This is a genomic window from Pseudomonas anatoliensis (assembly GCF_017976235.1).
In the GTDB taxonomy this organism is placed as follows: Bacteria; Pseudomonadota; Gammaproteobacteria; order Pseudomonadales; family Pseudomonadaceae; genus Aquipseudomonas; species Aquipseudomonas anatoliensis.
Map to the genome: position 1 here is coordinate 57,672 of NZ_JACVHC010000007.1, position 115,343 is coordinate 173,014.

At 60.2% G+C, this 115,343-nt stretch carries 76 protein-coding genes, 1 other RNA gene and 1 pseudogene (2 of these 78 cut by a window edge); 38 read left to right on the top strand and 40 right to left on the bottom strand.

Annotated features, from left to right (window positions below; all coding sequences use genetic code 11):
- Positions 1-134: the 5' end (the start) of a benzoate/H(+) symporter BenE family transporter gene (locus ICA16_RS21930; protein WP_210701554.1), read on the bottom strand. It extends 1,057 nt beyond the left edge of the window; 134 of the gene's 1,191 nt are visible here — the first part of the coding sequence; it begins with the start codon at positions 132-134; its stop codon lies off the left edge, out of view.
- 341 nt (positions 135-475) lie between these two features.
- On the opposite strand from ICA16_RS21930, the gene ICA16_RS21935 reads away from it, so the two are divergent.
- A complete protein-coding gene (locus ICA16_RS21935) occupies positions 476-1,240 on the top strand; it encodes a GntR family transcriptional regulator (protein WP_042558515.1) in 765 nt (254 codons plus the stop codon).
- A gap of 184 nt (positions 1,241-1,424) precedes the next feature.
- Here the strand turns inward: ICA16_RS21935 and guaD are convergent, their stop codons facing one another.
- The 4 genes from guaD to xdhA all read right to left on the bottom strand — a co-directional run bounded on the left by guaD (position 1,425) and on the right by xdhA (position 7,589).
- Positions 1,425-2,729, bottom strand: coding sequence for a guanine deaminase (gene guaD, locus ICA16_RS21940; RefSeq protein WP_150601354.1), 1,305 nt, complete (start codon positions 2,727-2,729; stop codon positions 1,425-1,427).
- A gap of 13 nt (positions 2,730-2,742) precedes the next feature.
- The gene (gene xdhC, locus ICA16_RS21945; protein WP_150601355.1) at positions 2,743-3,600 is read right to left on the bottom strand and encodes a xanthine dehydrogenase accessory protein XdhC; all 858 of its coding nucleotides are present in this window, start codon (positions 3,598-3,600) and stop codon (positions 2,743-2,745) included.
- Positions 3,601-3,742: 142 nt separating this feature from the next.
- On the bottom strand, positions 3,743-6,142 hold the full coding sequence (gene xdhB / locus ICA16_RS21950) for a xanthine dehydrogenase molybdopterin binding subunit (protein WP_150616732.1): 2,400 nt from the start codon (positions 6,140-6,142) through the stop codon (positions 3,743-3,745).
- A complete protein-coding gene (gene xdhA, locus ICA16_RS21955) occupies positions 6,135-7,589 on the bottom strand; it encodes a xanthine dehydrogenase small subunit (protein ID WP_210701555.1) in 1,455 nt (484 codons plus the stop codon). The genes xdhB and xdhA overlap by 8 nt, the downstream gene beginning before the upstream one ends.
- A gap of 267 nt (positions 7,590-7,856) precedes the next feature.
- Here xdhA and ICA16_RS21960 point away from each other — a divergent pair, with 267 nt between their 5' ends.
- The 6 genes from ICA16_RS21960 to ffs all read left to right on the top strand — a co-directional run bounded on the left by ICA16_RS21960 (position 7,857) and on the right by ffs (position 17,287).
- A complete protein-coding gene (locus ICA16_RS21960; protein ID WP_042558520.1) occupies positions 7,857-8,516 on the top strand; it encodes a GntR family transcriptional regulator in 660 nt (219 codons plus the stop codon).
- 2 nt (positions 8,517-8,518) lie between these two features.
- Complete coding sequence (smc, locus tag ICA16_RS21965; RefSeq protein ID WP_210701557.1) at positions 8,519-12,007, top strand: chromosome segregation protein SMC; 3,489 nt, start codon at positions 8,519-8,521, stop codon at positions 12,005-12,007.
- Positions 12,008-12,266: 259 nt separating this feature from the next.
- Positions 12,267-13,127, top strand: a complete 861-nt coding sequence (gene zipA, locus ICA16_RS21970; RefSeq protein WP_042558522.1) for a cell division protein ZipA — start codon at positions 12,267-12,269, stop codon at positions 13,125-13,127.
- Between the two features lie 163 nt (positions 13,128-13,290).
- Entirely contained in the window at positions 13,291-15,648 is a 2,358-nt protein-coding gene (ligA, locus tag ICA16_RS21975; protein WP_210701559.1) for an NAD-dependent DNA ligase LigA, read from the top strand.
- A 187-nt stretch (positions 15,649-15,835) separates the two neighbouring features.
- On the top strand, positions 15,836-17,002 hold the full coding sequence (locus ICA16_RS21980) for a zinc-binding metallopeptidase family protein (RefSeq protein WP_210701560.1): 1,167 nt from the start codon (positions 15,836-15,838) through the stop codon (positions 17,000-17,002).
- A 188-nt stretch (positions 17,003-17,190) separates the two neighbouring features.
- Positions 17,191-17,287: signal recognition particle sRNA small type (gene ffs / locus ICA16_RS21985), an RNA gene on the top strand.
- Positions 17,288-17,496: 209 nt separating this feature from the next.
- Here the strand turns inward: ffs and ICA16_RS21990 are convergent.
- Positions 17,497-18,246, bottom strand: coding sequence for a substrate-binding periplasmic protein (locus tag ICA16_RS21990; protein ID WP_150616726.1), 750 nt, complete (start codon positions 18,244-18,246; stop codon positions 17,497-17,499).
- Positions 18,247-18,391: 145 nt separating this feature from the next.
- On the opposite strand from ICA16_RS21990, the gene dnaX reads away from it, so the two are divergent.
- The 5 genes from dnaX (at position 18,392) to ICA16_RS22015 (ending at position 24,227) form a co-directional block, all read left to right on the top strand.
- Positions 18,392-20,521: a DNA polymerase III subunit gamma/tau gene (gene dnaX / locus ICA16_RS21995; protein ID WP_210701562.1), complete on the top strand. Its 2,130-nt coding sequence runs from the start codon at positions 18,392-18,394 to the stop codon at positions 20,519-20,521.
- A gap of 68 nt (positions 20,522-20,589) precedes the next feature.
- A complete protein-coding gene (locus ICA16_RS22000) occupies positions 20,590-20,928 on the top strand; it encodes a YbaB/EbfC family nucleoid-associated protein (RefSeq protein ID WP_042558527.1) in 339 nt (112 codons plus the stop codon).
- Positions 20,929-21,220: 292 nt separating this feature from the next.
- Positions 21,221-22,255, top strand: a complete 1,035-nt coding sequence (locus ICA16_RS22005) for an NADP-dependent oxidoreductase (RefSeq protein ID WP_150601365.1) — start codon at positions 21,221-21,223, stop codon at positions 22,253-22,255.
- Positions 22,256-22,321: 66 nt separating this feature from the next.
- Positions 22,322-22,924 carry a recombination mediator RecR gene (gene recR, locus ICA16_RS22010; protein ID WP_150601366.1) on the top strand — a complete coding sequence of 201 codons (603 nt, stop codon included), beginning with the start codon at positions 22,322-22,324 and terminating at the stop codon, positions 22,922-22,924.
- 154 nt (positions 22,925-23,078) lie between these two features.
- Positions 23,079-24,227, top strand: coding sequence for an acyl-CoA dehydrogenase family protein (locus tag ICA16_RS22015; protein WP_150616723.1), 1,149 nt, complete (start codon positions 23,079-23,081; stop codon positions 24,225-24,227).
- A gap of 90 nt (positions 24,228-24,317) precedes the next feature.
- Here the strand turns inward: ICA16_RS22015 and ICA16_RS22020 are convergent, their stop codons facing one another.
- On the bottom strand, positions 24,318-24,866 hold the full coding sequence (locus ICA16_RS22020; RefSeq protein WP_028621413.1) for an adenine phosphoribosyltransferase: 549 nt from the start codon (positions 24,864-24,866) through the stop codon (positions 24,318-24,320).
- 78 nt (positions 24,867-24,944) lie between these two features.
- Complete coding sequence (gene fnr, locus ICA16_RS22025; RefSeq protein ID WP_150601368.1) at positions 24,945-25,679, bottom strand: fumarate/nitrate reduction transcriptional regulator Fnr; 735 nt, start codon at positions 25,677-25,679, stop codon at positions 24,945-24,947.
- Between the two features lie 154 nt (positions 25,680-25,833).
- Here fnr and ICA16_RS22030 point away from each other — a divergent pair, with 154 nt between their 5' ends.
- Positions 25,834-26,316 carry a hypothetical protein gene (locus ICA16_RS22030; protein WP_150616722.1) on the top strand — a complete coding sequence of 161 codons (483 nt, stop codon included), beginning with the start codon at positions 25,834-25,836 and terminating at the stop codon, positions 26,314-26,316.
- On the opposite strand, the gene hemN is transcribed toward ICA16_RS22030, so the two are convergent.
- From hemN to ccoG, 6 genes are all read right to left on the bottom strand, one after another.
- The gene (hemN, locus tag ICA16_RS22035; RefSeq protein ID WP_210701563.1) at positions 26,313-27,695 is read right to left on the bottom strand and encodes an oxygen-independent coproporphyrinogen III oxidase; all 1,383 of its coding nucleotides are present in this window, start codon (positions 27,693-27,695) and stop codon (positions 26,313-26,315) included. The genes ICA16_RS22030 and hemN overlap by 4 nt on opposite strands.
- A 169-nt stretch (positions 27,696-27,864) precedes the next feature.
- On the bottom strand, positions 27,865-28,548 hold the full coding sequence (locus ICA16_RS22040; protein WP_039770036.1) for a sulfite exporter TauE/SafE family protein: 684 nt from the start codon (positions 28,546-28,548) through the stop codon (positions 27,865-27,867).
- Positions 28,541-28,753, bottom strand: coding sequence for a cbb3-type cytochrome oxidase assembly protein CcoS (gene ccoS, locus ICA16_RS22045; RefSeq protein ID WP_042558535.1), 213 nt, complete (start codon positions 28,751-28,753; stop codon positions 28,541-28,543). The genes ICA16_RS22040 and ccoS overlap by 8 nt, the downstream gene beginning before the upstream one ends.
- Before the next feature lie 22 nt (positions 28,754-28,775).
- The gene (locus ICA16_RS22050; RefSeq protein ID WP_210701564.1) at positions 28,776-31,226 is read right to left on the bottom strand and encodes a heavy metal translocating P-type ATPase; all 2,451 of its coding nucleotides are present in this window, start codon (positions 31,224-31,226) and stop codon (positions 28,776-28,778) included.
- Between the two features lie 129 nt (positions 31,227-31,355).
- Entirely contained in the window at positions 31,356-31,895 is a 540-nt protein-coding gene (locus ICA16_RS22055; RefSeq protein ID WP_210701565.1) for a FixH family protein, read from the bottom strand.
- An 11-nt stretch (positions 31,896-31,906) separates the two neighbouring features.
- Positions 31,907-33,322: a cytochrome c oxidase accessory protein CcoG gene (gene ccoG, locus ICA16_RS22060; protein WP_150616717.1), complete on the bottom strand. Its 1,416-nt coding sequence runs from the start codon at positions 33,320-33,322 to the stop codon at positions 31,907-31,909.
- Positions 33,323-33,965: 643 nt separating this feature from the next.
- Between ccoG and ICA16_RS22065 the strand changes: the two genes are divergently transcribed.
- Positions 33,966-34,982 (top strand): metallophosphoesterase family protein, encoded by a 1,017-nt coding sequence (locus ICA16_RS22065; protein WP_210701566.1) that lies wholly within the window; start codon positions 33,966-33,968, stop codon positions 34,980-34,982.
- Between the two features lie 74 nt (positions 34,983-35,056).
- Here the strand turns inward: ICA16_RS22065 and ccoP (ICA16_RS22070) are convergent, their stop codons facing one another.
- From ccoP (ICA16_RS22070) to ccoN (ICA16_RS22105), 8 genes are all read right to left on the bottom strand, one after another.
- Positions 35,057-36,040, bottom strand: coding sequence for a cytochrome-c oxidase, cbb3-type subunit III (ccoP, locus tag ICA16_RS22070; RefSeq protein WP_210701567.1), 984 nt, complete (start codon positions 36,038-36,040; stop codon positions 35,057-35,059).
- Positions 36,037-36,222 carry a CcoQ/FixQ family Cbb3-type cytochrome c oxidase assembly chaperone gene (locus ICA16_RS22075; protein ID WP_003175465.1) on the bottom strand — a complete coding sequence of 62 codons (186 nt, stop codon included), beginning with the start codon at positions 36,220-36,222 and terminating at the stop codon, positions 36,037-36,039. Before ICA16_RS22075 ends, ccoP (ICA16_RS22070) begins: the two co-directional genes overlap by 4 nt.
- A gap of 5 nt (positions 36,223-36,227) precedes the next feature.
- Positions 36,228-36,836: a cytochrome-c oxidase, cbb3-type subunit II gene (gene ccoO / locus ICA16_RS22080; RefSeq protein ID WP_150601379.1), complete on the bottom strand. Its 609-nt coding sequence runs from the start codon at positions 36,834-36,836 to the stop codon at positions 36,228-36,230.
- On the bottom strand, positions 36,836-38,278 hold the full coding sequence (ccoN, locus tag ICA16_RS22085) for a cytochrome-c oxidase, cbb3-type subunit I (RefSeq protein WP_042558542.1): 1,443 nt from the start codon (positions 38,276-38,278) through the stop codon (positions 36,836-36,838). The genes ccoO (ICA16_RS22080) and ccoN (ICA16_RS22085) overlap by 1 nt, the downstream gene beginning before the upstream one ends.
- A gap of 484 nt (positions 38,279-38,762) precedes the next feature.
- Positions 38,763-39,713 carry a cytochrome-c oxidase, cbb3-type subunit III gene (gene ccoP, locus ICA16_RS22090; protein WP_210701568.1) on the bottom strand — a complete coding sequence of 317 codons (951 nt, stop codon included), beginning with the start codon at positions 39,711-39,713 and terminating at the stop codon, positions 38,763-38,765.
- Complete coding sequence (locus ICA16_RS22095) at positions 39,710-39,925, bottom strand: cbb3-type cytochrome oxidase subunit 3 (protein ID WP_150616713.1); 216 nt, start codon at positions 39,923-39,925, stop codon at positions 39,710-39,712. The genes ccoP (ICA16_RS22090) and ICA16_RS22095 overlap by 4 nt, the downstream gene beginning before the upstream one ends.
- Before the next feature lie 3 nt (positions 39,926-39,928).
- Positions 39,929-40,537: a cytochrome-c oxidase, cbb3-type subunit II gene (ccoO, locus tag ICA16_RS22100; protein ID WP_042558545.1), complete on the bottom strand. Its 609-nt coding sequence runs from the start codon at positions 40,535-40,537 to the stop codon at positions 39,929-39,931.
- 10 nt (positions 40,538-40,547) lie between these two features.
- Complete coding sequence (gene ccoN, locus ICA16_RS22105; RefSeq protein ID WP_150601382.1) at positions 40,548-41,972, bottom strand: cytochrome-c oxidase, cbb3-type subunit I; 1,425 nt, start codon at positions 41,970-41,972, stop codon at positions 40,548-40,550.
- A 94-nt stretch (positions 41,973-42,066) separates the two neighbouring features.
- Here ccoN (ICA16_RS22105) and ICA16_RS22110 point away from each other — a divergent pair, with 94 nt between their 5' ends.
- The gene (locus tag ICA16_RS22110) at positions 42,067-42,747 is read left to right on the top strand and encodes an alpha/beta family hydrolase (RefSeq protein ID WP_210701569.1); all 681 of its coding nucleotides are present in this window, start codon (positions 42,067-42,069) and stop codon (positions 42,745-42,747) included.
- Between the two features lie 960 nt (positions 42,748-43,707).
- Complete coding sequence (locus tag ICA16_RS22115; RefSeq protein ID WP_210701570.1) at positions 43,708-44,073, top strand: DUF6124 family protein; 366 nt, start codon at positions 43,708-43,710, stop codon at positions 44,071-44,073.
- A 273-nt stretch (positions 44,074-44,346) separates the two neighbouring features.
- Here the strand turns inward: ICA16_RS22115 and ICA16_RS22120 are convergent, their stop codons facing one another.
- From ICA16_RS22120 to inhA, 3 genes are all read right to left on the bottom strand, one after another.
- Positions 44,347-45,912 carry a methyl-accepting chemotaxis protein gene (locus ICA16_RS22120; RefSeq protein WP_210701572.1) on the bottom strand — a complete coding sequence of 522 codons (1,566 nt, stop codon included), beginning with the start codon at positions 45,910-45,912 and terminating at the stop codon, positions 44,347-44,349.
- A 101-nt stretch (positions 45,913-46,013) separates the two neighbouring features.
- Complete coding sequence (locus ICA16_RS22125; protein WP_210701573.1) at positions 46,014-46,805, bottom strand: CPBP family intramembrane glutamic endopeptidase; 792 nt, start codon at positions 46,803-46,805, stop codon at positions 46,014-46,016.
- A 177-nt stretch (positions 46,806-46,982) separates the two neighbouring features.
- Entirely contained in the window at positions 46,983-47,669 is a 687-nt protein-coding gene (gene inhA, locus ICA16_RS22130) for an isonitrile hydratase (protein ID WP_210701575.1), read from the bottom strand.
- Between the two features lie 89 nt (positions 47,670-47,758).
- Between inhA and ICA16_RS22135 the strand changes: the two genes are divergently transcribed.
- Positions 47,759-48,754, top strand: coding sequence for a GlxA family transcriptional regulator (locus tag ICA16_RS22135; RefSeq protein WP_210553580.1), 996 nt, complete (start codon positions 47,759-47,761; stop codon positions 48,752-48,754).
- 39 nt (positions 48,755-48,793) lie between these two features.
- On the opposite strand, the gene ICA16_RS22140 is transcribed toward ICA16_RS22135, so the two are convergent.
- The 3 genes from ICA16_RS22140 to ICA16_RS22150 form a co-directional block, all read right to left on the bottom strand.
- On the bottom strand, positions 48,794-49,183 hold the full coding sequence (locus ICA16_RS22140; protein ID WP_150616702.1) for a hypothetical protein: 390 nt from the start codon (positions 49,181-49,183) through the stop codon (positions 48,794-48,796).
- Positions 49,184-49,562: 379 nt separating this feature from the next.
- A complete protein-coding gene (locus tag ICA16_RS22145; protein WP_210701577.1) occupies positions 49,563-51,389 on the bottom strand; it encodes a glycoside hydrolase family 15 protein in 1,827 nt (608 codons plus the stop codon).
- Positions 51,382-52,182 carry a glucose 1-dehydrogenase gene (locus tag ICA16_RS22150; RefSeq protein ID WP_210701578.1) on the bottom strand — a complete coding sequence of 267 codons (801 nt, stop codon included), beginning with the start codon at positions 52,180-52,182 and terminating at the stop codon, positions 51,382-51,384. Before ICA16_RS22150 ends, ICA16_RS22145 begins: the two co-directional genes overlap by 8 nt.
- 242 nt (positions 52,183-52,424) lie before the next feature.
- Here ICA16_RS22150 and ICA16_RS22155 point away from each other — a divergent pair, with 242 nt between their 5' ends.
- The 7 genes from ICA16_RS22155 (at position 52,425) to ICA16_RS22185 (ending at position 80,217) form a co-directional block, all read left to right on the top strand.
- Positions 52,425-53,597 carry an MFS transporter gene (locus tag ICA16_RS22155; protein WP_210701579.1) on the top strand — a complete coding sequence of 391 codons (1,173 nt, stop codon included), beginning with the start codon at positions 52,425-52,427 and terminating at the stop codon, positions 53,595-53,597.
- A 71-nt stretch (positions 53,598-53,668) separates the two neighbouring features.
- A complete protein-coding gene (locus ICA16_RS22160; protein WP_042558558.1) occupies positions 53,669-54,409 on the top strand; it encodes a thioesterase II family protein in 741 nt (246 codons plus the stop codon).
- Between the two features lie 39 nt (positions 54,410-54,448).
- Complete coding sequence (locus ICA16_RS22165; RefSeq protein WP_210701580.1) at positions 54,449-55,432, top strand: TauD/TfdA family dioxygenase; 984 nt, start codon at positions 54,449-54,451, stop codon at positions 55,430-55,432.
- Positions 55,433-55,620: 188 nt separating this feature from the next.
- The gene (locus tag ICA16_RS22170; protein ID WP_210701581.1) at positions 55,621-59,022 is read left to right on the top strand and encodes a non-ribosomal peptide synthetase; all 3,402 of its coding nucleotides are present in this window, start codon (positions 55,621-55,623) and stop codon (positions 59,020-59,022) included.
- Positions 59,019-66,845 (top strand): non-ribosomal peptide synthetase, encoded by a 7,827-nt coding sequence (locus tag ICA16_RS22175; protein WP_210701582.1) that lies wholly within the window; start codon positions 59,019-59,021, stop codon positions 66,843-66,845. Before ICA16_RS22170 ends, ICA16_RS22175 begins: the two co-directional genes overlap by 4 nt.
- A 13-nt stretch (positions 66,846-66,858) precedes the next feature.
- Entirely contained in the window at positions 66,859-79,185 is a 12,327-nt protein-coding gene (locus ICA16_RS22180; protein ID WP_210701583.1) for a non-ribosomal peptide synthase/polyketide synthase, read from the top strand.
- A gap of 75 nt (positions 79,186-79,260) precedes the next feature.
- Complete coding sequence (locus ICA16_RS22185) at positions 79,261-80,217, top strand: alpha/beta hydrolase (protein WP_210701584.1); 957 nt, start codon at positions 79,261-79,263, stop codon at positions 80,215-80,217.
- Positions 80,218-81,134: 917 nt separating this feature from the next.
- On the opposite strand, the gene ICA16_RS22190 is transcribed toward ICA16_RS22185, so the two are convergent.
- From ICA16_RS22190 to pvdM, 5 genes are all read right to left on the bottom strand, one after another.
- Positions 81,135-83,615, bottom strand: a complete 2,481-nt coding sequence (locus ICA16_RS22190; RefSeq protein WP_210701586.1) for a TonB-dependent siderophore receptor — start codon at positions 83,613-83,615, stop codon at positions 81,135-81,137.
- 115 nt (positions 83,616-83,730) lie between these two features.
- Positions 83,731-85,380: a cyclic peptide export ABC transporter gene (locus tag ICA16_RS22195; RefSeq protein ID WP_150601401.1), complete on the bottom strand. Its 1,650-nt coding sequence runs from the start codon at positions 85,378-85,380 to the stop codon at positions 83,731-83,733.
- Positions 85,381-85,488: 108 nt separating this feature from the next.
- The gene (pvdO, locus tag ICA16_RS22200) at positions 85,489-86,376 is read right to left on the bottom strand and encodes a dihydropyoverdine dehydrogenase (RefSeq protein ID WP_150601402.1); all 888 of its coding nucleotides are present in this window, start codon (positions 86,374-86,376) and stop codon (positions 85,489-85,491) included.
- A gap of 37 nt (positions 86,377-86,413) precedes the next feature.
- The gene (gene pvdN / locus ICA16_RS22205) at positions 86,414-87,700 is read right to left on the bottom strand and encodes a pyoverdine-tailoring periplasmic protein PvdN (protein WP_210701587.1); all 1,287 of its coding nucleotides are present in this window, start codon (positions 87,698-87,700) and stop codon (positions 86,414-86,416) included.
- Positions 87,697-89,067 (bottom strand): dipeptidase, encoded by a 1,371-nt coding sequence (gene pvdM / locus ICA16_RS22210; RefSeq protein ID WP_210701588.1) that lies wholly within the window; start codon positions 89,065-89,067, stop codon positions 87,697-87,699. Before pvdM ends, pvdN begins: the two co-directional genes overlap by 4 nt.
- Positions 89,068-89,275: 208 nt before the next feature.
- On the opposite strand from pvdM, the gene pvdP reads away from it, so the two are divergent.
- Positions 89,276-90,901 (top strand): pyoverdine maturation tyrosinase PvdP, encoded by a 1,626-nt coding sequence (gene pvdP / locus ICA16_RS22215; protein ID WP_210555575.1) that lies wholly within the window; start codon positions 89,276-89,278, stop codon positions 90,899-90,901.
- A 150-nt stretch (positions 90,902-91,051) separates the two neighbouring features.
- Here the strand turns inward: pvdP and ICA16_RS22220 are convergent, their stop codons facing one another.
- The 3 genes from ICA16_RS22220 to ICA16_RS22230 are packed head-to-tail and all read right to left on the bottom strand — an operon-like array spanning position 91,052 to position 95,591.
- Positions 91,052-92,446 (bottom strand): efflux transporter outer membrane subunit, encoded by a 1,395-nt coding sequence (locus tag ICA16_RS22220; RefSeq protein ID WP_210701589.1) that lies wholly within the window; start codon positions 92,444-92,446, stop codon positions 91,052-91,054.
- A gap of 7 nt (positions 92,447-92,453) precedes the next feature.
- Complete coding sequence (locus tag ICA16_RS22225) at positions 92,454-94,427, bottom strand: MacB family efflux pump subunit (protein ID WP_150601406.1); 1,974 nt, start codon at positions 94,425-94,427, stop codon at positions 92,454-92,456.
- Positions 94,428-95,591, bottom strand: a complete 1,164-nt coding sequence (locus tag ICA16_RS22230; RefSeq protein WP_210555578.1) for an efflux RND transporter periplasmic adaptor subunit — start codon at positions 95,589-95,591, stop codon at positions 94,428-94,430.
- Positions 95,592-95,913: 322 nt separating this feature from the next.
- On the opposite strand from ICA16_RS22230, the gene ICA16_RS22235 reads away from it, so the two are divergent.
- The 9 genes and pseudogenes from ICA16_RS22235 to ICA16_RS22275 all read left to right on the top strand — a co-directional run bounded on the left by ICA16_RS22235 (position 95,914) and on the right by ICA16_RS22275 (position 108,578).
- Entirely contained in the window at positions 95,914-96,396 is a 483-nt protein-coding gene (locus tag ICA16_RS22235) for a sigma-70 family RNA polymerase sigma factor (protein ID WP_150601408.1), read from the top strand.
- Between the two features lie 132 nt (positions 96,397-96,528).
- Positions 96,529-97,863 carry a lysine N(6)-hydroxylase/L-ornithine N(5)-oxygenase family protein gene (locus ICA16_RS22240; protein WP_210701590.1) on the top strand — a complete coding sequence of 445 codons (1,335 nt, stop codon included), beginning with the start codon at positions 96,529-96,531 and terminating at the stop codon, positions 97,861-97,863.
- A gap of 725 nt (positions 97,864-98,588) precedes the next feature.
- The gene (mgtA, locus tag ICA16_RS22245; RefSeq protein WP_210701591.1) at positions 98,589-101,288 is read left to right on the top strand and encodes a magnesium-translocating P-type ATPase; all 2,700 of its coding nucleotides are present in this window, start codon (positions 98,589-98,591) and stop codon (positions 101,286-101,288) included.
- Positions 101,289-101,479: 191 nt separating this feature from the next.
- Entirely contained in the window at positions 101,480-102,196 is a 717-nt protein-coding gene (locus tag ICA16_RS22250; protein WP_150616682.1) for an MgtC/SapB family protein, read from the top strand.
- A 188-nt stretch (positions 102,197-102,384) separates the two neighbouring features.
- The gene (locus ICA16_RS22255; RefSeq protein WP_150616681.1) at positions 102,385-102,774 is read left to right on the top strand and encodes a hypothetical protein; all 390 of its coding nucleotides are present in this window, start codon (positions 102,385-102,387) and stop codon (positions 102,772-102,774) included.
- Positions 102,775-102,838: 64 nt separating this feature from the next.
- Positions 102,839-104,077 carry an EAL domain-containing response regulator gene (locus tag ICA16_RS22260; RefSeq protein ID WP_318010467.1) on the top strand — a complete coding sequence of 413 codons (1,239 nt, stop codon included), beginning with the start codon at positions 102,839-102,841 and terminating at the stop codon, positions 104,075-104,077.
- Between the two features lie 87 nt (positions 104,078-104,164).
- Positions 104,165-104,587: an ANTAR domain-containing protein gene (locus ICA16_RS22265; protein ID WP_150616680.1), complete on the top strand. Its 423-nt coding sequence runs from the start codon at positions 104,165-104,167 to the stop codon at positions 104,585-104,587.
- A gap of 135 nt (positions 104,588-104,722) precedes the next feature.
- Positions 104,723-105,349 (top strand): annotated as a pseudogene (locus ICA16_RS22270) (response regulator).
- A gap of 10 nt (positions 105,350-105,359) precedes the next feature.
- Positions 105,360-108,578 carry a transporter substrate-binding domain-containing protein gene (locus tag ICA16_RS22275; RefSeq protein ID WP_210701592.1) on the top strand — a complete coding sequence of 1,073 codons (3,219 nt, stop codon included), beginning with the start codon at positions 105,360-105,362 and terminating at the stop codon, positions 108,576-108,578.
- Positions 108,579-108,595: 17 nt separating this feature from the next.
- Here the strand turns inward: ICA16_RS22275 and dkgB are convergent, their stop codons facing one another.
- Positions 108,596-109,399 carry a 2,5-didehydrogluconate reductase DkgB gene (gene dkgB, locus ICA16_RS22280; RefSeq protein WP_210701593.1) on the bottom strand — a complete coding sequence of 268 codons (804 nt, stop codon included), beginning with the start codon at positions 109,397-109,399 and terminating at the stop codon, positions 108,596-108,598.
- A 367-nt stretch (positions 109,400-109,766) separates the two neighbouring features.
- Between dkgB and ICA16_RS22285 the strand changes: the two genes are divergently transcribed.
- From ICA16_RS22285 to ICA16_RS22300, 4 genes are all read left to right on the top strand, one after another.
- The gene (locus ICA16_RS22285) at positions 109,767-110,633 is read left to right on the top strand and encodes a pirin family protein (protein ID WP_210701594.1); all 867 of its coding nucleotides are present in this window, start codon (positions 109,767-109,769) and stop codon (positions 110,631-110,633) included.
- Positions 110,634-110,829: 196 nt separating this feature from the next.
- On the top strand, positions 110,830-112,272 hold the full coding sequence (locus ICA16_RS22290) for a mechanosensitive ion channel family protein (RefSeq protein ID WP_150601419.1): 1,443 nt from the start codon (positions 110,830-110,832) through the stop codon (positions 112,270-112,272).
- 105 nt (positions 112,273-112,377) lie between these two features.
- Entirely contained in the window at positions 112,378-113,172 is a 795-nt protein-coding gene (gene xth, locus ICA16_RS22295; RefSeq protein ID WP_150601420.1) for an exodeoxyribonuclease III, read from the top strand.
- Between the two features lie 100 nt (positions 113,173-113,272).
- Positions 113,273-114,115: an arylamine N-acetyltransferase family protein gene (locus tag ICA16_RS22300; protein ID WP_210701595.1), complete on the top strand. Its 843-nt coding sequence runs from the start codon at positions 113,273-113,275 to the stop codon at positions 114,113-114,115.
- Here ICA16_RS22300 and ICA16_RS22305 read toward each other — a convergent pair.
- The 3 genes in view from ICA16_RS22305 to ICA16_RS22315 are tightly spaced (at most 49 nt apart) and all read right to left on the bottom strand, a layout consistent with a single transcriptional unit that may run on beyond the window.
- Positions 114,097-114,522 carry a DUF4952 domain-containing protein gene (locus ICA16_RS22305; protein WP_210701597.1) on the bottom strand — a complete coding sequence of 142 codons (426 nt, stop codon included), beginning with the start codon at positions 114,520-114,522 and terminating at the stop codon, positions 114,097-114,099. The genes ICA16_RS22300 and ICA16_RS22305 overlap by 19 nt on opposite strands.
- A complete protein-coding gene (locus ICA16_RS22310) occupies positions 114,523-115,272 on the bottom strand; it encodes a hypothetical protein (RefSeq protein WP_210701599.1) in 750 nt (249 codons plus the stop codon).
- Positions 115,273-115,321: 49 nt separating this feature from the next.
- Positions 115,322-115,343 carry the 3' portion of a PAAR domain-containing protein gene (locus ICA16_RS22315; protein WP_150594673.1) on the bottom strand. 473 nt of this gene lie beyond the right edge of the window, so 22 of the gene's 495 nt are visible here — the last part of the coding sequence; its start codon lies beyond the right edge, outside the window — the gene reads right to left on this strand; it ends in the stop codon at positions 115,322-115,324.

Here is a 115,343-nt window from a genome sequence, read left to right on the forward strand (position 1 = left end):
GCCGCTTGCCCGGCCTGGAACATCAGCACCAGGGAGCTGGTGTAACCGGTCATCATCGCAATGAAACCGGCGACGATGGCGGAAGGCGATGTGTCCGCGAAGGGGCGTAGTTGCGTGTGCGTGGCGTCGTTCATGACGGCGGTGTTCCTTATATCAATGACATTATTTCCCTGTAGGAGCTGCCGAAGGCTGCGATCTTTTGATCTCGCTTCTAAAAAACAACATCAAAAGATCGCAGCCTTCGGCAGCTCCTACATGAGCAGATCGCGTTTGGGCGGCGGATTCTGTGATGAAGCCTAAACTTAAAAGTAACGGATCGTTGCAATACAGCGGTGGTCACAAACAGCCGTACAGTCGTGTTGCCACCATTCATTGTGTACAATCGCGCTGTTTTTTACGCGATACTTGCCAGCGACCTACTGTGCCGTATTACAGTCACGGTCTATTCGCCGCAGTTCTCCCGACTCGAGTGCCCATGAACGAACAGTTGCAACCCCTCAAGAAACAACCGCGAGCAGGCAAAGCCGGCCGCAGCGGGACCCAGGACGATATTGTCTACGCGCACATCTTCGAGGCCATCCTCGAACAGCGTCTGGCGCCCGGCACCAAGTTGAGCGAAGAAGCGCTGGGGGAAATCTTTGGGGTCAGTCGCACCATCATTCGCCGCGCGCTGTCGCGTCTGGCCCATGAAGGTGTGGTGCTGTTGCGGCCGAACCGTGGCGCCGTCGTTGCCAGCCCGAGCGTGGAAGAAGCGCGTCAGGTGTTCATGGCCCGCCGCTTGGTCGAGCGCGCGATCACTGAACTGGCCGTGCTGCACGCCACCGCCGAACAGATCGCCGAATTGCGCCAAATGGTCAACGACGAGCGCGACAGCTTCTCGCGCGGTGATCGCGGCGCCGGTATTCGTCTGTCGGGTGAGTTCCACCTGAAACTGGCGGAAGCGGCGAAGAACGCGCCGCTGGTCAGCTTCCAGCGCAGCCTGGTCTCGCAGACCTCGCTGATCATCGCTCAGTATGAAAGCGGTAACCGCTCGCACTGCTCCTACGACGAACACACCCAGTTGATCGACGCCATTGAAGCGCGCAACGGTGAGTTGGCGGTGGATCTGATGATGCATCACATGGATCACATCGACAGCAAACTCAATCTCGATGAGGAAGGCGCGTCGGATGATCTGCATGCGGTGTTCTCGCATTTGTTGCAGACCAAAAAGCCGGGACGTCCAGCGGCCAAGCTTTGAGCTGATACCGAGTCGCTTCCATCGCGAGCAGGCTCACTCCTACATTGGATCTGCGGTGCACACAAAATATGTGAACAACAAAGATCAACTGTAGGAGTGAGCCTGCTCGCGATAGCGCTCTGACAGGCAAAAAAAATCCCCCGGGGCTCAACACCACCGGGGGATTTTTTGTGCCTGTGAAAACTTAGCGCTGATGCACCAGCGCACCCGCCGCATAAGTCTGCGCCACCGTCCGGTCATCGCCCAGCGTCATCAACACAAACAACGTCTCGGCAATGTTATTCGCCTGTTTCAAGCGATAGCTCAGCAACGGCGTGGCGTTGTAATCCAGCACCAGGAAGTCAGCGTCGCTGCCCGGTTGCAGGTTGCCGATCTTGTCTTCCAGACGCAGCGCCCGCGCGCCCCCCAACGTCGCCAGATACAACGACTTGAACGGACTCAGACGCGCGCCCTGCAACTGCATCACTTTGTAGGCTTCGTTCAGTGTTTGCAGCAAAGAGAAACTGGTGCCGCCGCCAACGTCAGTGCCCAGACCCACGTTCAACTTGTGCTTTTCGGCCATCGGCAGATTGAACAAGCCGCTGCCCAGGAAGAGGTTCGACGTCGGGCAGAACGAAACGGCCGAGCCGGTTTGCGCCAGCCGCGCACATTCGTCGTCGCACAGGTGCACGCCGTGGGCGAATACCGAGCGCTCGCCGAGCAGCTTGTAGTGATCGTAAACGTCCAGGTAGCCCTTGCGCTCCGGGAACAGTTCCTTGACCCACTCGATTTCCTTGAGGTTCTCGCTGATGTGGGTCTGCATGTACAGATCCGGATATTCAGTCAGCAATTGCCCGGCGAGGGTCAGTTGCTCCGGGGTGCTGGTCGGCGCGAAACGCGGGGTGACCGCATAGTGCAGGCGGCCCTTGCCGTGCCAGCGCTCGATCAGCGCCTTGCTCTCGACGTAGCTGGATTCGGCGGTGTCGGTGAGGTAGTCCGGCGCGTTGCGGTCCATCATCACTTTGCCGGCGATCATCCGCAGATCGAGTTTCTCGGCCGCTTCAAAGAATGAGTTCACCGACTGCGGATGAACGCTGCCGAACACCAGCGCCGTGGTGGTGCCGTTGCGCAGCAGTTCCTTGACGAAAATGTCAGCGACTTCATCGGCGTGCGCCTTGTCGCCGAACTGGCTTTCGCACGGGAAGGTGTAAGTGTTGAGCCAGTCGAGCAGTTGCTCGCCGTAGGCGCCGACCATGCCGGTTTGTGGCAGGTGGATGTGGGTGTCGATAAAGCCCGGAGTGATCAGGGCATCTTGATAATGGTTGATTTCGATATCTGCCGGCAGCGTCGGCAGCAATTCGCTGGCGTGGCCGATGGCGCTGATCTTGCCGCCATCGACCACCAGCAGGCCGTCCTCGAAATATTCATAGGAGGCTTCGATACCGACTTCGGCGGGATCGGCAATGCTGTGCAGGATGGCGGCGCGGTAGGCTTTGCGAGTCAGAGGCATGAGGGTTCTCTAATCAGTTTGAGGCTTTGAGTTTGGTGGCCGGACTGCGGCGCGAAAGGGGCAGCAGTTTGGCAATCGGTTCGGCGCTGGCTGTGTGCTGGCCGAAATTGGCGTTATAGGTGGCGATGATTTCGCCGGCGATGGAGATGGCGATTTCCACAGGCAACTTGCCTTTGACTTCGCCGATACCCATCGGGCAGCGCATGCGTTGCACGACGCTGGCGTCGAAGCCGCGGTCACGCAGACGGTGTTCGAACTTGGCGCGTTTGGTCTTCGAGCCGATCAGGCCGAACCAGGTGAAATCGTTGCGCTTGAGGATGGCGGCGGTGAGTTCCAGATCCAATTGATGATTGTGGGTCATGACGATGCAATAACTGCCGGCGGGCAGGTCATCGATTTCATCCACAGGCTCTTCGGCGACGATTTTACGGACGCCGTGGGGAATCTGCGCGGGGAATTCTTCTTCCCGGGAATCGATCCAGCGCACCCGGCAGGGCAGGCTGGCGAGCAGCGGCACCAAGGCGCGACCGACATGGCCGGCGCCAAACACGGCGATCTGCGCCTGCACCTGACCCATCGGTTCGAACAGCAACACCGTGGCGCCACCGCAGCACTGACCCAGACTGGCACCGAGGCTGAAGCGCTCCAGATGAGTATCCTGCTTGCCGCTGGCGAGCATCTCACGGGCGATCTGCATGGCTTTGTATTCCAGGTGCCCGCCACCGATGGTGTCGAAGATCTGGCGGGCGCTGACGACCATTTTCGAGCCGGCATTGCGTGGCGTCGAGCCGAGCTCTTCGATGATCGTCACCAGCACACAGGGCTCGCCCTGGTTCTGCAGGTCGGCGAGGGCGTCGATCCAGTTGTACATATCCACCTCGACATCGTTGTTGTCTGTTCGGGCCTCATCGCTGGCAAGCCAGCTCCCACAGGATTTGCGGTGTAACGCCTATCGGTTAAACACCACAAAACCCTGTGGGAGCTGGCTTGCCAGCGATGGCCGCGCCTCGGTCTTAAAGCGAAGCCAACTCGGTTTCAGCTTCGACGGCTTTCACAGCCTTAAGCTGCCGCATCTGCTCACAGCCCCACAACACCCGCTCCGGGGTCGCCGGGGCATCGATCTTCGGCTGATGCTTGTAGTCGCCGAGACTCGCCACCGCATCCTTGATCGCACACCACGCGGCAATGCCGAGCATGAACGGCGGCTCACCAACGGCCTTGGAGTGGAACACGGTGTCTTCCGGGTTCTTGCGGTTTTCTACCAGTTTCACTCGCAGATCCAGCGGCATGTCCGCCACGGCCGGGATCTTGTAACTGGCCGGGCCGTTGGTCATCAGCTTGCCCTTGTTGTTCCAGACCAGCTCTTCCATGGTCAGCCAGCCCATGCCCTGAACGAAGCCGCCTTCAACCTGACCGATGTCGATGGACGGGTTCAGCGAGGCGCCGACGTCGTGGAGAATGTCGGTACGCAGCATCTTGTATTCGCCGGTCAGGGTGTCGACGATCACTTCGCAGCACGCCGCGCCGAAGGCGAAGTAGTAGAACGGACGGCCACGCGCCTGGCTGCGGTCGTAGTAGATTTTCGGGGTCTTGTAGAACCCGGTGCTCGACAGCGACACCTGATTGAAATACGCCTGCTGGATCAGCGCTTCAAAGGTCAGGATGTGGTCGCGAACACGTACGTGGCCGTTATGGAATTCGACGTCTTCCTCGCTGACTTTGAAGTGCCGTGCGGCGAACTCAACCAAGCGTTGCTTGATGATCTCGGCGGCATTCTGGGCGGCTTTACCATTGAGGTCAGCGCCGCTGGAAGCAGCGGTTGGCGAGGTGTTTGGCACCTTGTCGGTATTGGTCGCGGTGATCTGTACGCGATCGATTTCGACCTGGAACACTTCGGCCACGACCTGCGCGACTTTGGTGTTCAGGCCCTGGCCCATTTCTGTGCCGCCATGGTTCAGGTGGATGCTGCCGTCGGTGTAGATGTGGATCAAGGCACCTGCCTGGTTCAAGAAACTCGCGGTGAAGGAAATACCGAATTTCACCGGGGTCAGCGCCAAGCCTTTTTTCAGAATCGGGCTGTTGGCGTTGTAGCGACGGATCGCTTCGCGGCGCTCGTAATATTGGCTGCTTTCTTCCAGCTCCGCGGTCATTTCTTCGAGCATGTTGTGCTCGACGGTCTGGTAGTAATGGGTGACGTTGCGCTCGGTCTTGCCGTAGTAGTTGGCCTTGCGCACCGCGAGTGGGTCGAGGTTCAGGTGACGGGCAATCGCGTCCATCACTTCTTCGATCGCGACCATCCCTTGCGGCCCGCCGAAACCACGGTAGGCGGTGTTCGAGGCGGTGTTGGTCTTGCAGCGGTGACCGTTGATGGTCGCATCGCCCAGGTAATACGAGTTGTCCGAATGGAACATCGCGCGGTCGACAATCGACGCCGACAAATCCGGCGAGTAGCCGCAGTTGCCGGCCAGTTCCATGTTGATCCCGTGCAGGCGCCCGGTGCTGTCGAAGCCTACGTCGTATTCGACATAGAACGGGTGACGCTTGCCGGTCATCAGCATGTCTTCGACGCGCGGCAGGCGCATTTTGGTCGGCTGGCCGGTGAGATGCGCAACCACTGCGCACAGGCACGCGGGGCTTGCCGCCTGAGTTTCCTTGCCACCGAAACCACCGCCCATGCGGCGCATGTCGACGACGATTTTGTTCATGGAGACGTCGAGCACTTCAGCGACCAGTTTCTGCACTTCGGTCGGGTTCTGCGTCGAGCAGTAAACGATCATGCCGCCGTCTTCGGTAGGCATCACCGAGGAGATTTGCGTCTCCAGGTAGAAGTGTTCCTGACCGCCGATGTGCAGCGTGCCTTGAATGCGATGATCGGCCGTCGCCAGTGCGGAGACCGAATCGCCGCGCTGGTGGGTGTGGCTGTCGAGGACGAAGTGACGCTTGCGCAGCGCTTCGACCACATCCAGCACCGGCTCGAGGTCTTCGTATTCGATGATCGCAGCCATTGCTGCCTTGCGTGCGGTTTCCAGATCTTTCGCCGCCACGGCGAGCACCGGTTGCCCGACAAACTGCACATCATCGATGGCCAGCAACGGGTCGCCCGGCATCAGCGGGCCGATGTCTTTCAGGCCCGGGACGTCTTCGTGGGTGATGGCGATGCGTACGCCTTCGAAGGCATAACAAGGCTTGGTATCGATGCTGATGATCTTCGCGTGAGCGCGGTCCGACAGGCGTGCGTACAGGTGCAGCTGATTGGGAAATTCCAGGCGATCATCGATGTACTGCGCTTCACCGGACACATGTTTGGCGGCGCTGTCGTGCTTGACGCTGCGGCCGACACCGGTGGTCAGGTCCTGGGCGAACAATTCGGCCAGCTCAGCCTGGGTCTTCTCTACGGCGTGATGGTTAGACATAAGCGGTCACCCGAGTCTCGATGTGCGGTGTTTGCAGTTCGATGAAGTATTTGCGCAGCAGGTTCTGCGCGCTGAGCAGGCGATATTCCTTGCTGGCGCGGAAGTCCGAGAGCGGCGTGAAGTCTTCGGCCAAGGCAGCGCAGGCGCGTTCGATCACGGCATTGTTGAACGGTTGGCCGATCAGCGCGGCTTCGCAAGCGGCGGCGCGCTTGGGGATCGCGGCCATGCCGCCGAAGGCGACGCGGGCATCGTTGATCACACCGTTTTCGATGCGCAAATTGAATGCGGCGCAGACGGCGGAGATGTCGTCGTCCAGACGCTTCGAGACTTTATAGGCGCGGAACAACTGCTCGGCGCTGGCACGCGGGACGATGATCTTCTCGATGAATTCGCTTTCCTGACGCGCAGTGACGCGGTAATCGATGAAGTAGTCTTCCAGGTTCAGGGTGCGCCGGGTTTCGCCTTTGCACAGCACGATCTGCGCGCCGAGGGCGATCAGCAGGGGCGGCGAGTCACCGATCGGCGAGGCGTTGCCGATGTTGCCGCCGAGGGTGCCCTGGTTGCGGATTTGCAGGGAAGCGAAGCGATGCAGCAGTTCGCCGAAGTCCGGATACTCTGCGTTCAACGCTTCGTAGCAGTCGGAGAGGCTGGTGGCGGCGCCGATTTCGATGCGGTCATCGAAACTGTCGATGCGCTTCATTTCGGCGACGTTGCCGACGTAGATCATCACCGGCAGCGTGCGGTGGAACTGGGTGACTTCCAGCGCCAGGTCGGTGCCGCCCGCCAGCAGGCGTGCTTGTGGGTAAGCATCGTAGAGATCGGCCAGATCGGCGACGGTCAGGGGCACCAGGCAGCGCTTGTCGCCGCTGTTGAGTTCGCCGATATCGGTGGGGGCAATGGCTTTGAGGCGGGCGATGGTGTCCGCTTCGCGGGCGTCGAACTGATCCGGTTGCTTGGCGCAGCACGACTGCTCGGCAGCGGCCAGAATCGGCCGGTAGCCGGTGCAACGGCAAAGGTTGCCGGCCAGCGCTTCGTGGGCCTTGGCGCTGTCCGGCCCATCGCTGTTCTTTTGCAGCGCGAACAGCGACATGACGAAACCGGGGGTGCAGAAACCGCACTGCGAACCGTGGCACTCGACCATGGCTTTCTGCACGCTGTGCAGTTCGCCTTTGTGCTTGAGGTCTTCAACGCTGATCAATTGCTTGCCGTGCAAGGACGAAACGAACGTCAGGCACGAGTTGAGGCTGCGATAGCGAATATGTTCGCGGCCAGCGTCATCCGTCTGCAACTCGCCGACCACGACGGTGCAGGCGCCGCAGTCACCGCTGGCGCAACCTTCTTTGGTGCCGGATTTGCCGACGTGTTCACGCAGATAATTGAGCACAGTCAGATTCGGGTCCAGGGCGTGCTCGCTACGGAGTTCCTGGTTAAGTAAAAACTGGATCACGGAAGGCCTCGCAGACTCATTATTGTTGTTAAGCGACTTGAGCCGAATTTAGCAGCTCTGACTTTTCGGTCAATGGTTTTCTGACTTAAAGGTCAAGAAAATCCATTTCGTCGATCAACAACCTGTCTATTCAGTATTGACCCTCATCGAGTCCCCTGCCTTTTTGCGGGAATCGTGCCAAAAACCGCTGAGTGGGCACTCCGCCATGACCTTGCATTTGCGCTACACTGCGCCGCTTGTGCAGATCGATAGAATTTGAAGGACACCATGACGTTCAAGGCCCCGGACAGCCTCGCCGAGCAAATCGCTCACCACCTCGCCGAACGCATCATTCGTGGCGAAATGAAGCCGGGAGAGCGCATCCAGGAACAAAAGGTCACGCTGGCGCTCAACGTCAGCCGCGGTTCGGTCCGCGAAGCCTTGCTGATCCTCGAGCGCCGCCACCTGATCGCGATCCTGCCGCGCCGTGGCGCGCATGTCACCGAGCTGACGGCGCACAAGGTGCAGAGCCTGTGCACGCTGATGAGCGAGTTGTACATCCTGCTCGGCAACTCGGTGGCCAATGGCTGGCAGGTCCAGTCGGACATGGCGCCGTTCGTGCAGATCCAGCAGCGCCTGACCGCCAGCTACGAGCGTCAGGACATCCGCACGTTCGTCGATGACAGTTTCAACGTCATGCGCGCCGCCTATCCGTTCGCCAACAACCCGTACCTGCAAGAAACTGTCGAGAACCTGCAACCGGCCATGAGCCGTGCGTACTTCCTCGCCCTCGAACAGCGCAAGGCCGAAATGAGTGAGTTCCTCGAACTGTTCGAGCGCTTGCTGGCTGCCGTGCTCGCCCGCGATTTGCCGCAGATCCGCATCGTGCTGACGGCTTACGCCCAGCGCAGCTGCGATCTGGTGGTGTCTGCCCTGACGGTCGCCTAAGCGTGCGGCTCAAGTGCATCAAACTGGCGGGATTCAAATCCTTCGTTGACCCGACCACGGTGAACTTCCCCAGTAACATGGCGGCGGTCGTCGGGCCGAACGGTTGCGGCAAGTCGAACATCATCGACGCCGTACGCTGGGTGATGGGCGAAAGTTCGGCGAAAAACCTGCGTGGCGAGTCGATGACCGACGTCATCTTCAACGGTTCGACCAGCCGCAAGCCGGTGAGTCAGGCGAGTATCGAACTGGTGTTCGACAACTCTGACGGCACGCTGCTGGGCGAATACGCGGCTTACGCGGAGATTTCGATTCGCCGCAAAGTGACCCGCGACAGCCAGACCACTTATTACCTCAACGGCACCAAATGCCGTCGTCGTGACATCACCGATATTTTCCTCGGCACCGGTCTGGGCCCGCGCAGCTACTCGATTATCGAGCAGGGGATGATCTCCAAGCTGATCGAGTCCAAGCCTGAAGACCTGCGTAACTTCATCGAAGAAGCGGCGGGGATCTCCAAGTACAAGGAGCGCCGGCGCGAGACCGAAAACCGCATCCGCCGCACCCACGAAAACCTCGCCCGTCTGACCGACCTGCGCGATGAGCTCGAACGTCAGCTCGAACGCTTGCACCGTCAGGCCGAGTCCGCCAAGAAGTATCAGGAATTCAAAGCCGAGGAGCGTCAGCTCAAGGCGCAACTGTCGGCCCTGCGCTGGCAGGATCTGAACGAACAGGTTGGCCAGCGCGAGTCGATCATCGGTACCCAGGAAATCAGTTTCGAAGCGCTGGTCGCCGAGCAACGTAACGCCGATGCGGCGATTGAACGCTTGCGCGACGGGCATCACGACCTTTCCGAGCGCTTCAATCTGGTGCAGGGCCGCTTCTATTCGGTCGGTGGCGACATCGCCCGGGTCGAGCAGAGCATTCAGCACGGCCAGCAACGTTTGCGTCAGTTGCAGGACGACTTGAAAGAAGCCGAGCGCGCACGACTGGAAACCGAGTCGCATCTTGGCCACGACCGCACGTTGCTGCTGACCCTCGGCGAAGAGCTGGACATGCTCACCCCCGAGCAGGAAATCACCAGCGCTGCCGCCGAAGAAGCCGCCGCTGCACTCGAAGACTCGGAAAGCGTCATGCACGGCTGGCAGGAGCAGTGGGACACCTTCAACCTCACTGCTGCCGAACCGCGGCGTCAGGCCGAAGTGCAGCAGTCGCGCATTCAGCAGCTCGAAACCAGCATGGAGCGCCTGGCCGATCGCCAAAAGCGCCTCGGCGAAGAGCGCGCGTTGCTCTCGGCGGACCCCGAAGACGCGGCGATCATGGAACTCAACGAGCAACTCGCCGAGTCCGAAGCGACCCTTGAAGATTTACAGACCAGCGAAGAAGCCCAGGTCGAAAAGCTTGAGCAACTGCGTCAGGAATTGCAGCAAGCACTGACCGCGCAGCAACAGGCGCAGGGCGATTTGCAGCGTCTCAATGGTCGCCTTGCCTCCCTTGAAGCCTTGCAGCAAGCCGCGCTCGATCCGGGTACCGGCACCGCCGAATGGCTGAAGGAACACAACCTCGCCGAGCGCCCGCGTCTGGCCGAAGGCCTGAAGGTCGAGGCCGGTTGGGAGCTGGCGGTAGAAACCGTGCTCGGCGCCGATCTGCAAGCGGTGCTGGTCGATGATTTCAGCGGTTTCGATCTGTCCGGTTTTACTCAGGGCGATTTGCGCCTGCTCAGCCCTGGCACCGACGGTGTTCGTGTGGCGGGCAGTCTGCTGGACAAAGTCGAGGCGCAGATCGATCTGTCGCCGTGGCTCGGTCAGGTCAAACCGGTCGACAGTCTGGAGCAGGCATTGGCCCTGCGCGGCCAGTTGAGCGCCGGGCAAAGTCTGATCAGCCGCGACGGCTATTGGGTCGGCCGGCACTTTCTGCGCGTGCGACGGGCCAGCGAAGCCGAAAGCGGCATGCTCGCCCGTGGCCAGGAAATCGAAGCGCTGCACCTTGAGCGCGAAGAGCGCGAAGCCACGGTCGAAGCCATGGAGAACCGTTTGCAAACCCTGCGCGCGCAGCAGCGTCAGCAGGAAAACGGTCGTGAACATCTGCGGCGTTTGCTGCAAGACGAAGCGCGCCAGCAGGGTGAACTGAAAGCGCAATTGTCCGCCGGTAAAGCCAAGGCCGAGCAGCTGACATTGCGTCGTACTCGTCTGGATGAAGAACTGGTCGAACTCGGCGAACAACGTGCGCTGGAGCATGAACACATCGGCGAAGCGCGTATGCACTTGCAGGAAGCCCTCGATGCGATGGCGCTGGACACCGAGCAGCGCGAGTTGCTGCTGGCCCAGCGCGACAGCCTGCGCGAACGCCTCGATCGCGTGCGTCAGGAAGCGCGGCAGCACAAGGATCACGCGCACCAATTGGCCGTGCGCCTGGGCTCGCTGCGCGCGCAGCACGACTCCACGCGCCAGGCGTTGGAACGTCTGGAAATGCAGTCCGAGCGTCTGACCGAAAAGCGTGAACAGCTGAGTCTGAATCTGGAGGAGGGTGAAGCACCGCTGGAAGAGCTGCGCCTGAAACTCGAAGAGTTGCTCGACAAGCGCATGACCGTCGATGAAGAACTCAAGACTGCGCAGATCGCGCTCGAAGATGCCGACCGCGAACTGCGCGACGCAGAAAAGCGCCGCACGCAAGCCGAGCAGCAATCGCAACTGATCCGTGGCCAGCTCGAACAGCAACGCATGGAGTGGCAGGCCCTGACCGTGCGCCGCAAGGCCCTGCAGGATCAACTGCTCGAAGACGGCTACGATCTCAACGGCGTGCTCGCCACATTGACGGCGCAAGCCAGTGAACGCGAAGCCGAAGAAGAACTCGAACGGATCAACGCGCGGATTCAGCGTCTGGGCGCGATCAACCTCGCGGCCATCGACGAATACACGCAACAATCCGAGCGTAAACGTTATCTGGATGCGCAGGACGCCGATCTGGTCGAAGCGCTGGAAACCCTGGAAAACGTTATCCGCAAGATCGACAAGGAAACCCGTAACCGTTTCAAGGATACCTTTGATCAGATCAATGGCGGATTACAGGCGCTTTTCCCAAAAGTTTTCGGTGGTGGACGCGCGTATTTGGAACTGACGGGCGAAGATCTACTCGATACAGGGGTGACGATCATGGCGCAGCCGCCAGGGAAGAAGAACAGCACCATCCATTTGCTCTCCGGCGGGGAAAAAGCCCTGACCGCGCTGGCACTGGTTTTTGCGATCTTCAAGTTGAACCCGGCGCCGTTCTGCATGCTCGATGAGGTTGACGCGCCGCTGGATGACGCTAACGTTGGACGCTACGCGCGCTTGGTCAAAGAGATGTCGCAGACCGTGCAGTTCATCTATATCACTCACAACAAGATCGCCATGGAAATGGCCGAACAGTTGATGGGCGTAACGATGCATGAACCGGGTTGTTCGCGACTGGTCGCGGTGGATGTCGAGGAGGCAATGGCGATGGTGGATGCCTGATTCGGCATCTTGTGGGAAAGGTATTAGGGGGTTGTAGGACTTTTTTACCGGGCTCGACTTGCTGGCCAATCGACATATTCGCGCAAGCCGATGAGACAGACGGTGTAAAGTTGTCTATGGTCGTGCTAGTTTAATGTCAATTTTTCGTATACGTGGGCAAAACGCCTGTCAGAACATAGAGTTGGCGCCACGTTTTAAAGCGGTTTGCACAGTGTAAACCCCTTATTTTTCAGCATTTTTTATAGAGGCACGGGATTACATGGAAATCGGTCTGCGCGAGTGGCTGATCGTCATCGGCATCATTGTGATAGCCGGTATTCTTTTCGATGGCTGGCGCCGGATGCGCGGCGGCAAGGGAAAACTGAAATTCCGTCTTGATCGAAGTTTGTCCAACCTGCCGGACGAGGACACCAGCCCTGAGCTGTTGGGCCCGGCCCGCGTACTGGACACACACAAGGAACCGCAACTGGACGAGCACGATCTGCCGTCGGTGAGCATGCCGGCCCGCGAAGCACGCGAGCCTCGCGAATCCGGCGCCAAACGTGGCAAGCGCGGCAGCAACGGTCCGGCCCAGGGCGACCTGAACCTCGATCTGGATCTGGACGGCGGCCCGAGCTTCAGCAGCCGTGACGACTTCGTAGAAGACGCCAAGCCAGCGCCTGCTGCGGTCGAAAAGGATCAACCGCAAGCCGAAGAAGTTCTGGTGATCAGCGTGATCTGCCGTGACGCCGCCGGCTTCAAAGGCCCCGCGTTGTTGCAGAACATTCTGGAAAGCGGTCTGCGTTTTGGCGAGATGGATATTTTCCACCGTCACGAAAGCATGGCCGGCAACGGTGAAGTGCTGTTCTCCATGGCCAACGCGGTCAAGCCGGGCATCTTTGATCTGGACGATATCGACCATTTCAGCACCCCGGCGGTGAGCTTCTTCCTCGGCCTGCCAGGCCCGCGTCATCCGAAGCAAGCCTTCGACGTGATGGTGGCCGCAGCCCGCAAGCTGTCGCAGGAATTGAACGGCGAGTTGAAAGATGACCAGCGCAGCGTTCTGACTGCGCAGACTATCGAGCACTACCGTCAGCGCATCGTCGAATTCGAGCGCCGCGCCCTGACCCACAAGCGTTAAGGCTGAAGATCAAAAGATCGCAGCCTCGTTTCACTCGACAGCTCCTACAGGGTTTGTGTTTTCTGTAGGAGCTGCCGAAGGCTGCGATCTTTTGAATCCGCTGCCAATGATGTATTGAAATGGAGCAGCCTCGGCTGCTCTTTTGCTTTATGAGAGAACACCCATGACCGCCGCCAAAAACCGCATTCTAGAGCTGCGCGCTGAACTCGATCAGCACAACTACCGTTATCACGTCCTCGATGAGCCGAGCATTCCGGACGCCGAGTACGACCGGTTGTTTCATGAGCTCAAGGCGCTGGAAGCGGCCAACCCCGACCTGATCACCAGCGATTCGCCGACCCAGCGCGTCGGCAGCGTGGCGCTCACCGCGTTCACGCAGGTGCGTCACGAAGTGCCGATGCTCAGCCTCGGCAACGCGTTTGAAGAAACCGATATGCGCGAGTTCGACCGTCGGGTGACCGAAGGTCTGGATCTGCCGGCCGGCGATCTGTTCGGTGGCAGTTCGGTGGTGGAATACAGCTGCGAGCCCAAGCTCGATGGCCTCGCGGTCAGCCTGCTGTATCAGGATGGCGTACTGGTGCGCGGCGCCACGCGCGGTGACGGCACCACTGGCGAAGACATCAGCGTCAACGTGCGCACGGTGCGCAACATTCCATTGAAACTGCACGGCGAAGGCTGGCCGGCGACCCTGGAAGTGCGTGGTGAAGTGTTCATGTCCAAGGCCGGTTTCGAGCGCCTCAACGCCTCGCAACTGGAAGTCGGCGGCAAGACCTTCGCCAACCCGCGTAACGCGGCGGCCGGCAGTCTGCGTCAGCTCGACTCAAAGATCACCGCCAACCGTCCGCTGGAATTCTGCTGCTACGGTATCGGTCAGGTCTCTCACGATATTTCCGATACGCACATCGGCAACCTCAAACAGTTGCAGAAGTGGGGCATGCCGATCAGTCATGAACTGAAACTGGCCAAAGGCATTGGCGAATGCCTGGATTACTACCGCGACATCGGCGCACGACGCAACTCGCTGACCTACGAAATCGACGGCGTGGTGTTCAAGGTCAACAGCATTGCCGATCAGCGTGAGCTGGGCTTCCGCGCTCGCGAACCACGTTGGGCGATCGCGCATAAATTCCCGGCAATGGAAGAACTCACAGAGTTGCTCGACGTGGAATTCCAGGTTGGCCGCACCGGCGCTGTCACCCCGGTGGCGCGTCTGAAACCGGTCAAGGTTGCGGGCGTTACCGTGGCCAATGCCACGCTGCACAACATGGATGAAGTCGCACGACTGGGCCTGATGATCGGCGACACCGTGATCATCCGCCGCGCCGGTGATGTGATTCCGCAAGTGGTACAAGTGGTCACCGAACGCCGTCCGGAAAATGCGCGGCCGGTGGCGATCCCGGAAAACTGCCCGGTCTGTGGTTCACACGTCGAGCGCACGCAACTGATCAAGCGCAGCAAGGGCAAGGAAACCGTCAGTGAGGGCGCAGTGTATCGCTGCGTCGGGCGGCTGGCCTGTGGCGCACAACTGAAACAGGCGATCATTCACTTCGTCTCACGTCGTGCGATGGACATCGAAGGCCTGGGCGACAAGAGCGTCGAGCAATTGGTCGACGAAGGTCTGGTCAGCTCACCGGCGGATCTTTACGCATTGAAGTTCGATGACATCGTCGATCTGGAAGGCTTCGCCGAAGTCTCCAGCAACAAACTGCTGGCAGCCATCGCCGACAGCAAGACGCCGGGGCTGGCGCGCTTCATCTACGCGCTGGGCATTCCCGATGTCGGCGAAGAGACCGCCAAGGTGCTCGCACGCTCGCTCGGTTCGCTTGAATCTATTCGCAAAGCTGTGCCGTTGGTTCTTACGTACTTACCTGATATTGGTCTTGAGGTGGCACACGAAATTCATAGTTTTTTCTTGGATGTGCACAACAATGAGGTAATCGAATCACTGTTGGAGCGAGGGATAAGAATCCAAGATGAGGGTGAGTTGGCTGCTGATCTTGCTGCCAGTACAACTTTTGATGACCTGTTGAATAAGTTACACATTCCTTTCGTGGGGCCAGGAGGTGCTAAGAAGCTTGCTGTGAAATTTGGCAGCTTGGAGGAGCTTTTCAAAGCAACGTCTTTTGATTTAAGAGCGGCCTTGCCCGAGAAGCAGGCGACGTCTGTGCTCGATTTTTTTTCTGATGAAAAAAATAAATCGAAATCGATTTCTGCAGCAACTCAGTTATCCGAACTAGGTATGCATTGGGATAGCGAGAAAAAAGTCGTCGAAGGCTTGCCGCTGTCCGGCGAGACCTGGGTGCTGACCGGCAAGGTCGAGTTGATGAGCCGCGATGTCGCTAAAGATCACCTCGAAAGCCTGGGCGCGAAAGTCGCTGGTTCGGTCTCGGCGAAAACTCATTGCGTGGTTGCAGGCCCCGGCGCCGGTTCCAAGCTGACCAAGGCCAATGAGCTGGGCGTGAAAGTGATGGACGAAGAAACCTTTATCGCCTTCCTCAAAACCCACGGCGTCGCCGTTTAAGATCAAAAGATCGCAGCCTGCGGCAGCTCCTACAGTATGAGTGTTGCGCCACGCTGATGTGGATGCGCATTGATCCTCTGTAGGAGCTGCCGCAGGCTGCGATCTTTTGATTTATCCCCAGCAAAGCGCGGGAACGATGTTGTCATGGCAATGATCTAGTCTTGGCAAGCCCCAGGGAGAGATCGCCATGTACCGCTTTTTCGAGCAGCTCAGTTCTCGCATCGTCGCGCCGTTCATGGCCGAGTCCTCACGCAATAGCAAAGTCTGGCCGTGCCGTTGCGGTCAGTCGCTGTTCTTTCGCAACAGCCAATGTCTGGCCTGCAACGCCTTGCTCGGTTATCAACCCGAAGCGAGTCGCCTGACCTCACTGCAACCTGGATCGCAGGAGGGCATCTGGACACTCGACGCCGACCCTGATGCCGGCTTGTTTCGCCGCTGCGCCAACCTCGACACCGCCGCTGCGTGCAACTGGCTGCTGCCGTTCAACGGTCACGACGAACTGTGTATCGCCTGCAACCTCAATCGCACCATCCCCGACCTGTCCGTCCCGGAAAACCCCGAGCGCTGGCGCAAAGTCGAAATCGCCAAGCGTCGTCTGGTCGCGCAACTGATCACCCTCGGCTTGCGGGTCCTCCCGAAAACCGTGGATGAGGACACCGGGCTGGCCTTTGACTTCATCGGCGTCGACCTCGAAGGCAATGCGCCCATGACCGGCCACGCCAACGGCCTGATCACCCTCGACATCAAAGAAGCCGACGACGCCCACCGCGAGCAGGTGAGGGCGCAGATGCACGAGCCGTATCGCACGCTGCTCGGGCATTTTCGTCATGAGGTCGGGCATTACTACTGGGATCGACTGATCGCCAACGGCCCGTGGCTCGACTCTTTTCGCAACCTGTTCGGCGACGAGCGCGCCAGCTACGCCGAGGCGCTCGACCGCCACTATCAGCAGGGCGCGCCGCTGGACTGGCCGCAGCACTACGTCAGCGCCTACGCGACCATGCATCCATGGGAGGACTGGGCGGAAACCTGGGCGCATTACCTGCACATGATGGACGCCGTCGACACCGCGCTGGGTTTCGGCATGAGCGCGCGCGAGATGGACTTCGACTATCAGCCTTTTCCGACTAGTACGTTGTACGACCCGGAACACCCCGGTGGGGAGGCGTTCCTGTCATTCGTCAACGCGTGGATCGAACTGGCAGGCATGCTCAATGAACTGTCACGCAGCATGGGGCAGCCGGATTTCTATCCGTTCGTGTTGCCGGCGCCGGCGATTGCCAAGCTGCATTTCATTCATCTGGTCATTCAGCAGGCGGGCGGCAGGGCGGATGAAGTATTAGCCGCGCAATAAGATCAAAAGATCGCAGCCTTCGGCAGCTCCTACAGGGGTATGCGCCTCATGTGGGAACTGCCGGAGGCTGCGATCTTTATGTCCTTGAACAGACTCATGTTTTTTTATCCGCCCGAACGGTTGTAACTTCGTCTCAGATAGGTACAATGGCGCGGCTCGCCGACAGGCAAGCGTCGTTATGGTGACCCCATCGGTCCCCCCGCAACGATTACCCGTGAACCTGGTCAGATCCGGAAGGAAGCAGCCACAACGGGAACATTGTGTGCCGGGGTGTGGCTGGTGGGGTTACCACCTTAACGAACAATCGAACGCTTCAACCGAACTGCATGGGTTTCGCCCACTGCGGTTTTTTTGTGCCTGGGATTTATCAAATCAGCACGAATTTCCATGTTGACGATGACCCTGTGGGAGCTGGCTTGCCAGCGATAGCGGTGGTCCAGATTCATTTATTTGACTGATATTCCGCCATCGCTGGCAAGCCAGCTCCCACAGGGTTATGGGGTGTTTTCGGGTTTGCCGGTGTACAGCCGGATAATCTCATCAATCTCCCCCGACATTTTCATCCGCAGCAACGTGCGCAATATCCTCTGCACTGGCACCTTCGGATCATTCCTCACATAACACCCCACATGCTGCTCCTGCAGCACCGCCACACCTTGCAGTTGCTGCTCCGGCGTCAGGCGTTGGTTGAACCAGTCCAGCGTCCACTGGTTGCTCACGGCGTAGCGATAACGCCCGGCCAACAGTTTTTCCAGCACCTGTTCCTGATTGCGCGCGTCTTCGCGTTGCAGTTGATCGGCATCGAACAGCGGTTGCAGGGTAGGGTAGGTGTAACCGAGTACGGTGCCGATCGACTGGCGGGGCAGGTCAGCCGGATCGAGTGTGTTCGGCAAACCCTGGCGACTGATCAGCAAATCACGTTGAAACAACAGCGGCAGGCTCCAGATGTAATCGCCGGACTGATTCGGCAGCCACGACTGAGCGGCATAGCAACGCACATCAATCTCGCCGTGCTCCATGGCGCTTTGTACTCGGGCGCGGGGCAGGACGCTGAACTGCGCTGGCACGCCGACCTGAGTGGCCAGGCTGAGCATGATGTCGTAGAGGATGCCTTGTGTCGGTCGGCCGCGTTCGTATTGCACCATCGGCATCGCCCAGCTGTCGGGCATGGCGAAGCGCAACGGGGTTTGCGCTGCCGTCACATTCAGGCTGATCCCCAGCAGTGCCCCCACGGCCCAACGCATAAACGCTCCGGTAATTCCCGATCCCGAGCCGATAAAAGCCTCTGCTGATGCAGCTTAGCCATATTAGAGAAGGACACCGGATGCAATTTTGCCCTTGCTCCGCTAGCATTAGCCGCTTCAGCTTCCTTCGTTGCGACGGTTTTCGATGAGTTATCAGGTTCTTGCACGTAAATGGCGTCCGCGCTCGTTCCGCGAAATGGTCGGCCAGACCCATGTGCTCAAGGCTCTGATCAATGCCTTGGACAGCCAGCGGCTGCACCACGCGTACCTGTTCACCGGTACGCGGGGGGTGGGTAAAACCACTATTGCGCGGATCATTGCCAAATGCCTGAACTGTGAGACAGGTATCACTTCCAGCCCGTGTGGCGAATGTTCGGTGTGCCGCGAAATCGATGAAGGCCGTTTTGTCGACCTGATCGAGATCGACGCCGCCAGCCGCACCAAGGTCGAAGACACCCGCGAGCTGCTCGATAACGTGCAGTACGCGCCGAGCCGTGGGCGCTTCAAGGTCTACCTGATCGACGAAGTGCACATGCTCTCCAGCCATTCCTTCAATGCGCTGCTCAAAACCCTCGAAGAACCGCCGCCGTACGTCAAGTTCATCCTGGCGACCACTGACCCGCAGAAACTTCCGGCAACGATTCTTTCGCGCTGCCTGCAGTTCTCGCTGAAGAACATGACGCCTGAGCGCGTGGTCGAGCATTTGACCCACGTCCTCAGTGCCGAAAACGTGCCGTTCGAAGACGACGCGCTGTGGCTGCTGGGTCGTGCCGCTGACGGCTCGATGCGTGATGCCATGAGCCTGACCGACCAGGCCATCGCGTTTGGCGAAGGCAAGGTTATGGCCACCGACGTGCGGGCGATGCTCGGCACGCTGGATCACGGCCAGGTCTACGACGTGCTGCACTCGTTGATCGAGGGCGATGCCAAGGCGTTGCTCGAAGGCGTGCGTCACCTGGCAGAGCAGGGTCCGGACTGGAACGGCGTGCTTTCGGAAATTCTCAATGTGTTGCACCGCGTGGCCATCGCTCAGGCGTTGCCGGATGGTGTCGATAACGGCCATGGCGACCGTGATCGGGTGTTGGCATTGGCGCAGGCCTTGCCGGCCGAAGACGTGCAGTTCTATTACCAGATGGGCCTGATCGGGCGCCGCGATTTGCCGCTGGCACCCGACCCGCGTGGCGGTTTCGAGATGGTTCTGTTGCGAATGCTGGCCTTCAGGCCCGCAGACACCGCGGACGCCCCGAGGCAACCGCTAAAGCCAGTGGGGATCAGCCAGGCCACAGTTGATTCCGCAAACTCCGTGGCTGCCGCGCCTAAACCTGCGCCGGTGGTCGCTGCGGCTGTTGCGCCAACGCCAACGCCAGTGGCTGCACCTGCACCTGCACCTGCGCCAGTGCCAGTGCCGGCTCCAGCGCCAGTCGCCGCACCGGCTCCCGAGCCTGTGGTTGCAGCTGAGCCCGAGCCTGCGCCGGAACCTGAACCCGAGCCAGTCGCTGTCGAAGCTGTCATCGATCTGCCCTGGAACGATCCGGTAGAACCTGAGCCCGAGCCGGTGCAGCAACCTGCCGTCGAGCCCATGCTGGAAACCGCCGCTGAGCAGCCTGATCTGCCGCCGATGCCGCTGCCGACCCCCGACAGCGTCGTCCCTGACGCGCCAGAGTGGGCCGCCGCGCCGATCCCTGAGCCGAGCGTTGCCGAAGTCGATGCCGCCACACCGGGCATGGACGCGGACGATGAGCCGCCGCTGGATGAGGATTACATCGAGCCGGACATCGATTCGGCCTACAGTTACCTCGACGAACTGGCCAGCGAACACGCCGCAGAGCCGGCTCCGGAACCCGAGCCAGAGCCCGCCGCGATGCCGGCCACAGGTCTGGCGTTGCAGTGGCTGGAGTTGTTCCCTAAATTGCCGATCTCCGGCATGACTGGCAGCATCGCCGCCAACTGCACATTGATCGCGGTCGATGGCGACCATTGGTTGCTGCACCTGGACCCGGCGCACAGTGCTCTGTTCAACGCCACTCAACAGCGTCGTCTCAACGATGCGTTGAACCAGTACCATGGCCGCACGCTGGGCCTGACCATCGAACTGATCAAGCCTGAGCAGGAAACCCCGGCACAGGCTGCCTCGCGTCGGCGCGTCAACCGTCAGCGCGAAGCTGAAGAATCGATCCACGGTGATCCGTTCATCCAGCAGATGGTTCAGCAGTTCGGCGCGGTCGTGCGAAGCGATACTATTGAACCTGTCGACGCTCTGGTCGCTCAGGGCTAATAACTGAAGGCGTTCGGTGTTAATCGCCGGGCGCTGTTTTTGATCCAAGTACTTTTGAGGTGATTCCCATGATGAAAGGTGGCATGGCCGGCCTGATGAAGCAGGCGCAGCAGATGCAGGAAAAAATGGCCAAGATGCAGGAAGAACTGGCCAACGCCGAAGTCACCGGTAAAGCCGGTGGCGATATGGTCACCGTGGTGATGACCGGTCGTCACGACGTGAAAAGCGTGAGCATCGACCCAAGTCTGGTTGAAGGCCTGAGCGAAGACGACAAGGAAATGCTCGAGGCCGTTGTTGCCGCCGCCGTCAACGACGCCGTGCGCAAGATCGAAGCCAACAGCCAGGAAAAAATGGGCGGCATGACTGCCGGCATGAACCTGCCAGCGGGTATGAAACTGCCATTCTGATTCGCCATCCGGCGGCAGATGAGCTACACAAAATGCCAGGCATTGCGCCTGGCATTTTTGTTTCTGGCAGATTTCAACGTGTGTAACAAAATCTTTGCCAGGCCAGGCTCCTGTAGGAGCTGTCGAGTGAAACGAGGCTGCGATCTTTTGATTCGGGCTTTTAAAATCAAAAGATCGCAGCGTGCCGCAACTCCTACATGGATAGTGTGCAGCGACGAAACATCGAACCCGCCACGGCCACAAAGGTCTGCTCCCTATACCCCGGAATTCATCATTCAAAGGAGACGCTGACATGTCCGACCCTCTGACCCTCAACCAGCGCTTTGTGCTGGCCTCGCGCCCGGTTGGCGCGCCGACCCCCGAGAACTTTCGCCTGGAGCGCGAAGCCCTGCCGGATCTTGAAGATGGCCAGGTGTTGCTGAAAACCCTGTACCTGTCGCTCGATCCCTACATGCGCGGGCGCATGAGTGACGCTCCGTCCTACGCCGCCCCGGTACAAATCGGTGAAGTGATGACCGGTGGCGCTGTCAGCCGAATCGAGCGTTCGCGTCATCCGAAATTCCATGAAGGTGATCTGGTCGTCGGTGCCACCGGTTGGCAAAGCCACAGCATCAGCGACGGGCGCGACATCATGCCGATCCCGTCCGGGCTGCCGAGCCCGTCGATGGCCCTTGGGGTGCTGGGCATGCCCGGCATGACCGCGTACATGGGCCTGATGGACATCGGGCAGCCGAAAGAAGGCGAAACTCTGGTGGTGGCTGCCGCTTCCGGCGCTGTAGGCTCGGTTGTCGGCCAGGTGGCGAAGATCAAAGGTCTGCGCACGGTCGGCGTGGCGGGTGGCGCCGAGAAGTGCAGATACGTGGTCGAGGAATTGGGCTTCGACGCTTGCATCGATCACAAGGCTGCGGATTTCGCCGAGCAACTGGCCAAGGCCTGTCCCGATGGCATCGACATCTATTACGAAAACGTCGGTGGTCATGTTTTCGATGCCGTGGTGCCGCTGCTCAATCCCAAGGCGCGTATTCCGCTGTGCGGCCTGATTGCCGGTTACAACGCCCACGAAGCACCGCAAGGCCCGGATCGTTTGCCGATGCTGCAACGCACGTTGCTGACCAAGCGTGTGCGGATTCAAGGTTTCATCGTGTTCGATGACTACGGCGATCGTCAGCCGGAGTTCATCAGCCACATGGTGCCGTGGGTGCGCGACGGCAAGGTCAAATTCCGTGAAGACGTGGTGGAAGGCCTGGAGCAGGCGCCCGAGGCGTTTATCGGTCTGCTGGAAGGACGCAACTTCGGCAAACTGGTCGTGCGGGTTGCCCAGGACTGAGTATTTGACGCTGGCCAGAGGCGCGGGTATAAACCGCGTCTCGTTGTTTTGTCGGACTTTTTACCCATGAGCTTCAGCCCTTTGATTCGCCAACTGATCGACTCCCTGCGAATTCTGCCGGGTGTGGGTCAGAAAACTGCCCAGCGCATGGCGCTGCAGTTGCTCGAACGTGACCGCAGCGGCGGTACGCGCCTGGCCCAGGCGCTGAGCCAGGCCATGGAAGGGGTGGGGCATTGCCGCCAGTGCCGTACGCTGACCGAAGACGATCTGTGCCCGCAGTGCGCCGATACCCGCCGCGACGACACGTTGTTGTGCGTGGTTGAGGGACCGATGGATGTTTACGCGGTCGAGCAAACCGGATTCCGTGGGCGTTACTTCGTGCTCAAGGGGCATCTGTCGCCGCTGGACGGCCTCGGGCCTGAGGCCATCGGCATTCCGCAATTGATCACGCGGATTGAAGAGGCGGGTACGTTTACCGAAGTCATCCTGGCCACCAACCCGACGGTGGAAGGTGAAGCGACGGCGCATTACATCGCTCAGTTGCTCAACAACAAAGGTCTGATCGCTTCGCGAATTGCCCACGGTGTACCGCTGGGTGGCGAGCTGGAGCTGGTGGATGGTGGCACGCTGGCGCATTCGTTTGCCGGGCGTAAACCGATCGCTCTCTGAAAAAAGCAAAAGATCGCAGCCTTCGGCAGCTCCTACAGGGGAATGCATTTCAACTGTAGGAGCTGCCGAAGGCTGCGATCTTTTGATCTTCTGCATCTTGAAAACCAAGCAAGCGCTCGGTTAACGTCGGCGAACTCTTCGATGGAGTTCGCCCATGCCTGCCTTTCAGGAATACTTCGACCCCAGCCACCAAATGGTCCGCGACAGCGTCAGACGTTTCGTCGAGCGCGAAGTCCTGCCGGATATTGATGCGTGGGAAGAAGCCGAAAGCTTTCCCCGTGAGCTGTACCTGAAAGCCGGTGCCGCCGGCATCCTTGGCATTGGCTACCCCGAAGCACTGGGCGGCAGCCACGAAGGCGATCTGTTCGCCAAGGTTGCCGCCAGTGAAGAGCTGATGCGCTGCGGCTCTGGCGGCTTGGTGGCCGGGCTGGGTTCGCTGGATATCGGCCTGCCACCCATCGTCAAATGGGCGCGACCTGAAGTGCGCGATCGCGTTGTGCCGCAAGTGCTCAGCGGCCACAAGATCAGCGCGCTGGCCGTCACCGAGCCCGGGGGCGGCTCCGATGTCGCCAACCTGCAAACCCGCGCCGTGCGCGACGGCGACTTCTACCGCGTCAGCGGTAGCAAGACCTTTATCACCAGCGGCGTTCGCGCCGACTTCTACACTGTCGCCGTGCGTACTGGCGCGCCGGGTTTTGGCGGCATCAGCCTGCTGCTGATCGAGAAGGGCACCCCGGGGTTCACCGTTGGCCGGCAGTTGAAGAAAATGGGCTGGTGGGCGTCGGACACGGCTGAATTGTTCTTCGACGATTGCCGGGTGCCTGTAGGAAACCTGATCGGCGCTGAGAACATGGGCTTCGCCTGCATCATGGGCAACTTCCAGAGCGAACGGCTGGCGTTGGCACTGATGGCCAACATGACCGCGCAGCTTGCGCTTGAGCAGAGCCTGAAGTGGGCACGCGAGCGTGAAGCGTTTGGTAAGCCGATCGGCAAGTTTCAAGTGATCAAGCATCGCCTCGCCGAAATGGCCACGGCGCTGGAAGTGTCGCGCGAGTTCACCTACCGGCAAGCGGCGAAAATGGCGGCGGGACAGAGTGTGATCAAAGAGATTTCCATGGCCAAGAATTTTGCCACGGACACCTCGGACCGGATCACCACCGAGGCCGTGCAGATACTCGGCGGGTTGGGTTACATGCGTGAAAGTCTGGTGGAGCGGCTGTACCGGGATAACCGCCTCTTGTCGATCGGCGGCGGGACGCGGGAGGTGATGAACGAGATCATCAGTAAGCAGATGGGGCTTTAGAAGCAAAAGATCGCAGCCTTCGGCAGCTCCTACAGGGAAATGCACATTTCAATGTAGGAGCTGCCGAAGGCTGCGATCTTTTGATCTTTATTACTTATCAGTCAAGGCAAACTGCGTCAGGCAGAACGTCGGAATTCCCATATCCTGCAGACGCTGCGAGCCGTTCAGCTCTGGCAGATCAATAATCGCTGCCGCCTCGTGTACTCGTGCGCCCATGCGGCGAATCAGGTTGGCCGCCGCAATCAGCGTGCCGCCAGTCGCGATCAAATCATCAAACATCACCACCGAGTCGCCTTCACACAGGCTGTCGGCGTGCACTTCCAGGAAAGCTTCGCCGTACTCGGTCGCGTAACCTTCAGCCAGTACGTCGGCCGGCAGTTTGCCCTGCTTGCGGAACAGCACCAGCGGCTTGTTCAACTGATAGGCCAATACCGAACCGATCAGAAAGCCGCGAGCATCCATCGCGCCGATATGCGTGAAGTCGGCTTCGACGTAGCGGTGAGCGAAGCTGTCCATCACCAGGCGCAGGGCCGTTGGCGACTGGAACAGCGGGGTGATGTCGCGAAAGATCACGCCCGGTTTCGGGAAGTCGATCACGGGGCGGATCAAGGATTTGATGTCGAAGGAGTCGAAGACCATCGTCGAGGTGTCCTGGCAGGGCTGCAAACGGCGCAGTATACCCGCGGCTGAATCGATTCGCTCGGCCGCGGGTCGAGATCAGCCTTCCAGCGAACCGCCAGCCAAGGCGCAGAGCTGGATCGGATCGAGAATGTGGATCTCTTTGCCTTCGGCTGCGATCAGTTGGTTTTGCTGGAAGCGGGTGAATACGCGGGACACGGTTTCCACCGCCAGGCCCAGGTAGTTGCCGATTTCATTGCGCGACATGCTCAGGCGGAACTGATTGGCCGAGAACCCGCGAGCGCGGAAGCGTGCCGACAGGTTGACCAGGAAAGTCGCGATGCGCTCGTCGGCGGTTTTCTTCGACAGCAGCAGCATCATTTGCTGGTCGTCGCGGATCTCGCGGCTCATCACGCGCATCAACTGGCGGCGCAGCTGCGGCAGTTGCAGGGCCAGTTCGTCGAGGCGCTCGAAAGGGATTTCGCAAACCGAAGTGGTTTCCAGTGCCTGAGCCGAGACCGGGTGTTTCTCGGTGTCCATGCCGGACAGGCCGACCAGTTCGCTCGGCAGGTGGAAACCGGTGAGTTGTTCTTCACCGGCATCGCTCAGGCTGAAGGTTTTCAGGGCGCCGGAGCGTACTGCATAAACGGAATCAAACGTGTCGCCCTGGCGGAACAGGAACTCACCCTTTTTCAACGGGCGGCCGCGTTTCACGATTTCGTCCAGCGCTTCCATGTCTTCCAGATTCAGAGAAAGTGGCAGGCAGAGGGGGGCCAGGCTGCAATCCTTGCAATGGGCCTGGGTGTGAGCGCGCAGTTTGACTGGCTCGGACATTTCTTCAATCCTTGTGGGAAAACACACATAAGCCGTAAGGGTAACTCACGGGAGGACGTTCAGGCCAGTTTATGGCGAGTTTGTCCCACGGGCGTAAAGCCGCAGGGCAATTGGCCGATAAACTGTTATCAGAGCTTTGGAAGGAACCGGTTCAATGGCTGCCATTGGTACGCTGGGCCCCGCTAGCAGCGGTGTTGAGGCATTGTCGGAAACGTTTAAAAACGCCGACGGCAAAGACCGCGACGCCGACTCGACTACACAGGCAACCCCGACCTTGGTCGAAGGCGTCAAAGTGTCGCTGTCCGGTGCTTCAATCGAGCGATCGGCCGGTTCCGGTGGCGATAATCGCGACATTGAAGAGAGCGGCTTGCCCGAGAACATTCAGCAACTGCTGAAGATGATTCGTAAATTGCAAAAACAGATCGCCGAGAAAAAGGCGCTCATCGAAAAGATCATGGCCGACAAGCGTCTTTCCAACGAAGAAAAGATCATCAAGGTTGGCGCGCTGCGCGGCGCCATTGCCGCGTTGAACACCGGTCTCATCACCGCCAATCTGGCTTTGTCCAAAGTGGTGGGGCAGTCGGGTCTGACGTCTGATCAGAACCTGAAAGTGGGTTCGCTGTTGATGAAAAACTAGATTACCCGCGAAAAGCGCTGGCGATTCTGCTGTTCAAGGTAGGCGTCGAACACCATGCACACCGAGCGCACCAGCAGTCGTCCGGCTGGCAATACTTTGATTTGCTCGCGATCAAGGGTGATCAAGCCATCCTTGGCCATCTCTTGCAGTTGAGGCCACAGAGCGCCGAAGTAACCCTGAAAATCGATGTTGAACTGTTGCTCGATCTCGGCGAAGTCCAGGCTGAAATTGCAGATCAGTTGCTGAATCACCGCCCGTCGCAACCGATCATCGGCATTGCACACCAGGCCCCGACTGGTCGCCAGTTGCGCTGAGGCGAGGGTGTTCTGGTATGCGTTGAGGTCGCTGCTGTTCTGGCAGTACAGGTCGCCAATCTGGCTGATCGCCGACACGCCCAATCCCACCAGATCGCAATGACCATGGGTGGTGTAGCCCTGGAAGTTGCGCTGCAAGGTGTGTTCTTCCTGAGCGATCGCCAGTTCGTCGTCGGGCAGGGCGAAGTGGTCCATGCCGATATAGCGATAACCGGCGGCGGTCAGTTGTTCGATGGTGCGCTGGAGCATTTCCAGTTTTTGCGCGGGGCTCGGCAGGTCATGGCCGTTGATCCGCCGCTGCGGCATGAAGCGTTCCGGCAAGTGCGCGTAGTTGAACACCGAGAGCCGATCCGGTTGCAGGCTGATGACTTCTTCCACTGTGCGGGCGAAGTTCTCCGGGGTTTGTTTGGGCAAGCCGTAAATCAGATCGATGTTGATCGAGCGAAATTGCAGCGTGCGCGCGGCGTCGATCACCGCGCGGGTTTCTTCCAGACTTTGTAGGCGATTGACCGCTCGCTGCACCACCGGGTCGAGGTCTTGCAGGCCGATGCTGACCCGGTTGAAGCCCAGTTCGCGGAGCAGGCCCATGGTCGACCAGTCGGCTTCACGCGGGTCGATTTCGATGCCGTAATCGCCGGAGTCATCGTCCAGAAGATTGAAGTGCTTGCGCAGATGCGCCATCAGTTGGCGCAGTTCGTCGTGGCTGAGAAAGGTCGGCGTACCGCCGCCAAAGTGCAGTTGCTCGACCTTCTGCGCCGGGTCGAGGTGGCAGCCGATCAGCTGGATTTCCTGTTCGAGCCGTTGCAGATACGGCAGGGCGCGGCCGCGATCCTTGGTGATGACCTTGTTGCAGGCGCAGTAATAGCAAATGTTCGCGCAGAACGGCACATGCACGTACAACGAGAGCGGGCGCTGGGCTTTACGGCTGTCGCGCAGGGCATGGAACAGGTCGAACGTGCCGACCTGACTGTTGAATTGCACGGCCGTCGGATACGAGGTGTAACGCGGCCCCGCCAGATCGTAGCGGCGGATCAAATCGGTGTCCCAACGAATGGCGTCGAGCATGCGGGCATTCCCCCGGATAGGCTGGCAGTGTGGCGAGTCTATCGGGGTGCAGCGATGGGGCTGTTGATTTGCATCAACAGCATAAGATCAAAAGATCGCAGCCTGCGGCAGCTCCTACAGGGGGACACATTCCAATGTAGGAGCTGCCGAAGGCTGCGATCTTTTGATTTTAATGCCCCATCAACCAATGCTGATGCGGACCGGGCAATGTCCAGATCCCGAACAGAATCACCAGCAAGCCGCCGGCCATCCGCACGCTGCGCTTGCGCAACAGCGCCGTCACCCGTTCGGCGGCGAGGCCGGTGGCCAGCAACACCGGCCACGTACCGAGCCCGAAGGCGAGCATCAGCAACGCACTGTCCAGCGCATTGCCCTGGCTCGCTGACCACAGCAGCGTGCTGTAAACCAGTCCGCACGGCAGCCAGCCCCACAGTGCGCCAAGCAGCAAGGCGCGGGGCAAGCTCGACACCGGCAGCAAACGGTTGGCCACTGGCTGAATGTAGCGCCACAAACCGCGACCCAGGCTTTCGATGCGAGTCAGACCACTCCACCAACCGGCCAGGTACAAGCCCATGGCAATTAGCAGCAACCCGGCCAGTACACGCATGAATAACGCGGCCGGGCTGTTGGCCACCGCCCACCCGGCGAGGCCGATCAGCAATCCGGCCGTGGCATAGCTCAGAATGCGCCCAAGGTTATACGCCAGCAGCAAGCGAAAGCGACGACTGCGTTGTTCCTTGGGGATCGCCAGGGTCAGTGCGCCCATCAAGCCGCCGCACATCCCCAGGCAATGGCCGCCGCCGAGCAACCCGAGGATCAGCGCCGACACCAGCAGTGGCGCCAGCTCAAGCATGAGGAGGGGCCTTGTCGTCCGGTTTCTGCGCGCGGGCTTCGTCCACCGCTGCGGTGTGGTTCGGGTCCTGATCATCGAACAGGATGCTGTGGGCCGGACCGTCGAGGTCGTCGTACTGGCCGCTGTCCACCGCCCAGAAGAAGATGTACACGGCGATGGCCACGATCAGCAGGGCGGCCGGGATCATCACGTAGAGAGCTGGCATCTGTACTCCATGCCCGCGCGGCTCAGGCCGGCAGCGGACGGGTTTCTGATCGGGCGCAGGCTTGCGGCGAACTCGGCAGGCGAGTCAGGCGCAGGGCGTTGAGCACCACGGTCAACGAACTGATCGACATGCCGACCGCGGCCCACACCGGGGTGATCCAGCCGAGGGCGGCGAACGGCAGCATGAGGCCATTGTACAGCGTGGCCCACAGCAGGTTCTCGATGATTACCCGACGGGTGCGCCGCGCCAGCGTGAAGGCTTGCACCAACGCATCGAGGCGATTGGACAGCAGCACTGCATCCGCGCTGGTCTTGGCCAGATCGGTGGCCGAGCCCATGGCCACGCTGATGTCGGCGGCGGCCAGCACCGGCACATCGTTGACGCCGTCGCCGAGCATCAGCACTTTGCGACCTTCCTTGTGCAACTGTTGCAACACTTGCAGCTTGTCATCCGGGCGTAAACCGCCGCGGGCCTCATCAATGCCCAATTCGGCGGCGACGCTGGCGACCATCGGCGAACTGTCGCCGGACAGCAACAACGTGCGCCAGCCACGCGCCTTGCACGCGGCGAGCAGGGCGGGCGCATCGTCGCGCAGACGATCGTCGAGCACGAACCACGCCAGTGGCCCGGAACCATCACCGAGCAGCAGCCATTGGCCTGGCTCATCCGGCATCGCCGGGGTAGCCGCGGCACTGAGGGCGCAGACAAATTCAGCCTGGCCGATACGCAAACGTTGCTCGCCGACAACGCCTTCGAGGCCAAGCCCCGGCGTGCTATGGACGTCTTCAGCGGCCAACGGTGCACGGCCGAACGCACGGGCAATCGGGTGTTCCGAACGGTTTTCCAGCGCGGCGGCGAGGCTCAGGCATTGGTCGCTGTCCATTGCGCCTAGAGGACGGATCGAGCGCAGCACCAGGCGACCTTCGGTGAGCGTGCCAGTCTTGTCGAAAATCACCGTGTCGATCTGATTCAAACCCTCCAGCACATGGCCGCGCGTCAGCAGCAGGCCGAGTTTGTGCAGGGTGCCGGTGGCAGCGGTGAGCGCCGTGGGTGTCGCCAATGACAGCGCGCAGGGGCAGGTTGCGACCAGCATGGCGAGGACGATCCAGAACGCCCGCGACGAATCCAGCTCCCACCACAACAGGCCGATGGCGGCCGCAGCGATCAGTGACAACAGTAAAAACCATTGCGCGGCGCGATCGGCGATTTCCGCCAGTCGCGGCTTTTCGGCCTGAGCGCGATCCAGCAGACGAACGATGGCTGACAGCCGGGTGTCTTGCCCCAAGGCCAGCACTTGCACGGTCAGCGCGCCTTCGACGTTCAGTGTGCCGGCAGTGACCGCATCGCCCGGTGCACGCGGTTGCGGCAGGTATTCACCCGTCAGCAGTGATTCGTCGATGCTCGACTGGCCGTCGAGAATCTTGCCGTCCGCCGGCAGGATCGACCCGGGTTGCACCAGAATTCGCTCGCCCACCCGCAACTCGCTGAGGAGGATGCGCTCGCTCTGGCCGGTCTCATCAAGACGCAGGCACGAGGCAGGCAACAGATTGACGAGCTGTGCGGTGGCGGCCGCAGTGCGTTCCCGGGCGCGGCGTTCCAGATAGCGTCCGGCGAGCAGGAACAGCGCAAACATGCCGACCGCATCGAAATACAACTCGCCGACGCCGGTGATCGACGTCCAGATTCCGGCGATGTAAGCGCTGCCGATCGCCAGCGACACCGAGACATCCATGGTCAGATGCCGCGTACGCAAATCACGCATGGCGCCCTTGAAAAACGGCGCGCAACTGTAGAACACGATCGGCGTGGTCAGGAACAACGCGACCCAGCGCAGGATGGTGTGCAGCTCCGGGCTGAGGTCGATGTTGAATTCCGGCCAGGTGGCCATGGTCGCCATCATCGCCTGAAACCACAGCAGCCCGGCCACGCCGAGTTGACGCAGGGCCAGACGGTTTTCGCTGGCCAGTTGCTCGCTGGCGCGGTCAGCCTGATACGGATGCGCGGCGTAACCGATGTGGCGCAGTTCAGCGAGGATCTGGCTGAGCGGCAATTGCCCATCGGCCCAGCTCACGTGCAGGCGATGGTTGGACAGGTTCAATCGCGCCTCGGCCACGGCGGGCAGCGTGCGCAGGTGTTTCTCGATCAGCCAGCCACAGGCGGCGCAACTGATGCCTTCCATCAACAGGGTGGTTTCGGCCAGGTCGCCTTCGTGGCGGACGAAAGGTTTTTGCACGTCGGCACGGTCATACAGTGCCAGTTCATCGACCAGTTGCACCGGCAGCGCTTCGGGGTTGGCCGAGGCTTCGCTGCGATGCTGATAGTAGCTTTCGAGCCCGCCGGCAACGATGGCTTCAGCCACGGCCTGACAGCCAGGGCAGCAGAATTCGCGGGGCTCCCCGAGTACGACGGCGGTAAAGCGGCTGCCGGACGGAACGGGCAGGGCGCAGTGGTAGCAGGGGAGTGGGGTGGTCATCGGATATTCACTAATACTGCTGAATCAATACCGCCTCTGTAGGAGCTGCCGCAGGCTGCGATCTTTTGACCTTGCTTTAAAAACAAAATCAAAAGATCGCAGCCTGCGGCAGCTCCTACAGGGAGCGGTTTACTTTTTCAGGTCTTCCGCGCCTTGCAGCGGTTCATCACCCAGCAGCAGGTCCTTGTCGTGGCTGACCAGTTCTTCCTCGAACATCCGCCAGATGTGCTCATCCTGCGTGCCCAGCAGTTCCACAAAGCGGCGACCTTCGACTTTATCGTTCAACTGGCCGATGTAGCGCCCCGATTCAGTTTCGCTGCGGGTCAGGACAATCTTGCGATCCTTCTCCGGCTGAGTCGGCGAGATCAGATTCAGCTCGAGGGTTTTCGGTTGGCTGTCGCCGCTCAAACGCAGATTGACTTCGCCGGTCACGTCATCCAGCTGCACCGTCGCTCGCATGTTCAGGGTCTGGGCCAGCAACTCGCGGTCCAGCGAACGGTTGATGCCTTTGCCGGCCTCGTAGTAGTTGTCGTTGACCAGGTTGTCCGGGTTGTTCACCGCGATGGTCACCATGGACAGGGTCAGCGTCACCGAACAGGCCAGAATCGCGATGATGATCCATGGCCAGAGGTGCTTGTACCAAGGGCTTGCGGCGTTTGCTGCGGGCATGTTCAGTTCTCTCAACGAATTTGTGGGCCGATGAATCGGCTCTTGGCTTCAACGTGGACGCTGTCGTCATCGGCATCCTTGAGGATGAATTTCACCTCGTTGGTGCTCGACGGCAATTGTTCCGGCGCGCTCGACAGTTCGACCGGCATGGTAAAGATATCCCCGGCGGCGACCTTGATCTCGCGTTTGCCTTGCAGGCGCAGATCCGGCAGACCACTGGCTTGCAGCAGATAGGTGTGGTCGCGCTGATCCTTGTTCATGATCTTCAGGCTGTAGACGTTTTCGATCCGGCCTTCGGCATTCTCGCGGTACAGCACGCGGTCCTTGCTGACGTCGAAACCGACCAGCGAGCGCATGAAAAACGCAGCCGCCAACAGGCTGATCATCGCCAGCAACACCACGGCATAGCCAATCAGGCGTGGCCGCAGTTTATGGGTTTTCTGGCCGGACAGGTTGTGTTCGGTTGTATAGCTGATCAGGCCGCGCGGGTAATCCATCTTGTCCATGATGCTGTCGCAGGCGTCGATGCACGCGGCGCAGCCGATGCACTCGATCTGCAGGCCGTCGCGGATGTCGATGCCGGTCGGGCAGACCTGGACGCACATGGTGCAATCGATGCAGTCGCCCAGGCCCATGGCCTTGTAATCGACGCCTTTCTTGCGCGGGCCACGGCTTTCACCACGGCGCGGGTCGTAGGAAACGATCAGCGTGTCTTTGTCGAACATCACGCTCTGGAAGCGTGCGTACGGGCACATGTAGATACACACCTGCTCGCGCAGCCAACCGGCGTTGCCATAGGTGGCGAGGGTGAAGAAACCGACCCAGAAATACGACCAGCCATCGGCTTGCCCTGTGAAGAACTCGAACACCAGTTCGCGGATCGGCGAGAAGTAGCCGACAAAGGTCATGCCGGTGACGAAACCGATCAGCAGCCACAGCGAGTGTTTGGCGAGTTTGCGCAGAAACTTGTTGCCGCTCATCGGCGCCTTGTCGAGCTTTATGCGTTGGTTGCGGTCGCCTTCGGTGACTTTCTCGCACCACATGAAAATCCACGTCCAGACACTTTGCGGACAGGTGTAGCCACACCAGACGCGCCCGGCATAAACGGTGATGAAAAACAGCCCGAACGCGGCGACGATCAAAATTCCCGACAGCAGGATGAAATCCTGCGGCCAGAAGGTTGCGCCGAAAATGAAGAACTTGCGTTCCGGCAGGTTCCACCACACGGCCTGATGGCCGCCCCAGTTCAGCCACACCGTACCGAAATACAGCAGGAACAGACCGGCGCCGCCCATCATCCGCAGATTGCGGAACAGACCGGTGAAAGCACGGGTGTAGATTTTTTCTCGAGAGGCGTAAAGATCGACGCTGTTGTTCGCGTTTTTACTCGGTGGCGTGACGTCGTGTACCGGAATCTGGTTACTCATCATTGCATCCCACGGCAGTGGAAAAATGCCTCGGTCGATACGTGCCAACCGGGGTCAGAAAGGGCGTTGCAGTGGCGCAATGATACGCCTGTCACGCCGATGAACGGGTGCGACCTTTGGTCGCGTTGGGGAAAAAATCTGGATGGTGTAGCGAATGCGAAAAAGCCTGATGCAGGTCAATTGACTATAGACGAATCCTTTGGACCGCCGTCCGCTCTTTCAACCGAAGCGCAGCGAAAGATGCTGCCGACGCGGGGCAGGGTTGTGTGCCTCTTCACCCTCCATTTGGACGGCTTCGTTATCGGCGGGAGGGGTTGGGTCCAATACATTGTTTTGCTCGTTCAAGTTGAACATTTTTGTTTTATAAAACTGATAGTAGATTGAGTGTTGCTGTTGTCGCTGTTGAAAATTATCGGCTAACGCAGTACTGGCGTAATGTAATGGTGTTGCCGTGTGTGACTCGGGTTTTTTAAAGTTATTTATTATCAGTCAGTGCAATGGCTTTGGTCGAAAAAACAGTTGGGAAATATCATCTTTTAATTGTCCTGCTTGTGGGGGTTGATTTGGTTTCTATCTGGAATAAATTGCACTGGCAGCACTGCGGTGCTGAATAACTTAACTTTAAAGATTTTAAGAGTGCTCTATGTCCTTTATAAAAAACATCAGGCTGCTTTGTGGCCTGCTTTTGAGTGTTGCCGCATTAACGGTCAATGCCTCAGCAATTACGCTGCCTGATCACATTGTATTTACGTCGGATCCACAGTTTCCCTGGACCGAAAATTCGGATGCCGGCGTCGATGAGTCCGCTTCCGAGCGTGACAAGCGCTCGCGCTGGCTGATCGAAACTCAATACTCGGACGTTGCCAGTTTCAGAAAATACTTCAGTGTTGATCCGAACCATATTCCGGTCATGATCAATGGTGACATGACCGCTTTCGGTCATGGCGGTGAGCGTCGCACTACCCGGTCGATTCTGGATAACAAGTTGAGCGGCATTTACGATTATGGTTTGGGTAATCATGATTATGAAAACAACATCAATGATTGCAGTTTTCCAGAGAATAACTGTGCGGCAGGCAGTGTCAATGATCTGAAGGAACGCTATTGGGGGAAAGTGAGTATGGACCTGGCGGCGCGCAGTGAGAGTGGCGCCAAAGTGTTGTATGGAAGTCTTGCTTATTCGAAAACATTTGGCGATGTCCATCTGGTTCAGTTGAATAATGAGCCCACGTACTCGGTAAAGTTTGTCTCGGGGTTTCCTCTGTTTCGCGTTAATTTCGAAATTACTGATGCCCTGGACTGGCTGGAGCGAGACCTGCAAAAGGCCCAGAGTCAGGGCAAGATCATTTTGCTTAATATGCACAAACCGGATCGCTGGCAGGGCGACGATCAAAAAATTGCCCGATTCAGGGCAATGGTCGAACGCTATCAGGTGACTGCCGTATTTGCCGGTCACTACCATAACGATCCGGGGGGTTATACGAGTTGGAGAACCCGCGAATATTTTGGCGATGTGCCCGTTTTCCTGAGCGGTGGGGCGTCAAATCAGACTTACTTGATCGCGAGCTTCGCCACGGATCGAAAGTCGATCAACGTGCATCAGGTATCCGGCAACAGCTGGCCATCACGCAAGGTCATCGCCACTGTTCCGGTTCGCTGAATGTATTCATGGACTGAAACCAAAACGGCCCCGTCAAATGACGGGGCCGTTTTTTATTGCTTCAGGCGTTGGCCTTACTCGGCCTTCGCTTCCGCTGCTTTCTCACCGTGCGACAGGCTATAAACATAAGCCGCCAGCAGGTGAACCTTGTCGTTGCCTTGCAGCTGTTCTTGCGCAGGCATCTGGCCCTGGCGGCCGTAACGGATGGTCTGCTGCAACTGCGCGAAGCTCGAACCGTAGATGAACGCGCCCGGGTGGGTCAGGTCAGGTGCGCCCATTGTTGGCGTACCTTTACCGGCCGGACCGTGGCAAGCCACGCAGTTGGCGGCGAACAGCTTCTGGCCATTGGCGACGTCTGCCTTGGCGCCTTCCGGCAGCTTGCGACCATCGAGGTTGGTGACCACGAACGCGGCCACGTCAGCCACGCCTTGCTCGCCAATCACTTCAGCCCACGCCGGCATGACCGCGTGACGGCCGCCCATGATGGTGGTCTTGATGGTTTCCGCTTCGCCGCCCCAGCGCCAGTCGGCGTCGGTCAGGTTAGGAAAACCGTAGGCGCCCTTGGCGTCGGAACCGTGGCAAACCGAGCAGTTGGAGGCGAACAGGCGGCCCCCCATCTTCAACGCTTGCGGATCCTTGGCCACTTCTTCGATTGGCATGGCTGCGAACTTGGCGAAGATCGGACCGAATCTGGCGTCCGAACGGGCCATTTCCTTTTCCCACTCGTGCACGCCAGTCCAGCCGGTCTGGCCGTTGGCGAATGCAGTCTGTTTTTCGGTATCGAGGTAGTTGTAGCCCGGCAGCAGGCCTTTCCAGTTACCCAGGCCCGGGTACAGCACCAGATAACCCAGCGCAAAGATGATGGTGCCCACGAACAGCATGAACCACCATTTCGGCAGCGGGTTGTCGTATTCCTCGATCCCGTCGAACGAGTGGCCGACCGTCTCGTCCGTCTGCTCGCTGCGTTGGCCCTTGCGGGTCGACAGCAACAGCCAGGTCAGGGCGAAGATGGTGCCAAGACTGAGGACTGTGACGTACAGACTCCAGAATGTAGTCATTCTTTGTTACTCCTAGAAGCTTGCTCGACGTGCTTGATGGCTTCGGGATCATCCGCAAAAGGCAGCAAGGTCGCGTCTTCAAACTCCGACTTGCGCTTGGGGCTGAACACCCACAACGCCAGACCGATAAAGGCCACCATCACAACAACGGTGCCCAGGCCACGAATCATCCCGATATCCATCTAATTCACCGTTTGCTTTTGATGATGGTGCCCAGGCCTTGCAGATAGGCCACCAGCGCGTCCATTTCGGTCTTGCCCTTCACGGCATCCTGAGCACCGGCGATGTCTTCATCGGTGTAAGGAACGCCGAGCGTACGCAGGACCTCCATTTTCTTGGCAGTTTCCTTGCCGTCGAGCTTGTTTTCCACGAGGAACGGGTAAGCCGGCATTTTCGACTCAGGCACCACGTTGCGCGGGTTGTACAAGTGCGCACGTTGCCAGTCATCGGAGTAGCGACCGCCGACACGGGCCAGGTCCGGGCCGGTGCGCTTGGAGCCCCACAGGAACGGGTGGTCCCAGACACTTTCACCGGCAACCGAGTAGTGACCGTAGCGTTCGGTTTCGGCGCGGAACGGACGGATCATCTGCGAGTGGCAGCCGACACAGCCGTTAGCGATGTAGACGTCGCGGCCTTCCAGTTCCAGGGCCGGACGCGGCTTCATGCCCTCGACCGGCTTGTTGGTAACGTCCTGGAAAAACAGCGGAACGATCTGGGTCAGGCCACCGATGCTGACGGCGATGACCATGAAGAAAGCCAGCAGGCCAATATTCTTCTCGACAGCTTCATGCTTCATCAGTGAGCTCCAACGACAGCGATCTGGGCAGCGGCTTCGGCTTCAGCCGGGTTCGAGGCGCGCACGGTGCGCCAGACGTTGTAAGCCATCAGCAGCATGCCGCTGGCGAAGAACGCACCGCCAAGAGCGCGGACGATAAAGCCCGGGTGGCTGGCTTGCAGCGCTTCGACGAACGAGTAGGTGAGGGTGCCGTCATCGTTGATTGCACGCCACATCAGACCCTGGGTGATGCCGTTGACCCACATCGAAGCGATGTAGAGCACGGTACCGATGGTCGCGAGCCAGAAGTGCGCGTTGATCAGGCCGACACTGTGCATCTGCGCACGACCGAACAGTTTCGGAATCATGTGGTAGATCGCGCCGATCGAGATCATTGCCACCCAGCCCAGAGCGCCGGCGTGTACGTGGCCGATGGTCCAGTCGGTGTAGTGCGACAGCGAGTTGACGGTCTTGATCGCCATCATCGGCCCTTCGAAGGTCGACATGCCGTAGAACGCCAGCGAGACCACGAGGAAGCGCAGGATCGGGTCGGTGCGCAGCTTATGCCAGGCGCCCGAGAGGGTCATCATGCCGTTGATCATGCCGCCCCAGCTTGGCGCCAGCAGGATGATCGACATCGCCATGCCCAGCGATTGTGCCCAATCCGGCAGCGCGGTGTAGTGCAAGTGGTGCGGGCCGGCCCAGATGTACAGGGTGATCAGTGCCCAGAAGTGCACGATCGACAGGCGATAGGAGTAAATCGGACGTTCGGCCTGTTTCGGCACGAAGTAATACATCATCCCCAGGAAGCCGGTGGTCAGGAAGAAACCCACGGCGTTGTGGCCGTACCACCACTGGATCATCGCGTCGGTCGCGCCCGAGTAGGCGGAGTAGGACTTGAACAGATTCACCGGCAGGGAAGCGTGGTTGACGATGTGCAGCATTGCGGTCACGACGATGAAAGCACCGTAGAACCAGTTACCGACATAGATGTGTTTAGTTTTGCGCTTGGTGATGGTGCCGAAGAACACCAGACCGTAGGTGACCCAGACAATGGCCAGCAAAATGGCGATCGGCCATTCCAGTTCCGCGTATTCCTTGGTGGTGGTGTAACCCAGCGGCAAGGTAATGATCGCGCCGACGATCACCGCTTGCCATCCCCAGAAGGTGAAGGCGGCGAGGCTGTCGGAAATCAGTCGCGTCTGGCAGGTTCGCTGCACGACATAGTAGGAAGTGGCGAAGAGTGCACAACCACCGAAGGCAAAAATCACCAGGTTTGTGTGCAACGGGCGCAGGCGTCCAAAGCTCGTCCACGGCAGACCGAAGTTCAATTCCGGCCAGACCAGTTGCGAGGCGATGAAAACACCGAGCCCCATGCCAAGGATCCCCCAGACCACCGTCATGATGGCGAACTGGCGGACTACCTTATAGTTATAAGCAGTCGGACTGATTGCTGTGCTCATTCTAAGGTTCCACGGTTTGGGTATTTTATTAGGATGTAATTCGGCCGCAAGTATGGGCAAAGCAGGGGGTCATTGCAACGCGCCATGACCTGGGTCAATGCTTTCCAACGCTGATTCTGCGGCCTTTCCATGCGCCGCGTAAGGACAAAATCAGCCTCGGACAAAATGTCGCAGCGGATGAAAAAAGCGAGGGGTTCAGGTCGCTTGTAACGAGGTGTGTTCAAACGCTCCGTTCGGCTGACGGAAGGCAATCGGCTCGACAGCCGGTATCTACCGGCGTTTGCGGCGACATCAGTCAGCCATTTCGCAGAACACAGCGGTTAGGGTCGACCTGGAACCGGCGCGAACCAGTCCTCACCGAGCAAGCGTAGACCCGAATCGGGGGAACCGAAAGGCGAGGGTGTGAAGGGTGCGACAATGCGTCGCAAAGGGGCAGGAAACTGCCGCACCGTAATCGGTGCGGCAAAGGTGTACGCAATGCTGTTTATTTATTGTCTTCAGTAATAAGTTTTTCTGTGCTCAATCCATGGCTCAAGCTGTACACATAAGCTGCGAGCAATTGCACCTTGTCATTACCCAGTAGCTCCGTTTGCGCTGGCATATGGCCCTGACGACCGTGGCGAATGGTCTGTTCAAGCTGAGTGAGGCTGGTGCCATAGATAAACCCGGCCGGGTGCGTCAGATTCGGCGCGCCCATGGCTTCGGTGCCTTTACCGGTTGCACCGTGACACGCCACGCAAGTGGTGCTGAAGGCTTGCTGTCCGGCTTGCAGATCAACCTTGCTGTCGGCAGGCAATGGCAAGCCGGCCAGTTCGTGACGAACATACGCCGCAACGTTCTTCACGCCCGCTTCGCCCAACACCTCGCCCCAGGCCGGCATTGCTGCCACCCGGCCACCCATGATGGTGGTTTTGATCGTGTCGGCATCGCCGCCCCAGCGCCAATCGCTGTCGGCGAGGTTTGGGAAGCCGAACGCGCCCTTGGCGTCGGAGCCGTGGCACACCGAGCAGTTGGAAGCGAACAGACGGCCGCCCATTTTCAGCGCTTGCGGATCCTTCGCCACTTCTTCCACTGGCATGGCGGCGAACTTGGCGAAGATCGGGCCGAATTTGGCGTCAGCCTTGTTCATCTCCTTTTCCCACTCGTGCACGCCGGTCCAGCCATCCTCGTAACCCGGCAGGATGCCTTTCCAGTTACCCAGACCCGGATAAAGGATCAGGTAGCCCACGGAAAATACCAAGGTGCCGGCGAACAGCATGAACCACCATTGCGGCAGCGGGTTGTCGTACTCCTCGATGCCGTCAAAGCTGTGGCCCATGGTCTGGTCGACGCTGCCCTTGGTCTCGCCCCGGCGGGTGCCGATCAGCAGCCACGTCAGGCCGATCAGGCTGCCGATGGTCAGTACGCAGATCCACGTACTCCAGAAGGTGGTCATGGCCGGGTACTCCTTGGTTCAGGTGCTTGGGTTGTTTCAGATGCTGGGGTAGTGTCGGGTTGCAGTTCGTCGGCGAACGGCAGCAGGCGCGCTTCAGCGAACTCCGGATTGCGCTTGCGGTTGAACACCCACAGGGTCAAACCAACGAAGGCGACGAACACCACAACGGTGCCTAAGCCACGAATCAGTCCTGCACTCATTTCAACGACCATGGCTCACCTCTTGCTCTTGATTGCAGTGCCGAGCACTTGCAGGTAGGAGATGAGCGCGTCCATTTCGGTCTTGTCCTTGAGGCTGGCCACCGCGCCGCTGATGTCGTCGTCGGTGTACGGCACGCCGAGGGTGCGCATGGTCTTGAGCTTGGTTTCGGTGTGGCTGCTGTCGACCGCTTGCGTGACCAGCCACGGGTAGGCCGGCATTTTCGATTCCGGGACAACGTTGCGCGGGTTGTACAAATGCGCGCGGTGCCAGTCATCCGAGTAACGCGCGCCGACCCGTGCCAGATCCGGCCCGGTGCGTTTCGAGCCCCACAGGAACGGGTGATCCCAAACGCTTTCCCCGGCCACCGAGTAGTGCCCGTAACGCTCGGTTTCAGCGCGGAACGGCCGGATCATCTGTGAGTGACACTGGACGCAGCCTTCGCGGATATAGATGTCGCGACCTTCCAGTTGCAGCGCGGTGTAGGGCTTCATGCCCTCCACCGGTTTGTTGGTGACGTCCTGGAAGAACAGCGGGACGATCTGGGTCAGACCGCCGATGCTCACGGCGAACACCATCAACAGCATCAGCAGGCCGACGTTCTTTTCAATCGTTTCGTGTTTCATGGCGGACTCCTCAGGCCATCTGCGCGGCGGCAACGACGTCAGCAGGCTGCGAGGCCCGCACTGTGCGCCAGGTGTTGTAAGCCATCAGGAACATGCCGCTGAGGAAGATCGCCCCGCCAACCAGCCGCACGACGAAGCCTGGATGGCTGGCCACCAGGGTTTCGACGAAGGAGTAGGTCAGCGTGCCGTCCTCGTTGACCGCGCGCCACATCAGGCCCTGAGCGATGCCGTTGACCCACATCGAAGCGATGTAGAGCACGGTGCCGATGGTGGCGAGCCAGAAGTGCGCGTTGATCAGCCCAACGCTGTGCATCTGCGCCTTGCCGAAGATTTTCGGGATCATGTGGTACAGCGCGCCAATGGAAATCATCGCTACCCAACCGAGAGCGCCGGCGTGTACGTGGCCGATGGTCCAGTCGGTGTAGTGGGAGAGGGCGTTGACGGTCTTGATCGCCATCATCGGACCTTCAAAGGTCGACATGCCGTAGAACGCCAGCGACACCACGAGGAAGCGCAGGATCGGGTCGCTGCGCAACTTATGCCAGGCGCCCGAGAGGGTCATCATGCCGTTGATCATGCCGCCCCAGCTCGGTGCCAGCAGAATCAGTGACATCACCATGCCCAGCGACTGCGCCCAGTCCGGCAGCGCGGTGTAGTGCAAGTGGTGTGGGCCGGCCCAGATGTACAGGGTGATCAGTGCCCAGAAGTGCACGATCGACAGGCGATACGAATACACCGGACGCTCGGCCTGTTTCGGCACGAAGTAATACATCATCCCGAGGAAACCGGCGGTGAGGAAAAAGCCTACGGCGTTGTGGCCGTACCACCATTGCACCATCGCGTCGGTGGCGCCGGAGTACAGCGAGTAGGACTTGGTAAAACTGACCGGAATTTCCAGGTTGTTGACGATGTGCAAAATCGCCACGGTGATGATGAACGCGCCGAAGAACCAGTTGCCCACATAAATGTGTTTGGTCTTGCGCTGCATGATCGTGCCGAAGAACACGACCGCGTAGGCGACCCAGACAATGGTGATCAGGATGTCGATCGGCCATTCGAGTTCGGCGTACTCCTTGGAGCTGGTGTAACCCAATGGCAGGCTGATCGCCGCCAACAGGATCACCAGTTGCCAGCCCCAGAAGCAGAATGCGGCAATCTTTGGCGCAAACAGTTGGGTCTGGCAGGTGCGTTGTACCGAGTAGAACGAACTGGCGAACAGCGCGCAGCCGCCGAACGCGAAGATCACCGCGTTGGTGTGCAGTGGGCGCAGACGGCCGAAACTGGTCCAGGGTAAATCGAAGTTGAGCTCGGGCCAGACCAATTGGGCCGCGAGAAAAACCCCGAGCCCCATGCCGACGATGCCCCACACCACCGTCATAATGGCGAATTGGCGGACCACCTTGTAGTTGTAGGCGGTACTGATAGAAGTGTTCATGGTTCCCCATCCACGGTTCAGCCGAAGTGACCGCGCGCAAAAGAGCCGCAAATCCTTCGCCTGGAGTTATAGGCAGACTAAAAGCGAGGCAAGCATGAACAAACAGCACAAGGCCAGTATTGACGGGGATCAATGGGCGCAGTGCGTACGTGATCATGGGTGGCTTTGGAACGCCGCCAGTGGCGAGGCTTCGGCGACGTTGATCCTTGCGCATGGGGCGGGGGCGCCGATGGACAGTGAGTGGATGAACGACATGGCTGGGCGCCTTGCTGCACTTGGGGTGAACGTGTTGCGGTTTGAGTTTCCTTATATGGCGCAGCGGCGCGTTGATGGGGTGAAGCGGCCGCCGAATCCTGCTGCCAAATTGCAGGAAGTTTGGCGTGAGGTGTTTGCTGAAGTGCGACGTCATGTCACTGGGGTTTTGGCCATTGGCGGGAAGTCGATGGGCGGGCGGATGGCGAGTCTGGTGGCGGATGAGTTGGGGGCTGATGCGCTGGTGTGTTTGGGGTATCCGTTTTATGCGGTGGGGAAGCCGGAGAAGCCTCGGGTTGAGCATTTGGCTGGGTTGCAGACGCGGACGTTGATTGTTCAGGGGGAGCGGGATGCGCTTGGCAATCTTGCGGCGGTTGAGGGGTATTCGTTAGCGTCGGGGATTGAGGTGTTTTGGTTGGGGGCGGGGGATCATGATTTGAAGCCGTTGAAGGTTTCGGGATTTACCCATGAGCAGCATTTGGCCAGTGCCGCGCAGAAAGTATCCGAATTTCTCAAGGGGTGACCGGGATTCTGAACTTCATGGAGATCGGCTCCCTTCCCCCTCGCCCCTTGGAGGAGAGGGCTGGGGTGAGGGAGATGGATATTAGCTGCGACACAGTTTTCGTTTTGGGTACATATCCATTGCTGCGGTAACGGCCGCTTAGGGTTCCGCCCTTACGGCGGGTCACTTTTTACAAACGCCTAAAAAGTAACCAAAAACGCTTGCTCCTACGTGCGGCCCGCTCGCTGAGGCTCGGGGTCCCTTCGCTCCGGAATTGATCCGGGCGCAGCGTCTCCGGTTTGCTGCGCTGCACCTCCTCTCGCTGTGTTTGGCTTCGCCAAACGGTCGCTGCGCTCCCACCCCCGGATCAATCCCTCCACTCAGCCTTCCGACGTCGCCCGTGGATCAAGATCAAGAGCGGCAGCCGAGCTAACGCTCATCCTTTGAGTGGGGCGGCATGCGCCGCGTGCGGGTAGTACATATCATTCCTGTAGGAGCTGCCGAAGGCTGCGATCTTTTGATCTTGCTGTTGCTTTTTGTGGGAGCGAGCCTGCTCGCGAAAGCGGCCTCAAAAACAACATCAATACAACAGGGGAATTTCCAGTTTTCTCTATCAGTAAACGCAATCCTGCAAGCACGTTTAAATCACACAACCCGTTACGCCATCGGGCCTACAACTCCTTGCGCCGTTACCTACGCGTACGCCAGAATCCGCCGGCTTACACGGATACGTGCCGGGCTATATCGTTCACCTGTCACTGCAAAACAGTGACCGGGTTTGGTAGCCCGTCTGTAATAGCTGTGTGGCAGCACCTTACAGAGTCTCTTTCTTGGGGCTTGGCTTTATGGTGGTCATGCGTGGGGCTCACTCGTGAGCGCCGGGTTCCTATTGCAGCCGGTCTACCAACCCGCGTATGGCCACCACCCACTCGTTTGGTAGCGAGAGTGATGGCTCCTTAAACTGCGATAGGAGTTTCATCCATGTTCAAAATCACACCAAACCCACCACCCACAGATCCAATCCCCCACGACCCAGCGCTCAGCCCACAAAAGATCAAAGAAGCAACCGATCGCGCCCTCGATTACTACCTCAAGCCCGACGACCTGGCGGCTCCGCCAACCTCGCCCAAGTTTCGCCCCGTCTTTCTCGTCGACCCCACCCTGGATGACGAAACCCTGCTCGTCGAAGCCTGCGAGTCGCTGTCTTACGCCCATGCCATGGCCGGTAACATCGCCCACTCAATCGGCGGCCCGGAGCGCAAACCGCTGCTGGCGCTGCAACAGGTGATCATGCTCAACGAACTGTTGGTCAATCGGCTATTAGAGAAGCTGAAGTTGCCTCAGTAATTTCGCTGGCTGTTATGGCCTCATCGCGAGCAGGCTCACTCCTACAAGGGATTGTGGTCGGGCACAAAAGCTGTGGTCACCGCAGATCCCCTGTAGGAGTGAGCCTGCTCGCGATGGCGGTCTTCCAGATGCCATTGATTTCACATAGGCAACAAAAAACCCGGAAGCTTTCGCCGTCCGGGCTTTGAAGATCAAAAGATCGCAGCCTTCGGCAGCTCCTACAGGAACATGCATTCCAATGTAGGAGCTGCCGAAGGCTGCGATCTTTTGCTTTTAGCGGTTAAACCGCTCCACCAACGAGTACTGCGTATTCGCCGTCTTGGTCAGCTCTTCACTCAGCAACGCCGAGTTATGCGCCTGTTCCGACGTCTGATCCGCCAACTCCGAAATATTGCTGATGTTGCGGCTGATCTCTTCAGCCACCGCACTTTGCTCTTCCGTCGCCGCAGCGATCTGCGTGGTCATGTCGGTGATATTAGCCACCGCTTCGCTGATCCCGACCAGTGCCTGATCCGCTTCCAGCACCCGCGCCACACCTTCTTCGGCCTGGCGATGCCCGGCTTCCATGGTTTGCACAGCGCTCGAAGCAGTCTGCTGCAGCTTGGCGATCAGGGCGTGAATCTGCCCGGTCGATTCGCTGGTGCGTTGCGCCAGTTGACGAACTTCGTCCGCCACGACGGCAAAGCCACGGCCCATCTCGCCGGCACGAGCCGCCTCGATGGCGGCGTTGAGCGCGAGCAGGTTGGTCTGGTCGGCGATGCCTTTGATCACATCGACCACGCCGCCGATTTCGTCGCTGTCTTTCGCCAGTTGGGTGACGGTCAGGCCGGTTTCACCCACAACAACCGACAAACGCTGAATGGCTTCGCGGGTTTCGCCGGCGATGTCGCGTCCGCGACCGGTCAGGCGATTGGCTTCCTGAGTGGCGTCGGCGGTGCGTTGTACGTGGCTGGCCACTTCCTGCGTGGTCGCGGCCATCTGGTTGACGGCGGTGGCGACTTGTTCGGTTTCCACGCGCTGGCGTTCCAGGCCGGTCGAGCTGCTGTGTGCCAGAGCGTCGGACTGCTTGGCCTGATCGGTCAGGTGCTCGGCAGTGTCCTGCAGTCGGGTCAGGCAGGTTTTCAGACGGGCTTCCTGACTGAGGATCGCCATTTCCAGACGCGCCTGAGAGCCACGGCTGTCGGTGTACATCTGCGCGATCAGCGGGTCGGACGTGGTCTGTTCGGCCAGACGCAGCAAGCGCTTGAGGCCTCTCTGCTGCCATTGCAGACCTAATAGGCCGAGTGGCACCGACAGACCAGCGGCGAGGGCAAAGCCCCACTGCGAGTTCAGGGTTGCGCCGATGACGAAGCTAAGCTGGCTGACCAGAATGAACGGCAGCCAGTCTTGCAACACCGGCAGCCATTTATCGCTGGAAGGAATCGCCGACTTGCCCTGGTTGATGCGTTGGTAAAGCGCTTCGGCACGGCGGATCTGTTCGGCGGTGGGTTTGATCCGCACCGACTCGTAACCGATCACCTGATTGCCGTCGAACACCGGTGTTACATAGGCGTTAACCCAGTAATGGTCACCGGTCTTGCAGCGATTCTTGACGATGCCCATCCATGGCAAGCCTTGTTTCAGTGTGCCCCACATGTGCGAAAACACCGCAGCCGGGACGTCGGGGTGACGAACCAGGTTGTGCGGCGCACGGATCAGTTCCTCACGCGAAAACCCGCTGATCTCGACGAAAGCGTCGTTGCAGTAGGTGATCATGCCCTTGGCGTCGGTTGTGGAAATCAACCGTTGCTGAGCCGGGAAGGTCCGTTCGCGTTGTGTAATGGGCTGGTTGTTACGCATGTTTTTCAATCCGCAAGGCTTTGAAAGGTTGTCGGCGCTGGCAGGAAATTATTGAATTTTTCTTTCAGTAATCAGCACGGCGTCGCAAAACGCGGCTTGCCTCAACCGGCCAGCATCGGATAGGTGAACAAGCCAAAATGCAGCACATTCAGCCCGAAGTGTGTGGCGATCGCCGCCCCGAGTCCGCCGAAACGGTAGGCCAGACCATAGCCGACACCCGCCAGTCCCGCCAGTAACACCCAAGTCCAGCCCGCACCGACATGCGCCAGCGCGAACAGTGACGAGGCGAGCAGCAGCGCGAGGTTTTCGCCATACGGCAGGTGTTTGAAGCGTCGGCTGAAACCGCCTTGTATATAGCCGCGAAACAGCGCTTCCTCGACCAGCGTCACCAGCAGCAGATTGTTCAGCACCCACAGCCACGCCTGATCCGGCCATTTCGGCGCCCAGGCGATAACGCCAAGCAACACCGCACCACCGAGTGCGAGGGCCGCGCTTAACGTCAGGCCGAGGGCGGTGGCGTACACGGTCAGGCGCAAGGAGCGTCGCGCGACAATCCACGGGCAGACCAGCAATAGCCAGAAGCCAACCAGTGGTTTGTCCTGATTCAGGTACATCGAAAAGCGCACAGCGTTATCAGTGAAACGCTGCGGATCAATAGCGCGGCCGTTGTAAAAACCCGGCAACCAATGCATCGCCAACGCCAAGGTCATCACGATGAACAGGCCGTGGCCGAGGTAGCGTGCGAACGGCACTTGTTGCTGGCGTACCGCGTACCCGGCGAACAGCAGCAGGCCGACGGAAATCAGTGCCAGCCAGCCGAGTTGGCCGTAGCTGAGCGCCAATCCGTAGCCGAGGCTGAGCAGCGCCAGATAAAGCCAAGGCAAAGCCTTCATCGAAACTCCCTGTGAAAATGGGTGGAAGGGCTTTCTACACGGCTGGGCGGCGGAAAGCAAAAGTCAAAAGATCGCAGCCTGCGGCAGCTCCTACAAGGATCGCATTCGCCGCCAATTGCGCGGATAAACGCCGGATCTGTAGGAGCTGCCGCAGGCTGCGATCTTTTGATCTTGCCTTTAAAGCAGGTTGAGTTTCGCCGCAGCACGCTCAGTAATTTCCGTGCGCAGTTTCAACGATGGCGCCGCTCGCAACCGGGCCTCATCGACGATTGCATTCGGCGCTGAATCCGGCGAGCCCGAGTTAAATGGCGGCGCCGGAGCGTACTCAAGCTGCAGCTGCACCAACTGCGCCGTGTCGGCATCAACCAGCTCAGCCGCCAGCACCAAGGCAAAATCGATCCCTGCGGTAATTCCGCCGCCAGTAAACAGATTGCCGTCACGCACCACCCGATCCTTCACGGCAATCGCCCCCAGCGTCGGTAGCAGGTCGTGATAAGCCCAATGTGTCGTCGCGCGTTTGCCGTGCAGCAGACCCGCCGCGCCGAGCACCAGCGAGCCGGTGCACACCGAAGTCACGTAACGCGCCTGCGCGGCCTGGCGTTTAATGAAGGCCAGCGTCTGCTCATCCTCCATCAACGGCCCGACGCCACCGCCACCGGGCACACAGATCACATCCAGATCAGGACAGTCCTCGAAGGTCGTGGTCGGTTTCAGCACCAGACCGGTGCTGGCCGTGACCGGCATCAGATCCTTCCAGATCAGATGCACCTGCACACCCGGCAACGACGCGAGCACGTCATAAGGACCGGTCAGGTCGAGTTGTTGAACCTGCGGAAACAACAGAAAACCGATCTGCAACGTCATGGGGTTTTTCTCCATTGAGGGGGTGGACGGCTTCACTGTAGGCGCGTAGGTTCTGGCGCATACGCCAATCACCCCACGAATTACGCCAAATGCCCAAAGCCATTCACGTACTCGCGTTTGCCAACATGCAGATCCTCGACGTCACCGGCCCGTTGCAAGTGTTTGCTTCGGCCAATGACCTCTGTCGTCAACGCGGCCTGCCGACGCCTTATGCGCCAAGTGTGATCGCCAGCGAAGGCGGAGCGGTGATGTCGTCCGCGGGGCTGGCGGTGCTTGCCGAACCGCTACCTCAAGAGGCCAGCGATACGCTGATCATCGCCGGCGGCTGGGGCATTTATCCGGCCGCGGAGGATCTGCCGTTGGTGGATTGGGTACGCCAACATGCAGCGAAATGCCGGCGCGTGGCTTCGGTGTGTACCGGCGCATTTCTGTTGGCGGCCAGCGGCTGGCTCGACGGTCGACGCGTCGTCACTCACTGGACGCGTTGCGAGCAACTGGCGCAGCAGCATCCGAAGTTGCAGGTCGAGGCCAATCCGATCTTCATCAACGACGGCCCGGTCTGGACTTCGGCGGGGGTTACCGCAGGCATCGATCTGGCACTGGCGATGGTCGAGCAAGACCTCGGCAGCGACATCGCCCTGGACGTCGCCCGCCATCTGGTGGTGTTCCTCAAACGCCCGGGCGGGCAGTCACAGTTCAGCGTGACGTTATCACTGCAGAACCAAGGCAACCGTTTCGATGAGCTGCATGCATGGATCGCCGAAAACCTGACCTGTGACCTCGGCGTACCGACTCTGGCCGAACAGGCCGGGATGAGCGAACGCAGCTTCGTCCGCCATTACCGCGCCGACACCGGCCAGACTCCGGCGCGTGCGATCGAACTGATCCGCGTCGAAACGGCCCGGCGCTTGCTCAGTGATACGGGATTGCCGGTGAAGCGCATCGCTGCCAATTGCGGGTTTGGTAGTGAGGAAACATTGCGCCGGAGTTTTCTGCGGGCGATTGGGGTGACGCCGCAGGCGTATCGGGAGCGGTTTTCGGTCAGCGCTGCAACAATCAACACTGAAGTCATCGCGCGATGCTGAACCTGTGGCGAGGGAGCGAGCTCCTTTGCCACAGATGATTCAGGCCTCAACTTCCGCCACCTGATTAAAATACTTCGTCCGATCCGGCGTAAACGTCACCACCATCTTCGTACGCGAACACGTCAACGAGCGCTCCTCAGCCAAATCGATATCCAGATCTTCCCCACGCAAACCTTGCCACTGCGCGAGGTATTTCAGTGAGCCGTATTTTTCGTTTTTCTTCAGGCTGCGGCTAACGCCACCTTTCCAGCCGAGGACGGGCAGTTCGTTGGCGAGGCAGCGTTGGGCGAGGTCGGGGAAACGGGCGGCGCGCTGGCGGCCGATTTCCCAGCATTTGATCAGGCCTTTATCGGCGGCTTCCCAGAGCTGGGTGCGGGTCAGGCCGGTGCGTAGGGCGCTGTCGATGTTGCGCTGGACGTGCTGGGACATTCTGTTTCCTTGAATTCGGGTTTTGTTGGACAGCTCCGCTGTGCCCGTTGCGGTGGATGGTAGGGGCGGATGTAACAGCTGGCAACAAGGTATTTCGGGGTGTAAGTGCAAGTTGCGGGGGAGGGAGGGAACAGGGGGTGTTTAATGTTTGTAGGCACGAAGTTGCATTCTTTGTGGCGAGGGGATTTATCCCCGTTCGGCTGCGCAGCAGTCGCAAAGCCAGTGAATGCGGTATTTCTTGAGTATTGAGTTTGCAGGTTTAGGGGCCGCTTCGCAGCCCAGCGGGGATAAATCCCCTCACCACAGGGGATTGCCGCGTGTAGGACCTGCTTTGATTGGAGCAGGCGTGCGGGATATTTCCGACGAACTCCGGCGACTTTTACGGCTGCCACTCACTCTTTTCCCCACTCAACCGCCGATCGAGAAAACTTGCCGCACTGATCAGCGCCAGATGCGTCAGTGCCTGCGGTGTATTGCCCAGATGCCGGCCATGGCTGTCGAATTCCTCGGCGTACAGCCCCAGCGGATTGGCGTAACGCAGCAGCTGTTCGAACTCCAGATGGGCCTTTTCCACCTGGCCGGCGCGGGCCAGGCATTCGACGTACCAGAATGAACATGCGGCGAATGCGCCTTCGGTCCCGGCCAGACCATCAATGCCTGCCTCTTCGTTGCGATAGCGATAAACCATGCCGTCGCGCACCAAACTCTTTTCGATGGCCTCAAGGGTCGATAGCCAGCGTGGATCCTTGGCGCTGACAAAACGCACCAGCGGCATCAACAGCATCGAGCCGTCGAGTGCGGTGCCGCCCTTGTACTGGACGAAATGCCCGCGCTCTTCATCCCAGAAGTTGTCCCAGATGTCGGCGTAGATCGCCTGGCGGGTCTGGTCCCATTGGGCGAACGGTGCCGGCAACGAGCGCTTCGAGGCGAGGCGAATCGCTCGGTCCAGCGCCACCCAGCACATCAGCCGTGAGTGCAAAAAGTGATGCTGCTCACCGCGCATTTCCCAAATGCCTACATCCTTGGTCTGCCATGTCTCACACACCTGGTCGACAACTTCGCGCACATGTTTCCAGCCTTCGTGGGAAATGGCGTCGCCGTACTTGTTGACCAGATACACCGCGTCCATCAGTTCGCCGAAGATATCCAGCTGAATCTGGTCATACGCGCCGTTGCCGATGCGCACCGGTTTCGCGCCGCCATGCCCCGACAGATGCGCAAGTTCGGTTTCCGGCAGTTCCTGTTGACCGTCGATGCCATACAGAATGTTCAGTTTCATCGGCTGGCCGCAGCAATCACTGACCCGTCCGCGCAGCCAGCCCATGTAGGCGTTGGCTTCGCTGACAAACCCCAGGCGCATGAACGCGTAAACGGTAAACGAGGCATCGCGGATCCAGGTGTAGCGGTAATCCCAGTTACGCTCGCCGCCCGGGGTCTCCGGCAGGCCGAAAGTGGCGGCGGCGAGGATCGCGCCGTGTTTGCGTGAGGTCAGCAGCTTGAGCGCGAGCGCCGAGCGGTTGACCATTTCGCGCCAGCGTCCGCGGTAGATCGACTGGCCGATCCATTCGCGCCAGAACTTCAGCGTGCGTTCCATACAGAAATCGCCGGCGCCCTCGACGAAACGCGGGTCGTCGGTCGCGCCGAGCATGAACCCGGCCGTCTGATCCTGTTTCAGCGTGAAGCGTGCGACAGCTGCGTCGGCGTCAATCTGCATCGGCTGATTCGACGCCAGACGCAGCGTCGGTTGTCCGGTTGCGCTGAACAGGACATCTTTCTGATCCGCCTGCGCGCGCGTGTTTGCGCGGGCGTAGTCGTGGCGCACGGCGCAGCGCATATGGAACGTTGCCTCGCCACTGACCACGCGCACGCGGCGCATCAGCAGCGGCAGGTCATCTTCGCTGTCGCCCACTGGCAGCATGTCGGTGATTTCCACCACTGCAAATTCGCTGAGCCAGCGGGTTTGCAGGACATTGGTGTCGGGCAGGTAAATCTGCTCACGTCGCGCATCGGGCAAGTCCGGTGCGAGTTGGAAAATCCCCGCGTCTGGCGAGTCCAGCAACGAGCAAAAGATCGACGGACTGTCGAACTCCGGCCAGCAGAAAAAATCCACGCTGCCCTTGTCGTTGACCAGCGCCGCGCTGCGCATATCGCCGATGATGCCGTGGGCGTCGATCGGGCTTTGTCGTTCTTGATGATGCTCAGCCATTGCCGCGAAACTCCGGATAGAGACTCATGCCGCCGTCGATGAACAGGGTGGTGCCGACGATGTAATCGGCGGCGTCGGAGGCGAGGAAAACCACGGCGTTGGCGACGTCATCTACGTCGCCGATACGCCCATAGGGAATCAGCTCAAGCAGCTTTTCAGCCGCTGCACCTTCCGTGGCTTTTTCATTAATGGCCGTACGAATCGCCCCCGGCGCAATGCCGTTGATGCGGATGCGCTGATGGCTGACTTCCTGCGCGAGGGTCTGCATCAACTGATCGACGCCACCCTTGGACGCGGCGTAATTGACGTGCCCGGCCCACGGAATGCGCTGGTGCACCGAACTCATGTGAATAATCTTGCCGGCGGCGCGGGACACACCCTCGCGAACGCCCTGACGATTGAAAATCCGCAATGCAGCGCGGGCGCAGAGGAACTGGCCGGTGAGGTTGACGCCGATCACCGCGTTCCAGTCATCCAGGGTCATGTCCACCGCTGCGGCGTCTTTTTGCAGTCCGGAATTGGCCACCAGAATGTCCAGTGAGCCGAAGGCGTCGAGGGTCTGGGCGAACAGCCGTTCGACCTCGTCTTCCTTCGATACATCGGCGCCGATGGCCAGCGCCTGACCGCCGTCAGCGATGATTTGTCGGGCGAGAGCTTCGGCGGGTTCGGCCTGGCGGTTGTAGTTGATGACCACTGCAGCGCCAGCGGCGGCCAGTGCTTTGGCGGCCGCGTGGCCGATGCCGGAGCTGGCGCCGGTGATGAGTGCAACTTGTCTGGCTAGGGAGATCTGCATGCAAAGGCGCGCCTTGTGTGAGGGCCTATTCAGCTGACCGACGGCCAGCCTTGAGAGTTCAGCCAGAAGATCAAAAGATCGCAGCGTGCCGCAGCTCCTACAGATGATCACATTCACCTGTAGGAGCTGCGGCACGCTGCGATCTTTTGATCTTTAGGCCCTTCACATTCCACCAACAATTCCCCGCTTCCACGCCCCTCATCCATATGGCAACTTGGCCGCCCCTGATGAGGCTGTGACCGATGGCAAACCCCTACCGCGAATTATTCAATGCCCCCGGCGCCCGCAATTTTGTGCTGGCCGGGATGATTGCGCGCATGCCGATTTCCATGACCGGCATCGGCGTGATCACCATGCTTTCGCAGCTGTACGGCGGGTACGCGTTGGCCGGTGCGGTGGCGGCGACGTTTGCCTTGGCCACGGCGTTTTGCGCGCCGCAGGTGTCACGGCTGGTCGACCGGTTTGGCCAGGGACGGATTCTGCCGCTGTCGGCGTTGATCGGCGGCGGGGCGCTGTTGATGTTGCTGCTGTGCACGCGTCTGCAGGCGCCGACCTGGACGCTGTTCATCTTCGCCGCGCTGGCCGGTTGCATGCCGAGCATGTCGGCGATGGTGCGGGCGCGCTGGACTGAAATCTATCGTGGCCAGCCACAATTGCAGACGGCGTATGCGCTGGAGTCGGTGCTTGACGAGGTCTGTTTTATCGTCGGCCCGCCGCTGTCGGTGGGGTTGTGCGTTGCAGTGTTTCCCGAGGCCGGACCGTTGGCGGCACTGTTGGCGCTGACGATTGGCGTGACTGCATTTGTAGCGCAGCGCAGCACCGAACCACCCGTGCATCCGCATGCGTCCGGGCATCATGCTTCGATCATTCGCTCGACCGACATTCAATGGCTGCTGGCATTGATGATCGCCATGGGCATCATCGTCGGTGTGATCGATGTGGTCAGCGTCGCGTTCGCTCAGCAACAAGGGCAACCGGCGGCGGCGAGTATTGTGCTGTCGGTGTATGCGATCGGCTCCTGTCTGGCGGGGATTGCGTTCGGCGCGATGCGTTCGAAACTGCCGTTGCCGCGACTGTTTCTGTACGGCGGAGTGGCGACAGCAGTGACCACGTTGCCGCTGTTGCTGGCGAGCAACATTTTTGGCTTGTCGGTAGCGGTTTTCATTGCCGGGCTGTTCTTCTCGCCGACGCTGATTGTGGCGATGGCGTTGATCGAGCGCATCGTGCCACCGGCCAAACTCACCGAAGGGCTGACCTGGCTGGTGACCGGTTTGAGTATTGGCGTGGCGGTAGGCGCCGCCGGGTCGGGTTGGCTGGTGGATGCGTTTGGCGCCCGCAGCGGATTCTGGCTGGCGATTGCGGCGGGGGCGGTGGTGCTGGGCTCTGCGGTGCAGAGCTTCCGGCATTTGAAGTGATCGATCCGCGGACTAATTCCGGTCAGGCCTCATACGTTCTCTTTTACAGATAACCCATTGAGGTAAACGCGGTGACAAAGCTGACACTGCTGTGCCTGCCCTATTCGGGCGCCAGCGCCATGGTTTACAGCCGCTGGCGGCGCCAATTGCCGTCGTGGATGCAACTGCAGCCGGTGGAATTGCCCGGGCGCGGCGCCCGTTACGACGAACCCCTGCAAATCGATATGCGTGAGCTTGCCCGGCAACTGGCCCGTGAGCACAAACCCGGTTTGCAGGCCCCCTATGCGCTGTTCGGGCATAGCCTCGGCGCACTGCTGGCTTGTGAAATGGCTCACGCCTTTCGCGAACTTGGCGTTGCTGAGCCGGTGGCGCTGTTTGCTTCCGGAACCGCGGCGCCAAGCATGCGCAGCGATTACGACCGAGGTTTCGCCGAGCCGCGCAGTGACGAAGAACTGATCGAGCAGTTGCGCGCCTTTCAAGGCACCAGCGAAGAAGTGCTCGCCAATCAGGAACTCATGAGCCTGACGCTGCCGGTGCTGCGTGCCGACTTCATGATGTGCGGGCGTTTCACTCCGATCGACCGACCGCTGCTCAATTGCCCCGTGCACGTATTGGGTGGCAAGGAAGATCGGGCGACCACCGAACAATTGATCGGCTGGAGCAAAGAGACCCAGGGCAGTTTCTCGGTGGACATGATGACCGGAGGACACTTCTTCATTCATGAACACGAGGCCCGGGTCATCCGCACGATCAAGACCCATCTGGAAGTCCATCACCGGCGCCATGCGCAATCGGTGGCGCCCGCGTATTAACGCGCGGCTCTCCTATCAAATGATTACTGGAGGCCAGTCATGGCTGTTGCTGTGGGATTTTCCGTTCGGCCGCTGTTGCCGCATCGGGGGCGCTTGCCGCTATTGGTGGAAGCGACCGATCCGGACACCGACCTGTTGGCGGTGTTCGACGAATTGAAAGTGTTGGTCGACGAACATTTGTTGCGCGACGGTGGGTTGCTGTTCCGCGGATTTCGCCTGGACGGGGCCGAGCCGTTTCGTCAGTTCGCGGCCAGCTTCGGTCATCCGCTGTTGAATTACGAGTTCGGTTCCACGCCGCGCACCAACGTGACGCAAGGGGTTTACACCTCCACCGAATACCCGGCGCACCAGAGTATTCCGCTGCACAACGAGCAGGCCTACTCCCGCGACTGGCCGATGAAGATCTGGTTCTACAGCATGATCGCGGCGAAGTCCGGTGGCGAAACACCGATTGCCGACAGTCGCGAAGTCTATCAGCGTATTCCGCTGGCGATCCGTGAGCGCTTCGTCAGCAAAGGCCTGATGTATGTGCGCAACTTCGGCAACGGGCTGGATGTGGCCTGGGAAGATGTGTTCAACACCGACGACCGCGATGTCGTCGAAGCTTACTGCAAAGCCCACGGCATCCTCTGCGAGTGGAAGGATGACGGTGAGTTGCGCACCCGCCAGACCTGTCAGGCGGTGGCGGTGCATCCGGTGACCGGCGACCACGTCTGGTTCAATCAGGCGCATCTGTTCCACATTTCCAACCTGCAAGCGGAAGTGCGTGAAAGCCTGTTGGACATCGTCGACGAAGAAGACTTGCCGCGTAACGTTTATTACGGCGATGGCTCTCCTATCGAAGATGAAGTCCTGGCTCAGATTCGCGCGGTACTCGACGAGTGCGCGATCAGCTTCCCTTGGCAGGAGGGTGATGTGCTGATGCTCGACAACATGCTGTCGGCTCACGCCCGTTCCCCGTTCGAAGGCCCGCGCAAAGTTATTGTCGCCATGGCCGAGGGGCATGCGATGGACGTGCGCTGAACGATCCGGTGGTTTGCTTGAATAAATGCCGAAGCCGTTCCTGTAGCGGCTTTGGCATTTGTGCGTCTGGCGCAGGCTGCCGCTGGGCCGGTATTGCGCCGGGTTGCTAAATCATTGCGTTTGTCATTCGTTCTTGTTGATACGACCGGGCCTCCTGGTCACGCCGCCGATCAGCAAGGACCCCATGCATGAATGCCGCAGACGCACAGAAACTAGCCCGCCGTTTTATCGAATTGCCGCAGGACAAACGACGTTTGTTTCTCGCCGGCATGGCTCGCGAAGGCATTGATTTTGCGCAGCTGCCCATGACGGCCTGTGAGGGAATCGCCGAGCGCGAAGGGCTGTCTTACGCGCAGCAGCGGATGTGGTTTCTCTGGCAGCTGGACCCGCAAAGTGCCGCCTATAACCTGCCGATGGCGGTACGCCTGAACGGCGCGTTGCAGGTGCAGGCCCTGGAGCAGGCGTTCAGCCTGCTGGTGGCGCGGCACGAATGCCTGCGCACCACCTTCGGCCAGGCCGGCGAACGTGCCTTCCAGCGTGTGGCCGAGCCGCAGGCATTGCAACTACCGCTCACCGATTTGAGCCGCGTGCCCGAGGCGCAGCGCTGGCCGCTGGTGCAACAGCACATGATGGCCGAGGCCACGCAAGCGTTCGACCTGGAACACGGCCCGCTGTTGAGCCTGCGGCTGTTGCGTCTGGCCGAGCAGGAACACGTGCTGCTGCTGACCTTGCACCACATCATTGCCGACGGCTGGTCGATGAACATTCTCATCGATGAGTTCATGCGCACCTACGACGCCCACGTTGCGGGGCGCGAGCCGTCGTTGCCGGCGCTGATTGTGCATTACCGCGATTACGCGCTGTGGCAGCGCAGCTGGCTGGAGGCGGGTGAGCGCGAGCGGCAACTGGATTACTGGCGCACACAGCTGGGCGACGAGCATCCCGTATTGGAATTGCCGACCGACCGTGCTTATCCGGCACAATCGAGTCATCAGGGCGCGCGTCTGGAAACGGTGATTGATGCCGCGCTGCGCCAAGAACTGAAAAGCCTTGCCCAGCGTCAAGGCGTGACCCTGTTCGTGGTACTGCTGGCCGCGTTCAAGACCTTGCTGCATCGCTACAGTGGCCAGACCGACATTCGCGTCGGCGGTCTGATTGCCAACCGCACCCGCAGCGAGACCGAAGGCCTGATCGGCTTCTTCGTCAACACGCAGATTCTGCGCAGCGAAGTCACCGCGCAAACCCGCTTCGCCGAGCTGTTGCAGCGCCTGCGCGAGGCTGCGCTCGGCGCCCAGGTCCATCAGGAGCTACCGTTCGACGCCCTGATCGAAGCCCTGCAACCGGCGCGCAGTCAGAGCCATAATCCGCTGTTCCAGGTGATGTTCAACCACCAGCCGCTGGTGACTGACTTGCAGCACGTGCAGCTTGAGTCCGGTTTGCAGGTGGACTATCTGAGCGAAGCGCAATTGGCCGGCAGCGGTCGGCAACACGCGGCCACCAGCGACCTGATGCTCGACACCCGCGAGGAGGGCGAGCAACTGTTCGCCGCCTTCACCTACGCCACCGATATCTTCGATGCCGCGACCATCGCCGCAATGGCCGGGCATTGGCGCAACATTCTTGTGTCCGTCTGCCGCGACCCGCAGCAATTCGTCGGCGACGTCGCGCTGCTGGCAGATACCGAGCGTAAACAGCTGATTCAGGCCACTGCGTCGGAACCTGATTTCGCCAGCGTGCAAACCCTGTTTGAAGCGCAAGTGGTGCGCACGCCGCAGGCAGCGGCGGTGATTCTGGCGAGCGAACCGTCGCCGTCACTCACCTATGCCGAGTTGAACACCCGCAGCAACCGTCTGGCGCATCAGTTGCGTGCGCGGGGTGTCGGCCCTGACGTGCTGGTCGGCGTCGCGTTAGGGCGCTCGCTGGAACTGGCGGTGGCTTTGCTGGCGGTACTCAAGTCCGGCGGCGCCTATGTGCCGCTGGATCCGCAAACCCCGGCCGAACGCCTGCGCCATGTGCTGGATGACAGCGGCCTGAAACTGCTGCTGACCGACAGCGTCAGCCTCGCCAGCCTGCCGCCCCTCGACGGTGTCGATTGCCTGTGCCTGGAGCAACTGGCCGACAGTGACCACGTCGACAATCTGTCGGTGACGGTCGCAGCGCAAAACCTCGCCTACGTGATCTACACCTCCGGTTCCACCGGGCGGCCGAAAGGTGTCGCGGTCAGCCACGGTGCGCTGAGTGAGTTCATCGCCCGCGCCATCAGTTACAGCGACCTGCGCGAAGGTGACCGCGTCCTGCAGTTCGCCACCAGCAGTTTCGATGGCTTCGTCGAGCAGTTTTTTCCACCACTGTGCCATGGCGCTGGCGTGGTGCTACGCGATGCACAGCTGTGGGACAGCGCGACGTTGCATCGAGTGATAGTCGACCACGGCATCACCTTGGCCGATTTGCCGGCCGCTTACTGGTATTGGCTGGTGCAGGAATACGCCGCTAATCCACCGGCCGATTTCGGTGCGTTGCGCCAGATTCACGTTGGTGGCGAGGCCATGGCGGTGGACGGTTTGCGTCTTTGGCAACAGGCCGGTTTGGGCCATGTGCGTTTGCTCAATACCTACGGCCCGACCGAAGCCACGGTGGTTTCGACGATTCATGACTGCACGGCACTGACGGCGGACGCTGTGTCGTGGCGCGGCATTCCCATCGGCCAAGGTCTGGATGACCGTCGCCTGTATGTGCTCGATGATCATTTGAACCTGCTGCCGCAAGGCGCGGTGGGCGAGTTGTACATCGGCGGCCCGGGCCTCGCCCGTGGTTATCACCGTCAGCCGATGCTCAGTGCCGAGCGCTTTATCGCCGACCCGTTCGCCGCTGGCCAACGCCTGTACCGCACCGGTGACCGTGCGCGACTGCGTGCCGATGGTGCGCTGGAGTACGTCGGCCGGGTCGATCATCAAGTGAAGATTCGCGGTTTCCGCATCGAACTGGGCGAAATCGAATCGCGCCTGCAGCAGTGCTCAGGGGTTCGCGAAGCGGTGGTGCTGGCCGTGCCGCTCAGCGGTGGCCAGCAACTGGTGGCGTACGTGGTCTGCGATCAGGCCGTGTTGGAAAGCACCGCCACTCAGTCGGCGTTCCGCCAGCAAATACGCGCCGCGCTGCAAGCCCATCTGCCGGACTACATGGTGCCGGGGCACTTGCTGTTGTTGCCGAATCTGCCGCTGACGCCAAGCGGCAAGCTCGACCGCAAGGCGTTGCCGGCACCGGATCCGAGCCAACTGCAAGGCGACTATCGCGCACCGCAAACGGACACCGAACAGCAACTGGCGCAGATCTGGGTGGAGGTCCTGCAAGTGTCGCGGGTCGGTCTGGATGATCACTTCTTTGAGCTGGGCGGCCACTCGCTGCTGGCCGCACAAGTGATTGCGCGTATCAAAAGTCAATCGGGCGTGGTGTTGCCGCTACGCAGCCTGTTCGAAAAACCGCTGCTGGCTGATCTGGCGGCGGTGCTGGCGCAACTGGCTGACAGTGCAACGGACGACGAGTGGTCCGACATGGATCAGTTCATGAATGCTTTGGAAGGAGAAGAAGTATGAGCGGCACTATGGCGGAGCGCATCGCGAAAAGGTTCGTCGGCTTGCCGCTGGAGCAGCGTCGGCTGTTTCTGGCCAAACTGCGCGAGGACGGCAAGGATTTCAGCCTGTTGCCACTGCCAGTCAGCCGTCACGAAGTCACGCCGATTCCGTTGTCGTTCGCGCAGCAGCGCTTGTTGTTTCTCTGGCAGCTGGAACCACAAAGCGCCGCGTACAACATGGCCGCCGGCCTGCGTCTGAACGGGCGTCTGGACGAAGCGGCGCTGCAACGCTCCTTCGATTTTCTGGTGGCGCGCCATGAAGTGCTGCGCACGGTGTTCCAGACCGACGGCGATCAACCGCATCAGGTAATTCTCGATCAACAACCGATTGCGCTGGAACGCATCGACCTCACGACGCTGCCTGCTTCTGAGCGCGAGCCGGCCTTGGCGCAACAGGTGCAAACCGTCACGGCGCGGCCGTTCGATTTGCGCCACGGGCCGTTGCTTCGAGCCAGTCTGTTTGCCTTGGCTGACGAAGAGTTCGTGCTTGTGGTGAGCATGCACCACATCGTCTCCGACGGTTGGTCGATGGACGTGATGGTCAAGGAATTCGTCCAGTGCTATCAGGCGTTCAGCCTGGAGCGCGAGCCGCAATTGCCGGCACTGGCGTTGCAATACGCCGACTATGCGATCTGGCAGCGGCGCTGGCTGGAAGCCGGCGAGGGCGAGCGTCAGCTCGATTACTGGCGCCAGCAGCTGGGCGAGGAACATCCGCTACTGGAAGTGGCGCCGGACTTTGCCCGGCCACTGACCCAGAGCTTCGAAGGCCAGACCCTGAGCTTTGACTTTGGTGCGGACCTGTCGCGGCAACTCAACGCGTTTGCCCGCAGTCAGGGCATCAGTCTGTTCATGCTGGTGCTGGCGGGTTTTTCGCTGTTTGTGTCGCGACACGCCGGGCAGCGCGACATTCGTGTCGGTGTGCCGAATGCCAACCGTGGACGTGCCGAAGTCGAAGGGCTGATCGGCTTCTTCGTCAACACTCAGGTGCTGCGTTGTGAGGTGGATGAGCGCGGCAGTTTCACGGATCTACTGGCGCGGGTGCGTGAAGCATCGTTCGGCGCCCAGGCGCATCAGGAGCTGCCGTTCGAGCAACTGGTGGACGAGTTTGTCGCAGAGCGAACCCTGGGCCATAACCCGCTGTTTCAGGTCAAGTTCAACCAGAACGTCGGCATGCAGAAGCAGCGTGCGATGGCCCTGCCCGGATTGAGCGTGGCGGAATATCCGCTGGACAAGGATGGCACCCACTTCGATCTGGCGCTGGACATCACCGACGACGGCACGCTGATTCACGGTCAGATGACTTATGCCAGCGACCTCTATCGCGCGCAGACTGTCGCCGGTTTCGTGCCGGCCTTGCTCGGTCTGTTCAGTGAATTGCTGAAAGCGCCGCAAGCGCCGCTGCACAGCGTCGCGCTGATCTCACCTGCGGCACTGCCAGCAGTTGCCGAGCCGGCACTGTCGGTGTTGCAGCACTGGGATCGTGAAGTCGCCCGCCAGCCTGAAGGGGCGGCTGCCCGCGATTTGAATCAAGTCTTGAGTTATCGGACGCTGGATCAGGCGGCCAATCGCCTGGCCCATCATTTACGCGCCCAAGGCGTGCGCGACGGCCAACCGGTGGCAGTGCTGATGGAGCGTTCGCTGGATTGGCTGACCTGTGTGCTGGCGATCTTCAAGGCTGGCGCGGTGTACATGCCGCTGGACGTCAAGGCGCCGGACGCACGCTTGCAGCAGATGCTCGGCGCTGCCAACGCGCGGGTACTGTTATGCGCCGAAGGCGATGCACGTGTTTGCGGGCTGGCGGTTGACGGCTGTCAGGGCATCGCGTTTACACCGCAGCAGTGGCAGTCAATGGCGGGCGCTTGTCCAGCCGTGACGTTGTGCGCTCAATCGCCGGCGTACGTCATCCACACCTCCGGTTCCACCGGACAACCCAAAGGTGTGCTGGTCAGCCACGGTGCGCTGGCCAGCTATGTGCGCGGTGTGCTGGAGCGTCTGGCGCCGGCACCGGACGCCAGCATGGCGCTCGTCTCCACCATCGCGGCGGACCTTGGTTTTACCGTGCTGTTCGGGGCGCTGTGCTCCGGGCGGCTGCTGCATGTATTGCCGGAGGAACTGGGCTTCGATCCGGATCGCTTTGCCGAGTACATGGCCACGCATCAAGTGGGCATGCTGAAAATCGTCCCGGGCCATCTGAGCGCTTTGTTGCAGGCCTCACGGGCTGCTGACGTATTGCCGGAACACGCGCTGATCGTCGGCGGTGAGGCGTGTGCGCCGGCACTGGTGGAGCGCGTGCGTCAGCTTAAACCGGGCTGCCGCGTCATCAACCACTATGGACCGAGCGAAACCACGGTGGGCGTGTTGGCCCATGAAGTCGGCGATCTGACCCTGACGCGCGGCGTACCGGTCGGTAGCGCATTGGCCGGAGCTCACGTTTATGTGCTCGACGACGTATTGAACAACGTTGCCGATCAGGTAGCCGGCGAGCTGTACATCGGTGGTGACAGCGTGGCGCTGGGTTATCTGAACCAGCCGGGGCTGACCGCAGAGCGTTTCCTCCCGGATCCGTTCGGCGCGCCGGGTGCAAGGGTTTACCGCAGCGGTGACCGCGTACGTCGCAATCGTCAGCAATCGATGGAATTCATCGGCCGCGCCGACGATCAGGTCAAGGTGCGCGGTTATCGCGTGGAGCCGGCGGAGGTCGCGCGCGTGCTGCTCGGGCTCGACGGTGTCAGTGAGGCGGCGGTGCTGGCGCTGCCACTGGATGACGATCCGGCGCGGCTGCAACTGGTGGCGTGGTGCGTGCCGGCGGCGAGTCTGACATTGCAGGCGCAGGCGCTGCGCGAGCAACTGCAAGCGTGTTTGCCCGATTACATGGTGCCGGCGCAGATCGTCCTGCTGGAGCAACTGCCGCTGACGGCCAACGGCAAACTCGACAAACGTGCCTTACCGGTGCCGGGGGTGGTCATTCAGCATTTCGTCGCGCCGATGGGTGAGATCGAAGAGAAGCTGGCGGCGATCTGGGCTGATGTGCTGAAGCTTGAGCGCGTCGGCAGCACCGATAACTTTTTCGAGCTGGGCGGTGATTCCATCCTCAGTCTGCAAATCATTGCTCGGGCCAAGCGCCAGGGCATCAAGTTGAGCCCCAAGCAGCTGTTCGAAAAACAGACGGTCGGCCAATTGGCCGCCGTCGCAAAACTGATCGAAGCCAAACCAGCGGTTGCCAGCGCGCAGCCGGCGCGTGGGCCGCTGCCATTGCTGCCGATTCAGGCGCGGTTCTTCGAGACCGAGATTGCCCGGCGTCAGCACTGGAACCAGTCAGTGATGTTGCAGCCGACTACCACTCTTGACGCCAATCACCTGCGCACCGCGCTGACGGCGCTGGTTGAACAGCATGACGCGCTGGCGCTGAATTTCCAGGCGTCGAGCGATACGTGGCAGGTATTGCCGCAGACCCAGCGTGACCCGGAGTTGTTGTGGGTGCGCGAACTGGACAGTCTGGCGTCGTTGCCGGCCCTTGCCGATGAGGCCCAGCGGAGTCTGGATCTGCAACAGGGGCGTTTGCTGCGCGCCGTGCTGGTGAACCTGTCGGACGCCGAGCAACGTTTGTTGCTGGTCATCCATCACCTTGTGGTGGATGGCGTGTCGTGGCGCATTCTGCTGGAAGATCTGCAGCACGCTTATACCGCGCTCGCCACCGGTACCGCGATGGTCTTGCCGGGCAAAAGCACTTCGCTGCACAGCTGGGCTGAACACCTGCAGCGTTATGCGCAGAGCGAGGCGCTGGTTGCTGAGAGCGAATACTGGCGCATAACCCTGGAGGCGGGTGACGCGCAACTGCCACAGGATTTCCCGCAAGAGCGTCAGACCCGTGGACAAGCGGCTCGGGCCAGTTCGCGCCTGAGCCAGGCGCTGACTCACAAGCTGCTCAAAGTCGCCCCTGCTGCCTATCGCACACAAATCAACGACCTGCTGCTGACCGCGCTGGCGCGGGTGTTGTGCGACTGGAGTGAACAGCCTTCGGTATTGGTGCAACTTGAAGGGCACGGTCGCGAAGACTTGTTCGATGAAGTCGATCTGAGTCGCACGGTCGGTTGGTTCAGCAGCCTGTTCCCGGTACGTTTGACCCCCCAAGCGCAGCCGGGCGCATCTCTTTGCGCGATCAAGGAGCAATTGCGTGCGGTGCCGGGCAAAGGCATCGGTTACGGCGTGCTGCGCTATTTGACCCGATCCGCCGAGTTGCAGGGGCTGGCTCAGCCACTGGTGACGTTCAATTATCTGGGCCAGTTCGATGGTGCGTTCAATGCCGACGCAGGCGCCTTGTTTATTCCGGCAGGTGAAAGCACCGGGGCCAATCAGGACGCTGCGGCACCATTGGGTAACTGGCTGAGCGTCGATGGTCAGGTGTACGGCGGTGAACTGGAACTGACCTGGACTTTTGGCACGGGCATGTACCGCGCCGAAACCATCGAAGCCCTGGCCGTAGCCTATCGTCGTGAGCTGGAGCGTTTGATCGAGCATTGCTGCGACAGTGGTGAGGCCGGTGTAACACCGTCGGACTTCACTCTGGCGAGCCTGACCCAGGCACAGCTGTCGGCACTGCCGATCCCGGCCCGCGACATCGTCGACCTCTACCCGTTGTCGCCGATGCAGCAGGGCATTCTGTTCCACAGCGTCAACGATCCGGACAGCCCGGCCTACACCAACCAACTGCGTGTCGATGTACAGAATCTGGACACCGAGCGTTTCCGTCAGGCCTGGCAGCAAACCGTCGACGCCCACGAAATCCTGCGCACGGCTTTCGTCTGGCCGCAAGATGCCGCCGCTGCGGTGCAAGTGGTTCGCCAGAGTGCGCAGATGCCATGGCGCTTGCAGGACTGGCGTGGTCGCGATGACCTCGGTACGGCGCTGGAGCAACTGGCTGGCGACGACCTCGCCAGCGGTTTCGACCTGACCGCCGCGCCGCTGTTGCGGGTGACGCTGGTGCGCACGGACGACTCGACGCATCACTTGATCTACACCTGCCACCACATCCTCATGGACGGTTGGAGTACCTCGCAGTTGTTCGGTGAAGTGCTGCAGCGTTATGCCGGCATGACCCCGGCGGTCGGGCAGGGACGCTATCGCGATTACATCGAATGGCTCAGCCAGCGCGATCAGCAGGCCAGCCGCGAATTCTGGACGGCGGCCCTGGCTGACCTTGAAGAGCCGACGCGTCTGGCCAATGCCGTGTCTGGCGGGCAGCGCAGTGCCAGTGGTTACGCCGATCACGAGCATGTGTTCAGTGAGCAACTGACGGCTGATCTGAACCGTTTCGCCCGCGAGCAGAAAGTCACCCTCAACACTCTGGTGCAAGCCGCGTGGCTGGTGCTGTTGCAGCGCTATACCGGTCAGGACAACGTCGCGTTCGGCGCGACCGTGGCCGGGCGTCCGACCGACTTGCCGGGCGTCGAGCAGCAGATCGGTCTGTTCATCAATACCTTGCCGGTGGTGGCAGCGCCGTCCGCCGACATCGTCGTCAGCCAGTGGCTGCAACAGGTGCAGAGCCTTAATCTGGCGCTGCGCGAGCACGAACACACGCCGCTCTACGATATCCAGCGTTGGGCGGGAGCGGGTAATGGGGCGTTGTTCGACAGCATTCTGGTGTTCGAGAACTACCCGATGGCCGAAGCCCTGCAACAAGGTCCGGCCAACGGCCTGACGTTCTCGGCGATTCGCCGTCAGGAGCAGACCAACTACCCGTTGACGCTGGTAGCGGTCACCGGTCGCGAGCTGAGTCTGGGGGTCAGTTATGATCAGGCCAGTTTCGCTGCGACGACAGTCGTTGCATTGAGTGCACAGCTTGAGAGTCTGTTGGCGCAGTTCCTGGCTGATGCCACGCAACCGTTGGGAACCCTGGAATTGCTCGCAGAGCCCGAGCGTCAATATGCGATCGATTGGGGGCGGGCCGATGTCAAGGCGCTGGATTCACGCAGCGTGCTGGAACACATCGCCGCGCAAGTGCAGCGGCAACCGCAGGCGGACGCCATTGTGTTCGCCGAGCAACGGATCGATTACCAAGGCCTCGATGTCCGGGCCAATCGTTTGGCGCACAAGCTGCAAACGCTGGGGGTCGGGCCAGAGGTGCGCGTGGGGGTGTGCATGCGTCGCACACCGGACATGCTCGTGGCCTTGTTGGCAATTCTCAAGGCCGGTGGCGCTTATGTGCCGCTAGACCCGGATTATCCACAGGAACGTTTGCTGCACATGCTCGATGACAGCCGCGCCGCGGTGCTGCTCACCGAGCCGGCGGCGCAGACGATGTTGCCCGCAGCGCTGAGCGCACAGGTGCTGCTGGTGGAAGAGGGCGCGCTGAGCGAATTCCCGTCGACGGCTCCGCTGGCGAAAGTGTCGGCGCAGAATCTGGCGTACGTCATCTACACCTCCGGTTCCACCGGCAAACCGAAAGGCGTGGCCATCACCCATGGCAACCTCTCGGCGCTGATTCAGTGGTCGGCCGGGGTCTATTGCGAGGAGCAGCTGCGCGGCGTGCTGGCCTCGACGTCGATCTGCTTTGACCTGTCGGTCTGGGAGATCTTCGTCACCCTCGCTTGCGGTGGTTGCCTGGTGCTGGCGGACAACGCGCTGGCGCTGGCCGATTTGCCGGCCCGCGAACAGGTCACGTTGATCAACACAGTGCCTTCGGCAATTGCCGCATTGCAACGCGCCGGGCAGATTCCAGATTCGGTCACCACGATCAATCTGGCTGGCGAACCGCTCAAGCAAAATCTGGTGGACAGTTTGTACGCAAGCACATCGGTCAAGCAGGTCTACGACCTCTACGGGCCGTCAGAGGACACCACTTACTCGACCTTCACCCTGCGTACCGCGCAAGGGCAGGCCAACATCGGCCGGCCGCTGGAAAACACCGTGGCTTATCTGCTCGACAGCCAGTTGCAGGTGCTGCCGAACGGCGTGGCCGCCGAGCTGTATCTGGGCGGTGCCGGGGTGACCCGTGGTTATCTGATGCGCGCGGCACTGACCGCCGAACGCTTTGTGCCGAACCCGTACGCCAGCAACGGCGAACGGCTGTACCGCACCGGCGACCTGGTGCGCCAGGGCAGTGATGACAACATCGAGTACATCGGCCGGGCCGACCATCAGGTGAAGATTCGCGGCTTCCGTATCGAACTCAGCGAAATCGAAGCGCGGCTGTTGGAGCAGGACGAAATCCGCGAAGCGGTGGTGCTCGCTCAGGACGGTGCCGCCGGCAAACACCTGCATGCCTACGTCGTGGCGGCGCAGGCGGTGACGGATCAGCACGCATTGACGGAACGCTTGCGCAACGCGCTGGCCAGCCGCTTGCCGGCGCACATGGTGCCGGGACACTTGCACCTGATCGAAGCCATCCCGCTGACCCCGAACGGCAAGCTGGATCGCAAGGCCTTGATGGCGTTGGGCGACAGCCCGACACAGCAGCACTATCAGGCGCCGCAGACCGATTTGCAGTGGGAGGTGGCGACGGTCTGGCAAGAGGTGCTGGAGGTCGAACAGGTGGGCCTGGCCGACAACTTCTTCCAGCTCGGCGGGCACTCGTTGCTGGCCACGCTGGTGGTGACCCGGATCAAGGAGCGTCTGGGCGACAAGGTGCCGCTCAAAGAGCTGTTCGAAACCGACACCCTCAAGGCGTTCTGCGCGCGGATCGAGGTCTTGCGCGTCGAAATGTCGCCCGTTCAGGATGAATTGGCTAAATCCCTGGAGGCCCTCAAACGTCTATCCCTCGATGATCTGGAAAAACTGATTTCTTGAGAGGGAAAAACGCGTGCAAGAGTTAATCGAGTCGGTAGGACAACTTTCGGCTAAGCAAAGAAAGGCTCTGGCGGTTCTGCTCAAGCAGAAAGGCGTCAACCTCTTTGACATTGCCCCGGTTTTCAAGCGCACGGCTGAAGAGCCGCTGTTGCTGTCCTACGCTCAGCAGCGCCAGTGGTTTCTCTGGCAGTGGGCGCCGCACAGCGCGGCCTACAACATTCCGACGGCCCTGCGTTTGCAGGGACCGCTGGATGTGACTGCGCTGGAGCGCAGCGTCCAGGCGCTGATCGAACGACACGAAACCCTGCGCACGGTGTTCACTCAGGAAACCGGGCAACCCTTGCAAGTGGTCCTGCCCGCAGGACCCTTTGCACTGGAGATCCATCAACTGAGCGCTGCGCTGGCGAACGACCCTGAGGCTTCAATTCAGGCGTTCGTGCAGACCCAGAGCCAGAAAACTTTCGACCTGGAGCACGGCCCGCTGTTGCGCGCCGCCTTGCTGCAAGTCACCCCGCATGATCATGTACTGGTGCTGACCCTGCACCACATCGTGTCCGATGGCTGGTCGCTGCAAGTGATGATCGAAGAGCTGGTGCAGCTTTACGCTGGCTTCAATCTCGGTCACGACGCCGGTCTGCCGGCATTGCCGATTCAATACGCCGACTACGCCTTGTGGCAGCGGCAGTGGATGGAGGCCGGTGAGCAGGAACGGCAACTGGCGTACTGGCAGGAGAAGCTGGGCGGCGAGCAACCGGTGCTGGAACTGCCGATGGATCGCCCGCGCTCCATCGAGCAAAGCTTCGCCGGCGCCAGCCATAACCTGATTCTCGACCCGACGCTGAGCAACGCGCTCAAGGCCTTTGCGCGCAAGGAAAATGTCACGCTGTTCGTCTTGCTGCTGGCCTCGTTCCAGGCTTTGTTGCACCGTTACAGCGGGCAGCCCGACATTCGTGTCGGTGTGCCGGTGGCCAACCGTGGGCGGGTCGAAATCGAGCGTCTGATCGGCTTCTTCGTCAACACTCAGGTGCTCAAGGCCGACATCGACGGGCAACTGCCGTTTGTCGAGCTGCTGCGTCAGGTCAAGCAGACCGCGCAGCAAGCGCAAGCCCATCAGGACTTGCCGTTCGAGCAACTGGTCGAAGCGCTGGAGCCGGGCCGCAGCTTGAGCCACAGTCCTTTGTTCCAGGTGATGTTCAACCACCAGGCCGAACGCCGCGCGAGCGTCGAGACGCGTCTGAACGGCTTGAGCATCGAGCCACTGGAATGGCAGAGCCAGACCGCGCAATTCGACCTGACCCTCAACACCACCGAACAGGCGCATGGCATCGAAGCCGTGCTCAAGTACGCCACCGATCTGTTCGACGCGGCAACCATCGAGCGTCTGGCGCAACACTGGACCGCACTGTTGCAGGCCATCGTCGCCGAGCCGACGCAGCGCATCGGCCAGTTGCCGATACTCGATGGCAGCCAGCAGCAACAATTGCTCGCACAGTGGAACCCGGCGTTGGTCGAGCAAACGGTCGAGCAATGCATTCACCAAACCATCGAAGCCCAGGCCGAACGTCATCCCGATGCGGTGGCCGTAACCTGCGACGGGCAACGCCTGACCTACGCAGAACTCAATCGCCGCGCCAACCAGTGGGCGCATGTGCTGATCGCGCGTGGCGTCGGCCCGGACGTGCGCGTCGGTGTCGCCGTTGAGCGTTCGCTGGACATGATCGTCGCCATCCTCGCGGTGCTCAAGGCCGGAGGTGCCTATGTGCCGCTGGACCCGGGTTACCCGGATGATCGCCTGAGCCACATGATCGAAGACAGCGGCATCGAGTTGCTGCTGACCCAAGAGCATCTGCTGGCGCAACTGCCGGTTCCGCAAGGGCTGGCGTGCCTCGATCTGAATCAAACGCCAGACCATGGCAACGACACCAACCCGGTGTGCCTGACTACGCCGGACAATCTGGCCTACGTCATTTACACCTCCGGCTCCACCGGCAAACCGAAAGGCGCGCTGCTGCCGCACAGCAACGTCATGCGCCTGTTCAGCGCCACCGAACACTGGTTCGATTTCGGTCCGCAGGACAGCTGGACACTGTTCCATTCCTACGCCTTCGATTTCTCGGTGTGGGAGATCTTCGGTGCGCTGCTCTATGGCGGCAAACTGGTGGTGGTGCCCCACGACGTCAGCCGCTCCCCGGAGGATTTCTACACCCTGCTGTGCGACGAAAATGTCACCGTCCTGAACCAGACGCCGTCGGCGTTCAAACCGTTGATGCAGGTGGCCAGCGAGTCGACACGCGATAACGCGCTGCGTTATGTGGTGTTCGGTGGCGAGGCGCTGGAAGTGCAGAGCCTGCGTCCGTGGTTCGAGCGTTTCGGCGACTGTGCACCCACGCTGATCAACATGTACGGCATCACCGAAACCACTGTGCACGTGACTTACCGGCCGTTGTCGCTGGCTGACTTGCAGCATAGCCACAGCAGCCCGATCGGCGAGCCGATTGTCGACTTGTCGTGGTACTTGCTCGACAACTCGCTGAACCTGGTGCCGCAAGGCTGCATCGGCGAGTTGTACATCGCCGGCGCCGGTCTGGCCCGTGGTTACCTGAATCAGGCGGGAATGACTGCTACGCGGTTCGTGCCGGATCCGTTCAATCCGCAGGCGGGAGAGCGTCTGTATCGCACCGGTGACCTCGCGCGGTTGCGCGGCGACGGTGTGATCGAATACATCGGCCGTATCGACCATCAGGTGAAGATCCGCGGCTTTCGTATCGAACTCGGGGAAATCGAAGCGCAACTGCTCAAGCACCCCGAAGTGCGCGAGGCGGTGGTGCTGGCGGTCGATGGCCTCAGCGGTCAGCAACTGGCGACCTGGATTGTCGCCAACGAGGCGCTGGACGCCGAAGGGCAGGGCGCGCTGCGCGAATCGATCAAGGTTCACCTGCGCGAATCCCTGCCGGACTACATGGTACCGGTTAGCTGGGCATTCCTTGAACGTCTGCCGCTGACGGCCAATGGCAAACTCGATCGCAAGCAACTGCCACAGCCCGACGTCGCCCAGGTGCAGGAAGCGTACGCGGCACCGCGCAACGAACTGGAACAGCGTCTGGCCGAGATCTGGCAGGACGTGTTGAAGGTCGAGCGGATCGGCCTCAACGACAACTTCTTTGAGCTGGGCGGCGACTCGATCATTTCGATTCAGGTGGTCAGCCGCGCCCGTCAGGCGGGCATTCGTTTCACCCCCAAGGACATTTTCCAGCACCAGACCGTGCAGCGTCTGGCCACTGTCGCGCAACAAAGCGATGCGGTGCAGACCCAGCAGGGCGAGGTACTGGGCGACGCGGTCCTGACGCCGATCCAGCATTACTTCTTCAACAGCGACATCCCGGCGCGGAATCACTGGAACCAGTCGATCCTGCTGACCCCGGCCACCGCGCTGCAAGCGGCACCGCTTGCGCAGGCGTTGCAGCATCTGCAACGGCACCATGACGCCCTGCGCCTGCGTTATCGCCAATCCAGCGATGGCTGGCAACAGAGCCATGCGCCTGCGGAGCAAGCGCAAGCGTTGCTGCGCACCTTTACGCTGGACGACAGCGCGGCATTGCCGGCCTTGTGCCTGGACTTGCAACGCAGCCTCGATTTGCTCGATGGCCCGCTGATTCGCGCGGCGCTGGTCGATTTGCCGGACGCCAGCCAGCGCTTGCTGCTGGTGATCCATCACCTGGTGGTCGATGGTGTGTCGTGGCGGATCCTGCTGGAAGATCTGCAAACCGCGTATCAACAACTGAGCACCGAGCAAGCCGTGCGTCTGCCGGCCAAGACCAGCGCGTTCAAGGAGTGGGGCAAGCGTCTGCAGGAGCATGCCCGCAGCGCTGAGCTGGAAAGCGAACTGGATTACTGGCGCGGGCAGCTGCGCGATGTGTCGGTCGAACTGCCGCTGGACAACCCGCAGGGCCAGTTGAGCAACCGTTTCGAACGCAGTGTCGATACGCGTCTGGACGCCGAACGCACCCGTCAGTTGCTGCAACAGGCGCCAGCGGTTTATCGCACCCAGGTCAACGACTTGTTGCTGACCGCGCTCGCCCGGGTCTTGTGCCAGTGGACCCACACCGACAGCGCACTGGTGCAGCTTGAGGGTCACGGTCGTGAAGACCTGTTCGACGACGTCGACCTGAGCCGCACGGTGGGTTGGTTCACCAGCATGTTCCCGGTGCGCCTGACCCCCGACGTCAATCTCGAAGCGTCGATCAAGGGCATCAAGGAGCAACTGCGCGCGATCCCCAATAAAGGCATCGGCTATGGCTTGCTCCGTCACTTGGGCAGCCCCGAGGCGCAAGCTTCCCTGAACCCATTGGCGCAACCGAAGGTGACGTTCAACTACCTCGGCCAGTTCGACAACAACTTCGACGCCGACGCCCTGTGGGTGCCGGCCACCGAAGACAAGGGCGCCGGCCAGGACGAAAACGCGCCGATGGCCAACTGGCTGACCATCGACGGCCGGGTCTATCAGGGCCAACTGAGCCTGACCTGGACCTACAGCAGCGATGTTTTTGAAGAGGCCACCATCAACGCGCTGGCCCGCGCGTATGAAGTGGCGCTGGGCGAGTTGATCGACCATTGCCTGAGCCACCCGAGCGGTGGTTTGACGCCGTCCGACGTGCCACTGGCGGGGTTGTCCCAAGCGCATCTGGACAGCCTGCCGATCCCTGCCCAGCGCATCGAGGACATTTATCCGCTGGCGCCAATGCAGCAGGGCATTCTGTTCCACAGCCTGTACGACGCCGATGCCAGCGCCTATGTCTATCAGATGCTGCTGGACATCGACGGCCTCGACGTGGCGCGCTTCCAGCAAGCCTGGCAGCGCGTAGTGGATCGCCATGAAGTGCTGCGCGCCGGTTTCATCTGGGGCCGCGACGGCCTCGATGCGCCGCTGCAAGTGATCAACCGGCAGTTGACCCTGGAAATGCCGGAAGTCGATGTGCGCGGTGTGACGGATCTGCCGGCCGTGCTCGAAGCGCGGGCGCAGGCCGACCGTGAGCGCGGTTTCGATCTGCAGAACCCGCCCCTGTTGCGCCTGTGCCTGCTACGTACTGCCGATGACCGTCATCGTCTGATTTTCACCTGCCACCACATCCTCATGGATGGCTGGAGCAACTCGCGGATGTTCGGCGAGGTATTGCAGGATTACGCCGGTCACCCGGTGCCGAGTGCACAGGGTCGTTACCGCGACTTCCTGGTCTGGCTGCAAGGTCAGGACAAGGCCGGCGCAGAGGATTTCTGGCGCGGGCAACTGGCTGAACTGGACGAGCCGACCCGTTTGGCCTCGGCCTGCCATGGGCGTACCGTGCCGGGGCCGGGCAAGCAAATGCATCGTCTGCATTTCGACGAAGTCTTTACTCAGCGCCTGAACAGTTTCTCCCGTCAGCAGCAAGTGACCCTCAACAGCCTGGTGCAAGCGGCGTGGTTGCTGGTGCTGCAACGCTACACCGGCCAGGCCACCGTTGCGTTTGGCGCAACCGTGTCCGGGCGCCCGGTTGATTTGCCGGGCATCGAGCAGCAACTGGGTCTTTTCATCAACACCTTGCCGGTGATCGCCAGCCCGCAGGCCACGGTCAGCGTCGGCGACTGGGTGCGCAGTGTGCAGGACAAGAACCTGTTGCTGCGTGACTTCGAGCAGACGCCGTTGCAGGACATCCAGCGTCTGGCGCAACTGAGCGGCGAAGCGCTGTTCGACACTTTGCTGGTGTTTGAAAACTATCCGGTGTCCGAAGCATTGGAAGCCAATCCCGGTGGCCTGCGTTTCGCAGGTTTAGAACACCGCGAGCAAACCAACTACGGCCTGACCTTGATCGCCGGGGCCAGCGACGTGTTGAATCTGGACTTCAATTACCTCACCGAGCACTTCGCCGAGTGCAGCGTGCAGGGGCTGGCGGCGCATATGCAAGAAGTGCTGCGTCAGTTCCTTGAGGCGCCGCAACGGCTGTTGGGCGAGATCGGCCTGCTGTCGGTCGCTGAACGCCAGACACTGGCGCAGTGGAACGACAATCACGCCACGTATCCGGCTGGACGTCTGATCCCGCAAAGCTTCGAAGCCCGCGTGCAAATGCATCCGCACGCACAGGCCCTGAGTCACGCCGGCGTGGCCCTGAGCTACGCCGAACTCAATCAGCGCGCTAACCAGTTGGCGCGTCATCTGCAGGTGCTCGGGGTCGGCCCCGAAATCCGCGTGGGCGTGGTGATGCCGCGTTCGGCGGAGCTGGTGATCGCCTTGATGGCGGTGCTCAAGGCCGGTGGCACCTATGTGCCGCTGGACCCGGATTATCCAGCCGATCGCGTGGCTTACATGCTCGAGGACAGCCAGGCAAAAGTCCTGCTGACGCAACAGCCGCTGCTGGCGCAATTGCCGCAGACCGACGCCGAAGTGGTACTGGTCGAGGCGGGGGGGCAGGCGTTTGCCGAGTTGTCTTCGGACAATCTGCCGGCGCAGGGCGACTCCGCCAATCTGGCGTACGTGATCTACACCTCCGGTTCCACCGGCAAACCGAAAGGCGTGGCCATCGCTCATCGCAATGTGCAGGCGCTGATTCACTGGTCCGCCGATGTCTACAGCGAAGACGATCTGCAAGGTGTACTGGCCTCGACGTCGGTGTGTTTCGACCTGTCGGTGTGGGAGATTTTCGTCACCCTCGCGCGTGGCGGTTCGATCGTCATGGCGCGTAATGCGCTGGAGCTACCGGACTTGCCGGAGCGTGATCAGGTACGCCTGATCAACACCGTGCCGTCGGCGATTGCCGCACTGCAACGCATCGGGCAGATTCCGCAGGGCGTGCGCATCATCAACCTCGCTGGCGAGCCGCTGAAGCAGAGTCTGGTCGATACCCTTTACCGCGAAACCTCGGTGGCTCACGTCTACGACCTGTACGGGCCTTCGGAAGACACGACCTATTCGACCTGGACTCGCCGCGCACTCGGTGGTCAGGCGAACATCGGTCGGCCGTTGGTCAACACCACGGCGTATATGCTCGACGGCCAATTGCAGCCAGCGCCGATTGGAGTGGCGGCCGAGCTGTATCTGGCTGGCGATGGCATCACCCGTGGCTACCTGTTCCGCCCGGGCCTGACCGCCGAACGTTTCGTGCCGAACCCGCTGTCGAAAACCGGCGAGCGCATGTATCGCACCGGCGACCTGACCCGCTTCACTGACGACGGCCGTATCGAATATGTCGGGCGCATCGACCATCAGGTGAAGGTGCGCGGGTTCCGCATCGAACTGGGTGAAATCGAAGCGCGTTTGCTGGCCCGCAACAGCGTGCGCGACGGCGTGGTGCTGGCCGTGGATGGCCCGAGCGGTCAGCAACTGGTCGCGTACGTGGTACCGAGCGACAGCAGCCTGAGCCTCGAAGAGCAGGACGCTCTGAGCCAGGCGTTGCAGGACGTGCTCAAGGCGCATCTGCCGGAGTACATGGTGCCGGCGCAGTGGCTGTTCCTCGAGCAGTTGCCGCTGACCCCGAACGGTAAACTCGACCGCAAGGCCTTGCCGGCACCGGACGCCAGCCAGTCGCAGCGCGATTACGTGGCGCCGTCGACGCCGCTGGAGCAACAACTGGCTGAAGTCTGGCAGGACATTCTCAAAATCGAACGCGTCGGCGTCACCGACAACTTCTTTGCCTTGGGCGGCGATTCGATCATCTCGATTCAGCTGGTCAGCCGCGCGCGTCAGCAGGGGATTCGTTTCACCCCGAAAGATTTGTTCCAGCAGCAGACCGTGCAGAAACTCGCCACGGTGGTCTCGGTCGATCACGCCGACTCCGTCAGCGACACCCCGGCGGACTATCCGTTGGCCCAACTGGATCAAGCGCAGCTCGATGCATTGCCGATGCCGGCTGACATGATCGAGGACGTCTACCCGCTGTCGCCGATGCAGGAAGGCATGCTCTTCCACACGCTGTCGGATAACGGCAGCAGCCTTTACATGCAACAGGTCAGCCTGCCGATCAAGGGCCTGGACGTGGAGCGTTTCCGCAAGGCCTGGGAGTTCGTGATTGTCCGCCAGGCCATTCTGCGCACCAGTTTTCATTGGCAGGATGGCTTGAGCAAACCGTTACAGGTGGTGCATCGCCATGCGCCGTTGCAAATGCAGGTGCTCGACTGGCGCGAACGCGACTTCAGCGAAGCGGCTATCGCCGAGTTCGCCAGCGATGACCGCGCCCTGGGCTTCGACCTGGCCGATGCGCGCTTGCAACGGATCACCCTGCTGCGCCTGAGCGACGATCAGTATCAAATGATCTGGACCAGCCACCACATCCTGATGGATGGCTGGAGCAGCTCGCGCCTGTTCGGCGAGGTTTTGCAGTACTACGCCAAGGGCGAAATCATCGGCGAGAACGGTCGTTACCGCGACTTCATCGCCTGGTTGCAGGCGCAGGATCAGGACGCTCAGGAGCTGTTCTGGAAGGCGCGTCTGGCCGTGGTCAACGAGCCGACGGCCCTGAGCCAGGCGATGCATCCGCGCCACAGCGTCGATGTCGCCGGCCACGATGCGATCTATTCCAATTGGGACAAAGCGCAAACCACGCGCCTGTTGCAGTTCTGCCGCGATCTGCGCATCACCCCCAACACGCTGATTCAGGGCGCATGGCTGCTGCTGTTGCAACGCTACACCGGCCAGCAGACGGTGACCTTCGGTGCCACAGTGTCGGGACGTCCGGAAAGCCTGGCGAATGTCGGCAACATGCTGGGTCTGTTCATCAACACCTTGCCGATCATTCAGACGCCGCAAGCGGATCAGCGTCTGGCGGACTGGCTGGGCGAAGTGCAGGCTTACAACCTCGACATTCGCGATTATTCCCAGGCGCCGCTGGCCGATGTACAACGCTGGTCCAACCTCGGTGGGCAGGCGCTGTTCGACAGCATCGTAGTGTTCGAAAACTTCCCGATCGACGACCGTTTGCAGGAAGAAAACGACACCGACCTGACCTTCGGCAAATCCATCGGCCATGGCGTGACCAACGTGCCGATGGACCTCGCGGTGATGCTCGGCGACGAGTTGTCGATCGAATACCTGTATCTGCGCAGCCACTTCAGTGCCGACGCCGTTGTCGGTATTCGCCAGACCATGGAGAACACGATTGCCGCGATGTTGGCGGCACCGTACGAGCGCCTCGGCAACTTGCAGCGCCTGAGCAACGAGCAATGGCAAGCAGCACAGGCCTGGAGCGCCGAACCGGCTCACTCGCATCAAACGACCCTGTTGCCTGAACTGATCAGCCGTCACGCGCAACAGCAGCCGCAGGCGATTGCCTTGCAATGCGCGGGGATGAGCCTGAGCTACGGCGAACTCGAACAGCGGGCCAATCGTCTGGCTAACTGTCTGATCGAACACGGTGCCGGGCCGGAAGTAGTGATCGGCGTGGCCTTGCCGCGTTCGCTGGAGATGGTGGTGAGCTTCCTCGCCGTCCTCAAGAGCGGTGCGGCGTACGTGCCGCTGGATATTGAGTATCCGCCGGAGCGTCTGGCATACATGATCGAAGATTCGGGCATGGCACTGCTGCTGACCCAGAGCAGCCTGCGCGCGACGCTGCCGGCGCCGGAAGGTCTGCTGCGCCTGGAAATCGATCACCTTGATGAAAGCCGCTACGCCGACCACGTTCCCGACTGCCGCGTTCACGAGCAGGGTCTGGCGTATCTGGTCTACACCTCCGGTTCCACCGGGCGTCCAAAAGGCGTGGCGGTCACCCAAGGCCCGCTGAGCATGCACTGCCAGGCGATTGCCGAGCTGTATGAAATGGACGCCAGCAGTTGCGAGCTGCACTTCATGTCGTTCGCCTTCGACGGCGCCCATGAGCGCTGGCTGAGCACCTTGTACAGTGGTGGTCGCCTGGTGATCCGTGACGGTTGCCTGTGGACGCCGGAGCAGACCTATCAGGCGCTGCACGATTACGGCATCACCATCGCCTGCTTCCCGCCGGCCTACCTCAAACAACTGGCTGAATATGCGGCGGCCAGCGGCATTGCGCCGCCGCCCGTGCGGATCTATTGCTTCGGCGGCGATGCGGTGCCGGATCAGACTTTCGAGCAGGTCAAGGCTGCGCTGCGTCCCGAGTACTTCACCAACGGCTACGGCCCGACCGAAACCGTGGTCACGCCGATGCTCTGGAAAGTCCCGGTCAGCCAGCATTGCGAAGCGGCTTATGCACCGATCGGCCGCGCCGTCGGCGCGCGTTCGTTGTACGTGCTCGACGAGGATTTGAACCCGTTGCCGCCCGGTTTTGCCGGTGAGCTGTACATCGGCGGGTACGGTGTCGCCCGTGGTTATCACGGGCGTGCGGACCTGACCTGCGAGCGCTTTGTACCGAACCCGTTCGCGGCGGGCGAGCGCTTGTATCGCAGCGGCGATCTGGTGCGTTTGCGTACCGACGGTGTGGTCGATTACGTTGGCCGTATCGACCATCAGGTCAAGGTGCGCGGCTTCCGCATCGAACTGGGCGAAGTCGAAGCCAGTCTGCGCCAATTGCCTTCGGTCACCGATGCACTGGTGATCGCCCGTGACAATGCCTCTGGCAAGCAACTGATCGGTTATGTGGTCACCGTAACTGGCGAAGACATCGGCGATGAACTCAAGGCTGGCCTGCGTGCTTCGTTACCGGAATACATGGTGCCGGCGCAGATCGTCTGCCTGGATGCTTTCCCCGTCACGCCAAATGGCAAGCTCGATCGCAAGGCGTTGCCGGAACCGGAATTCGAAACCGAGGAATACATCGCGCCGCGCAACGAGCAGGAAAGCTTGCTCGCGGACATCTGGGCGCAGGTGCTGCAGGTCGAGCAGGTGGGTATCAGCGATAACTTCTTCGAACTGGGCGGCGACTCGATTCTGAGTTTGCAGGTGATCTCCCGCGTCAGAAACCACCCGACGTTGCAGATGGATCTCAAGCTGCGCGACCTGATGCGTTATCAGACCATCGCCGGCATCGTCGAGCAGGAAGTGGCGAAGGAGGGCACGGCCCAGCCACAGACGGACGTCACGCAAGTGGCCACCGAGGGGCTGTTCAATCTCTTGCCGATTCAGGAGTGGTTCTTTGCCGAAGGCATGGCCGAGGCGCATCACTACAATCAGTCGCTGCTGCTGAGCGCGCGCCAGCCGCTGGATCTGGACGCACTGGAGCAAGCGCTGAGCTGGGTCGAGCAACATCACGACTCGTTGCGTCTGCGTTTCAGCCACGAAGGCGGACGCTGGTTGCAACGCTACTGTGACCTCAACGAACAGGGCGAAGTGTTGCTCTGGCGTCGCGAAGCGGACAACAGCGAGCAGGTCGAAGCGCTGGCCAACCTCGCCCAGCGCAGCCTGAAACTCGACGACGGGCCGGTCTGGCGGGTGATGCACGTCGCCTTGCCCGATGGCCAGGCGCGATTGCTGGTGGTGATTCATCACTTGGTGGTCGACACCGTGTCCTGGCGGATTCTGCTCGACGATTTGAAAGTGGCCTACGAGGCGTGCGTGCAGGGGCAGGAGCCGAAACTGCCGATTCGCACCAGCAGTTATCGTTCGTTCGCCGAGGCGTTACAGACCCAGGCGCCGGTGATCGCCGAGCAGGAACTGTCGTATTGGCTGGAGCAACTGGATCAGCCGGGCGTCGATCTGCCGTGCGACAACCCGCGCGGCAAAAACCTCGTGCGCCAACAAGCGCAGGCGCGGCTCAAACTGTCACGCGAACACACCGAACAACTGCTCAAACAAGCCCCGGCGGTGTACGGCACGCAGATCAACGATCTGCTGCTGTCGGCACTCAGTCGCGCGCTGTGCCGCTGGAGTCAACAACCGTCGGCGCTGATCCTGCTCGAAGGCCATGGTCGCGAAGACCTGTTCGAGACCATTGATCTGAGCCGCAGTCTGGGCTGGTTTACCAGCATGTTCCCGGTGCGTTTGCGTCCAGACAGCGATGACATTGGCCGTTCGATCATCAACGTGCAGGCGCAATTGGCAGCGGTGCCGCAGAAGGGCATCGGCTACGGCGTGTTGCGTCATCTGGCGGGGGCCGAGGTGTCCCGGCAACTGGCCGAGCTGCCGCAAGCGCGGGTCACGTTCAACTACCTGGGCCAGTTCGACCAGAGCTTCGACGAGCAGGCGTTGCTGGTGCCGGCGCTGGAAGAAACCGGTGACAACTACAGCCTCAAAGCCAACCTGGGCAACTGGCTGGAAATTGTCGGCCAGGTCTATGACGGTCAGTTGGCCATGCGCTGCATCTACAGCAGCCAGCGGTATCGCGCCGGCACCATGGATGCCTTGATGAACGATTTCCAGCGTGAGCTGGAGGCGTTGGTCGAGCATTGCATGGCACGCGTGGGCTGATCGCCAATTGCACTGACTCTTGTGGGGGGCGTCGCCCGTGCGCGCCCCTTGTTTGCTCATACAAGGACCTTATCGATGTCGTTACACCCTGATCTGGAAGCCTTCCTCGACCTCGCTCAAGACAGCCAGGACGCCGGCCTGCCGGCCATGCACCAATTGACCCCGAGCGAAGCCCGGGCGACTTTCGAGCAGACCACGGCGCAGTTGCGCTGGCCTGTGCCCGAAGATCTGCACGTTACACCGGTCGACACCCTGGCTCGCGACGGTGCGCCATTGGCGTTGCGTCTGTACCGGCCCAATGGTGCGTCTGCGCCGATGCCGGTGCTGGTGTATTTTCACGGCGGCGGTTTTGTCGTCGGCAGCCTCGACTCCCATGACGGTGTGTGTCGTGAATTCTGCCAACGTACACCCTGTGCGGTGCTTTCGGTTGGTTATCGGCTGGCACCGGAGCATCGCTTTCCTACGGCGCTGGAAGATGGCGAGGATGCCTTGTCGTGGCTGGCGGAAAACGCTGCGGGCCTGGGTCTCGACACCTCGCGCGTAGCGTTTGGCGGCGACAGTGCCGGTGCTACCCTGGCCACCGTGCTGGCTGTGCAAGCGGTGGTACAGCCGTCGACGGTGGCCGTCGCGCCCAAGGTGCAGTTGTTGTGTTATCCGGTTACCGATGCATCGCGCACTCATGATTCACGCTTGCTGTTCGGCGAGGGTTATCTGCTGGAGAACGATACGCTGGACTGGTTCTATCAGCACTATGCCCGCAGCCCGCAGGACTATTTAGACTGGCGCTTTTCGCCATTGCTGGCGGAGGACTTGCGTGGTGTGGCTCCGGCGATTGTGCTGTTGGCCGGGTTTGATCCGTTGCTGGATGAGGGGCAGGCTTATGCGGATAAATTGCGTGAGCACGGTGTGAGTGTTGAGCTTGAGCATTGTTCGGGGTTGACCCATGACTTGCTGCGTATGGCTTGCGTTATGCCTGATGTTTTGCAGGTGCATGAACGCCTGAGCCGGGTTTTGGCGCGGGCTTTGGGTTGATTGTGGTTTGGTTGGGGGTGAATATCCGTTGCTGCGGGTGTTGCTGATTAGGGTTCCGCCCTTACGGCGGGTCACTTTTGGCAAACGCCCCAAAAGTAACCAAAAGGTCTGTGCCCTGACGTTCGGCCCCTCGCTGAGGCTCGGGGTCCCTTCGTTCCGGAATTGATCCGGGGGCATCGCCTCCGGTTTGCTTCGCTGCACCTCCTTTCGATGTGTTTGGCTTCGCCAAACGGTCGCTGCGCTCCCACCCCCGGATCAACCCCTCCACTCAGCCTGCCGACGGGCTCCGAGATCAAGATCAAGAGCGGTACTCGAGCTTGCGCTCATTGTGTTGAGTGGGGCGGCATGCGCCGCGTGCGGGGTGTACTTGTTTTCTTGTGGGAGTTGACTTGCCAGCGATGGCGGCCTGACAGCCGACCAAGTTTTGATAGATGTACTCAACCCCTTGTAGGAGTTGCCGAAGGCTGCGATCTTTTGATCTGCTTGGCTTTGGCTTTGGCTTTGGCTTTGGCTTTGGCTTTGGCTTTGGCTTTGGCTTTTGACGTTGCTTTTGATCTCCAGGCCCATCGGCAGGCTGAGTGGAGGGATTGATCCGGGCGAGGGAGCGTAGCGACCGTACGACGCAGTCGTATACAGCGGAAGGAGGTGCAGCGAAGCAAACCGGAAACGCTGCGCCCGGATCAATCCCGTAGCGAAGGAACCCGAGCCTAAGCGAGGGCCGTACGTCAGGGTAAAGCCTTTTTGGTTACTTTTTCGGCGTCTGGAAAAAGTGACCCGCCGTAAGGGCGGAACCCTAATCAGCAACACCCGCAGCAACGGATATTCACCCAACCCCCAAGAACATGGTCGGCCCAAAGGCCGCCAAAAAAAGCCAAAAAAAAGCCCCACCAAGGCAGGGCTTTCTTAAAAGCGAAAAATCAGAAGTCAGCCTTCACCGACATCACGAAATTACGCGGATCACCATAAAAGTTACCGAACCCTTCGGTACCAATGGTCGAGTAGTAACGCTTGTCAAACAGGTTATTCCCGTTCAACGCAACCGACCAGGTGTCATCGATACGGTAGCCAATGCGACCGTTCCACACGGCATAACCGGCACCATCAATGTTGTCACCGCCCAAGGGCGAAGTCCGGTAGTTGCCCGTCTGCGCATTAACGCCAGCACCAATCGTCACGCGATCCAGCGGCCCGCTCAGGCTGTAGTCACCCCACACACGCAACAGATGACGCGGCACGTAGGAGTTATAGATCACGCCGTCTTGGGTGGCGTCAGCATCCTCCAGCACTTTGGTCTGGGTATAGGTATAGCCAGCCAACAATTGCAGGCGATCAATCACCTCACCGCTGACTTCAGCCTCGAAGCCCTGCGCGCGCACCTTGCCGGAGTTGATCGAGCAAGAGCTGTCTTCGCAGCGAGGGTCATCCTGAGCCGCATCTTTCTGAAGGGTGCGGAACAGGTTGAAGGAGCTGTTCAGACGTCCGTCGAACCACTCACCCTTGATCCCCAACTCGTAGCTCTGGCCAACCAATGGCTTGAGGGTGCTGCCATCGATAGTCTTGTAGGCGCCTTGCGGGGTAAAGATGTCGGTGTAGCTGGCATACGCAGTCAGGTTGTCGTTGAGGTCGAACAGCACACCGGCGAACGGCGTGACCTGCCCGGTTTCCGTGGACTTGGTGTTGACCTGGGTGCCCTCACCGCGGAAGTACTGCACCGAGTCGGTGTCGGACTTGTACCAGCTCACACGGCTGCCCAGTACGAGGGTCAGCGGATCGGCGAGTTTCAGGCGCGCGATGGAGTAAGCGCCGTACTGCTTGATGTGCATGTCCACCGGGCCGCCACGGGAGGCATTGGCCAGGTAGTAGCTTTCGTCCGGTTGCGGGATGTGGTGGTTGGGGTTGAGCACGTTCTGCCGTTGGGGCAGGGCGGCTACCGCGTAGAAGTCATCCTTGTGCGAGCGGCTGGCGTTGGCGCCGACCGTCAGTTCGTGTTGCTGGCCGAAGGCGTCGAATTTGCCATCCACGTAGGCATCGAAGCCGTAGTCGCGCTGGTCGTAGTCGTAAATGCTGCCCAGCATCAGCGTGTTGGAGGCGGTGGCACCGATCGGTACTGCGCCGCTCGGGAACGCGTATTCCATGTCCTGAGTGTTGCGCGAGTAGACGCCGGCGACCTTGAGCGACCAATCGTCGTTGAATTGGTGTTTCAGGTCGGCGAAGTAAGTGGCGCGTTTGCTGCGCTGGTTGTTCCACGCGGTGTTCAGGCACGTGGAGCGCTTGAGGTGCAGGTCGGAGCCGTCGGCGTAACGCGGCAGACCGCCCCAGCACGGCGTGGCATCGACGTCTTCCCAGGCGAAGCCCAGGCCCAGGGTAGTGTCGGGGCTGAGGTCGAAGTCTAGGGCGCCGTAGTAGATCTGGTCCTTGCGGCTGGCCACGTCATAGAAGTACTGACGGGTCTGTTCGGTGACCACGGCGCGACCACGGATGGTGCCAGCGTCGTTCAGCGGGCCGCCAGTATCGACCTGACCGCGATAGTTGTCCCACGTCCCTGCCGACAGCGACAGTTGTGTGTGCGCGGTGTCCTGGCCGCGCTTGCGCACGAAGTTGACGCCACCGGCTGTGCCGCCTGCGCCTTTCATCATGCCCGCTGCACCGCGCAGGACTTCCACGCGGTCATAGATGGCCATGTCGCTGTTGAAACTGTCGGCCTGTACGTAGCTGCTGCCCATATCCAGCGGCACGCCGTCGTACTGATATTGACCGGTCATGCGGAAACCGCGTGAGTAGAAATACTTGCCGCCCATTGGCGAGTCGTAAACGGTGATGCCCGGCGTCTTTTCCATCACCTGTTCGATGGTGTTGAGGTTCTGGTCGTCGAGCATTTTGCGGGTCATCACCGTGACCGATTGCGGTGTTTCCTTCAGCGAGTGCACACCCTTGCCGATGGTCACTGCGCCTGTAGTGTAGGAGTTGCTGCCCTCGGTGGTGGCGGTCAGGTGCTGGGCGTTGACGTTGGTCGGTGCCAACTCCATTGCATCGCCTGTGGTCGGGCCGAGTACCGTGACGGTATTGCCGTCGCGCTGATAGCTGATGCCAGTGCCCTTGAGGATGGCTTTGAGCGAGTCGTCATCCTGATACCGGCCGCTGAGCGGGCTGGAGCGCAGACCTTGCAGGTTTTCCGGGCTGTAGATGATTTGCAGGCTGGTCTGCTGGCCCAGCGCCTGGAGCGCCTGCGCCAGTGGCTGAGCCGGAATGTTCAGGGTCCATTCCTGCGCCTGGACGTAAGGGGCGGCAGCGACAGTCAGTGCCAGACCCAGACCGGTGCTGGCCAGTCGGGAGCTTGTCGCGCCGTGCATCAGCAGGGCTCGAGTCAGAGGGCGAAGCATGAAACGGGATGCGGACATGAGGTTAAGACCTTGGCAGGTATAGTTGTTAATGGTTCTTATTCATCTCATTAAGACGAGGAAGCCGCGGCAAACCGGAAAATTATTTTTTCCAGCCTGGCCACGGCCTCTTCAATCAAGCAGTTTGCAGTTCGCTTTTGACCTTGCCGGCCTCCATGCGCACAAGCTGATCGGCAACGTCGAAGTAACGGTCATCATGGGAAATCACGATGATGGTTTTGCCCAGACGTTTCAGGTCGGGCAACAGTTCGGTGTAGAAAATGCGCCGGAACGTCGGATCCTGATCCGCCGCCCATTCATCGAACACCAGCACCGGACGCTCTTCGAGCCAAGCGTTGACCAGCGCCAGTCGCTTGCGTTGGCCGGTGGACAAATCGGTGGTGCTGAAGGCGCCGTCGCGCACGCTGACCTTGTGCGCAATCTCCAGACGCTCCAGGTAGCGCGTGGCGTCCTGCGGGACTTCGCGGTCGCCCTGAATCAGATCATCGAACAGGTAATAGTCGGCAAAGATGGTGGTGAAGTTCTGCCGGTAATCATCGCGGTTGAGCGCGGTGATCGGTTGATCGTTGACGCGGATTTCGCCCTCGGTCGGTGCATAGAGACCCAGCAACAGTTTGATCAACGTGGTTTTGCCACAACCGTTTTCGCCGACAATGAACACGATGTCACCCTGTTCGATGCGCAGGTTGACTGGCCCCAGACGGAACGGTTCGCTGCCTTCCACTGGAGGGAAGGCGTAGCGCACATTGTTCAGTTCCAGACTGTTGACGACGCCGGGTTTCTTGCCGTGATCCTCCAGCAACAGATGCGGTTCGGGCGAGGAAAACTGCTCGCTCAGCTCGGCGATGCGGCGGAAGGCAATTTGTGCGCGGCTGATGATCGGCAAGGTGCTGACCAGATGTTCCAGCGGCCCCTTCATGTACAGCAGCACCAGGACAAAACCGCTCATCACCGCTTTATCGCCGCTAGGCCAGAAGGATTGCAGGGCCAGCGCCAGGCCGATCACCACGAAGAACAGCATCGAACCGAACGACTTGGCGATGACGAAGGTGTTGATCGATTTGATCTGGGTGTCGCAGATTTTTTCTGCGGTTTTCTGAATCCCGGCGACAAACATGCGCTGACGCCGTGGACGATGAATGCGCAGTTCCTTGGCACCCTCGGCAATCGCGTTGTAGTGCTTTTGCAGTTCATCTTCGCAATCACGGGCGGCGTAGAAACCGCGCATGCCCTTGGCCCGGGCAATCGCCTGAATGGTCGTGCCGATGGCGATGGCCACCAGCATCATCAGGAACATCGGCCACGACAGCATCGCCAGATAACCAAGGCAGCCGAGGGTGACGGTCATCGAAATCGCCAACGGCGCAAAGGCGAAGGCGAAGTCACTGATGGTGTCGACGTCGTGAGTCAATACCGGGATCAGGCGATGGCTGCGATAGCGTTCGATCTGGTCGATCGGCGCCGACAGCACTTTTTCCCCCAGTTCCTTGCGCAGCTTGGCAATGATGTGTTGGCCGACATAGTTGGTGCCGATGTCGGACAGAATCGTCGTCAGCAGCGCCAGTGCACACAGGCCGGCGAAGATCATGACTACGGTGCGGGTCAGGCCGTCGTCGGAGTGCAGGGCATTGTTGATGGTCGCCAGCAGCACAGTGACACTCAGGCCGCCGATCATGCCAAGCACGATGGACGCAGAGACGATCAGGCGGAAGGGCTTGAGCAGGGCGAACAATTCGTTGATCGCCCCACGCGTAGGCTTGGTCATGGAGGATTCCTGCTTCGATGCGGAGGGAGTGCCGGTACTTAAGGAAAACGAATGGTCACGGACTTTCTTTAAACGACCGCAGGTGGGCTGCGGTCGCGTGAGGCGGGATCAGAGGTCGCGCACTACTCGAAACCCGAGCCAGTCGCCCTTGCTGGTTGGCCAGCTGCTGTTGCGGTTGCCGGAACGGGAGAACACCGGCGCTTCGCCCCAGTCGTTACCGCGCATGACCTGGCGCTCGCAATTTTCCTGCGTCCATGGGCGACCGTCGCTCGGTACGTCGGAATAATCCTTGTGATAACAGTCGGCGGTCCATTCGTAGACGTTGCCGTGGGCGTCATAAACGCCAAACGCGTTGGCCGGGAAGGTGCCGGCCGGTGAGGTGAAGTTGTAGCCGTCGGCGGCGCCATAGGTGTTGGCGTGTTTGGATATCTGGTAGTTGTTGCCTTCATCGAACGGGAACGGGAAGGGCCCGGTGCTGCCACCGCGGGCGGCGTATTCGCGGATCGATTCGCTCTGCAGGCGATAAGCGTTGCCGGTCTTCTTCGACAGCCAGTCGATGTAGCCTTGGGCTTCAGCGACGTTCATGCACACGGCCGGATCGCGCGCCGTCTGTTTGAATTCGGGTTTTCCGGCCGTGCAGCGACGACCCGGACGATCATCGAAGTCATAAGGTTTGTTGCCGGTTTCGCGCACATACGCGTCCCATTCGCCCACCAGCACCTGGAAGCGGCTGATGGCGAACGGTTTGCTGAAGGTCACTTCGTGGCGTGGGCCTTCGTCCGGTTCGCGACCGACTTCGTCGTCCGGGGTGCCCATGGTGTAACTGCCGGTCGGCAACACCACCATTTCCGGGCAGTCCTTGCAGTCTTTGAACACTTTTCCGGGTGCCGGCGGGGTGGCAGCTTGAGCGGCGCCGGGCAACAGGCCGGCGCACAGCGCAGTCAGAGCCAGGGCGGGGAGCGCCTTGAAAGTGAAGCGGGTGTGAGGCTTTTTCATGAGTCGTCTCTGTGAAAGGAAAACTGGAGTCGAGGAATCAGGCGCGCAGTTTTTTACCGAGGATGTCCATGAACCGGTCGACTTCGGTTTCGTTGTTCAGCAGCCCTGGCGACGTACGAATCACCGGACCGACATCGCGGCTGACGGCATCGCAGATCACCCGGTTGTTCATCAGGTAAGCGGCCACTTCATCACTGTCCTGGCCCTTGACCCGGAAAAAGCTGAAACCGGCGGAAAACTTCGGATCGAGCGGGGTTACCAGTTCGATGTTCGACTGTTCGCGCAGGCGCTGTTTCAGGTAGCTGTTGAGCTGATGGATGCGGGCCTGCACGTCGGCCTTGCCCAGTTGCAGGTGCAACTTGAAGGCTTCGTCCAGCGCCCAGCGATGTTCGAAGGCGTGGTAACCGCCCGGGGTCATGGTGTTGGCGAACGTCGTGGCTTCGGAAAATGTCGGTACGCTGGGGCTGATGTACTTGAGCTCTTCGCTGCGGCTGCAAACGATGCCGGTGCCGCGGGGGCCGAACATCCACTTGTGGGTGCCGGCAATGAAAAAATCGCAGTTCATCTGCGCGAAGCTCAGGTCATCGACACCGAAGCCGTGCACCCCGTCGACCACGTAAATCAGCCGATCCTTGTCGTCGCGTCCGCGATTGTGTTCATCGACCAGACGCGAGATGTCGGCGATCGGCAATTTCACTCCGCTGCCCGAATGCACCCAGGTCATGCCCAGTACGCGGGTTTCGGGGCGGATGTTGCGGTTGATGGTGTCGAGTACCTGATCCAGCGAAATGCTTTGCGAAGTGTCGAACAGCTTGAGTTTGCGAACTTGTGTGCCGTCGCGCCGGCTACGGAATTCGAGAATGTTGCGGGTTGAGTAATGCTCGTGAACCGTGGTCAGGATCTCCTGATCCGGGCGAACATGTACGCCGCCATAAATCATCGCCAGGCCTTCGGTGGTGCTGCCGGTGAGAGCGATCTGGCTCGGTTTGGCTTGCAGGTACTTGCCGGCCCAGACCCGCACGTTTTCTTCGCGCTGCTCGGTGACGCCCAGGTCCCAGTCCATCGCCAGTCCCGGATTCAGATCCAGCGCTGCGCGATGGCGTTCGATGGCCTCGCGCACGGGGCGGGGATGTGAAGTGACCAGAAAGTTGGCGAAGTGAATGGCCTGCGGATCCTGATCGAACAACTGGCGCAATTGCGCCCATTTGTTGCCCGGCAGCGCAGGGTGAGGGGTGGCAGCGGTCGCGCAGGCAAGGCTGGAACCCAGGGGCAGGGCAGCGGCGAGTACGCCGGCCTGTTTCAGGAATGTACGACGGTCAGTCATGGCTTGGCCGCATCCTGACGGGAAATCAGCGTGGGTTTTGCAGCCTTTTGCACTTGATCCCAAACGCGCAGGAAGTTGCCGCCCCACAGCTTGGCGATGTCCGCTTCGGAATAGCCACGCTGGATCAGCTCGGCGGTGACGTTGCGGATTTCGCCGACGTTTTCCCAGCCCTTGATGCCGCCACCATCGTTGAAGTCCGAAGCGATGCCGACGTGGTCGATGCCGATCTTGCGCACGGTGTAATCGATGGCGTCGCCGAGATCCTTGAGGGTCGCTTTCGGCTCTTCTTCAAGAATGCCGTAGAGGCCGCTGGCGTATTGCCCGAGTTTCTGTTCGGACCAGGCGGTGATGATCGGATCGCCCGGCATCAGGGCCATGGCCAGGTTCGGCAGTGGCGGCAGGTCGAAGCGTGCGCGCAGGGCGTTGAGTTTGTCCTGGGTGCCTTGAGTCAGCGGTTTGAGGTACTGCGAAAAGCCGACCACCTGCACTACGCCGCCATTGTTTTTGATCAGTTGCAGCTCTTTGTCGCTGAGGTTGCGTGGAATATCCACCGCCGCTCGCGGCGCCGAGTGCGAGGCGACAATCGGCGTACGACTCAACTGCACGACTTGCTCCAGACCTTTGGTCGACATCTGCGAGACGTCGATGATCACCCCCAGATCGTTCAAGCGATGCACGGCTTGTTTGCCGATGTCGGAGAGACCGTCGAGCGCGTCGGGAGAGTCATTGAAAAAGGGCAGCGGGCGCGAAGAGTCGGCCCAGCTGTTGTTACCGATATAGCTGAAGCCGAACATGCGCATGCCGCGTCCGGCCCACAAGTCCAGTTTGCTCAGGTCGTTGCCCAGTGGATAGGCGTTGAGCATGCTGATGAAAATCGCAAACTTGCCTTCACCGTGCAGACGGCGGAAATCATCCGGGGTATAGGCGATGCCGACCTGATTGGGGAAGTCGCGCACCATCCCGGAAATGATCTTGTAGCGCACTTCCTGCTGGTTGCGCGCTTCCTCGACAAAACCTTCGGTCGGGCGGTGCGGTGCATTCGGGCCATTCCACATTTCCGGCCAGCCAAATACGGTCAGTGCTGCGCCGGACAGCCGTCCACGGTTGGCCTTGATCAGGTCGAACTGCCCCGAGCCATCCTTGTCGGCTTCGTTGCCGTGAGTGCCGAAGCTCAACGGCACGGTGATGTGGCTGTCGAAAGAGAGGATGCGATCCTGCAGTTCGGTCGCCTGCTTCATCACTTTGACCGGATAGCCGGGGTTGTCCCGAAACCAGTAATCCCAAGCCAGAAACCCTGCGCCGGCGCTGATCGCCAAGGCCAGCGGCAGGCCGATAAATAGAGCCTTTTTCGAACGCGGTTTTGTCATTGCCATCTCATTCAGGTTCGCCGTCGAGGTTCAGGCGCAGGGGCCTTTGCTATCTGGGAGGAACGAGCGGCGGAGCGGGTAATTTAGGGACGGAAGGTGAAAAGGCGACGGCGAATGCCGGGATCTTTCACCGCGGCCATAAATTTCCTCGGCGAGCAAACGTTCTAGCTTGGATAAAGCCTGCTTCATGGCTGACACAGGTAGGGCAATGACGATCTCTCGACGCTGGTTCATGGCGGGCATGGCACTCACGGGCGCCGCGCTGCCTGCCGCTTTTTATGCACATCGTGAACTGACCCGTGAGGAGTTTCCGATCACCCCGGGAGAGGCCACGGTCGACCTGGCGGACACGGCTGGCCAGCAGTTGGCGGACAGTTTGCGCGGCGTGTGGGACATTCGTTTCACTGGTGCTGCCGCTGGACTGGATGGCTTGCCCAATGAAGGTCTGGAGCTGTTTCTCGACATTGCCCACCGTGGCCGCGGTTTGCGCGGTTATCTCGACACGGGGGCTAACCTGCGTTCCGAGGCGCCAGTGCGTTATCAAGTCATCGGCGATCTGGCGCCGGGTAATGGCGCCGAGATGTTCTGGCGTCTGATGCGCAGCGATGCGCCGCAAGCGCCGGCGGTGTACGAATTCAAAGTAAAACTGGACGAAGTCTGGGCCGCGTTCGGCAACGCTGGCAGCGGCACGTTTACCGGACAAGTGCTGCGACTGGATCGCGCGCTGGGTCTACCAGAACTCGACAATCACTTCATCGCGATCAAGCGACGGTTTCCCGAAGCCCGAGAAAGAGTCGGATTGAATCCGGCGTTTCTGGCGTGGCTGGTAGCGCCCGAACATCGGCTGTTCCATCAGCTCTGGCATGCGTCGCGGGACAAGTGGCACAAACTCTCCGAAAAAAAACGTGATGCGTTACGTGGTATCGGCTGGCAACCTGGCCCACGGGACAAGGAGCGTGATGCCCGTGGGCCGCGTAAGGATCGCAACGGCTCGGGCATCGATTTTTTCTTCATGCATCGACACATGCTGGGCAAAGCCCGTTCGATGCAAGACTTGCCGTCATGGCAGGCATTCCCCATGCCGCAGCCGGAGCTGGAGCGTGACCGTCAGGGCTTCGCCCGCTACTTCGACAATCACGACGGCAACGCATTGCCGCCAACGTGGCTGACCGAAGGCGACGACGAGTACACCAAGTGGGTCAGCGACATCAAAGCGGCCGAAACCTATCACAGTAATTTTCAGGTGTGGGAGTCGCAGTACCGCGATCCGCGCTACTTGTCGAAACTCACCCTCGGCCAGTTCGGCTCGGAAGTCGAACTGGGCCTGCACGACTGGTTGCATATGCGCTGGGCATCGGTGGCCCGCGACCCGTCCAACAACATTCCAGTGCCGATGGCGCGGGATCAGGCGGATTTCGCCGCGCGTTGGTATGCCCCGGAAAACGACTTTCTCGGCGATCCGTTTTCCTCCCATGTGAACCCGGTGTTCTGGCGTTTTCATGGCTGGATCGATGATCGGCTTGAAGACTGGTTCCGCGCCCACGAGCGTTTTCACCCGGGGGAAGTCAGTCGCCTCGAGGTCAACGGCGTGCCGTGGTTTGCGCCGGGGCGCTGGGTTGAGGTCGATGACCCCTGGCTGGGCCCCGACACTCACGGCTGCAGCAGCGTGCCCGGCCTGCAAGTCGGGCGCTCGGTAGAGATGGACCCGGAAACCATGAAGCTCGCCCTGCGCATCACCTTCGGTGACGAAGACAACATGGCCGACCTGTTCCGTAAGGTGCCGCAGCGGCCGTGGTACGCCAGGCATTTGAAGGTGAAAGGCCGGCAACTTTAAGCGTCACCCATCCGACACAACGCAATACCCCCTGTAGGAGCTGCGGCACGCTGCGATCTTTTGATCTTGTTTTTCTAGATCAAAAGATCACAGCGTGCCGCAACTCCTACAGGTTTTTGGTTCGGTAAAAGAGAGTGTGAGTGTTCGCTGTCAGATAACTTGCCAGCCACCGCCCAGCGCCTTGTACAAGGCAATGCTCGCCTGCAGTCGCGACAGGCGCAGTTGCACGTTCATGTCCTGCGCCGCATACAAGGTGCGCTGGGTTTGCAGCACGGTGAGCAAGTCCTCGGCACCCGCCTGATAACGGCTTTGCGCGATGTCGAAAGCGGTTTGCGCCTGACTCAATTCTTCGCTTTGCCACTGCCGTTGCTCATCGAGGCCACGGATGGTGCTCAGGGCTTTTTCGACATCGGCAAAGCCATTGATGATCGCCCCGCGATAGGTCTCCAGCAATTCATCCTGACGGGCCTTGGCCTTGTCGCGTTCGGCGCTCAAGCGCCCGTTGTTGAAGATCGGCGCCGTCAATCCGGATGACAGGTTGTAGAACGTTGTGCGCAGCAGATCCGCCGCCAGATCGGCACCGGTGCCGAGGCTGGCGGTGAGGGTGATTTTTGGCAGCATGGCCGCGCGGGCTACGGTGACGTCAGCCTGGGCCGCCGCCAGTCTGGCTTCTGCGCTGGCGATGTCCGGACGTCGACTCAGCAGATCGCTGGGCACGCCACTGGCGATGTTTGGCCACTGCAATTGCGCGAATGCCTGCTGAGGCGAGGACAGCGCCTGCACCGGTTGACCGAGCAGGGCGGCGAGGGTGATCAGCGCTTCGCGGGCCTGTTGCTGCACCAGCGGCAATTTGCGCTGTTGCTCGGCCACCAGACTTTTTTGCTGGGCCAGTTCCAGCGCGGTGGCGCTGCCTGCGTCAAAGCGGGTTTGCACCAGGTGCAGCACGTTCTGCGCGTTGGCCAGATTGAGTTCGGCAATGCGCGCCTGCTCACGCAAGGCGAGCGCCTGGGTGTAGCTGTTGGCGACGCCGCTTTGCAAGGTCAGCTCGACCGTGGCGCGATCAAACTCACTGGCCTGCACACCGAACACGGCGCTGTCACGGGCGGCTCGTTTACCACCCCAGAAATCGATTTCGTAACTGGCGCTCAGCTCGGCGTCGTAGTAATCCAGCGAGCGATTGTCCGGGCTGACATCCAGTTGGCTGTAGCCTTTGCCGTGCAGAAGCTTCTGCCGATTGGCATTGATTCCGGCCTTGAGTTCGGGCAGCAGCGGGGCCCCGGCAATCGTCGCGCTGGCCTGCGCCTGTCTGACGCGGGCAACGGCCGCGCCGAGGTCATGGCTGCCCAGTCGCGCCTGTTCGATCAGTTGATCGAGTTCGCGACTGCCGAACTGCGTCCACCATTGGCGATTGCTTTGCACCGCGCCGGGATGGTCTGGCGATTGCCAGGCGAGCGGTGATTGCACGCCGCTGTCAGGGCGTGGCGCAGGGCTGCTGCAGGCCGCCAGTAACAGGCTGGCGGCAAGGAATGTCAGTTGCGCTTTCATAGGTTGATCATTCACTGGTAAGGGCTGTGACCGGGTCGAGCCGGGCGGCCTTGCGGGCAGGCATGAAGCCGAAGATGACACCGGTGACCAGGGCGCAGGCGAAGGCGCCGATTACGGCCATCCATTGAAATGCGATTGCCACGCCGCTGAACGACAGAACGCCGCCGACCAGCATCGCCAGGCTGATGCCGGCAATGCCACCGACCACGGAGAGCATCACCGCTTCGGTCAGGAACTGGCGCAGGATGTCGCGCTGACGGGCGCCGGTGGCCATGCGAATGCCGATCTCGCGGGTGCGTTCACGCACGGTCATGAGCATGATGTTCATCACGCCGATGCCGCCGACCAGCAAGGAAATGGCAGCGATGGCGCCGAGCATCAGTGACAGCGTGCCCTGGGTGCGAGCCTCGGCCTGGATCATGGCGGCGTTGTTGGTCAGCTCGAAATCCTTTTTGCCGTTGTGCCGGCGCAGCATCGATTGCTCGATGGCCTGTTCGGCGTCTTTGACCTTGCGTGCGTCCCTGGCGGCGATCACGACATATTCCGGGTTGCGACTGCCGAACAGGCGCGTACTGGCCGCCGAGTACGGCACGGCAATCCGGTTGTCGCTGTCCGAGTCGCCGGAGCTTGAGCCTTTTTCCGCCAGCACGCCGAGCACCTGGAACGGAACGTTTTCAATCAGGATGTATTGACCGATCGGGTCAGCCACGTCCTTGAGCAATTTGTCGCGAACCTTGGTGCCGATCACCGCGACTGCGGCGGCGCTGTCTTCATCGGCCTGAGTGAAGTAGCTGCCCTGTACCACCGGCCAATTGAAGATGATCGGGAAATTGGTGTCGTTGCCGCCGACGTAGCTGGAGTGGTCGGCGTTGCCGAAGCGCACACCGGCGGTCGAGCCATTGACCGGCATGATTCGTTCCACCTGGGGCAGCGTTGCAAGTTCGGCAACGTCATCGAGGGTGATGATGCCCGGTGGCGTGCGCGGGTTGGGTGCCGCGCCGCTGAGGTAAATGATGTTGGAGCCGAACGCCCCCATTTGCGCCATCACCTGGCGTTTACTGCCTTCGCCGACCGCCAGCATCACCACCACTGACGCGACACCGATGACAATCCCCAGCAGCGTCAGCGCGGTGCGGAAACGGTTGATCCACATCACCCGCCAGGCCGCTTGCACGGCATCCAGCAGTTCGCCCCTCCAGGCGCCGGTCTCGGTGCTGCCGGCGCTCAGGCGCTGGCGCAGATCCACTGCCTGCAAGGCGCCGGAATTGGCGGTACGGGCAGGGGCACCTGGTTGCTCGGCGGTATCGCTGATGATCAGGCCGTCACGAATTTCGATAATGCGCTTGGCACGTTGCGCCACTTCGCGATCGTGAGTGATGAGAATCACCACATGGCCCTGGCTGGCGAGCTCGTCAAGCAGGGCCATGACTTCTTTGCCGCTGTGGCTGTCGAGGGCGCCGGTAGGTTCGTCGGCGAGAATGATGTGGCCGCCGTTCATCAGTGCTCGGGCAATTGATACGCGTTGTTGTTGACCGCCGGAGAGCTGGTGCGGGCGATTGCCGGTGCGGCTGCCCAGCCCCAGGCGTTCCAGCAATGCGCTGGCCCGGGCGTGTCGTTCGGCCGCAGGCGTGCCAGCGTAGATGGCCGGCATCTCGACGTTTTCCTGTGCGGAGCCGGACGGGATCAGGTGATAACCCTGAAACACAAAGCCGAATGCCTCGCGACGCAGCCACGCCAGTTCGTCGGTGTCCAGTTGCGCAACGTCTTCACCGGCAAAGCGGTATTCGCCGCTGGTCGGGCGATCGAGGCAACCGAGGATGTTCATCAACGTCGACTTGCCGGAGCCGGAGGCGCCGACGATGGCCACGAATTCGCCGGCGTGAATCGACAGATCGATGCCGCGCAATACCTCCACCAGCGGGCTGTCGTTGCCGCCGTAGGCTTTGCGGATCTGGCGCAAGTCAATCAGGGGCGTTTGCATTCAGCCTCCGTTGCCGACAGCGGGAGCGCTGAGAATGTGATCGCCTTCGGCCAGGCCCTCGAGGACTTGTGTACGTAACCGGTCGCTGATGCCGGTGCGGACTTCGCGCGACTGGATTTCCCCGTTGGCAGCGACGATCTGCGCCAGTTGCCATTGCGGGCGCGAGCCCGGTTGCAAGGCAGTGCTCGGCACTGTCAGGGTGTCCTGCGCGTGTTGTGCGACGAAGAACACCTGAGCGGTCATGTCGGTCATGAGGGCGTTGTCTGTGTTGTCGACGTCGAGCAGTACGGTGTAGAGCACCACTCGCTCACTGCCACTGCGACCGCCGGTGGGGCTGCCGCCCTGATTTTGCTCAAGGGGGCGCGGGGGCACCGGCAGAATCTGCCGCACCGTGCTGCTCCAGCGCCGGCTGCCACCGCTGAGGGTGGTGAAGTAGGCGGTCATACCGGGTTTGACGTGGCCGATGTCCGCTTCGGAAACTTCGGCCCACACCGTCATTGGCGACAACCGCGCGATGCGCAGGATCAGTGGCGTCTGTTGTTGCGCGTTGAGTGTCTGGCCTTCGCGCGCGCCCACAGCGACGACGGTGCCGCTCATTGGTGCAAAGATGCGCGTGTAGCCGAGCTCCGCTTCGTCGCTGCGCAGGCTTGCCTGGGCCTGACGAATCTGTGCCTGAAACATGTCAATGCGTGCCTGGGTGGCGCGGACTTCGGCACGGGCGGTCTGCACGTCCTCCTCGCGGGTGGCGCCGCCGGCGGCGAGTTTCTGTTGGCGCTGGTATTTCTGCTGCGCCAGGTCGTGCTGAGCGCGCTGTTCCTGTAATTGGGCCTTGAGGTTTTCGATGGAGAAACGACCTGCGTCGAGTTTGGCTTTTTGCGTCGACGGATCGATTTCCACCAGCAGTTGGCCTTCCTTGACCGCATCACCTGCCTCGACGTGGATCTTCTGGATTTGCCCCGAGGCCTGCGCGCCGACGTCTACATAGCGTCGCGGCTGCAAAGTGCCCAGTGCTGTCACGCTGTTTTCGATATTGCTGCGGGTCACTTGTACGGTCGCCAGGGTGTCGCGTCCCGGCGGCAGGACTTGCCATGCGGCGACGGCGATCACGGGAATCAGACAGAGGGCGGCGAACAAGGCGCGTCGGGCGGGGCGGGGACGTTTCATGCAGGGTTCCGGCCAGTGGGTTCGGCCCGACGTTCAGCAGGTGCACGGAATGTTCGGGCACTTGAACGCTGTCGCAAGGCACGACAGAAACGGGGAGCTGTCATGTAAACGATGAATGTACGAGGGAATTTAAGCGCTAACACATCAGGTTACAGGTGCCCGTCCGACACTATTCGGCTGGTATGTGGAAACAAGACTTTAAATCTATATGAGAATTACTATAAATTACGCACTTAAGTTGCCACTATCTTGCTACTGCCTGTTAGTGCAGGGCGGATGGGTGAGCCCAAGGACAAAAACCGCGTCGTTGCGGCCAGGAGTCATGTTGGAAAACTACTATCGCGAGCTGGTGTGTTTCCTGAACGCCAAGCTGGGCAACCGTCAGGTTGCCGAAGATGTGGTGCATGACGCCTATCTGCGGGTGCTGGAACGCTCCAGCGACACGCCGATCGAACAACCCCGGGCGTTTCTTTATCGCACCGCGCTGAATCTGGTCATCGACGATCATCGACGCAATGCCTTGCGGCAGGTCGAATCCCTTGAAGTGCTCGACAATGAAGAGCGTTATTTCACCCCGTCTCCCCACGGCACCCTCGATCACGGTCAACGCCTGGAGATGCTCCAGCGAGCGCTGGCAGAATTGTCACCGCTGTGTCGTGACAGTTTTCTGCTGCGCAAGATCGAAGGTCTGTCCCACAACGAAATTGCCGAGAGTCTCGGTATTTCCAAAGCGCTGGTGGAAAAACACATCGTCAACGCCATGAAACATTGCCGGGTGCGGATCCAACAATGGGACGCCCATTGATCCTTCCCCGTTAAATTTTTTTTCACCGTCCTCGTTCCTACTCAACAGACGACCTGCTGTCCTGCTTCGGGCCGGTCAGGTCATTCAGGCTTTATCCCCGAGGTTGAGGGGTTCATCCAGAGGACACTGGAAATGACACAGGCAATTGCATCGCCCATCGTTCACGACCTGATCGGCGTCGGTTTCGGCCCTTCGAACCTGGCGCTGGCCATCGCGCTGCAAGAGCGCGGGCCGACCCAGGGCGAACTGGATGTGCTGTTCCTCGACAAGCAGGCCAACTACAGCTGGCACGGCAATACGCTGTCGACCCAGAGCGAGTTGCAGATTTCCTTCCTCAAGGATCTGGTGACCTTGCGCAATCCGACCAGCCCGTACTCGTTCGTCAATTACCTCAAGTACCACGGTCGTCTGGTTGACTTCATCAACCTCGGCACCTTTTATCCGTGCCGCATGGAATACAACGATTACTTGCGTTGGGTTGCCGGACAGTTCTCCGGGCAGAGCCGGTATGGCGAAGAAGTGCTGACCATCGAGCCGGTGCTGCACAACCATCAGGTTGAAGCACTGCGCGTTATTTCTCGTGGCAGCGATGGCCAGCAACATGTACGCACCACCCGTTCGGTGGTGGTCAGTGCCGGTGGCACACCGCGTATTCCGGAGGCGTTCAAGGCGCTGAAGGGCGACAGCCGTGTGTTCCATCACTCGCAGTACCTGTCGCAGATGGCCAAGCAGCCGTGCGTGAACAATCAGCCGATGAGCATCGCGATCATCGGGGGCGGGCAGAGCGCCGCGGAAGCGTTCATCGACCTGAACGATTCGTTCCCGTCGGTGCAGGTCGACATGATCTTGCGCGGCTCGGCCCTCAAGCCTGCGGACGACAGCCCGTTCGTCAACGAAGTGTTTTCGCCGGAGTTCACCGATCTGGTGTTCCAGCAGAACAGCGCCGAGCGTGAGCGTCTGGTCAACGAGTACCACAACACTAACTATTCGGTGGTCGACATCGACCTGATCGAACGCATCTACGGCATCTTCTATCGCCAGAAGGTTTCCGGAATTGCCCGTCATGCGTTCCGCACCCTGACCACCGTCGAGAGTGCTACCGCCACCGAACACGGAATCGAGTTGGCGGTACGCCACAACGCCACTGGCGAAGTGACTGTGCGCAACTACGACGCCGTGGTACTGGCCACCGGTTACGAGCGGCAGATGCACCGCAAATTGCTGGCGCCGCTGGAAGAATATTTGGGCGAGTTCGAGGTTGATCGCAACTACAAACTGATCACCGACGAGCGCTGCAAGGCTGGCATTTACATGCAGGGCTTCTGCCAGGCCAGCCATGGTTTGAGCGACACGTTGCTGTCGGTGCTGCCGATTCGTGCCGATGAGATTGCTGGTTCTTTGTATGAGCATGGCAAGCATCGTGGGCATCGTTCGATGGCGGATTTGCTATTGGCGACTGCCAGCTAAAATCTGCGCCGCCTGCTACACCGCCATCGCTGGCAAGCCAGCTCCCACAGTATTTTGTGCGATGTCAGCTATCGCTTACTCAACACTGATCCCTGTGGGAGCTGGCTTGCCAGCGAAGGCGGCAGATCAGGCAACATCACCTTTGATGAGCCACCGCCTTCGCGAGCAGGCTCGCTCCCACATTTGGATCTTTGATGAATACAAAAACTGTGTTCGCAGGAGATTCCCTGTGGGAGTGAGCCTGCTCGCGATGGGGTCTTTGAAAACACCAGAATTTCACAATCCTGAACCCTTCCTGAAGAACCCCGACATTCCCCGCCACACTGCCTTTCACGGGTTTACTCTCCAGACATCGAGGCGTAAGCTTCGCGCGTTTTCATCAATAGCGGAGACCCACAGTGGGTACTTGTTCGAGTGACAGTTGTCGGCCGGTCTCGGTAACCGGCAGATTCTCGGCAAGATAACGCGCATTTTTTTGCCGTTGTCTCGCCGTAAAAGCGAGCAGCGGCATCCCGTGCATGGCCAGTCCTTGGTCATGTCTAGACGTCCTTCTCATCGACGCTGAACAGAGCGTGATGTCGACTTTAGAGTCGCCATCGCAGCCCTATCGACACGCCTGTCTTTTCTGACCGGCGCGCCATGCCTTGCCGTGCCGGTTTTCCCGGCGGACGAGGCGCGGTTGTACCTGCTTGACGGTTTCCCGGCTGACCATAGGGGCAACAGCCATGAAACTTACGCTCAAGGAATTTTTCGCAGGTTTTCTGCGTACCCGCCACATCGCCCGGCACTTCCGCCGCCTGGCGTTGCTGGAAACCATCAACGACACCACGGTCAGCCGTGAAGTCCCGCCAACCCTGGCCAATACGCTGGTCGATGCGGCGCACAGCGACAGCTCGGCATTGTTGTCTTCACTGGGTACGCACTCCGATGGCCTTACCGATTTCGAAGTCGATGCACTGCGTGCGCAATACGGTCTCAATGAAGTCGAACACGAGCAGCCGCTGCCGTGGTGGACCCACCTGTGGCACTGCTATAAAAACCCGTTCAACCTGCTGCTGACGCTGCTTGCAGTGATCTCGTGGCTGACCGAAGACATGAAAGCCGCCGTGGTGATTTTCTCCATGGTGGTGCTGTCGACGCTGCTGCGCTTCTGGCAGGAAAGCAAATCCAACCAGGCTGCCGACGCGCTTAAAGCGATGGTCAGCAACACCGCCACAGTGATGCGACGTGATGCGCCGCGCAGCGAGTTGCCGATCAAGCAATTGGTGCCGGGCGATCTGATCGTGTTGTCGGCCGGCGACATGATTCCCGCCGATTGCCGGGTGCTCAGCGCCAAAGACCTGTTCGTCAGTCAGGCCGCGATGACCGGTGAATCGATGCCGGTGGAGAAATTCCCGCGTCAGGCGGATCGCGATACGCGCAATCCGCTGGAGCTGGACAACATCCTGTTCATGGGCACCAACGTCGTGTCTGGCACGGCGGTGGCGGTGATTCTCACCACCGGCAACAGCACCTATTTCGGTGCGCTGGCGCAGCGGGTTGGTGCGACTGATCGGGCGCCGACTTCGTTTCAGCAAGGGGTCAACAAAGTCAGCTGGCTGTTGATCCGGTTCATGTTCGTGATGGCGCCGCTGGTGCTGTTCATCAATGGTTTCACCAAGGGCGACTGGTCCGAAGCACTGCTGTTTGCGCTGTCGGTTGCGGTCGGGCTGACCCCGGAAATGCTGCCGATGATCGTCACCTCAACGCTGGCCAAAGGCGCGGTGTTTCTGTCGCGCAAAAAAGTCATCGTCAAACGCCTCGACGCGATCCAGAACTTCGGCGCCATGGATGTGCTGTGCACTGACAAGACCGGCACGCTGACCCAAGACAAAATCTTCCTCGCGCGTAACGTTGATGTCTGGGGCGAAGATTCTGACGACGTATTGGAAATGGCTTACCTCAACAGCTACTACCAGACCGGCCTGAAGAACCTGCTGGACGTGGCCGTACTGGAACATGTGGAAGTCCACCGTGAGCTAAAGGTCGGCACAGCGTTTCGCAAGGTCGATGAGATCCCGTTCGACTTCAATCGTCGGCGCATGTCGGTGGTGGTGGAAGGGCGCGGCCAAGTGCATCAGCTGATCTGCAAAGGCGCGGTGGAAGAAGTGCTGGCGGTGTGCAGCCAGGTGCGTCACGGCGACGTCGATGAAGCCTTGAGCGATGAATTGCTGACCCGGATTCGTCAGGTCACTGCAGCATTCAACGCTGAAGGCTTACGCGTGGTGGCAGTAGCGGCACGCTCGATGCCTGAAGGGCGCGACACCTACAGCCTGGCCGATGAACAGGAGCTGACGTTGATCGGTTACGTGGCGTTTCTTGATCCACCGAAGGAAAGCACCGCACCGGCGCTCAAGGCTTTGGCCGAACATGGCGTGGCGGTGAAAGTGCTGACCGGTGACAACGAGCTGGTCACGGCGAAAATCTGCCGCGAAGTCGGCCTCGCTCAGCAAGGCCTGCTGATGGGCAACGACATCGAACACATGAGCGATGCCGAACTGGCTGTGGCAGTGGAAACCACCAACGTTTTTGCCAGGCTGACGCCGTCGCACAAGGAGCGCATCGTGCGCATCCTCAAGGGCAATGGCCATGTGGTTGGTTTCATGGGTGATGGCATCAACGACGCGCCGGCGTTGCGCACCGCCGACATCGGTATTTCCGTGGACAGCGCGGTCGATATCGCCAAGGAAGCGGCCGACATCATCCTCCTGGAAAAGAGCCTGATGGTGCTGGAGGAGGGCGTGCTCGAAGGGCGCCGCACCTTCGCCAACATGCTCAAGTACATCAAGATGACCGCCAGCTCCAACTTCGGCAACGTGTTTTCGGTGCTGGTTGCCAGTGCGTTTATTCCGTTTCTGCCGATGCTGCCGATGCATCTGCTGGTGCAAAACCTGCTCTACGATATTTCGCAGATCGCCATTCCGTTCGACAACGTCGATGAGGAGATGCTGAAGAAACCGCAGCGCTGGCAGCCGGGCGATGTCGGGCGCTTCATGCTGTTTTTCGGGCCGATCAGTTCGATCTTCGACATCACAACGTTCGCCTTGATGTGGTACGTGTTTGATGCCAACACCCCGGATCACCAGACGCTGTTCCAGTCCGGCTGGTTCGTGGTGGGCCTGCTGACCCAGACGCTGATCGTGCACATGATCCGCACGCCGAAGATTCCGTTCGTGCAAAGCCGTGCAGCGCTGCCGCTGCTGGTGATGACCGGGATCATCATGGCGGTCGGCATCTTCCTGCCGATGGGGCCGCTGGCGCACTACTTCAAATTGCAGGCGTTGCCGTCGATTTACTTCGTGTTCCTGCCAATGATTCTGCTGGCGTACATGGCGCTGACTCAGGCGGTGAAAGGTTTCTACATCCGCCGGTTCGGCTGGCAATAACACCCAGGCTGCGATCCTTTGATTTTTTCAAGATCAGAAGATCGCTCCCCCTGTAGGAGCTGCCGAAGGCTGCGATCTTTTGATCTTGGTTTTTAGAAGCCAGATCAAAAGATCGCAGCCTTCGGCAGCTCCTACAGGGTATGTGTTTTCAGCCCCCAATAAGGGGCTGTGGTTTATTCAAGGATTTCATCATGCAAGCCATCAACAACCTCAACCTGAGCTCACTGCTCGACACCCTCGTCAGCCTCAGCGCAGCTTTCCTTCTCGGCGGGCTGATCGGCTTCGAGCGCCAATACCGGCAACGTACAGCCGGCCTGCGAACCAATGTGCTGGTGGCGGTCGGCGCGGCGATTTTTGTCGACATGGCCAACCGTCTCGCCGGGGCCGAAGGCGCGGTGCGTGTGGTTGCCTACGTGGTCTCCGGCATCGGTTTTCTCGGTGCCGGGGTGATCATGCGCGAAGAGGGCAACGTGCGCGGCCTCAACACTGCTGCCACCCTGTGGACCTCTGCTGCGGTCGGTGCCTGCGCCGGTGCCGACCTGCTGGCCGAAGCGGTGCTGGGCACGCTGTTCATCCTCGCCGCCAACACTTTGTTGCGGCCGATCGTCAATAACATCAACCGCCAGCCACTGGACGTGGTCTCGGCCGAAGTCACCAATATCGTCTACGTGATCGCCCGACGTTCACAGCAAAAAGCTGTGCTCGCCTTACTCGAAGCCGAGCTGGAACGCAGCAACTACCCGGCCAGCGACGTCGACGTGCACGCCTTTGGCGCCGATGAAGTCGAGATCGAAGCGACCCTGGCGACCACTTCGGTGGACGGCGATGAACTGGATGCACTGATCGCGCGGATCTCGACGTCGGCGCTGGTGGTGCAGGCATTCTGGAGTCCGAGTACCACTGAATGACGTTACCAAAGGCATCCGCTGCCTTTGATCAATCAAGTAAGCCACTCCGGGTCATTGCGGTGTGGCCTTCTTCTTGTTTGCCGCCAGAAAATCCCGCTCGTTTATCAGACTTGTCTTACATGTTTTACGGCGCCCATTGATTAGAGTGTTCCGCTGATTGGAAACATCTCCTACGGCCGCCGAAATCAATGTCCTACAAACACTGGCGAATTCTCGTTGCTGAAGAGCAACTCATCGCGCACAACCGAATCTGCAAGTCCCTCAATGAACTGGGATATCGCACGCTCACACCGGTGCGTTCGTTTCGTGAACTGCTGGGCGTGACCCATTACTCGTTCGAACCGTTCGAGCACTTTGATCTGCTGGTCATCAACGGTGAGCTGATCGCTGCCGCCGGGATTGATCCGGTGCGGTTTTTCCAGAGCAACTCGCAGATTCGTCACGGTGTGATTTATGACGCACGCCGTGGCCAGGCACAGGCAGAAACGATTTATGCCAACCAACGACGCCAGTTGACGCTGATCCGTACTGCGGATCGGCAAACCCTGGCTGCACTCCTCGAACAACTCGATATTTAGGATATTTCCTATGGGATTTGGGACTTTTCCTAACGAGTTCTACGCACAAACACAGGACACTTGTGTGAATTTCACCATCCGCGAGGCAATGATCATGCCCCTTCAGCCGCTTCGAATTCTGGTGCTTGAAGATCACGCGTTCCAACGCTCCGTTGCGGTCAGCATCTTGCAAAGCCTGGGGTGTCGGCAGATATACGAAGCCAGCGATGGTGCGCAGGCACTTGCCCTGTTGGAGGACATCGGCTGCGTCGACATTGCCTTGTGCGACTTGCAAATGGAGGGCATGGACGGCCTGCAGTTCTTGCAACGCGTCGGCGCGTCCGGGCAGGTCAAGTCGGTCATCATCAGCAGCTCGTTGTCGGTCGATCTGCGCCGGGCGGTACATCAAATGGTGACGCTGCTCGGTCTGGATCTGCTGGGCGATGTCGGCAAACCACTGCATACCCAGGTGTTGGCCGATCTGCTGGAAAAATATGTTGAGCGGCCGAGCCTTCGCGAAACAGCGTCGGCGGTTGTTACTCTGGCCAGTGAGGTGTCCGTGCGGCGGGCTTTGGCCGATGGGCAGTTGCATGCCTGGTATCAGCCAAAATTCGATCTGCGCAGCGGTGAAGTCTGCGGTGCAGAAGTGCTCTGCCGCTGGCTGCATCCAACCCGGGGCATTATTTCGCCCGCGCAGTTCATGCCAGTGCTGGAACGCTGTGGCCTGCTCGACGAGTTGTTGTTCTCTCAGCTCGATCAGGCTTTGGATATTCAGCGAAGCGCCCGGGAGCAGGGTTTCGTCCTGAATCTGGCGTTCAACCTGCAAGCCGTGCAGTTGGCCAGCGCTGGGCTGACCGCGACCCTCAAAGGCATTTTGGCGCGCCACGCTGCCCAAGGCTTGGGACTGACCTTTGAGCTGACCGAAAGCGGCTTGCTGGAAGCGCCGGCTACCAGCCTGGAAAGCCTGGTGCGGTTGCGGATGATGGGTTGTCGCTTGTCGATCGACGACTTCGGTGCCGGATTTTCCTCGCTGCAACGGCTATGTCAGTTGCCCTTTAACGAGATCAAGCTCGACGCTGATTTCATTCGTAACCTTGAACGTGAACCCCGTTGCCGCGCAGCGATCAGCAGCACTTTGGCGCTCGGCGAAACCCTCGGCATGACCGTGGTGATCGAGGGCATCGAGACCGATGCGCAACGCCGCGAACTGCTGGCACTGGGCTGCACGCAAGGACAGGGTTACTGGTACGCAAGACCGATGGCCGGAACCGATTTGCTGAACTGGCTGCAACGGCGCAGTTATCAGCAGATCTCGGGCGAATGACGTTTTTTAGGAAAAGTCCTACAGAACCTGCCGTTGAGGTTGCGTAGTCTTGCCGCACCCAGAAACCTGATCACCGGGAGATTGACCATGATCAATAAAGCTCTGCGTATTCTTATCGCTGATCCGCAGCATTTTCACCGGATGAAAGTCGAGCGTCTGTTCAACAGCCTCGGCTACTACCGCGTTGCCCCGGTGCAGAGTATCGCCGAGCTGTTGACGCTGGTGGACTACGGCTGTGAACCGTTCGACGTGGTGGTCATCAACGCTGAACTGGCGATGGGGTCGCTGGATCTGCTGGGGTTTTTCCTCGACAACCCCCAGGTGCGTCATGCGCTGATCTACAACGAGCCCTCGGCGCCATTGCAGGTGAAGTCAGGTTTCGCGCAGGAGAACGTGCAGATCAGTCATGCGGCGTCGCCCGGCGAGCAGGCAATCAGGCACTTGATGGCGCTGGTCGATGCGGCCAAATGGAAACAGGATGGCGTTGAGCAGCGTCGGGCATATGCATAAAAACACCCTCACCACAACTGTCAGATCTGACAGGTGATTTCCATTCCATTGCGTGTAACAGTCGCTGCGCAGCCATTGAGTCTGGATCAGCCGATCCCGGTGGTCTTATTGCCAGATTTTGTAGCGGGAGTGGAAATGAAGTCAGCGCTGATCGTCGACGATCACCCGGTGGTGCGCGCCGCCATCCGAATCGTGCTGCAAACCGAAGGTTTCAAGGAGATTCACGAGGCGTCCAGTGGCAACGAGGTGGTGCAACTGATCCGCGAACACCGGCCCCGACTGGTCGTGCTTGACTTGCATCTGCCAGCACTCGACGGGCTGGACGTACTGGCCCGAATCAAGGCCAACGATCTTGCGTGCCGAGTTCTGGTGTTCAGTTCCCACGATCCCTTGTTTTACTAGGAACGTTGCCTGCGCGCCGGGGCGATGGCTTACGTAACTAAAACCAACCAATTGCAACAGTTGCACAAAGCGATACAGGCAGTGATGTCGGGCTACACCTATTTTTCCGCGATGCCCGACAACGTCAGCGTGTTGAATGCAGTGCAAGCCACGGAAAAACAGATGATCGATCAGCTCTCTGATCGAGAATTGAGCATTTTCGTGCAACTGGCGCAGGGCAAGGCCAACAAGACGATTGCCGAGGACATGCACCTCAGTCACAAAACTGTCAGTACCTACAAAACCCGACTGATGAAGAAGCTCGGCATGGGTACAGCGGTGCACTTGCGCGATTTCGCCAAGCGCAATCATTTGATCTGAGTAGCCGGACATGAGCCAGGGAGGGCGTATCTGTTGGCTGTGGCTAAGCCTTGTAACCTCTTGCTGGGCGAGTGAAACGCCGCAGGTTCTTGAGGTGCTGACCCGGTCCGGCCTGGACCATGTCCAGGTTCGTCTGGACGAACATGACCGCCAATGGCTGCGTCAGCATCCGGTGTTGCGCATGGGCATTTCCGGTCGCGATTACCCACCGTTCGAGATCACCCGCAATCAGCATGAACTGGAAGGGCTCACGGCCGATTACGCCGACCTGCTGGCGCAACTGCTTGGCCTGAGAATCGAAGTCCAGCGTTTTGCCAACCGGGATGCGGTGATGGTGGCACTCAAACGTGGCGATCTCGATGTGCTGGGGACATCCAACAGCTTTGAGATCGCAGATCCTGCGATCGTTCTATCCCGACCCTATGCCGAAGATCAGCCAATGCTGGTTACCCGGCTCGAAGAGTCCATGCCGTTGGATCTCGCCGGCAAGCGTATCGCCATGGTCGAGGACTACATGCCGCTGGCGACGGTGCAGATGTTCTACCCCGAAGCGAGCGTGCAACTTTACTCCGCGGCAATGGATGCACTGGGAGCAGTGGCGTTTGGTGCAGATGATGTTTATCTGGGCGACTTCATCAGTGCCAGCTACTTGATCAACACCAATTATCGCAATGACCTGCGATTGGCCGGGCCCGCGGGGCTTGATGCCAATCCATTCGGCTTTGCGCTGATGCGCAGCGATGTGCGCCTCAAACGTCTCGTCGACAAGGCGTTGGCGGCGATTCCCATGGAGCACCGGCAGCGTATCGAACAGCGCTGGAGTGTCGGTCTTGCCGAGATGGCTGAACAAACACGGGTGCAGCTCAGTGCCGCAGAACAGCAGTGGCTGGATCAACATCCGGTGGTGCGGGTCGGCGGCATCGAAGATTTCGCCCCGCTGAGTTTTTTCGACGCGGATGGCCGTTTCAGTGGGCTTGCGGCGCAACTACTCAGCCTGATCAGTCAACGCAGCGGCCTGAATTTCCAGATCGTGCGAGGGTTGTCGCTGGATCGCCAGATCGAGCAGATGAAGGCTGGTGAGCTTGATGTGTTGCCCGTGGTGACGCCCAGCAGTGAGCGTGAAAACGAACTGCAATTCACTCGGGCCTATCTGAACAATCCGTTCGTGCTGGTCAGTGCGACAACGGCGGCGAGCCCGCGCAATCTTGATGACCTGATGGATAAACGGCTGGCGATTTATCGCGGCCACCCGTTGCGCGGTTATTTGCAGGAGCGCGTATCGGCATTACGTTTTGTCGAAGTCAAAAGCCCCGCCGAAGGCATGGCGTTGATCGCCAGGGGGCAGGCAGACGCCACCGTGAGTTCCTTGCTGGTGGCTCGATTTCTGATCGCCCGTCATCATCGCGAGCGTCTGCGTATTGCCAGCACCATTGGCGATCAACCAGCCCGAATTGCCTTGGCCACCGCACCGCAGTCTTCCATGTTGCATTCGATCCTGAACAAGGCGTTGCTGAGCATCGCTCCGCAACAGATGGACGAACTGATTGCCCGCTGGGGCCATGATGTGGTGGTGGAAGAGAGCTATTGGCTGCGTCATCGCCGCGAGATACTGCTGGGTTTTGCGGGGGCGGCAAGCCTGCTGTTGGCGGCGCTGATCTGGATCGGTTTTCAGCGCAGGCAGATCCGTCAGCGTCAGCAGTGGTTACAACAATTGCAGCAAGCCAAAGACGCAGCGGACGACGCCAATCGGGCCAAAACCACGTTTCTGGCGACCATGAGCCATGAAATTCGCACGCCGATGAATGCACTGATCGGGATGCTTGAGTTGGCGCTCAAACGCGCCGATGAGGGCGTGACGGATCGCCTGGCCATTCAGGTGGCATCCAATGCCGGGCAACAGTTATTGGCACTGATCGGCGATATCCTCGACATCGCGCGCATTGAAACCGGGCATTTGTCCCTGGCCCCCGAGCGGGCCAACCTGCGGGAGCTGGTGGTGTCAGTGTGCCGGGTGTTTGAGGGGCTGGCGCGACAGAAGCGCTTGCTGTGGCATGTCGAGCTCGGTGCGCACAGCGATGTCGATGTATTGATTGACCCGACGCGCTTCAAACAAGTGTTGTCGAATTTGCTCAGCAACGCGATCAAGTTCACTGAGGAGGGCGAGGTCAGCTTGTGGCTGACGGTGACGGCGGTATCGGCCGAGCGACTGACCGTGAAAGTGCTCATCGAAGACAGCGGGATCGGCATCAGTACGCAGGACCGGCAACGGTTGTTCAGCCCTTTCGTACAGGCGAGCAATAACACTCAATCGGCGCGCGGTGGTTCCGGATTGGGCTTGGTGATCAGCCGCAGCCTCTGCGAAATGATGGGCGGCTCGTTGCACCTCGACAGCGAGCCGGGGCGCGGTACACAAGTGCAAGTCAACCTCGAACTGCCACTGCTGGCCGCCATCGCGCATGCCCCGGCATCACCGTTTACGCAGGATATGCCAGTGTGCTCACTGAGCGTTCTGGTGGTGGACGATCATCCGGTGAACCGTTTGTTGCTGTGCTGGCAGTTGAGTGAACTGGGCCACCGGACGATTGCTGCTGAAGACGGCCATGAAGGACTGGAACGTTGGCTGGCACAGCCATTCGACGTGGTCATCACCGACTGCAACATGCCGCGGCGCAACGGCTATGAACTGGCGCGGGCCATCCGTGACGAAGAAGCCGCTAGCGACCGCGCGCCCTCTCTCTTGATCGGATTTACCGCCAATGCTCAGGTCGAGGAGAAGGTTCGTTGCATTGATGCCGGCATGGACGAGTGCCTGTTCAAACCGATTCGCTTGCACGACCTGCAGCAGGCGTTGACGGGTGCCAGCCAGTGCGACAGTGGTGTCGAACCGGTCGAGGGCACGACCCTGACAGAAATCGACCTGAGCGCGCTGGAGCAGATGGCCGGCAATGATCATTCGATGATTGATCGCCTGCGTGCAGAAGTTTTGCGCAGCCTGCACCACGACCTGCAACGCCTCGACGATCTGAACCACGAGCATGACAGTGACGGGTTGCGCGAACTGGCCCATCACATCAAGGGCGGCGCGCAGATGGTGGGGGCGGCGCGTGTGGTGTCGGCGTGCGCGGGTGTTGAACAGGCATGTATCGAGGCTGAAGCCGTTGCCGTGGTCAAGGCGATCCATACGCTGCGCGAGGCCATGAACAGCCTGGCGCAGCGTCTTCAGGGCTGAGCATTCAATCGCGCTGATTAATCCCAGGCAGGCGCAATGCCTTTGGGGCTGGTAAGGCGATGGCCGCGATCCAGCGTGGCGATTTGCGCCATCTCGGCATCGCTCAGCGTCAGGGCCGTGGCGCCGAGATTGCTTTGCAGGTTGGCGCGTTTGGTCGATGACGGAATCACCGCGTAACCCGACTGCATGGCCCAGGCCAGAGTGACTTGCGCCGGGGTGACGTGCAGGCGTTCGGCGATCTGCTGGATCAGAGGATCTTTCAGCACTTCGCCATAGGCGAGGGTCATGTATGAGGTGATGTGGATGCCCTGACTCCGGGCGAACTCGGCTACTTTGCGGTTTTGCAGATACGGATGCAGCTCGATCTGATTGGTCGCGATGTTGTCGGCGCCTACGGCAGCAATGGCCTGTTTCATCAGGTCGATGGTGAAGTTGGAAATACCGATCTGCCGGGTCAGGCCCAAACGCTTGGCTTCCAGCAGGGTCGTCATGAACTCTTCGACGGGCACTCGATCGTCCGGCGATGGCCAGTGGATCAACGTCAGGTCGAGGTAGTCGGTCTGCAGTTTTTGCAGGCTCTCTTTGAGGCTGTCAATCAGGCGCTCTTTGGCGAAGTTGGCAACCCAGATCTTGCTGGTGATAAACAGCTCTTCACGTGGGATGCCGCTAGCGGCGATGGCCTGGCCGACGTCGGCTTCGTTCTCGTAGATCTGTGCGGTGTCGATGACCCGATAGCCGAGCTCGAGGGCGGTGCTCACCGAATCGATGACCACCTGGCCTTGCAGGCGAAACGTACCAAGACCGAAAGCGGGAACAGACATGAAGACTCCAGAGGTTGCAGTGGGAATGGGGGGAGTATCCGCGTCTGCGGCCATGGGAAAAACCGTTGGCGGGGCAAAGCACTGTTGATCAGAAGTCATGAATCAATTCCGAGACCTGTGATGTCTGGCCAGGCCTCTTCGCGAGCAAGCTCGCTCCCACAGGGAATTGTGTTGGTGCTGAATTCTATTTACACCCCCGAAACCTGTGGGAGCTGGCTTGCCAGCGATCGCCGCGACTCGGTCTTGTGGCTGTCGAAGTTCACTGTCCTCCAGATAGAACGCTGAAGCTGATTTTTGCCGTCTAGTGCAATCATCGTCATGCAATTAAGCTCAATCCATTGCGTTATTCACACCTTTGGAGCCAATCATGAAAAACATCATCGGTATTTACACCAGCCCTCGCGGCCATTGGGTCGGCGATGGTTTTCCGGTTCGCACACTGTTTTCCTACGACAACCTTGGCAAACACATCAGCCCGTTCTTGCTGCTCGATCATGCGGGGCCTGCTGAATTTACGCCGACCACCGAGCAGCGCGGCGTGGGTCAGCATCCGCACCGTGGTTTTGAAACCGTGACGATTGTTTACGACGGTGAAGTGCAGCACCGCGACTCAACCGGCAGCGGTGGCACCATCGGCCCGGGCGACGTGCAATGGATGACTGCCGCTTCCGGGATCCTGCATGAGGAGTTCCACTCGGAAAACTTCGCCAAAACCGGTGGCAAGCTCGAAATGGTTCAGCTGTGGGTCAACCTGCCGGCCAAGGACAAAATGGCTGCGCCGGGTTACCAGACAATTCTTGATCACGACATCCCGAGCATTGCGCTCAAGGACAATGCCGGTAGCCTGCGTTTGATCGCCGGTGAGTTCGACGGTCACACAGGTCCGTCGCGCACCTTTACGCCAATTGATGTCTGGGATATGCGCTTGAACGCTGGCAAGTTGCTGGCGCTGGATCTGCACGAAGGACGCAATACTGCGCTGGTGGTGTTGAAAGGTTCAGTGCAGATCAATGAACAGGAATCGGCGGAGCAGGGGCAACTTGTGTTGTTCGAGCGCGACGGCCGTCAACTGACTCTCGAAGCTGGAACCGACGCCGTGGTGTTGTTGCTGAGCGGCGAGCCGATCGACGAACCGATCGTTGGCCACGGCCCGTTCGTGATGAACACCGAGCAGGAAATCCACCAGGCCTTCGCTGACTTCCAGTCCGGGCGTTTTGGCCGAATGCACGGGTAATTCCAGCCACACCAAACCCTGTAGGAGCTGCCGAAGGCTGCGATCTTTTGATTTGGTTTTTAAAGATCAAAAGATCGCAGCCTTCGGCAGCTCCTACAGGGGGCTTAGTGTTTTTTTGAAGGCTGAAATCAATTACTCCTACACTGTCCCCAATCTGTGCGATCTTCGCGCGATTGGCCTTCGTCGGAGTTGTTTGATGCTGTCTCTGCTGACTGAACATCCGTTGTTTTGCGCGTTTATCCTGATCCTGCTCGATCTCGGACTTTGGCGTCTGATCAGTTCCCGTGGCAGTGAATGGAAACTGCTTGTGCGGGTGCTGATTTTCACGGTGTTCAGCCTTCTGCTGTTCAATGAAGGTCTCAATCCGATGGAGCCCGCGCCGTGGGCCGACAACGTTCCGCTGCACCTGGCGGCGACCGGGTTGCAGATCGGCTGGTGGTTATTCGGCGCGCGCACGCTGACGGTGTTGATCGGTGCAGTCATGATGCAGCGGGTCGGGCACACCGGGCGGCTGCTCCAGGATTTGCTCGGCGCGGTGATTTTCCTGATAGCAATCATCGCGGCATTGGCGTACGTGCTGGATCTGCCAGTCAAAGGAGTGCTGGCGACTTCCGGCGCGCTGGCGATCATCGTCGGTCTGGCCTTGCAGAGCACGCTGAGCGACGTGTTTTCCGGGATTGTCCTCAACACCACCAAGCCGTATCAGTTGGATGACTGGATTTCCATCGACGGCACCGAAGGCCGGGTCACTGATATCGACTGGCGTGCCACGCGTCTGCAAACCAGTCAGGGCAGCATGGCGGTGATTCCCAATTCGCTGGCGGCCAAGGCCAAGATCATCAACTTCAGTCGACCGAGCAACATGTTCGGCGTATCGGTCAGCGTGCAGGTCAGCCCCCATGCTCGGCCCCATTCGGTGATCGACGCGCTGGAGCGGGCGATGCAGGGCTGTCGGCAACTGCTCGACACACCCGCTCCGAGCGTGGCGTTGAAAAGCTCCGGCAGCAACGGCGCCGAATACGAGATCAGCGGTTTCGTCGCCTCGATGAGCGAGAAACGGCTGGTGCGCAATCAGCTGTTTGATCTGGCGTATCGGCACTTGCAGGCATCCGGGGTCAATCTGCTGTCGAGCGATGAAGGCAACGCACCGACCCAGTCGTCGCGACCGCGTGCGTTGCTCGACAGCTCACCGATCTTTTCGACGCTGCGCCAGGAAGAAAAGGACACCTTCAGCCAGAACATGGTCCTGCAGACTTTCCGCGCCGGGGAGGTAATTCTGGCGGGCGGGGAGGTCAGCGATCACTTGTTCATTGTCGAGTCCGGGGTGGTTTCGGTGACATTGAAACGTCACGGCACACCGTTCGAGTCCGGGCGCATGGGCCCGGGCGAAGTGATCGGCGAGGCCGGAATTCTCGCCGATACGTCGCTGCCGGCGGACTTCACGGCAAAAACCTTCTGCGCCCTGTATCGCATCGAGAAGTCCTATCTCAAACCGTGTCTCGATGCGCGGCACGACATCAACGATGCAATGACGGCGCTGTTTGATTACCGTCTGCACAAGGCGCAATCGCTGACCGAGGAAGCGCCCGTGGTGGTGCCCAAGAAAGGCTTTTTGCAATGGCTGCGCAGTCGCGCCTGAACCCTTCAGCGCTGTTGTCGCACGCCGTAGCGGGACGATTCAATGCAACCAGTGCGAGGCCGACAAGGTCAGAATTTTCACAACCTCTGACACGAGCCCCGGACGATGAAAAACCTGCGGATCGCCACCTTCAACGTCAACGGCCTGCGCGCGCGGCTGCCCAATCTGCTGGAGTGGCTCAAACGCGAGCAGCCGGACATCGTTTGTCTGCAAGAACTCAAATCGCTCGACAGCGCGTTCCCTGCCGCCGACCTGGAAGCTGCCGGTTACGGCGCGATCTGGCACGGTCAGGCGGCTTGGAACGGTGTGGCGATCCTCGCCCGCGATGCGCAACCACTGGAGAGTCGGCGCGGCTTGCCCGGTGATCCCGAGGACAAGCACAGCCGTTATCTGGAAGCGGCGGTGCACGGCGTGTTGGTCGGTTGCCTGTACCTGCCCAATGGCAACCCACAACCGGGGCCGAAATTCGATTACAAACTGGCGTGGTTCGAGCGGCTGATCAGCTACGCGAAAGACCTGCAAAGCAGCGATCACCCCGTCGTACTGGCCGGCGACTACAACGTCGTGCCCACCGACATGGACATCTACAACACCCGCTCATGGCTCAAAGATGCGTTGCTGCAACCCGAAAGCCGCGAGTGTTATCAGCGATTGCTGGATCAGGGCTGGACCGATTCGCTGCGGCATCTGTATCCCGAAGAGCGCCTCTATACCTTCTGGGATTATTTCCGCCAGCACTGGCAGAGCAACTCTGGCCTGCGCATCGATCATCTGTTACTCAATCCGGCGCTGAGTCCTTACCTGCACGAGGCCGGCGTAGATGCCTGGGTGCGCAATGAACCGCACGCCAGCGACCATGCACCGACATGGATTCGCATCGGTTCACGGAAAAAACGCTAGGGGCGATTGGTGAAATCAATTGTCGAATTCAGTGCCCGATACCGTATACATGGCGACCATCAACGCAGTGACCTGCGGCCCCATGCATAAGGACCGAGCAATGAGTGAGCCCCGCCTGACGAGTCTGAAACGGTATCTGCAACGCCTGGGTTTCGAGGCACCACCGCCGCCGACCCTGGAAACCCTGCGCGAGTTGCAATTGCGCCATACCGGCGCTTTCACCTTTGAAAATCTCGCAACGGTCACCGGCACTCCGGTATTGATCGATCTTGCCTCGATTGAGCAGAAAGTCTTGCACGGTGGTCGCGGCGGTTACTGCTACGAACTCAATCATCTGTTTTTTGCCCTGTTGCTTGAACTGGGCTTCGACGTTCGGGCCATCAGCGGGCGAGTGGTCATGAATCAGCCCGAAGGCACCTGGACCGCGCGCACCCATCGCTTGAGTCTGGTAACCCTCGGCGGCGTGCGCTACATCACCGATGTCGGCTTCGGCGGCATGGTGCCAACCGCACCGTTGATGCTGGATACCGAGGCCGAGCAAGCCACACCGCACGAGCCGTATCGCATCGAAAAACAACCCGACGGCTACATGCTGCGCGCCAATGTCGGGGGCGAATGGCGGTCGATGTACCTGTTCGATCTGCAACGCCAGGAAGACATCGATTTCACCATCGGCAACTGGTATGTCTCGGCGCATCCGCAATCACCGTTCGCCAATCGCCTGATGGTTGCGCGTACTGGCGATGGCTGGCGGCGTACATTGAACAATGGCAGCTTCGCGATCCACCGCATCGGTGCCGAGAGCGAGCGGCGTGATGTAGCGGATGTGGAAGATCTACTCGATCTGCTTGAGGTTGAGTTCGGGATACAGGTCGCGAGCCCAGAATTGTTGAGGCCGGTGCTCAGACGCCTTATCGAGTCGGGTCAGGGATCCTCAGCGTAAGCATCGACCAGGATCGTAAAGAGATTGATCTTGGCCCACGACTCTCGTTGCCCGACCTCTGTTTCCTCTGAGCCAATGCTGATCAGGTAGTTGATGCCTGTTGCCGGATCCTTGAAACCATTTTGGGTTGAGTCCCAGGAGCAACAGGCGCGCGTGATCGGCGATATCCCGAAGTGCTGTTCAAGGTACTGTTCGGCTTTCGAAGCATTGGCCCCGGATACTTCATAGCTGGCAGAAAATGGCTGGCCCATGCGGTCAAGCGCCTGCTTGCAGCCTTTGAATTCAACAAACGATGGCTTGTCTGCGAGCTTCGACAGAAAGTCATCACAGCCAAAGTCGGCACTGGCGCTGTTGGCAATTACCAACAACAGCGCGGGTATCAATCGGATCAGGAACAGCCGAATCATTTATTTCTCCACCAGCAGTTCGCCGACATATTTCCCGCCTTCACCTTTGACTCGCCGGCCAATGAGGTAATCGTAAACATCGTTCCATTTGATCAGCTCATAAAAAGTGACGCAGCCGTCGGACAAATGGCCGACATGGATGTAACGGCTACTGTTGCCTTTCGTGCCTTGCAGTTCGATTGGAAACCAGACATCCGTGCAATGCAGGCTGCCTTTGGTCTTATAGCCGCCGGTTGAAATGTTCCCGTGAGAGCGGTCGGGTGCCATGATCCGGTGGCGGCCGGGCGGGATCGGTGTGTACTGGCCACCCCACTGACTATTGAGTGTCACCTTTGCCGTGATGCCGTTGAAACTGACCTGGGCCCATTGCTGAAGGAGTTTACCCTTGAACTCCGATACGGCATGGGCCGGTGCGCCGGTGTATTTGACCTTCACAGTCGCCGGCCCTGTGGGCGGCGTGTCCATCAGGTACTTCAAGGCATTTTCGGTCTTCAGGCTGGCGGTCTGCCCGACGAATTCAGAGTTGCCATCGGCAATCCGGAAGTAGGTTCGACCACCTGACTCCTTGGCGAGGGTCACTTTGGTGAATTCGCACAGCGCGACGAGGGTGCCCTTCGGTTCGAGCTTTACGCTTAGCCAGCCGTTGTCGTCAGCGCGTTTGGTGTATTTGGTGACCACGGTAGACGGGTGGGTACTGCCGCCCTGCCTGTTCGAGGGGGCTAGATTATTGTTCAGGATCGCAAGCGCCATGCTGGTTACAACTCCTTCAGATAATTTTCAGCAGACTGGTTCCATCTGTTCAGGCCAGGTCGTCGGGTTCC

Excerpts from the sequence above, each read along its gene's own strand:
- ICA16_RS21935 (WP_042558515.1), top strand. The coding sequence starts at position 476 with ATGAACGAACAGTTGCAACCCCTCAAGAAACAACCGCGAGCAGGCAAA.
- guaD (WP_150601354.1), bottom strand. The coding sequence starts at position 2,729 with ATGCCTCTGACTCGCAAAGCCTACCGCGCCGCCATCCTGCACAGCATT.
- xdhC (WP_150601355.1), bottom strand. The coding sequence starts at position 3,600 with ATGTACAACTGGATCGACGCCCTCGCCGACCTGCAGAACCAGGGCGAG.
- xdhB (WP_150616732.1), bottom strand. The coding sequence starts at position 6,142 with ATGTCTAACCATCACGCCGTAGAGAAGACCCAGGCTGAGCTGGCCGAA.
- ICA16_RS21960 (WP_042558520.1), top strand. The coding sequence starts at position 7,857 with ATGACGTTCAAGGCCCCGGACAGCCTCGCCGAGCAAATCGCTCACCAC.
- zipA (WP_042558522.1), top strand. The coding sequence starts at position 12,267 with ATGGAAATCGGTCTGCGCGAGTGGCTGATCGTCATCGGCATCATTGTG.
- ligA (WP_210701559.1), top strand. The coding sequence starts at position 13,291 with ATGACCGCCGCCAAAAACCGCATTCTAGAGCTGCGCGCTGAACTCGAT.
- ICA16_RS21980 (WP_210701560.1), top strand. The coding sequence starts at position 15,836 with ATGTACCGCTTTTTCGAGCAGCTCAGTTCTCGCATCGTCGCGCCGTTC.
- ICA16_RS21990 (WP_150616726.1), bottom strand. The coding sequence starts at position 18,246 with ATGCGTTGGGCCGTGGGGGCACTGCTGGGGATCAGCCTGAATGTGACG.
- dnaX (WP_210701562.1), top strand. The coding sequence starts at position 18,392 with ATGAGTTATCAGGTTCTTGCACGTAAATGGCGTCCGCGCTCGTTCCGC.
- ICA16_RS22000 (WP_042558527.1), top strand. The coding sequence starts at position 20,590 with ATGATGAAAGGTGGCATGGCCGGCCTGATGAAGCAGGCGCAGCAGATG.
- ICA16_RS22005 (WP_150601365.1), top strand. The coding sequence starts at position 21,221 with ATGTCCGACCCTCTGACCCTCAACCAGCGCTTTGTGCTGGCCTCGCGC.
- recR (WP_150601366.1), top strand. The coding sequence starts at position 22,322 with ATGAGCTTCAGCCCTTTGATTCGCCAACTGATCGACTCCCTGCGAATT.
- ICA16_RS22015 (WP_150616723.1), top strand. The coding sequence starts at position 23,079 with ATGCCTGCCTTTCAGGAATACTTCGACCCCAGCCACCAAATGGTCCGC.
- ICA16_RS22020 (WP_028621413.1), bottom strand. The coding sequence starts at position 24,866 with ATGGTCTTCGACTCCTTCGACATCAAATCCTTGATCCGCCCCGTGATC.
- fnr (WP_150601368.1), bottom strand. The coding sequence starts at position 25,679 with ATGTCCGAGCCAGTCAAACTGCGCGCTCACACCCAGGCCCATTGCAAG.
- ICA16_RS22030 (WP_150616722.1), top strand. The coding sequence starts at position 25,834 with ATGGCTGCCATTGGTACGCTGGGCCCCGCTAGCAGCGGTGTTGAGGCA.
- hemN (WP_210701563.1), bottom strand. The coding sequence starts at position 27,695 with ATGCTCGACGCCATTCGTTGGGACACCGATTTGATCCGCCGCTACGAT.
- ICA16_RS22040 (WP_039770036.1), bottom strand. The coding sequence starts at position 28,548 with ATGCTTGAGCTGGCGCCACTGCTGGTGTCGGCGCTGATCCTCGGGTTG.
- ccoS (WP_042558535.1), bottom strand. The coding sequence starts at position 28,753 with ATGCCAGCTCTCTACGTGATGATCCCGGCCGCCCTGCTGATCGTGGCC.
- ICA16_RS22050 (WP_210701564.1), bottom strand. The coding sequence starts at position 31,226 with ATGACCACCCCACTCCCCTGCTACCACTGCGCCCTGCCCGTTCCGTCC.
- ICA16_RS22055 (WP_210701565.1), bottom strand. The coding sequence starts at position 31,895 with ATGCCCGCAGCAAACGCCGCAAGCCCTTGGTACAAGCACCTCTGGCCA.
- ccoG (WP_150616717.1), bottom strand. The coding sequence starts at position 33,322 with ATGAGTAACCAGATTCCGGTACACGACGTCACGCCACCGAGTAAAAAC.
- ICA16_RS22065 (WP_210701566.1), top strand. The coding sequence starts at position 33,966 with ATGTCCTTTATAAAAAACATCAGGCTGCTTTGTGGCCTGCTTTTGAGT.
- ccoP (WP_210701567.1), bottom strand. The coding sequence starts at position 36,040 with ATGACTACATTCTGGAGTCTGTACGTCACAGTCCTCAGTCTTGGCACC.
- ICA16_RS22075 (WP_003175465.1), bottom strand. The coding sequence starts at position 36,222 with ATGGATATCGGGATGATTCGTGGCCTGGGCACCGTTGTTGTGATGGTG.
- ccoO (WP_150601379.1), bottom strand. The coding sequence starts at position 36,836 with ATGAAGCATGAAGCTGTCGAGAAGAATATTGGCCTGCTGGCTTTCTTC.
- ccoN (WP_042558542.1), bottom strand. The coding sequence starts at position 38,278 with ATGAGCACAGCAATCAGTCCGACTGCTTATAACTATAAGGTAGTCCGC.
- ccoP (WP_210701568.1), bottom strand. The coding sequence starts at position 39,713 with ATGACCACCTTCTGGAGTACGTGGATCTGCGTACTGACCATCGGCAGC.
- ICA16_RS22095 (WP_150616713.1), bottom strand. The coding sequence starts at position 39,925 with ATGGTCGTTGAAATGAGTGCAGGACTGATTCGTGGCTTAGGCACCGTT.
- ccoO (WP_042558545.1), bottom strand. The coding sequence starts at position 40,537 with ATGAAACACGAAACGATTGAAAAGAACGTCGGCCTGCTGATGCTGTTG.
- ccoN (WP_150601382.1), bottom strand. The coding sequence starts at position 41,972 with ATGAACACTTCTATCAGTACCGCCTACAACTACAAGGTGGTCCGCCAA.
- ICA16_RS22110 (WP_210701569.1), top strand. The coding sequence starts at position 42,067 with ATGAACAAACAGCACAAGGCCAGTATTGACGGGGATCAATGGGCGCAG.
- ICA16_RS22115 (WP_210701570.1), top strand. The coding sequence starts at position 43,708 with ATGTTCAAAATCACACCAAACCCACCACCCACAGATCCAATCCCCCAC.
- ICA16_RS22120 (WP_210701572.1), bottom strand. The coding sequence starts at position 45,912 with ATGCGTAACAACCAGCCCATTACACAACGCGAACGGACCTTCCCGGCT.
- ICA16_RS22125 (WP_210701573.1), bottom strand. The coding sequence starts at position 46,805 with ATGAAGGCTTTGCCTTGGCTTTATCTGGCGCTGCTCAGCCTCGGCTAC.
- inhA (WP_210701575.1), bottom strand. The coding sequence starts at position 47,669 with ATGACGTTGCAGATCGGTTTTCTGTTGTTTCCGCAGGTTCAACAACTC.
- ICA16_RS22135 (WP_210553580.1), top strand. The coding sequence starts at position 47,759 with ATGCCCAAAGCCATTCACGTACTCGCGTTTGCCAACATGCAGATCCTC.
- ICA16_RS22140 (WP_150616702.1), bottom strand. The coding sequence starts at position 49,183 with ATGTCCCAGCACGTCCAGCGCAACATCGACAGCGCCCTACGCACCGGC.
- ICA16_RS22145 (WP_210701577.1), bottom strand. The coding sequence starts at position 51,389 with ATGGCTGAGCATCATCAAGAACGACAAAGCCCGATCGACGCCCACGGC.
- ICA16_RS22150 (WP_210701578.1), bottom strand. The coding sequence starts at position 52,182 with ATGCAGATCTCCCTAGCCAGACAAGTTGCACTCATCACCGGCGCCAGC.
- ICA16_RS22155 (WP_210701579.1), top strand. The coding sequence starts at position 52,425 with ATGGCAAACCCCTACCGCGAATTATTCAATGCCCCCGGCGCCCGCAAT.
- ICA16_RS22165 (WP_210701580.1), top strand. The coding sequence starts at position 54,449 with ATGGCTGTTGCTGTGGGATTTTCCGTTCGGCCGCTGTTGCCGCATCGG.
- ICA16_RS22170 (WP_210701581.1), top strand. The coding sequence starts at position 55,621 with ATGAATGCCGCAGACGCACAGAAACTAGCCCGCCGTTTTATCGAATTG.
- ICA16_RS22175 (WP_210701582.1), top strand. The coding sequence starts at position 59,019 with ATGAGCGGCACTATGGCGGAGCGCATCGCGAAAAGGTTCGTCGGCTTG.
- ICA16_RS22185 (WP_210701584.1), top strand. The coding sequence starts at position 79,261 with ATGTCGTTACACCCTGATCTGGAAGCCTTCCTCGACCTCGCTCAAGAC.
- ICA16_RS22190 (WP_210701586.1), bottom strand. The coding sequence starts at position 83,615 with ATGTCCGCATCCCGTTTCATGCTTCGCCCTCTGACTCGAGCCCTGCTG.
- ICA16_RS22195 (WP_150601401.1), bottom strand. The coding sequence starts at position 85,380 with ATGACCAAGCCTACGCGTGGGGCGATCAACGAATTGTTCGCCCTGCTC.
- pvdO (WP_150601402.1), bottom strand. The coding sequence starts at position 86,376 with ATGAAAAAGCCTCACACCCGCTTCACTTTCAAGGCGCTCCCCGCCCTG.
- pvdN (WP_210701587.1), bottom strand. The coding sequence starts at position 87,700 with ATGACTGACCGTCGTACATTCCTGAAACAGGCCGGCGTACTCGCCGCT.
- pvdM (WP_210701588.1), bottom strand. The coding sequence starts at position 89,067 with ATGACAAAACCGCGTTCGAAAAAGGCTCTATTTATCGGCCTGCCGCTG.
- pvdP (WP_210555575.1), top strand. The coding sequence starts at position 89,276 with ATGACGATCTCTCGACGCTGGTTCATGGCGGGCATGGCACTCACGGGC.
- ICA16_RS22220 (WP_210701589.1), bottom strand. The coding sequence starts at position 92,446 with ATGAAAGCGCAACTGACATTCCTTGCCGCCAGCCTGTTACTGGCGGCC.
- ICA16_RS22225 (WP_150601406.1), bottom strand. The coding sequence starts at position 94,427 with ATGCAAACGCCCCTGATTGACTTGCGCCAGATCCGCAAAGCCTACGGC.
- ICA16_RS22230 (WP_210555578.1), bottom strand. The coding sequence starts at position 95,591 with ATGAAACGTCCCCGCCCCGCCCGACGCGCCTTGTTCGCCGCCCTCTGT.
- ICA16_RS22235 (WP_150601408.1), top strand. The coding sequence starts at position 95,914 with ATGTTGGAAAACTACTATCGCGAGCTGGTGTGTTTCCTGAACGCCAAG.
- ICA16_RS22240 (WP_210701590.1), top strand. The coding sequence starts at position 96,529 with ATGACACAGGCAATTGCATCGCCCATCGTTCACGACCTGATCGGCGTC.
- mgtA (WP_210701591.1), top strand. The coding sequence starts at position 98,589 with ATGAAACTTACGCTCAAGGAATTTTTCGCAGGTTTTCTGCGTACCCGC.
- ICA16_RS22250 (WP_150616682.1), top strand. The coding sequence starts at position 101,480 with ATGCAAGCCATCAACAACCTCAACCTGAGCTCACTGCTCGACACCCTC.
- ICA16_RS22255 (WP_150616681.1), top strand. The coding sequence starts at position 102,385 with ATGTCCTACAAACACTGGCGAATTCTCGTTGCTGAAGAGCAACTCATC.
- ICA16_RS22265 (WP_150616680.1), top strand. The coding sequence starts at position 104,165 with ATGATCAATAAAGCTCTGCGTATTCTTATCGCTGATCCGCAGCATTTT.
- ICA16_RS22275 (WP_210701592.1), top strand. The coding sequence starts at position 105,360 with ATGAGCCAGGGAGGGCGTATCTGTTGGCTGTGGCTAAGCCTTGTAACC.
- dkgB (WP_210701593.1), bottom strand. The coding sequence starts at position 109,399 with ATGTCTGTTCCCGCTTTCGGTCTTGGTACGTTTCGCCTGCAAGGCCAG.
- ICA16_RS22285 (WP_210701594.1), top strand. The coding sequence starts at position 109,767 with ATGAAAAACATCATCGGTATTTACACCAGCCCTCGCGGCCATTGGGTC.
- ICA16_RS22290 (WP_150601419.1), top strand. The coding sequence starts at position 110,830 with ATGCTGTCTCTGCTGACTGAACATCCGTTGTTTTGCGCGTTTATCCTG.
- xth (WP_150601420.1), top strand. The coding sequence starts at position 112,378 with ATGAAAAACCTGCGGATCGCCACCTTCAACGTCAACGGCCTGCGCGCG.
- ICA16_RS22300 (WP_210701595.1), top strand. The coding sequence starts at position 113,273 with ATGAGTGAGCCCCGCCTGACGAGTCTGAAACGGTATCTGCAACGCCTG.
- ICA16_RS22305 (WP_210701597.1), bottom strand. The coding sequence starts at position 114,522 with ATGATTCGGCTGTTCCTGATCCGATTGATACCCGCGCTGTTGTTGGTA.
- ICA16_RS22310 (WP_210701599.1), bottom strand. The coding sequence starts at position 115,272 with ATGGCGCTTGCGATCCTGAACAATAATCTAGCCCCCTCGAACAGGCAG.